The sequence below is a fragment of the Aquimarina algicola genome (assembly GCF_006443095.1).
In the GTDB taxonomy this organism is placed as follows: Bacteria; Bacteroidota; Bacteroidia; order Flavobacteriales; family Flavobacteriaceae; genus Aquimarina; species Aquimarina algicola.
The window spans coordinates 1326444-1441786 of the sequence record NZ_VFWZ01000002.1; the positions used below are offsets into that span (position 1 = coordinate 1326444).

The 115343-nt window shown below is 31.7% G+C and carries 109 protein-coding genes (2 of these 109 cut by a window edge); 88 read left to right on the forward strand and 21 right to left on the reverse strand.

Annotation, left to right across the window (positions count from 1 at the left end):
• From FHK87_RS09805 to FHK87_RS09820, 4 genes are all read left to right on the forward strand, one after another.
• Positions 1-126, forward strand: the final stretch of a protein-coding gene (locus FHK87_RS09805) for a DUF4837 family protein (protein WP_140592497.1). It extends 861 nt beyond the left edge of the window; only the last 126 of its 987 coding nucleotides appear in the window; its start codon lies beyond the left edge, outside the window; the stop codon is at positions 124-126.
• 175 nt (positions 127-301) lie between these two features.
• Positions 302-2713, forward strand: a complete 2412-nt coding sequence (locus FHK87_RS09810; protein WP_140592498.1) for a hypothetical protein — start codon at positions 302-304, stop codon at positions 2711-2713.
• A gap of 201 nt (positions 2714-2914) precedes the next feature.
• Positions 2915-5335, forward strand: a complete 2421-nt coding sequence (locus FHK87_RS09815; protein ID WP_140592499.1) for a hypothetical protein — start codon at positions 2915-2917, stop codon at positions 5333-5335.
• A gap of 101 nt (positions 5336-5436) precedes the next feature.
• A complete protein-coding gene (locus FHK87_RS09820; protein WP_140592500.1) occupies positions 5437-7563 on the forward strand; it encodes a Tex family protein in 2127 nt (708 codons plus the stop codon).
• A gap of 116 nt (positions 7564-7679) precedes the next feature.
• On the opposite strand, the gene FHK87_RS09825 is transcribed toward FHK87_RS09820, so the two are convergent.
• The gene (locus FHK87_RS09825) at positions 7680-7865 is read right to left on the reverse strand and encodes a Sec-independent protein translocase subunit TatA/TatB (protein WP_140592501.1); all 186 of its coding nucleotides are present in this window, start codon (positions 7863-7865) and stop codon (positions 7680-7682) included.
• A gap of 239 nt (positions 7866-8104) precedes the next feature.
• Between FHK87_RS09825 and FHK87_RS09830 the strand changes: the two genes are divergently transcribed.
• The 32 genes from FHK87_RS09830 (at position 8105) to purD (ending at position 42492) form a co-directional block, all read left to right on the forward strand.
• Positions 8105-8977 (forward strand): M23 family metallopeptidase, encoded by an 873-nt coding sequence (locus tag FHK87_RS09830; protein ID WP_140592502.1) that lies wholly within the window; start codon positions 8105-8107, stop codon positions 8975-8977.
• Positions 8978-8985: 8 nt separating this feature from the next.
• Positions 8986-10485, forward strand: a complete 1500-nt coding sequence (locus FHK87_RS09835; protein ID WP_140592503.1) for a GH3 auxin-responsive promoter family protein — start codon at positions 8986-8988, stop codon at positions 10483-10485.
• A gap of 23 nt (positions 10486-10508) precedes the next feature.
• The gene (locus FHK87_RS09840) at positions 10509-12206 is read left to right on the forward strand and encodes a DUF6909 family protein (protein ID WP_140592504.1); all 1698 of its coding nucleotides are present in this window, start codon (positions 10509-10511) and stop codon (positions 12204-12206) included.
• A complete protein-coding gene (locus FHK87_RS09845; RefSeq protein ID WP_140592505.1) occupies positions 12206-13210 on the forward strand; it encodes a hypothetical protein in 1005 nt (334 codons plus the stop codon). The genes FHK87_RS09840 and FHK87_RS09845 overlap by 1 nt, the downstream gene beginning before the upstream one ends.
• Before the next feature lie 44 nt (positions 13211-13254).
• Entirely contained in the window at positions 13255-14223 is a 969-nt protein-coding gene (locus FHK87_RS09850; protein WP_140592506.1) for a type I phosphomannose isomerase catalytic subunit, read from the forward strand.
• A gap of 4 nt (positions 14224-14227) precedes the next feature.
• A complete protein-coding gene (gene rfbB, locus FHK87_RS09855) occupies positions 14228-15244 on the forward strand; it encodes a dTDP-glucose 4,6-dehydratase (protein WP_140592507.1) in 1017 nt (338 codons plus the stop codon).
• A 41-nt stretch (positions 15245-15285) separates the two neighbouring features.
• Positions 15286-16143, forward strand: coding sequence for a glucose-1-phosphate thymidylyltransferase RfbA (gene rfbA / locus FHK87_RS09860; protein WP_140592508.1), 858 nt, complete (start codon positions 15286-15288; stop codon positions 16141-16143).
• 37 nt (positions 16144-16180) lie between these two features.
• Positions 16181-16738: a dTDP-4-dehydrorhamnose 3,5-epimerase gene (rfbC, locus tag FHK87_RS09865; RefSeq protein ID WP_140592509.1), complete on the forward strand. Its 558-nt coding sequence runs from the start codon at positions 16181-16183 to the stop codon at positions 16736-16738.
• Positions 16722-17594, forward strand: coding sequence for a dTDP-4-dehydrorhamnose reductase (gene rfbD, locus FHK87_RS09870; protein WP_140592510.1), 873 nt, complete (start codon positions 16722-16724; stop codon positions 17592-17594). The genes rfbC and rfbD overlap by 17 nt, the downstream gene beginning before the upstream one ends.
• A gap of 16 nt (positions 17595-17610) precedes the next feature.
• The gene (locus FHK87_RS09875; RefSeq protein ID WP_140592511.1) at positions 17611-18798 is read left to right on the forward strand and encodes a UDP-N-acetylglucosamine 4,6-dehydratase; all 1188 of its coding nucleotides are present in this window, start codon (positions 17611-17613) and stop codon (positions 18796-18798) included.
• A gap of 4 nt (positions 18799-18802) precedes the next feature.
• Positions 18803-19942: a LegC family aminotransferase gene (locus FHK87_RS09880; RefSeq protein WP_140592512.1), complete on the forward strand. Its 1140-nt coding sequence runs from the start codon at positions 18803-18805 to the stop codon at positions 19940-19942.
• The gene (locus tag FHK87_RS09885) at positions 19939-20583 is read left to right on the forward strand and encodes an acetyltransferase (protein ID WP_140592513.1); all 645 of its coding nucleotides are present in this window, start codon (positions 19939-19941) and stop codon (positions 20581-20583) included. Before FHK87_RS09880 ends, FHK87_RS09885 begins: the two co-directional genes overlap by 4 nt.
• Positions 20580-21581 (forward strand): N-acetylneuraminate synthase, encoded by a 1002-nt coding sequence (neuB, locus tag FHK87_RS09890; RefSeq protein WP_140592514.1) that lies wholly within the window; start codon positions 20580-20582, stop codon positions 21579-21581. The genes FHK87_RS09885 and neuB overlap by 4 nt, the downstream gene beginning before the upstream one ends.
• On the forward strand, positions 21578-22729 hold the full coding sequence (neuC, locus tag FHK87_RS09895) for a UDP-N-acetylglucosamine 2-epimerase (protein ID WP_140592515.1): 1152 nt from the start codon (positions 21578-21580) through the stop codon (positions 22727-22729). Before neuB ends, neuC begins: the two co-directional genes overlap by 4 nt.
• Before the next feature lie 131 nt (positions 22730-22860).
• A complete protein-coding gene (locus tag FHK87_RS09900) occupies positions 22861-23901 on the forward strand; it encodes a nucleotidyltransferase family protein (protein ID WP_140592516.1) in 1041 nt (346 codons plus the stop codon).
• A gap of 7 nt (positions 23902-23908) precedes the next feature.
• Positions 23909-24592 carry an acylneuraminate cytidylyltransferase family protein gene (locus FHK87_RS09905; protein WP_140592517.1) on the forward strand — a complete coding sequence of 228 codons (684 nt, stop codon included), beginning with the start codon at positions 23909-23911 and terminating at the stop codon, positions 24590-24592.
• Positions 24593-24595: 3 nt separating this feature from the next.
• Positions 24596-25441, forward strand: coding sequence for an imidazole glycerol phosphate synthase subunit HisF (gene hisF, locus FHK87_RS09910; protein WP_140592518.1), 846 nt, complete (start codon positions 24596-24598; stop codon positions 25439-25441).
• Complete coding sequence (gene hisH, locus FHK87_RS09915; protein ID WP_140592519.1) at positions 25438-26094, forward strand: imidazole glycerol phosphate synthase subunit HisH; 657 nt, start codon at positions 25438-25440, stop codon at positions 26092-26094. Before hisF ends, hisH begins: the two co-directional genes overlap by 4 nt.
• Before the next feature lie 3 nt (positions 26095-26097).
• Positions 26098-27393, forward strand: coding sequence for an N-acetyl sugar amidotransferase (locus tag FHK87_RS09920; protein ID WP_226294174.1), 1296 nt, complete (start codon positions 26098-26100; stop codon positions 27391-27393).
• A 55-nt stretch (positions 27394-27448) separates the two neighbouring features.
• Positions 27449-28897, forward strand: a complete 1449-nt coding sequence (locus FHK87_RS09925) for a lipopolysaccharide biosynthesis protein (RefSeq protein ID WP_140592520.1) — start codon at positions 27449-27451, stop codon at positions 28895-28897.
• A 16-nt stretch (positions 28898-28913) separates the two neighbouring features.
• Positions 28914-29936 carry a hypothetical protein gene (locus tag FHK87_RS09930; RefSeq protein WP_140592521.1) on the forward strand — a complete coding sequence of 341 codons (1023 nt, stop codon included), beginning with the start codon at positions 28914-28916 and terminating at the stop codon, positions 29934-29936.
• Between the two features lie 946 nt (positions 29937-30882).
• Positions 30883-31338 carry a hypothetical protein gene (locus FHK87_RS09935; protein WP_140592522.1) on the forward strand — a complete coding sequence of 152 codons (456 nt, stop codon included), beginning with the start codon at positions 30883-30885 and terminating at the stop codon, positions 31336-31338.
• A complete protein-coding gene (locus tag FHK87_RS09940; RefSeq protein WP_140592523.1) occupies positions 31313-32458 on the forward strand; it encodes an O-antigen ligase family protein in 1146 nt (381 codons plus the stop codon). Before FHK87_RS09935 ends, FHK87_RS09940 begins: the two co-directional genes overlap by 26 nt.
• Positions 32459-32490: 32 nt before the next feature.
• Complete coding sequence (locus FHK87_RS09945; RefSeq protein ID WP_140592524.1) at positions 32491-33936, forward strand: MBOAT family O-acyltransferase; 1446 nt, start codon at positions 32491-32493, stop codon at positions 33934-33936.
• Positions 33937-33939: 3 nt separating this feature from the next.
• On the forward strand, positions 33940-34989 hold the full coding sequence (locus tag FHK87_RS09950; protein ID WP_140592525.1) for a hypothetical protein: 1050 nt from the start codon (positions 33940-33942) through the stop codon (positions 34987-34989).
• 36 nt (positions 34990-35025) lie between these two features.
• On the forward strand, positions 35026-35493 hold the full coding sequence (pssD, locus tag FHK87_RS09955; protein ID WP_140592526.1) for a PssD/Cps14F family polysaccharide biosynthesis glycosyltransferase: 468 nt from the start codon (positions 35026-35028) through the stop codon (positions 35491-35493).
• Positions 35477-35980, forward strand: coding sequence for a PssE/Cps14G family polysaccharide biosynthesis glycosyltransferase (gene pssE, locus FHK87_RS09960; protein WP_140592527.1), 504 nt, complete (start codon positions 35477-35479; stop codon positions 35978-35980). The genes pssD and pssE overlap by 17 nt, the downstream gene beginning before the upstream one ends.
• A 129-nt stretch (positions 35981-36109) precedes the next feature.
• Positions 36110-37423 (forward strand): UDP-glucose dehydrogenase family protein, encoded by a 1314-nt coding sequence (locus FHK87_RS09965; RefSeq protein ID WP_140592528.1) that lies wholly within the window; start codon positions 36110-36112, stop codon positions 37421-37423.
• A 1-nt stretch (position 37424) separates the two neighbouring features.
• Positions 37425-38402, forward strand: coding sequence for a UDP-glucuronic acid decarboxylase family protein (locus FHK87_RS09970; RefSeq protein WP_140592529.1), 978 nt, complete (start codon positions 37425-37427; stop codon positions 38400-38402).
• Between the two features lie 5 nt (positions 38403-38407).
• Positions 38408-39754 (forward strand): undecaprenyl-phosphate glucose phosphotransferase, encoded by a 1347-nt coding sequence (locus FHK87_RS09975; protein WP_140592530.1) that lies wholly within the window; start codon positions 38408-38410, stop codon positions 39752-39754.
• Between the two features lie 78 nt (positions 39755-39832).
• Entirely contained in the window at positions 39833-41077 is a 1245-nt protein-coding gene (locus FHK87_RS09980) for an O-antigen ligase family protein (RefSeq protein ID WP_140592531.1), read from the forward strand.
• 143 nt (positions 41078-41220) lie between these two features.
• On the forward strand, positions 41221-42492 hold the full coding sequence (purD, locus tag FHK87_RS09985) for a phosphoribosylamine--glycine ligase (RefSeq protein ID WP_140592532.1): 1272 nt from the start codon (positions 41221-41223) through the stop codon (positions 42490-42492).
• A gap of 73 nt (positions 42493-42565) precedes the next feature.
• Here purD and FHK87_RS09990 read toward each other — a convergent pair whose 3' ends face one another.
• Positions 42566-42796 carry a DUF6341 family protein gene (locus FHK87_RS09990; RefSeq protein WP_140592533.1) on the reverse strand — a complete coding sequence of 77 codons (231 nt, stop codon included), beginning with the start codon at positions 42794-42796 and terminating at the stop codon, positions 42566-42568.
• A gap of 126 nt (positions 42797-42922) precedes the next feature.
• Here FHK87_RS09990 and FHK87_RS09995 point away from each other — a divergent pair, with 126 nt between their 5' ends.
• The 3 genes from FHK87_RS09995 (at position 42923) to FHK87_RS10005 (ending at position 45638) form a co-directional block, all read left to right on the forward strand.
• Positions 42923-43843 carry a DUF6427 family protein gene (locus tag FHK87_RS09995; protein ID WP_226294175.1) on the forward strand — a complete coding sequence of 307 codons (921 nt, stop codon included), beginning with the start codon at positions 42923-42925 and terminating at the stop codon, positions 43841-43843.
• 92 nt (positions 43844-43935) lie between these two features.
• Complete coding sequence (locus FHK87_RS10000) at positions 43936-44544, forward strand: DUF4254 domain-containing protein (protein WP_140592535.1); 609 nt, start codon at positions 43936-43938, stop codon at positions 44542-44544.
• Between the two features lie 71 nt (positions 44545-44615).
• The gene (locus FHK87_RS10005; protein ID WP_140592536.1) at positions 44616-45638 is read left to right on the forward strand and encodes a glycosyltransferase family 9 protein; all 1023 of its coding nucleotides are present in this window, start codon (positions 44616-44618) and stop codon (positions 45636-45638) included.
• 29 nt (positions 45639-45667) lie between these two features.
• On the opposite strand, the gene FHK87_RS10010 is transcribed toward FHK87_RS10005, so the two are convergent.
• Positions 45668-46720 (reverse strand): ferredoxin--NADP reductase, encoded by a 1053-nt coding sequence (locus FHK87_RS10010; RefSeq protein ID WP_140592537.1) that lies wholly within the window; start codon positions 46718-46720, stop codon positions 45668-45670.
• A gap of 304 nt (positions 46721-47024) precedes the next feature.
• Here FHK87_RS10010 and porW point away from each other — a divergent pair, with 304 nt between their 5' ends.
• From porW to FHK87_RS10080, 14 genes are all read left to right on the forward strand, one after another.
• Complete coding sequence (gene porW, locus FHK87_RS10015; RefSeq protein WP_140592538.1) at positions 47025-49658, forward strand: type IX secretion system periplasmic lipoprotein PorW/SprE; 2634 nt, start codon at positions 47025-47027, stop codon at positions 49656-49658.
• Positions 49659-49683: 25 nt separating this feature from the next.
• On the forward strand, positions 49684-50136 hold the full coding sequence (locus tag FHK87_RS10020) for a bactofilin family protein (RefSeq protein ID WP_140592539.1): 453 nt from the start codon (positions 49684-49686) through the stop codon (positions 50134-50136).
• A gap of 13 nt (positions 50137-50149) precedes the next feature.
• A complete protein-coding gene (locus FHK87_RS10025) occupies positions 50150-50335 on the forward strand; it encodes an AtpZ/AtpI family protein (RefSeq protein ID WP_226294176.1) in 186 nt (61 codons plus the stop codon).
• 23 nt (positions 50336-50358) lie between these two features.
• Positions 50359-50736 carry a hypothetical protein gene (locus FHK87_RS10030; RefSeq protein WP_140592540.1) on the forward strand — a complete coding sequence of 126 codons (378 nt, stop codon included), beginning with the start codon at positions 50359-50361 and terminating at the stop codon, positions 50734-50736.
• A gap of 122 nt (positions 50737-50858) precedes the next feature.
• Complete coding sequence (atpB, locus tag FHK87_RS10035) at positions 50859-51926, forward strand: F0F1 ATP synthase subunit A (protein WP_140592541.1); 1068 nt, start codon at positions 50859-50861, stop codon at positions 51924-51926.
• A 36-nt stretch (positions 51927-51962) separates the two neighbouring features.
• Entirely contained in the window at positions 51963-52154 is a 192-nt protein-coding gene (gene atpE / locus FHK87_RS10040) for an ATP synthase F0 subunit C (RefSeq protein WP_140592542.1), read from the forward strand.
• Between the two features lie 97 nt (positions 52155-52251).
• Complete coding sequence (locus FHK87_RS10045) at positions 52252-52752, forward strand: F0F1 ATP synthase subunit B (protein ID WP_140592543.1); 501 nt, start codon at positions 52252-52254, stop codon at positions 52750-52752.
• A 6-nt stretch (positions 52753-52758) separates the two neighbouring features.
• The gene (gene atpH, locus FHK87_RS10050) at positions 52759-53286 is read left to right on the forward strand and encodes an ATP synthase F1 subunit delta (protein WP_140592544.1); all 528 of its coding nucleotides are present in this window, start codon (positions 52759-52761) and stop codon (positions 53284-53286) included.
• A 69-nt stretch (positions 53287-53355) separates the two neighbouring features.
• Positions 53356-54936 carry a F0F1 ATP synthase subunit alpha gene (gene atpA / locus FHK87_RS10055; protein WP_140592545.1) on the forward strand — a complete coding sequence of 527 codons (1581 nt, stop codon included), beginning with the start codon at positions 53356-53358 and terminating at the stop codon, positions 54934-54936.
• A gap of 104 nt (positions 54937-55040) precedes the next feature.
• On the forward strand, positions 55041-55901 hold the full coding sequence (gene atpG / locus FHK87_RS10060; protein ID WP_140592546.1) for an ATP synthase F1 subunit gamma: 861 nt from the start codon (positions 55041-55043) through the stop codon (positions 55899-55901).
• Positions 55902-56307: 406 nt separating this feature from the next.
• Positions 56308-56505, forward strand: coding sequence for a hypothetical protein (locus tag FHK87_RS10065; protein WP_140592547.1), 198 nt, complete (start codon positions 56308-56310; stop codon positions 56503-56505).
• 79 nt (positions 56506-56584) lie between these two features.
• Positions 56585-57379, forward strand: coding sequence for a GLPGLI family protein (locus tag FHK87_RS10070; protein ID WP_140592548.1), 795 nt, complete (start codon positions 56585-56587; stop codon positions 57377-57379).
• 98 nt (positions 57380-57477) lie between these two features.
• Entirely contained in the window at positions 57478-58272 is a 795-nt protein-coding gene (locus FHK87_RS10075) for a GLPGLI family protein (RefSeq protein ID WP_140592549.1), read from the forward strand.
• A 71-nt stretch (positions 58273-58343) separates the two neighbouring features.
• On the forward strand, positions 58344-60983 hold the full coding sequence (locus FHK87_RS10080) for a carboxypeptidase-like regulatory domain-containing protein (RefSeq protein ID WP_140592550.1): 2640 nt from the start codon (positions 58344-58346) through the stop codon (positions 60981-60983).
• 39 nt (positions 60984-61022) lie between these two features.
• Here FHK87_RS10080 and FHK87_RS10085 read toward each other — a convergent pair whose 3' ends face one another.
• Both FHK87_RS10085 and FHK87_RS10090 read right to left on the reverse strand, forming a co-directional pair.
• Positions 61023-61727: a LytR/AlgR family response regulator transcription factor gene (locus tag FHK87_RS10085; protein ID WP_140592551.1), complete on the reverse strand. Its 705-nt coding sequence runs from the start codon at positions 61725-61727 to the stop codon at positions 61023-61025.
• A 4-nt stretch (positions 61728-61731) separates the two neighbouring features.
• The gene (locus FHK87_RS10090) at positions 61732-63408 is read right to left on the reverse strand and encodes a histidine kinase (RefSeq protein ID WP_140592552.1); all 1677 of its coding nucleotides are present in this window, start codon (positions 63406-63408) and stop codon (positions 61732-61734) included.
• A gap of 164 nt (positions 63409-63572) precedes the next feature.
• Between FHK87_RS10090 and FHK87_RS10095 the strand changes: the two genes are divergently transcribed.
• The 8 genes from FHK87_RS10095 (at position 63573) to FHK87_RS10130 (ending at position 73960) form a co-directional block, all read left to right on the forward strand.
• Positions 63573-66851 carry a serine hydrolase gene (locus FHK87_RS10095; protein ID WP_140592553.1) on the forward strand — a complete coding sequence of 1093 codons (3279 nt, stop codon included), beginning with the start codon at positions 63573-63575 and terminating at the stop codon, positions 66849-66851.
• Positions 66852-67013: 162 nt separating this feature from the next.
• Entirely contained in the window at positions 67014-67499 is a 486-nt protein-coding gene (locus tag FHK87_RS10100) for a hypothetical protein (protein ID WP_140592554.1), read from the forward strand.
• Between the two features lie 35 nt (positions 67500-67534).
• On the forward strand, positions 67535-68992 hold the full coding sequence (locus FHK87_RS10105; RefSeq protein WP_140592555.1) for a lipopolysaccharide biosynthesis protein: 1458 nt from the start codon (positions 67535-67537) through the stop codon (positions 68990-68992).
• 63 nt (positions 68993-69055) lie between these two features.
• A complete protein-coding gene (gene dut, locus FHK87_RS10110) occupies positions 69056-69490 on the forward strand; it encodes a dUTP diphosphatase (protein WP_140592556.1) in 435 nt (144 codons plus the stop codon).
• A gap of 31 nt (positions 69491-69521) precedes the next feature.
• Entirely contained in the window at positions 69522-70538 is a 1017-nt protein-coding gene (locus FHK87_RS10115; RefSeq protein WP_140592557.1) for a sugar nucleotidyltransferase, read from the forward strand.
• A 37-nt stretch (positions 70539-70575) separates the two neighbouring features.
• Entirely contained in the window at positions 70576-71952 is a 1377-nt protein-coding gene (locus tag FHK87_RS10120; RefSeq protein ID WP_140592558.1) for a tetratricopeptide repeat protein, read from the forward strand.
• A gap of 8 nt (positions 71953-71960) precedes the next feature.
• Positions 71961-72734: a DUF4292 domain-containing protein gene (locus FHK87_RS10125; protein WP_140592559.1), complete on the forward strand. Its 774-nt coding sequence runs from the start codon at positions 71961-71963 to the stop codon at positions 72732-72734.
• Positions 72731-73960, forward strand: coding sequence for a murein hydrolase activator EnvC family protein (locus tag FHK87_RS10130; RefSeq protein ID WP_140592560.1), 1230 nt, complete (start codon positions 72731-72733; stop codon positions 73958-73960). Before FHK87_RS10125 ends, FHK87_RS10130 begins: the two co-directional genes overlap by 4 nt.
• A gap of 8 nt (positions 73961-73968) precedes the next feature.
• Here FHK87_RS10130 and FHK87_RS10135 read toward each other — a convergent pair whose 3' ends face one another.
• Entirely contained in the window at positions 73969-74478 is a 510-nt protein-coding gene (locus FHK87_RS10135) for an acyl-CoA thioesterase (RefSeq protein WP_140592561.1), read from the reverse strand.
• 195 nt (positions 74479-74673) lie between these two features.
• Complete coding sequence (locus FHK87_RS10140; protein ID WP_140592562.1) at positions 74674-75681, reverse strand: HU domain-containing protein; 1008 nt, start codon at positions 75679-75681, stop codon at positions 74674-74676.
• Between the two features lie 147 nt (positions 75682-75828).
• On the opposite strand from FHK87_RS10140, the gene dprA reads away from it, so the two are divergent.
• The 5 genes from dprA to FHK87_RS10165 all read left to right on the forward strand — a co-directional run bounded on the left by dprA (position 75829) and on the right by FHK87_RS10165 (position 80094).
• Positions 75829-76932, forward strand: coding sequence for a DNA-processing protein DprA (gene dprA / locus FHK87_RS10145; protein ID WP_140592563.1), 1104 nt, complete (start codon positions 75829-75831; stop codon positions 76930-76932).
• Between the two features lie 100 nt (positions 76933-77032).
• Positions 77033-77629 carry a hypothetical protein gene (locus FHK87_RS10150; protein ID WP_140592564.1) on the forward strand — a complete coding sequence of 199 codons (597 nt, stop codon included), beginning with the start codon at positions 77033-77035 and terminating at the stop codon, positions 77627-77629.
• 88 nt (positions 77630-77717) lie between these two features.
• Positions 77718-78596: an MBL fold metallo-hydrolase gene (locus FHK87_RS10155; protein WP_140592565.1), complete on the forward strand. Its 879-nt coding sequence runs from the start codon at positions 77718-77720 to the stop codon at positions 78594-78596.
• Positions 78597-78761: 165 nt separating this feature from the next.
• The gene (locus FHK87_RS10160) at positions 78762-79328 is read left to right on the forward strand and encodes a hypothetical protein (RefSeq protein ID WP_140592566.1); all 567 of its coding nucleotides are present in this window, start codon (positions 78762-78764) and stop codon (positions 79326-79328) included.
• 244 nt (positions 79329-79572) lie between these two features.
• The gene (locus FHK87_RS10165; RefSeq protein ID WP_140592567.1) at positions 79573-80094 is read left to right on the forward strand and encodes a DinB family protein; all 522 of its coding nucleotides are present in this window, start codon (positions 79573-79575) and stop codon (positions 80092-80094) included.
• A gap of 157 nt (positions 80095-80251) precedes the next feature.
• On the opposite strand, the gene FHK87_RS10170 is transcribed toward FHK87_RS10165, so the two are convergent.
• A complete protein-coding gene (locus FHK87_RS10170; RefSeq protein WP_140592568.1) occupies positions 80252-80473 on the reverse strand; it encodes a helix-turn-helix domain-containing protein in 222 nt (73 codons plus the stop codon).
• A 118-nt stretch (positions 80474-80591) separates the two neighbouring features.
• Here FHK87_RS10170 and FHK87_RS10175 point away from each other — a divergent pair, with 118 nt between their 5' ends.
• From FHK87_RS10175 to FHK87_RS10190, 4 genes are all read left to right on the forward strand, one after another.
• Positions 80592-80786, forward strand: coding sequence for a hypothetical protein (locus FHK87_RS10175; protein WP_140592569.1), 195 nt, complete (start codon positions 80592-80594; stop codon positions 80784-80786).
• 89 nt (positions 80787-80875) lie between these two features.
• A complete protein-coding gene (locus tag FHK87_RS10180; protein ID WP_140592570.1) occupies positions 80876-81184 on the forward strand; it encodes a helix-turn-helix domain-containing protein in 309 nt (102 codons plus the stop codon).
• A gap of 403 nt (positions 81185-81587) precedes the next feature.
• The gene (locus tag FHK87_RS10185) at positions 81588-81944 is read left to right on the forward strand and encodes a hypothetical protein (protein ID WP_140592571.1); all 357 of its coding nucleotides are present in this window, start codon (positions 81588-81590) and stop codon (positions 81942-81944) included.
• 103 nt (positions 81945-82047) lie between these two features.
• Positions 82048-82803, forward strand: a complete 756-nt coding sequence (locus FHK87_RS10190; protein ID WP_140592572.1) for a hypothetical protein — start codon at positions 82048-82050, stop codon at positions 82801-82803.
• 64 nt (positions 82804-82867) lie between these two features.
• On the opposite strand, the gene FHK87_RS10195 is transcribed toward FHK87_RS10190, so the two are convergent.
• From FHK87_RS10195 to FHK87_RS10205, 3 genes are all read right to left on the reverse strand, one after another.
• On the reverse strand, positions 82868-85459 hold the full coding sequence (locus FHK87_RS10195; protein ID WP_140592573.1) for a carboxypeptidase-like regulatory domain-containing protein: 2592 nt from the start codon (positions 85457-85459) through the stop codon (positions 82868-82870).
• Between the two features lie 306 nt (positions 85460-85765).
• The gene (locus tag FHK87_RS10200) at positions 85766-86671 is read right to left on the reverse strand and encodes a FecR family protein (RefSeq protein ID WP_140592574.1); all 906 of its coding nucleotides are present in this window, start codon (positions 86669-86671) and stop codon (positions 85766-85768) included.
• Positions 86672-86749: 78 nt separating this feature from the next.
• Positions 86750-87262, reverse strand: coding sequence for an RNA polymerase sigma factor (locus FHK87_RS10205; RefSeq protein WP_140592575.1), 513 nt, complete (start codon positions 87260-87262; stop codon positions 86750-86752).
• 524 nt (positions 87263-87786) lie between these two features.
• On the opposite strand from FHK87_RS10205, the gene FHK87_RS10210 reads away from it, so the two are divergent.
• The 6 genes from FHK87_RS10210 (at position 87787) to FHK87_RS10235 (ending at position 92403) form a co-directional block, all read left to right on the forward strand.
• Entirely contained in the window at positions 87787-88923 is a 1137-nt protein-coding gene (locus FHK87_RS10210) for a hypothetical protein (RefSeq protein WP_140592576.1), read from the forward strand.
• 74 nt (positions 88924-88997) lie between these two features.
• Positions 88998-89354, forward strand: coding sequence for a hypothetical protein (locus tag FHK87_RS10215; protein ID WP_140592577.1), 357 nt, complete (start codon positions 88998-89000; stop codon positions 89352-89354).
• Between the two features lie 54 nt (positions 89355-89408).
• Positions 89409-90116, forward strand: coding sequence for a ceramidase domain-containing protein (locus tag FHK87_RS10220; RefSeq protein WP_140592578.1), 708 nt, complete (start codon positions 89409-89411; stop codon positions 90114-90116).
• A gap of 99 nt (positions 90117-90215) precedes the next feature.
• Positions 90216-91235: a phenylalanine--tRNA ligase subunit alpha gene (pheS, locus tag FHK87_RS10225; protein WP_140592579.1), complete on the forward strand. Its 1020-nt coding sequence runs from the start codon at positions 90216-90218 to the stop codon at positions 91233-91235.
• A gap of 83 nt (positions 91236-91318) precedes the next feature.
• A complete protein-coding gene (locus FHK87_RS10230) occupies positions 91319-91714 on the forward strand; it encodes a hypothetical protein (RefSeq protein ID WP_140592580.1) in 396 nt (131 codons plus the stop codon).
• A gap of 212 nt (positions 91715-91926) precedes the next feature.
• Positions 91927-92403, forward strand: a complete 477-nt coding sequence (locus FHK87_RS10235; protein ID WP_140592581.1) for a hypothetical protein — start codon at positions 91927-91929, stop codon at positions 92401-92403.
• A 60-nt stretch (positions 92404-92463) separates the two neighbouring features.
• On the opposite strand, the gene FHK87_RS26180 is transcribed toward FHK87_RS10235, so the two are convergent.
• Positions 92464-92616, reverse strand: a complete 153-nt coding sequence (locus FHK87_RS26180) for a hypothetical protein (protein WP_226294177.1) — start codon at positions 92614-92616, stop codon at positions 92464-92466.
• Positions 92617-92691: 75 nt separating this feature from the next.
• Positions 92692-92826, reverse strand: a complete 135-nt coding sequence (locus FHK87_RS26530) for a hypothetical protein (RefSeq protein ID WP_262711252.1) — start codon at positions 92824-92826, stop codon at positions 92692-92694.
• 86 nt (positions 92827-92912) lie between these two features.
• On the opposite strand from FHK87_RS26530, the gene FHK87_RS10240 reads away from it, so the two are divergent.
• Both FHK87_RS10240 and FHK87_RS10245 read left to right on the forward strand, forming a co-directional pair.
• Positions 92913-93140: a helix-turn-helix domain-containing protein gene (locus FHK87_RS10240; RefSeq protein ID WP_140592582.1), complete on the forward strand. Its 228-nt coding sequence runs from the start codon at positions 92913-92915 to the stop codon at positions 93138-93140.
• 508 nt (positions 93141-93648) lie between these two features.
• The gene (locus FHK87_RS10245) at positions 93649-93873 is read left to right on the forward strand and encodes a helix-turn-helix domain-containing protein (RefSeq protein WP_140592583.1); all 225 of its coding nucleotides are present in this window, start codon (positions 93649-93651) and stop codon (positions 93871-93873) included.
• Between the two features lie 95 nt (positions 93874-93968).
• On the opposite strand, the gene FHK87_RS10250 is transcribed toward FHK87_RS10245, so the two are convergent.
• From FHK87_RS10250 to trpS, 3 genes are all read right to left on the reverse strand, one after another.
• Positions 93969-94547, reverse strand: a complete 579-nt coding sequence (locus FHK87_RS10250; RefSeq protein WP_140592584.1) for a hypothetical protein — start codon at positions 94545-94547, stop codon at positions 93969-93971.
• 294 nt (positions 94548-94841) lie between these two features.
• A complete protein-coding gene (locus FHK87_RS10255; RefSeq protein WP_140592585.1) occupies positions 94842-96812 on the reverse strand; it encodes a NosD domain-containing protein in 1971 nt (656 codons plus the stop codon).
• Between the two features lie 277 nt (positions 96813-97089).
• On the reverse strand, positions 97090-98058 hold the full coding sequence (trpS, locus tag FHK87_RS10260; RefSeq protein WP_140592586.1) for a tryptophan--tRNA ligase: 969 nt from the start codon (positions 98056-98058) through the stop codon (positions 97090-97092).
• Between the two features lie 76 nt (positions 98059-98134).
• Between trpS and FHK87_RS10265 the strand changes: the two genes are divergently transcribed.
• Entirely contained in the window at positions 98135-98893 is a 759-nt protein-coding gene (locus tag FHK87_RS10265; protein ID WP_140592587.1) for a lysophospholipid acyltransferase family protein, read from the forward strand.
• A 106-nt stretch (positions 98894-98999) separates the two neighbouring features.
• Here the strand turns inward: FHK87_RS10265 and FHK87_RS10270 are convergent, their stop codons facing one another.
• From FHK87_RS10270 to recA, 4 genes are all read right to left on the reverse strand, one after another.
• Positions 99000-100559 (reverse strand): outer membrane beta-barrel protein, encoded by a 1560-nt coding sequence (locus FHK87_RS10270; protein WP_140592588.1) that lies wholly within the window; start codon positions 100557-100559, stop codon positions 99000-99002.
• Complete coding sequence (locus tag FHK87_RS10275) at positions 100556-101110, reverse strand: RNA polymerase sigma factor (RefSeq protein ID WP_140592589.1); 555 nt, start codon at positions 101108-101110, stop codon at positions 100556-100558. The genes FHK87_RS10270 and FHK87_RS10275 overlap by 4 nt, the downstream gene beginning before the upstream one ends.
• A 15-nt stretch (positions 101111-101125) precedes the next feature.
• Positions 101126-101554: a hypothetical protein gene (locus FHK87_RS10280; RefSeq protein WP_140592590.1), complete on the reverse strand. Its 429-nt coding sequence runs from the start codon at positions 101552-101554 to the stop codon at positions 101126-101128.
• Positions 101555-101678: 124 nt separating this feature from the next.
• Positions 101679-102689 carry a recombinase RecA gene (gene recA / locus FHK87_RS10285; RefSeq protein ID WP_140592741.1) on the reverse strand — a complete coding sequence of 337 codons (1011 nt, stop codon included), beginning with the start codon at positions 102687-102689 and terminating at the stop codon, positions 101679-101681.
• Positions 102690-103143: 454 nt separating this feature from the next.
• Between recA and trhO the strand changes: the two genes are divergently transcribed.
• The 7 genes from trhO to FHK87_RS10320 all read left to right on the forward strand — a co-directional run bounded on the left by trhO (position 103144) and on the right by FHK87_RS10320 (position 110776).
• Positions 103144-104175, forward strand: a complete 1032-nt coding sequence (trhO, locus tag FHK87_RS10290; protein WP_140592591.1) for an oxygen-dependent tRNA uridine(34) hydroxylase TrhO — start codon at positions 103144-103146, stop codon at positions 104173-104175.
• Between the two features lie 162 nt (positions 104176-104337).
• On the forward strand, positions 104338-105630 hold the full coding sequence (locus tag FHK87_RS10295) for a PSP1 domain-containing protein (protein ID WP_140592592.1): 1293 nt from the start codon (positions 104338-104340) through the stop codon (positions 105628-105630).
• Positions 105617-106117, forward strand: a complete 501-nt coding sequence (locus tag FHK87_RS10300) for a gliding motility lipoprotein GldH (protein ID WP_140592593.1) — start codon at positions 105617-105619, stop codon at positions 106115-106117. Before FHK87_RS10295 ends, FHK87_RS10300 begins: the two co-directional genes overlap by 14 nt.
• 92 nt (positions 106118-106209) lie before the next feature.
• Positions 106210-108552, forward strand: coding sequence for a penicillin-binding protein 1A (locus FHK87_RS10305; RefSeq protein ID WP_140592594.1), 2343 nt, complete (start codon positions 106210-106212; stop codon positions 108550-108552).
• 77 nt (positions 108553-108629) lie between these two features.
• Entirely contained in the window at positions 108630-109331 is a 702-nt protein-coding gene (locus FHK87_RS10310) for a CoA transferase subunit A (RefSeq protein ID WP_140592595.1), read from the forward strand.
• Positions 109332-109358: 27 nt separating this feature from the next.
• Entirely contained in the window at positions 109359-110000 is a 642-nt protein-coding gene (locus tag FHK87_RS10315) for a peroxiredoxin (RefSeq protein ID WP_140592596.1), read from the forward strand.
• Between the two features lie 119 nt (positions 110001-110119).
• Positions 110120-110776, forward strand: a complete 657-nt coding sequence (locus FHK87_RS10320; protein ID WP_140592597.1) for a CoA transferase subunit B — start codon at positions 110120-110122, stop codon at positions 110774-110776.
• Between the two features lie 576 nt (positions 110777-111352).
• Here the strand turns inward: FHK87_RS10320 and FHK87_RS10325 are convergent.
• Entirely contained in the window at positions 111353-113047 is a 1695-nt protein-coding gene (locus FHK87_RS10325; RefSeq protein WP_140592598.1) for an ABC transporter ATP-binding protein, read from the reverse strand.
• Between the two features lie 101 nt (positions 113048-113148).
• Between FHK87_RS10325 and FHK87_RS10330 the strand changes: the two genes are divergently transcribed.
• A complete protein-coding gene (locus FHK87_RS10330; protein WP_140592599.1) occupies positions 113149-114603 on the forward strand; it encodes a sensor histidine kinase in 1455 nt (484 codons plus the stop codon).
• Positions 114604-114672: 69 nt separating this feature from the next.
• Positions 114673-115343 carry the 5' portion of an enoyl-CoA hydratase/isomerase family protein gene (locus FHK87_RS10335; protein WP_140592600.1) on the forward strand. It continues 109 nt past the right edge of the window, so only the first 671 of its 780 coding nucleotides appear in the window; its start codon is at positions 114673-114675; the stop codon falls past the right edge of the window.

A 115343-nucleotide genomic window follows, 5' to 3' on the forward strand; every position in this document is an offset into this window, starting at 1 on the left:
TATGCAATCGAAGATAAAGACAATAACAGATTATTAGTTTTAGAAGGGTTTGTTTTTGCGCCTTCTGTAAACAAAAGAGATAATATGTTTGAACTCGAAGCTATTATCAAAAGTGTGAAGTTTTAGGATACTAATCTGTTAATAATCATAATATTAAACTCTAGTTAAAGTTAATTCTTTTAGTCAAAACTTTTCTTTTTGATTCATATCTTTAGTATTCACTATTAATAAAGTAGTTCTACCCACCTGCAAATATATTAATAGCACATTGTCATATTTTCTAATCATATTATGTAAGGGTATGTATCGTTTTTTGTTTTTTTTTCTGCTTTTTACGGGTTTTATAAATAGTCAAGATAGTGTTGGTTCTTTTTCTGTGGGTGAGGCGAATGCGGAGTATTTCAAATTACCAAGGGAGAATCTGTTTTTACATTTAAACAAGAGCACCTATGTAGATGGTGAAGAGATTTGGTTTAAGGGGTATGCATATGATCAAAAGAACAAGCTTCCGTCTTTAGGGACGAATAATATTAATATTGAATTATTTACTGATGAAGGGAAATCGGTTTATAAGGGTTTATTTTTGGCTACAAAAGGTAGTTTTATAGGTAATATAAAAATTGATTCTACCTGGGTAGGAGGCACTTATTATTTGCGAGCATCTACAAATTGGATGAACAATTTTGATAATGATCAGCCATACTATAAAGAACTCAAAATTTTAAAAGAGTCTATCTCGAAAAATAGGGAGTTAGATGTAGATATTTCATATGATTTTCAATTGTTTCCAGAGGGTGGTCATTTAGTTTCTGGAGTAAAGAGTGTTTTGGGTTTTAAGCTTACCAACACTATAGGCTATGGAGTTGAATTTGAATATGGCGAAGTTATTGATGACACAGGCAAGGGCATAACTACCTTTAAGTGTAATCATTTGGGAATGGGTAAGTTTACGATGATTCCGGTTTTGGGTCGCAAGTATGAAGTAACAGTTTATTTAAAGAATGGGGAAGAGATAACAGCACCTTTACCAAAGATAGAGCCAAAAGGCTTTGTAATGATTGTGAATAACGCAGTCACAAACAATGTCCATATAGAGTTAGGCACTAATCCGGAAACATTTAATAATCTGAAAAATAAAGAGTATTTTATACTCATCAAGCAAAATCATTTATCAAATAAAATACCTATTGACTTTTCATTTGATAATCTAGAAAAAACAATTTCGGTAAAACGGCAAATGTTTTTTAAGGGGATCAATACGATTACCTTGTTTCAAGGAGATAGTCCCATTGCAGAGCGTTTGATCTTTAATTCTTTTGATGAAATTTCTAGAAATGTTGAGATATCTAATCCTACAGTAGAAAAAGACTCTTTAGCCTTCAAGCTTAATTTATTAAATAATGATGATGTATTGTATGATTTAAGCGTTTCAGTATTACCAGAAGATACAAAGTCGTATAATTTTATAGATAATATTTACTCTGCACTGTTGTTAAGGCCCTATGTTCGAGGAGTTATAGAGGACGAGAAATACTATTTTACCAATATTGATGCAAAAAAGAGGTATGATTTAGATGTATTGTTGATTACTCAAGGATGGAGTAAGTACAGATGGGAAGATATATTTAATACTAAACCAGTGGTTTTCCATAAATTCAACCAAGGGATTGGAATTAAAGGTAAAATACAAGGCAAAAACAAAGAAGATATAAATAAATTATATCTACATTCTACAGTATATCACCCTGCTCGGTTCATTGAAGTCGATAAGAAAGATTATTCTTTTGTGATTCCATCATTTTTTGCTGGAAAAGGAGAAACAATAAAGGTTTCGGGAATAAAATCTAATAGTGCTTTTACAAGACCTAGTATCTACATACAAACAAACTTAGATCAAGTTCATAAACCATTCGAGACTTCTGACAAATTTTTATTAGAACCAAATGTCCTAGATGACAGAAAAATAAATAATACTGTAGAAATTCCTCAAAACTTCATCACAGACAATGTTCAGGTTTTGGAGGAGGTGGTATTAAAAGCAGAAAAAGAAGAAGAAGAGAATACAAGTTCGGTACCTATTCTTAAATATTTTAAAAAGAACTCCACTAAGATCACACAGCGAATAGCCGATGATTTTCCCACTGTGTTGGACTATTTGAGATCTTTGCCGGGTTTTTATGTAATAGACAATAGACCAATTTCTCCTACGATAACTATTGCTAATAATTTAGGTCCTGTTAAAGTATTTTTAGATGAACAAGATCTTAGAGTTGATAATAGTATTTTATTAGAAATTCAAACCAACCAAATTGATCGGATTTATACCGATCGGATTAATTATGGATTAGGAGCAAGAGGTGGAGGTGGAGGATCTGTTCGAATTTATACTCGAAAAATTCCGCTTAGTGGAAATAAAAGTATAAAAAAGAACTTTACAGAATATAAGTTTAAGAAAGGTTTTGAGCCTGTAAAAGAATTTTATAACCCAGGGTATTCTAATTATCTAGATGTAAGCTTTATAGATTATGGAGCGATTTATTGGCAACCAACTATCTTTTTTAATGAAAAAGGAATAGGAAAACTTAAAATACCGAATACAGGCCTTGATAATATCAAGCTTTTTATAGAAGGAATGGGAAGCGATGGTAGTCTCATATCCAAAATGTTGGAAGTAAATACTGCTAATGCGAAAAGCAAAACATTGGATAATTAAGGATAACGATAAAATATTAGTTTTTAAAAGGTAAGTTTGCTAAAAATATTTGTGTTTAGCTTTAGTTAAAGTTAATTCTTTTAGTCAAAACTTTTCTTTTTGATTCATATCTTTAGTATTCACTATTAATAAAGTAGTTCTACCCACCTGCAGATATATTAATAGCGCATTGTCATATTTTCTAATCATATTATGTAAGTTATGTATCGATTTTTCTGTTTTTTTCTGTTTTTTACGGGTTTTATAAATAGTCAAGATAGTATTGGTTCTTTTTCTGTGGGTGAGGCGAATGCGGAGTATTTCAAATTACCAAGGGAGAATTTGTTTTTACATTTAAATAAAAGCACCTATGTAGATGGTGAAGAGATTTGGTTTAAAGGGTATGCATATGATCAAAAGAACAAGCTTCCGTCTTTAGGGACGAATAACATTAATATTGAATTATTTACCGATGCAGGGAAATCGGTTTATAAGGGTTTATTTTTGGCTACAAAAGGTAGTTTTATAGGTAATATAAAAATTGATTCTACCTGGGTAGGAGGCACTTATTATTTGCGAGCATCTACAAATTGGATGAATAATTTTGATAATGATCAGCCATACTATAAAGAGCTCAAAATTTTAAAAGAGTCTATCCCGAAAAACAGGGAGTTAGATGTAGATATTTCATATGATTTTCAATTGTTTCCAGAGGGTGGTCATTTAGTTTCTGGAGTAAAGAGTGTTTTGGGTTTTAAGCTTACCAACACTATAGGCTATGGAGTTGAATTTGAATATGGCGAAGTTATTGATGACACAGGCAAGGGCATAACTACCTTTAAGTGTAATCATTTGGGAATGGGTAAGTTTACGATGATTCCGGTTTTGGGTCGCAAGTATGAAGTAACAGTTTATTTAAAGAATGGAGAAGAGATAAAGGTATTTTTACCAAAGATAGAGCCAAAAGGCTTTGTAATGAGTGTTAATAATGCGCTCACAGATAATGTCCATATAGAGTTAGGCACTAATCTGGAAACATTTGATAATCTCACAGATAACAAACATTATATACTGATTAGACAAAATCATCTGTCAAAGAAAATCTCGGTTGATTTTGAATCTGATGTTTTAGAAAAAATATTTTCTCTAAAACGGCAAATGTTTTTTAAGGGGATCAATACGATTACCTTGTTTCAAGGAGATAGTCCCATTGCAGAGCGTTTGATCTTTAATTCTTTTGATGAAATTTCTAGAAATGTTGAGATATCTAATCCTATAGTAGAAAAAGACTCTTTAGCCTTCAAGCTTAATTTATTAAATAATGATGATGTATTGTATGATTTAAGCGTTTCAGTATTACCAGAAAATACAAAGTCGTATAATTTTATAGATAATATTTACTCTGCACTGTTGTTAAGGCCCTATGTTCGAGGAGTTATAGAGGATGAGAAATACTATTTTACCAATATTGATGCAAAAAAGAGGTATGATTTAGATGTATTGTTGATTACTCAAGGGTGGAGTAAGTACAGATGGGAAGATATATTTAATGCTAATCCTAAGATTTCTTATAAGTTCAATCAGGGTATGGTTTTTAAGGGAAAATTACAAGGGTCGAACAAAGAAGACGTAGGAAAATTATATATATACCCCACATTATACCATCCTGCTCGGTTTATTGAAGTTGATAAGAAGGATTATTCTTTTACGATTCCATCGTTTTTTGCTGGAAAAGGAGAAACGATAAAAGTTTCTGGTGTAAAACATAATGGTGCCTTTGTAAGACCTAGTATCTACATACAAACCTATTTGGATCAATTTAAGATACCATTTGGTAGAGTTTTTAAGTTTTTATCAAATCCAGATATTGAAGGTGTAAAAGAAACAGAGAACATTATCAAAGCTCCTCAAAACTTTATTGCAGACAATGTTCAGGTTTTAGAAGAAGTATTATTAAAAACAGAAAAAGAAGAAAAACAAGAAAAAGAGAACACAAGCTCAGTAGCTATTAATAAATATTTTAAAGATAACTCTACTAAGATTACAAAAAGAATGGCAAAAGATTTTCCTACCGTATTGGATTATCTACAATCTCTTGGAACTTTCTATGTAATAGATCAGAGGCCATTTTCTGCAGACATAACTATTGCTACTAACAACGGACCTGTCAAAATATTTTTAGACGGGCGAGAACTTAGGGTGGATAATAGTATTCTATCTGTAACTCGGACTAGTGAGATCGACCGTATTTATATTGATAAAGTCAATTATGGATTAGGAGCAAGATCAAGTTTTGGTGGCTCTGTTCGAATTTATACTCGAAAACTACCTTTTAGTGAGAATAAGAATATTGTATCCAATAGTACACAATATAAGTTTAAAAAAGGTTTTGAGCCTGTAAAAGAGTTTTATAATCCTGGATATTCTAATTATTTGGATATAAATTTTATAGATTATGGAGCGATTTATTGGCAACCGACTATCTTTTTTAATGAAAAAGGAATAGGAAAACTCAAAATACCGAATACAGGCCTTGATAATATTAAGCTTTTTATAGAAGGTATGGCAAGCGATGGTAGTCTTATATCCAAAATGTTAGAAGTAAATACAGCCAATGCAACAAGCAAAACGTTGGACAATTAAAAATTGCTATATACATTGTGCAATTTGTAAACAACTTTATTGTGGTTCCAAAATAAACTCCCTTTTTTGATAGTATCTTTAGCGACTCAAAAAATTAAAATATGAATTTGATTTCTTTTATTGCTAAACATGTTTCTGCTTCTGAAAAACAAATTTCTAATACAAATACTCTTTTAGATGATGGTGCTACCATTCCATTTATATCGAGATATCGCAAAGAAGCGACAGGAAATCTAGACGAAGTGATAATTGGTGAGATCGTAAAATATAAATCAGCTTTTGAAGCGTTACAAAAACGTAAAGAAAGTGTACTTACTGCTATAAAAGAACAAGATAATTTAACTCCTGATCTAGAAAGAAAAATACAGGATGCAGAGACCTTAAATGAGGTAGAAGATTTATACTTACCCTACAAAAAGAAAAGAAAAACAAGAGCTACTATTGCCAAAGAACAAGGATTAGAACCACTTGCAAAAGTGATTATCAAACAGAATGAAGAAGAATTACTCCATGTGGCATCACAGTACCTTAATGATGGTATTGAAACAGAAGAACAAGCATTACAAGGAGCAAGAGATATTATAGCAGAGTGGATAAATGAAGATCTAAAAATAAGAAACCGCCTAAGAAAATTATTCGAACGTAAGGCTACCATTGCATCTTTGGTCATTAAAACCAAAAAAGAAGAAGAAATTGCACAAAAATACCAGCAATATTTTGAGTGGGAAGAACTCTTATCTAAATGCCCTTCACATCGATTACTAGCGATCTTGAGAGCAGAAAAAGAAAAAGTAGTAAGGGTTAAAATTGCTGTACCTGAAGAAGATGCTCTTGATATTATAGATAGTATTATGATCAAGACAAATATTGAAGCTTGCACAGATCAGATGTTTCTTGCTATTTCTGATGCGTATAAACGATTACTAGCACCTGCTATTGCTAATGAAGTACTGAATGCTGCCAAAGAAAAAGCAGACGATGGAGCGATAAAAGTATTTGCACAAAATTTAAGGCAATTACTATTAGCATCTCCTTTAGGACAAAAGAAGATATTAGCACTTGATCCCGGATTTAAATCAGGTTGTAAAGTAGTTTGTTTGAGTGAGCATGGAGATTTGCTACATAACGAAAATATATACCCGCATCCACCACAAAGAGAAACAACAGTTGCCATAAAGAAAATAAAGTCACTTGTCAATGCTTACAAAATAGAAGCAATTGCAGTTGGTAATGGCACAGCTGCCAGAGAAACAGAAGCTTTTATAAAAAAAATACCATTTGAAAATCAAATACAGGTATTTATGGTTAATGAAAGTGGAGCATCTGTATACTCAGCTTCAAAAATAGCTAGAGCCGAATTTCCTCAATACGATGTAACGGTAAGAGGAGCGGTTTCAATTGGTCGACGACTGGCAGACCCACTAGCAGAACTTGTAAAAATAGACCCCAAAGCCATTGGAGTTGGCCAATATCAACATGATGTTGATCAAAGTAAACTAAAAAACGAACTCGATACAGTAGTAATGAGCTGTGTAAACAGTGTTGGTATTAATGTAAATACAGCAAGTATTTCTCTATTAAGTTATGTATCTGGTATCGGAGAAAAGCTTGCAGAGAATATTGTTGCATACCGTGCAGAAAATGGAGCAATGCAATCAAGAGAAGAATTAAAAAAAGTTCCTAGATTAGGGGGGAAAGCTTTTGAACAAGCAGCAGCTTTTTTAAGAATCACAAACCCAAAGAATCCTCTTGATAACTCTGCAGTGCATCCTGAGAGATATCAATTAGTTTCAAAAATGGCAAAAGATGTAGGCATTCCTATCAATGAACTAATAGGAAACAAAGAAGCAATTACCAAAATTAAACTACAAGATTATATTACAGATGAGGTGGGACTTCCAACATTGAACGATATTATCAAGGAGTTGAATAAGCCGGGAGTTGATCCCAGAAAAAAAGCCAGGATATTTGAGTTTGACCCCAATGTAAAAACAATAGAAGACCTGAAAACAGGAATGAAGTTACCAGGAATTGTAAATAATATTACAAATTTTGGATGTTTTGTAGATATTGGGATTAAAGAAAGTGGTTTGATTCACATTTCAAAATTGGCAAACGAATTTATAAGTGATGTGAATAGTGTTGTGCAATTAAATCAACAGCTAGAAGTGACAGTTATAGATATAGACATTAGCAGAAAAAGAATTCAACTTTCTTTAATAGACTAACTTCATAAAACACAAAAAGCCTTGTTTTAATATACAAAACAAGGCTTTTAATGTAATAAATTATGAATACTCAGCTATGCCGAGTGAAATATCAAAGTGAAATGTATTCTTAACAATTACTTTTTTTCGTCTATTTTAGGATCTTCCTCTTTAGAAGCATCTTTAAACTCTTTAATGCCACTACCAAGACCTCTCATTAATTCAGGAATTTTCTTTCCTCCAAATAAGAGTAAAACAATTACTACTATTAGAGCAATCTGCCATGGGCCAATCATTCCTAAAACTATATTAGATACAACCATGATTATAATTAATTTAGATTACAAATTTAACAAGAAATGCCGAGATCAACACAATTAAAATAATCTTTAACCAAATTAAATCAGAGGAAACCTGTTAGATTTATGTTTTTATACATATAATTTAAATTTATTTTATGATTTCTAAACGATTTGCATGTTCAAAACGTTTTAAACTAATATCACCAGATTACGTATATTTGTAGTCATTACGATCAATATTTGATATTTCTTAGAGGAGCATGCCAAAGAAAAAGAAAGAACAGAAAAGAATAACCAGAAAGCTACTTAATAAGTACCGCTTGGTGATTCTTAATGAAGATACTTTTGAAGAAAGAATCTCTTTTAAGCTTAATAGGCTTAATGTTTTTGTTATGGTTACCATTACATCTATTCTTCTTATTTCGGGAACCATATTTTTGATAGCATTTACACCACTCAGAGAATACATACCAGGATACTCATCTACATCACTTAATTTGAAAGCGACTAGACTTGCTACAACCACAGATTCGTTAGAATCTGTAATGATTTTACATCAAAACTATTATAGTTCGATAAGAAAAGTACTTACAGGAGATGTTAAGACTGTAGAATTTGATAAAGATTCTGCGGTACAAGCGCAAAAGTTGAACACAGAAGAGGTTGACTTGACCCCTTCTCAACAAGATATTAAGTTAAGAGAAGAGGTATCTAAAGAGGATAAGTACAATTTGTTTGAGGATGAAAAGTCTGATGTTGATTTTTCACTTTTTCCTCCCGTAAAAGGAAATATAACATCTGCTTATAACGTAAATGAAAAACATTATGGTATTGATGTAGCTGTCCCAAAAGATACACCTGTAAAATCTGCAGCTTCAGGAACAGTTATTTTTTCAGAATGGACCGCAGAAACAGGACATGTGATGATCATCAAACATGATAAAAATCTAATTACAGCATATAAACACAATGCTTCACTTACCAAACAACAAGGAGAAAAAGTAAGAGCGGGAGAAGTGATTGCTACTGCTGGTTCTACAGGAGAATTATCAACAGGACCGCATTTACATTTTGAATTATGGAAGGATGGTTATCCAACAGACCCTTCTAACTTTATTGATTTTGAACAATAAAATTATCTATGTCTTTAAAATCATTTGGGGCTAAAGTTTTTGCCAAGCACATTCGTAAGAAAATCAATATTTGGGCATCAAACCCTATCAAGACTCAAGAAAAAGTTTTTAAATATCTGATCGAAACCGCAAAAGATACCGAGTTTGGAGTAGATCATAATTTTCAGGAAATACAAAATCATGCAGATTTTGTAAAAAAAGTTCCGATTCGAGATTATGAGCAGCTTAGGCCCTATGTCGATAAGGTTGTTGATGGAGATAAAAATATTCTCTGGCCGGGAATTCCATTATACTTTGCAAAAACATCAGGAACAACCAGTGGATCAAAATACATCCCCTTGACCAAAGAATCAATCCCTACACATATAGCAGCAGCTAGGAATGCTATTTTATGCTACATCGAAGAAACAGGAAAGAGTAGCTTTGTAGATGGTAAAATGATATTTCTTCAAGGAAGTCCCGAATTAGAAGAAAAAAATGGCATCAAGCTAGGAAGACTTTCAGGAATTGTAGCACACTATGTTCCCAAATATCTTCAAAAAAACCGAATGCCAAGTTGGGAAACAAATTGTATTGAAGACTGGGAAACAAAAGTAGATGCTGTAGTAGAAGAAACAGTAGATCAAAACATGACAGTCATTAGTGGGATTCCTCCCTGGGTGCAGATGTATTTTGAAAAACTTCAACAAAAAACAAACAAAGACATAGGAGATATCTTTAAGAGTTTTGAATTGTTTATTTATGGTGGTGTAAACTTCCAACCTTACAAAAACACTTTTGAAAAATTAATAGGAAGAAAAGTGGCAGGTATCGAGTTATATCCTGCTTCCGAAGGTTTTTTTGCATTTCAGGATCGTCAAAAAGAAAAAGGAATGTTATTGCAGTTAGATTCTGGTATGTTTTATGAATTTGTTAAAGCAGACGAGTTTTTTGACGAAAATCCAAAAAGACTTACGATTGGTGAAGTAGAAACAGATGTTAATTATGTTATGCTCGTATCTACCAGTGCTGGATTGTGGGCATATAATATTGGTGATACCGTACAATTTAGAAGCCTTTCTCCGTATAGAGTCGTGGTGTCGGGTAGAATAAAACATTTTATCTCTGCTTTTGGAGAACATGTCATTGGAAAAGAAGTAGATCAAGCACTCAAAGACGGAGTAGATGCTACAGGGTCTCTTATTAATGATTTTACAGTTGCTCCTCAAGTCAATCCAAATGATGGATCATTGCCCTACCACGAATGGTTTATAGAATTCAAAGAAACACCAGATGATATTGATGCCTTAGTTATGGCTATCGAAAAGTCATTGAGAACACAAAACTCATATTACGATGATTTGATAGAAGGAAAAATACTGAGTACCCTCAAAATAACCAATGTTCCTAATGGAGGATTTCAAAAATACATGAAATCTGTTGGCAAACTAGGAGGTCAAAATAAACTACCAAGACTATCTAACGATAGAAATATTGCAGATGCGCTCACAACTATGATAGACAAATAAGTTATATTTGCTACGAAAAACATATGGCTAATCTAAAATTACAAGGAAGAACAAGGGCACAAGAAAGTTCTAGTGCAATAGAGCGCATGTATATTACAATGCGTCATTTATTCAATCGTGGATTTTATAAACCGATGGGCGTTTCTGGTGATACACTTAGAGAAGCACTACTCACATTACGACCTGAAATCTATGGATCAATAGCAGAAGAAAAAGTAGAGCTTAATGGCTTGCTATATGTGATTGATCGCTTACCAATAGGTATAGAAGAGTGTAGATACATAAACCTCACAAGTGATGAAGGGTATAAAAACTCACATTTCAAAGTAATTGTACCTCCCAAAAGACGCAGAAACTGTTATCGTATTGACGAAGAACAGATGAATATTGAGATCACTAGAGGCCGATCTGAAATCTATGATATTTTGACTCATATTACATTTTTGTTTATTGAAGCGCATAAGATTATGGATCGTGTTGTTATCAATGAACAAGGAAGCGTTACCAGAGATTGGCAAAAGCTTGAAAAAGCAGTATTGTCTAAGAAAGAATTGACTAATGTCGAAAGAGAAGTTGCATTAACACATACAGCCAATATTTTAGGAAGAACATTTGAAGAAGTATCATCCTTATATAGTAGTTTTTCATGCCTAGAGAATAAAGAAAGATTCTTACACATAATCTATTGGTTAGGTAAACTTGCTATTGAAGAATCAATAGAAGACAAAAAGCGTATTGTAACATTTAGCCCGGTGCTTAGAGAGCGATTAGGGCATCATATACATGGAGAAATTTGGGCTACCGAAATAAAGAAAAAATTACAGGAGCTAGACATATTAAATAGACCAATACATATTATTAGTGCTAATATGCATAGTGTGATGAATACACTGTATGCTCCTTCAGCTTTAAAGGTAGAACTTAAAAACAAAAGTACTTTTGATATTTATGAGGCACTAAGCGAACAAAAGAATGATAAGCTTAGGGCAAAAGTTCAAAAACTAGCCTTGCAAAAAGGAATGACCTATATAGAGGATCATAGTGGTGCAAACATTAATGTTCAGATTTTTGATACAGCCAAATATATCGAGAATGAATACAAAAACCTTATATCTGACCTTGATGAACATCAAAAACCAGTTATAGTTGTTATGGATTATGCTTTTGGAGAGCAAGCATATGAGACAATGGATGAACTATTGAAACCATATACAACGCCAGAAGGTATTAAGACTCATATTGATGTAAAATCGATTTCGATTATGGGTAAAGCAGGAATATTAGAAGGAGGCAAAGGAGATATTATGATTCCTACTGCACATGTTTTTGAAGGAACAGCAGATAATTATCCTTTTAGGAATCAACTGAAAAAGAAAGATCTTGAAGGTAAAGGAATTGATATCTATGATGGCGCAATGATAACAGTATTGGGAACTTCTCTTCAAAATAGAGATATTCTCAAATTTTTCCACGATTCTACATGGAATGTTATTGGTCTAGAAATGGAAGGCGCTCACTATCAAAAAGCGATACAATCTGCATCAAAACTTAGAGGAAGTATAAGTCCAAAAGTAAAAGTAAGATATGCATATTATGCATCAGATAATCCTCTAGAAACAGGAAGTACATTAGCATCAGGAGGATTGGGTACTACAGGAGTAAAACCAACGTATCTGATTACCGAAAAAATAATAGAGCAAATATTTAACGAAAAACAATAATGAATCAAAACCAACATACAGATGAGATAGATCTAATGCAACTTTTTAGCATGATCAAAGAAGGTTTTAGAAGTTTTCTAAAACTTATCATTTCTGTAATCCTATTTTATAAGAAAAAAGCCATTTTGTTTATTATTATTTTGATACTAAGCGGTGGTTTAGGTTATTTTATGGATAAATATCAAGGTGCAGGAACTGATTATGTACAAGAAGTTATTATAGAGCCTAAGTATAATAGTACAAAATTTATTTATGGTTTTATAGAAGAATTTGAGGATAATTTAAAAGATGAAAATTTTATAAAAAAAATAGGAATTGACCTCTCTGAAGTTGAAAATATAAGTGAGATAACCATAGAACCTGTTGTAAAAGGAACAGATGTTTTAGATGACCTTCAAGATCGATATGAAAATCGAGAGTTTTTTAAAGATGTGATGGAAGCATATCAGGAAGACCAATTAAAAGAAGAAGGGTTTCGAGATTTTTACAAGCATCATTTAATTACTTTTAAATTTAAAAGCAATAAAGAATACAATAATAATATCACAGAATCGATTCTTAATTATATTAAATCAAATGAATATTATAAAGAACTAGCATTATTTATACAAAAGCAGAATCGAGAAAACCTTAATAGAAATAAAGCTTCGATTGATTTTATTGATAAATATCTTAAAAATCTCGAAGAAGCACCTTTACAAATTGAAAAAGAAAATGTAATCATTAGTAGAGATCAAGAAAATGAAATGCCAATGGTATCTGTAGCTTCTCTCTTACAAAAGAAAGAACTTTTGATAGAAATGGTCAATGAACAAGAACAAACATTAGCTTTTGATCAAGATATATTTACTTATGTTTACAATAGTGATGTAATTAGTAAAAAGAAAAAATTACTAGGCAAATCTATGCTATCATTACCCTTAGTTTTCTTTGTAATCGTTTCTTTGATTTTCTTTTTAAGGTATTTATTTAGAGAAGCTAATCGTTTTGTAAATAATCAGTAGTTTTTAAAATATATAAATGCTCTTAAATAAATACGAATGAGACTATGTTATATCCACTAAAATTTCATCCAATTTTAAAAGAAAAAATCTGGGGAGGCAATAAACTACTTGATGTTTTAAAAAAACCTGTTTCTGGAAACAACACTGGAGAGAGCTGGGAGATTTCTACGGTCAATAATAACATTTCTATTGTTTCTAATGGCATATTTGCAGGAGAACAATTAGATAGTCTTATCAAAGAGCATAAAGAAAAAATATTAGGAAAAAAAATATATCAACAATTTGGAGATCAGTTTCCTTTATTGATTAAATTTATAGATGCTAAAGAAGATTTATCTGTTCAATTGCATCCTAATGATGAGTTAGCAAAGAAAAGACATGACTCTTTTGGAAAAACCGAAATGTGGTATGTTGTTCAGGCAGATGATAGTGCGCAATTGATTGTGGGCTTTAATAAAGACACCTCTGTAGAAGAATATCAAGAATATCTGGACAACGGAAAAGTAATAGATCTACTTAATTTTGAAAACGTTTCAAAAGGTGATAGTTATTTTATTAAAGCGGGAACAATTCATGCTATAGGAGGAGGGTGTTTGATAGCAGAAATACAGCAAACATCTGATATCACCTATAGGGTGTATGATTGGGATCGTAAAGATAGTGAAGGGAAATCAAGAGAATTACACACAGAGCAAGCATTAGAGGCATTGCATTTCGAATATGACAACTCCCATAGATTACACTACGATTCAGATATTAATACTCCCAATAACTTAATCTCTACAACATATTTTACTACAAATACATTAAATATAAAATCTAACTTAGTAAGAGATTATAGCACTATAGATTCATTCAAAATTTTGATGTGTGTAGAAGGAAATGGCAATATTATACATGAAGATACTTCTTATGCTATCAATTTGGGTGAAACCTTATTAGTACCTGCAAAAATTGATAAAGTTAGGCTAGAAAGTGACAATAAATTGAAACTTTTAGAGGTTTATATTTAATATTATGAAGAAGAGTATATTAGTGACAGGCGGAGCAGGGTTCATTGGCTCAAATTATATAAATTTCAAAGTAAACGACCCCGAAGTAAGGATAATTAATTTAGACAAACTTACTTATGCGGCAGATATAAACAATATCAATGTTAACGATGCTTATAATTATCACTTCATAAAGGGAGATATCTGTGATGCAGATTTGATCACCAAAATTTTTGAAGAATATAATATTGATACTGTTGTACACTTTGCAGCAGAATCACATGTTGATAATTCTATTACAGGTCCAAAAGCATTTATAGAAACGAATATTGTAGGTACTTTTAACCTATTGCAAACGGCCTATCAATTGTGGATGGAGGGACCAAATCAATACAATCCAGATTATAAAAATGCACGTTTTTTACATGTTTCTACAGATGAGGTTTATGGAACTTTAGGAAAAACAGGTCTTTTTACAGAAAATACACCATACGCACCAAATAGCCCGTATAGTGCATCTAAAGCCTCTTCAGATATGTTGGTTCGTAGTTATTTTCACACCTATGGATTACCAGTAGTCACTACAAATTGTTCAAATAATTATGGTCCTAAGCAACATGACGAAAAATTGATTCCGACCATTATTAGAAAAGCAATTAATGAAGAAGAAATCCCTATCTATGGTGATGGTAAAAACATTCGAGATTGGTTGTATGTTGAAGATCATTGCAAAGGGATAGATCTAGCATTAAACAAAGGAACAGTTGGAGAAACATACAATATAGGAGGTAAAAACGAAAGAGAAAACATATACATTGCATCAACGATCTGTACTATTTTGGACAGAGTTCATCCAAGAAATAATAATAAGAAGTATGAAGAACTTATTACTTATGTTACTGATCGACCAGGTCATGATTTTAGATATGCCATTGATGCTTCTAAAATAGAAAATGATTTGGGGTGGAAAGCCAAAGAAAACTTTGAGACCGGGATTGAGAAAACTATATCTTGGTATCTAAAAAAGTATCACAAAGATTAAAACATATCAATATTATATTTCTATTGTAAAAAGCACTTTTAATGAAAGGAATCGTATTAGCAGGAGGCTCAGGAACACGTTTACACCCACTTACTTTGGCAATAAGTAAACAACTTATGCCTGTTTACGATAAACCAATGATCTATTATCCAATCTCAACTTTGATTTCTGCAGGAATACGGGAGATTCTTATCATTTCTACACCTCAAGATTTACCGTTATTCAAAAAATTACTGGGAACAGGAAATCAATTTGGTTGTGATTTTCAATATGAAGTTCAAGAACAACCTAATGGCCTGGCAGAGGCATTTATAATAGGAGAATCATTTATTGGTGAAGATAAAGTTGCGCTAATTCTGGGAGATAATATATTTTATGGCTCAGGATTAGAAGTACTTTTAGAAAACAACAACAATCCAGATGGAGGTATTATCTATGCCTATCATGTTCAAGACCCCGAGAGATATGGAGTTGTTGATTTTGATGCTGATGGAAAAGCAATTTCTATAGAAGAAAAACCAAAAAAACCGAAATCTAATTACGCCGTTCCAGGTATTTATTTTTATGACAATCAGGTTGTCGAGATTGCAAAAAATATAGTTCCAAGTAAAAGAGGAGAGCTGGAGATAACAGACGTTAATAATGCCTATTTGAAACAAAAGAAATTAAAAGTTAGTATACTAGATAAAGGTACAGCCTGGTTAGATACAGGGACATTTAATTCATTAATGCAGGCAAGTCAGTTTGTTCAAGTGATTGAAGAAAGACAAGGACTCAAAATAGGGGCTATAGAAGAGGTAGCTTATAAAAAAGGATTTATTGATAAAAAAAAACTTCATGAGTTAGCAAAGCCTCTTTTAAAAAGTGGGTATGGACAATATTTACTACAATTAGATTAATTAATTGTAGGAATAAAAAAGCTTATAGTAATACAAAATGCAAATCGAAAAAACATTTATAAACGATTGTTTCATAGTAAAACCTAGCGTTTTTGGGGATAGTAGAGGCACTTTTTTTGAAAGCTTTAATCAAAAAACATTTGAAGAAGTCACAAAATTAAAAATAAACTTTGTTCAGGATAACCAATCTATTTCTAAAAAAGGTGTTTTGAGAGGTCTTCATTTTCAGACGGGTTTATACGCGCAAGCAAAACTAGTTAGAGTAATTAAAGGAGAGGTGTTGGATGTAGCGGTTGACCTTAGGCCTAATTCCAAGACGTATAAAAAACACTTTTCGATTATCTTAAATGAAGAAAATAACTTTCAGTTATTTGTTCCAAGAGGATTTGCTCACGGTTTTATTACACTAAGTGATAGTGCAATTTTTGCTTATAAGTGCGATAATTTTTATCACAAAGCATCAGAATCAGGAGTTATCTACAATGACCCTGAACTTAATATTGATTGGAAATTAAATCGTTCTTTAATTTCACTATCAGAAAAAGATCAACAACTATCTCAATTAAAAGATGTTGAACATGCAAGAGAAATCTAAAAAAAATAAAGTACTGGTTACAGGTTCAGATGGGCAATTAGGACAATGTTTGAAAAAGATTAAAAATAGTTATCTGAACTTAGATTTTCATTTTACAAATTCAAAATCTTTGAATATTGTGGAGAAAGATAAGATAGAGCACTTATTTTCAGAACATGAATTTGATTTTGTAATCAATTGTGCTGCATACACCAATGTAGAACAAGCTGAAAAAGAGCCCACAAAAGCTTTTTTAATAAATGCTGAAGGAGTAAAAAACCTAGCAGAAGTTTGTAAGAAGCATAAAACAACTTTAATTCATATTTCTACAGATTATGTATTTGATGGAAAGAAAAAAACACCTTATACAGAAGAAGATCTACCAAATCCAATAAATGAATATGGAAAATCCAAACGTAAAGGGGAGGAATATATAGAAGAAATTTTAGAATCATACTTTATTATTAGAACGTCATGGTTGTATTCAGAATTTGGTAAAAACTTTTATAAAACGATTATTGAAAAATCTAAAACAGAGAAAGAACTGACAATAACAACTTCTGAGATAGGAACACCCACCAATGCTAATGATCTTGCAAGATTTGTTCTTGATTTGATTCAAATAAATGATAAAAAATATGGGATTTATCATTATAGCAATTTAGGAGAAGCTACTTGGTATGAATTTGCTAAAGAAATATTAAAACTTTTAGGCAAGCATGAATCTGTGATGCTAAAAAAAACGAATAATTACCCTACTTTTGCAGTTCGACCAGAATATAGTGTTTTGAGTAAGGAAAAAACGCTAGAAATTTTTAATACTAGCATCTTAAATTGGGCGTTGTCTATGTCCGAGATTGATAAATTTATGCAGTAAAATTTTAAGGTATAGAATGGATATTTTAAAACTAATAGGAAGAAATACAGAATTATTTTCAGAAGATATTGAAGCAAAAAAGATTGAGTTAGAAGGTATTGTTTCTAAATCATCATTTTTGGTTATCGGGGGAGCTGGTTCCATAGGGCAAGCTGTAACAAAAGAAATTTTTAAAAGAAATCCTAAAAAACTGCATGTTGTTGACATTAGCGAGAATAACTTGGTGGAGTTAGTGAGAGATATCCGGAGTTCTTTTGGTTATATAGACGGTGATTTTAAAACTTTTGCACTAGATATTGGATCAATAGAATATGATGCATTTATAGATGCTGATGGAAAATATGATTATGTTCTTAATCTATCTGCTTTAAAACATGTAAGAAGTGAAAAAGACCCTTTTACATTGATGAGAATGATTAATGTAAATATTTTTAATACAGAAAAAACATTGCTTCAATCAATTGATAAAGGCACTAAAAAGTATTTCTGTGTATCGACTGATAAAGCAGCAAACCCTGTTAATATGATGGGGGCTTCAAAGCGGATTATGGAAATGTATTTGATGAGAAGAAGTAAGGATATAAAAATTTCGACAGCACGTTTTGCCAATGTCGCTTTTTCTGATGGGTCTCTACTTCATGGGTTTGATCAGCGAATCAAAAAAAGGCAACCTATAGTAGCTCCTAATGATATTAAAAGATATTTTGTGATACCTAAAGAATCAGGAGAACTTTGTTTGATGTCTTGTATTTTTGGAGATAATCGAGACATCTTTTTTCCCAAATTAAATGAAAACCTTCATTTGATTTCTTTTGCAGATATAGCCATCAAATACTTAAAAGACTTAGGGTATGAACCTTATCTATGTAAAGATGAAGATGAGGCTAGGGATTTAATAAAAACATTACCCAAAGAAGGAAAATGGCCATGTTTATTTTCTTCAAGTGATACTACCGGAGAGAAAGATTACGAAGAGTTTTTTACAGATAAAGAGGTACTAGATATGAATAGATTTCAAAATCTGGGAATTATTAAAAATGATCTACATTTTGATGAAGAAGCCTTAGAAACTTTTACAAAAAAAATTCATAATCTTAAGCAAAATAGAAAATGGGATAAAAAAGATTTGGTTGATTTATTTTTTGAAATGATCCCTGATTTTGGTCACAAAGAAACAGGAAAATATTTAGATAGTAAAATGTAAATTTATGCATCAAGAATTCATATCCTTTGTAAAAAAAACATTTAATACAGAAGATTTTATTCCTCTTCATGCCCCTGTTTTTATAGGGAATGAAAAAAAATATCTGAATGAATGTATAGACTCTACATTTGTTTCTAGTGTAGGAAAGTTCGTTGATCAATTTGAAGAACAGATTGCTAAATATACAGGTGCAAAGTATGCAATTGCTACCTCTAATGGTACCGCAGCATTACACATTGCACTTTTAATGTCGGGAGTTGAGCAAAATGATGAAGTAATTACTCAACCTCTAACCTTTATAGCGACGGTGAATGCGATGAGTTATATTGGTGCTTATCCTGTTTTTATTGATGTTGATAAAGAAACATTAGGATTATCTCCAGAAAAATTAGAAGATTTTTTATCAAAAAACACAGAGATTATAGACGGGGTTTGTGTCAACAAAATAACCAAAAGAAAGATTAAAGCTGTCGTTCCAATGCATACTTTTGGATTTCCTTGTAAAATTGATCAAATCGTCTCTGTTTGCAAAAGATATAATATCGCTGTGGTCGAAGATGCTGCAGAATCTCTAGGTAGCTATTATAAAAACACACATACAGGAACTTTTGGTTCAATAGGAACATTCAGTTTTAACGGAAACAAAACTATTACTACCGGAGGAGGAGGTATGGTGATTACCAATGATGAGGTAATTGCAAAAAAAGCAAAACATATTACTACTACTGCAAAAATACCACATGCTTGGGATTATGAGCATGATATGATAGGTTATAATTATAGATTACCCAATATTAATGCAGCGTTGGGGTGTGCTCAAATGGAAGAATTAGAAAAGATTTTGACCAGGAAAAGAGAATTATCCAACAGATACGAATTATTTTTCAAAAATAAATCCATTACATATATTAAGGAACCCGAGAACTCATCATCAAATTATTGGTTAAATGCTGTCCTTTTTGAAAACCTTGATGAAAGGAATAATTTTCTTAAGCAGACAAATGAAAAAGGAGTGATGACAAGACCAATATGGAAATTAATGAATAGTCTATCTATGTATAGAGGTGCGCAAACTGGAAATCTAGAAAATGCCATGTGGCTTGAAGATCGAGTAGTAAATATTCCTAGTAGTGTTATAATATGAAACCATTATATATCGTAGGAGCTGGCGGAGCCGCAAAGGAGATTTATTTATTGATCAAAGAAATAAATAGGTCAAAGCTTACATATGATTTTAAAGGTTTTATTGATGTTTCTAAAGAAGACGTTCTAAGAATTGGGAATTCTAAATTTGATATTATTAATGAATCTGATTTTTTGAACAATTATTCTGATAAAGTATCTGTTGTATTGGGATTGGGAGATACAAATCTGATAAAAAAAATTATTAGCCGTTATAAAGAGCGATCAAATATAGAGTTTCCTAATATTATTCACCCTAATGTTTCCATAGATGAGAGTGTGCGATTAGATATAGGGAATGTAATCACAAATCAATGTGTGTTTACTGTAGACATTTCATTAGGTTCATTTAATTATATTAATAGAGGAGTTCATATTGGTCATGACTGTAAAATAGGCTCATATAATGTTATAAATCCTTGCTCAGTGATTTCTGGAGGCGTTGAAATAGGAGATGAAAATTTGGTAGGTACGAATGCTACTATACTTCAATATTTAAAAATTGGCTCAAATAACATAATAGGAGCTTCAGCACTCCTCACAAAGGATATTGCAAACGAGTTTCGTATGATAGGAATACCAGCAAAAAACATTCAACAATGAAAAAGACTATAATCATTGCAGAAGCAGGAGTAAACCATAATGGAGATATTGAACTTGCTAAAAAACTAATCGATGCAGCATCAGAAGCAGGAGTAGATTATGTTAAGTTTCAGACATTTAATTCTAAAAAATTGGTAAGCAAAAATGCTCAAAAAGCAAGTTACCAAAAAGAAAATACAGGAAACACATCCGAATCTCAATTGGCGATGTTAAAAAAATTAGAGCTAAGTAGAGAGATGCATATTGAGTTAATAAACCATTGCAATGCAAAAAACATTAACTTTCTATCTACAGGTTTTGATTTAGACAGCATTGATTTTTTAAATGAATTGAATATTGATTTATTTAAGGTACCTTCTGGCGAAATAACGAATTTACCCTACTTAAGAAAAATAGGTAGTTTAAAAAAGCCTGTTGTCATTTCTACAGGAATGGCAGACCTTCAAGAAATTGAAGATGCTCTTAATGTAATACTTAAGGCAGGTGTAAATAAATCAGATATCACAATATTACATTGCAATACAGAATATCCTACTCCAATGGTAGATGTTAATCTTAAAGCAATGAATACAATTAAAGAGACCTTTGGGGTGTCTGTTGGATATTCTGACCATACATTGGGTATAGAAATTCCTATTGCTGCTGTAACTATGGGAGCTACAGTTATTGAAAAGCACTTTACACTCGACAAAACTATGGAAGGTCCGGATCACAAAGCCTCCTTAGAACCAAAAGAATTAAAAGATATGGTAGCAGCCATTAGAAATATAGAGGTTGCTCTTGGAAATGGTAAAAAAGAACCTAGTAATAGTGAAATAAAAAATAAGGAAGTAGCGCGAAAAAGTATTGTAGCAAAAAAAGATATCAAAAAAGGTGATGTTCTAAGTAATGAGAATATAACTGTTAAGAGACCTGGTAGCGGTATTTCACCAATGCAATGGGATCATGTGATAGGCACAATAGCATCTAAGGATTACCAAGAAGACGATCTAATATGAAAAGTATAGCAGTGGTAACCGGAACAAGAGCAGAATATGGACTGCTCAAACCTCTTATCAAAGCAATTTCTGAGGATAAAGCATTCAAATTACAATTAATTGTAACAGGAATGCATTTATCACCAGATTTTGGCCTTACCTATAAACAGATAGAGCAAGATGGTTTTGTTATTGACAGCAAGGTAGAGGATCATTTGTCTGGAGACTCTGCAGAAGCCATAACTAAAGCAATAGGAACCGCAATGATCGGCTTTGGAGAAACATATAAGAGATTAGCTCCAGATCTGGTAGTAGTATTGGGTGATCGTTCTGAAATATTAGCGGCGGCAACAGCTGCCATGATAAAAGGAATACCTATTGCTCATTTGCATGGAGGAGAAACTACAGAAGGCGCATATGATGAAGGTATCAGACATGCAATTACCAAAATGAGCTACCTTCACTTTACTTCTGCAGAGGTGTATAGAAAAAGAGTCATACAACTCGGAGAATCCCCCGACAGAGTTTTTAATGTAGGTGCTATAGGAATAGATAGTATCAAAAATCTCAAATTATTAACTAAAAAGGAATTTGAAAGTTCCATCAGCTTTAATCTAAACAAAAAAAGCGTCTTAGTAACATTTCATCCTGTTACTCTAGAAAATGCTACTGCCAAAGGACAATTCGAAGAACTTCTAAAATCGCTCGATAAATTAGAGGAAACCACCATAATCTTTACCAAACCAAATTCAGATAAAGATGGAAGAGTAATTATAGAAATGATAGATGATTATGTAGTAAAAAACCCAGAAAAATCAATCGCATTTACCTCTTTGGGGCAATTAAGATATCTATCTGCGCTACAATATGTTGATGTAGTCGCAGGGAACTCCTCCAGTGGTATATACGAGGTTCCGATTTTCAAAAAGCCTACTATTAATATTGGAGATCGACAAAAAGGAAGACTTATGCCCAAAAGCATAATCAATTGTAAACCCATTCAAAAAGATATAGATAAGGCAATTCAAAAATCTTTTGATAAGGAATTTATTAAGCAGATACAAATGCAAAAAAATATTTATGGGAATGGTAATACAACATCGCAAATCATTGAGATACTTAAAACATTTGAATTAAAAGATATCAAAAAGTCTTTTCATAACTTGTAATCTATAAATGATTAAAAAATAGCATGCTGTAAGTATTTAATAAATAACAGTATGTTATGAATAATTAGTAGTTTTGCGCCAAAAGGCAAATAAAACAAAGAGCAATCTAATATATTTAAAAACCAAAGCAGATGCCCAACAGTAATTATATTATCAATCATACATATACTGTAAAAGAAACTCTGGAAAAACTTAATGAATCCGAAGGAAGAACACTTTTTGTAATAAATGAGAATAAAGAATTATTAGGAAGTGTGACTGATGGAGATGTTAGAAGAGCTTTGCTAAGAGGCATAAATATAGATGATCAGGTTATCGAAGTTGCAAACAAAAGTGTTAGGTATATTGTACAAAACGAGATTAATAAAAATAGGATTAATGAACTAAAAGCCGAAAACATTACTTTAATTCCTATTGTAAATCACAAAGGAGCAGTAATTTCAATTGTAGATTTATCAAAAAAGAAGACAATCTTGCCTATTGATGCGGTTATTATGGCCGGTGGAAAAGGAACTAGACTTAGACCGCTCACTTTAGATACACCCAAACCACTTTTAAAAGTTGGTGATAAACCTATTGTTGAATACAATATAGACAGACTTTCCTATTTTGGAATTAATCATCTTAATATTACAATTAATTATCTCGGAGAACAATTGGTAAATTATTTTGGTGATGGAAAAGACAAAGAAATCTCAATTAAATATGTAAAAGAAGATAAACCATTGGGAACCATTGGTTCTTTAAAACTAGTTGAGGATTTTCATAATGATTGTATTTTACTTATGAACTCAGATCTATTAACCAATATAGATTTTGAGGACATGTATAATGAATTTTTGAACAAAGAAGGAGATATGATCATAGCCACAGTGCCCTATAAAGTCACGATTCCCTATGGGGTGGTAGAGACCGAAGGTACTTATGTTACAAACCTCAAAGAGAAACCTACGTATACATATTATTCTAATGCGGGGATCTATATTTTTAAAAAAGAATGTTTAGGATATGTACCTAATAATACTTTTTTTAATGCAACTGACCTTATTGACCATTTGTTAAAATCAAATCGAAAAATCATCAATTACCCAATTCTAGGATATTGGTTAGATATTGGCAAGCATGAGGATTTTGAAAAAGCTCAAGAAGATGTAAAACACATTAAATTTTAGAACTTTAATGAAAGCATTAGTAGTTATTCCTGCAAGAGGAGGTAGTAAAGGTATTCCTAAAAAAAATATAAAACCGTTAAACGGAAAACCTTTAATTTCATATACTATCGAGAGTGCTTTACAATTATTTTCTAAAGAAGATATTTGTATAAGTACGGATTGCGATGATATTGCGTTTGAGAGTGAAAAGTCAGGTTTGGATATTCATTTTAAAAGGCCAACTGAATTAGCCACAGATACTGCGGGTACCCATGAAGTATTGCTGCATGCTATTAACTTTTATGAAGAAAAAGGAAATTTTTATGATACTTTGGTTTTACTTCAACCTACTTCGCCTTTTAGAAAATCAAAACATATTAAGGAGGCATTAGAATTATATAATTCTGATGTAGATATGGTCGTTTCAGTTAAAGAATCTAAAAGTAACCCTTACTATAACCTTTTTGAAGAAGAGCAGGGTTTGCTTAAAAAATCTAAAGATGGTCATTATACCAGAAGACAAGATATTCCAAAAGTATATGAATATAATGGTGCGATCTATATCATTAATATTAGATCATTGAAAAAAGGTAAAATCTCAGCTTTTAACAAAGTGAAAAAATATGTAATGGATGAGATATCCTCGATGGATTTAGACAATCATTTAGATTGGAAAATATGTGAATTATTAATTAAAGATGAAATTAATTAAAATATGAATACAGTTAGATGTATTGCAAGACTAGATGTCAAAGGCCCAAATCTGGTAAAAGGGATTCACCTTGAAGGACTAAGAGTTTTAGGTAGGCCAGAGGTTTTTAGTGAATATTATTATAAGCAAGGAGCAGATGAGCTATTCTATCAGGATGTTGTTGCGAGTTTATATGAAAGAAATGGTCTTCATGATTTAATTTCTAAAGTAGCTAAATTTAGCTTTATACCATTAACTGTTGGTGGTGGTATTAGAAGTATTGATGATATCAAGAAAATGCTTAAAGCCGGAGCAGATAAAGTAGCCATTAATACTGCAGCCATTAATAACCCTAGCTTGATTTCGGAGGCGGCCGAAGTATTTGGTTCGTCGACTATTGTGATTGCTGTCGAAGCGTCAAAACAAAGTGATGGCTCTTATCTTGCATATACCGATAATGGAAGAGAACATACAGGTGTTGATGCAATAAAGTGGGCTCAGCAAGCAGCAGAACTTGGAGCAGGTGAAATTGTTGTAACTTCAATCGATAATGAAGGAACAGGCGTAGGATTTGATACCGAATTAATAAACAAAATATCATCTACAGTTTCAGTACCTGTAATTGCACATGGAGGAGCAGGAAAACCCGAACATATAACCGATGCTATTGAAGCAAAAGCCAATGCACTTGCTTTTGCCTCTGTACTGCATTATGATTATATAGCAAACAATGATTCTTCAGCTTCAGAAGAAGAAGGAAATACCGAATTTTTGAAAAAGAATATGTCCTTTAATAAAATTAAACCTTTTAGTATTAAGGACATCAAAAAATATATGCATAATAATAATATTCCCTGTAGAACATTATGAAAAATAAAGACAACTTTAAATTAACGATCATTGACTATGGATCAAGTAATTTATATAGTGTAATCAATGCCTGCAAGACTTTTGGAATAGAGCCTGAGGTGTCGAGCGACCATAATACCATTAAAAATGCTGATGCTGTTATTTTGCCTGGTGTGGGTGCATTCAACGAAGCCATGTCTAATTTACAAAGACTGGGCTTAATAGAGCCTATAAAAGAGTTTGCACAATCAGGTAAACCATTTATGGGTATATGTTTAGGATTACACCTTTTGTTTGAAAGAAGTGCAGAATTTGGAAACACTGAAGGTCTGGGTTTAATTAAGGGAAGTATCAAAAAATTTCCATCCAATATGGAACAAAATTTTAAAGTTCCTCAGATAGGATGGAATCTAATTAACAAAGCAGACAATAACAACTGGGAAAAGTCTCCTTTTAGTACGATAAAAGAAGGAGCTTTTATGTATTTTGTACATTCATTTTATGCAGATGCAGAAGATCCAGAGGTGATTCTTTCTAAAACAAAATTTAATGATGTTACCTATTGCTCTTCAATTCTAAAAAATAATATCTTTGCCACACAATTTCATCCAGAAAAAAGTGGTGATTTAGGATTAGAAATCTATAAAAACTGGTTTAGTAATATAATACAATAAGACATGAATAGTTTTGATGTTCCCATGGAAGAACGCATTAAAAGAGGTTGGTATAATGCGGATACAACAAATTTGAAAGAAGAATTACCAGCTTTTTATGGATTACCTTCAGAGGTGAAATTCTGTACTGAATGTGCCATGTCTAATCAAAGACCTACATCTGCAGTAGAATTCAAGCATACAAAAGACAGTAAGAAAACAACAATGAACTTTGATGAAAATGATGTTTGTGATGCGTGTAGGACAGCAGAAAAAAAGGAGAATATTGATTGGGATAAACGAGAGCAAGAATTAATTAAACTATTAGACAAATATAGAAGAACAGATGGCGGTTATGATTGTCTTGTTCCTGGTAGTGGAGGAAAAGACAGTGCATATCAAGCTCATGTTTTGAAGTATAAATATGGAATGAACCCTCTGACGATTACATGGCCACCTATTTTGTATACTGAATATGGATATGAGAATTGGAAAAACTGGATAGATAAAGGAGGTTTTGATAATTACTCTTTCAGAAGAAATGGAAGTGTCATGAAATTGTTAACCAAATTATCAATAGAAAACTTATTTCACCCTTTTCAAACATTTATTCTAGGACAAAAAAACTTGGCTCCCAAATTTGCTGCTAAATTTGATATTCCATTAATTTTTTATGGAGAAAATGAAGCCGAATACGGTAACCCTATTGCAGATAATAGTACTTCTTTAAGAGATAAATCATACTATAGTTTTAATAATATTGATGAAATATACCTTGGAGGTCTATCTGTAAAAGAAATTCAGGAAAAATATGATGTGAGATTATCTGACCTCATGTCTTTTTTCCCACCGACGCAAAAAGAACTAGAAAATAAAGATATCGAGGTACATTATTTGGGATATTACCTAAAATGGACTCCTCAAGAAGTATATTATTATGCGACCGAAAATACTGGTTTCAAAGCAAGACCATTTAGAACACAAGGAACATACAGTAAATATAATAGTATTGATGATAAAATAGATGATTTGCACTATTTTACAACGTATATAAAGTTCGGAATCGGAAGAGCTACTTATGATGCTTCTCAAGAGATAAGAAACAAGCACATCACAAGAGAAGAAGGTCAAGCGTTAGTAAGAAGGTTTGATGGAGAATTCCCAGACAAGTATTTCAGCAATATTATGGAATACATCGATATGGAAGAAGATGAATTTTTCAAACTTACAGATAAATTCAGGTCTCCTCATTTATGGGCGAAAGTCGACGGAGAATGGAAATTAAGACATAATGTTAATAAAACAGGAGTCAACGATTAAATACTAAATAACTTAGGTATTTAAGGTTTTAGTATATACAATATATGATAAGTAGATGAAAGCGATTAAGAGTACTGGAATTTTGTTGCTTTCAGAGATTTTATCAAAAGGAATTGCATTTCTTTTGGTGCCTCTATATTCTTATGTTGTTGAACCTAAAGATTTTGGTAAAGTAGCAATTCTTCAATTGCTCTTTACCGTTTTTTTTTTAATAGTCTCATTTTCTTTAAATAGTACTTTTGATAAATACTTTTTTGATAAAAAGTTCAAATCAACAGATTCTCTTTTTTCTACAATTTTGGTAGTACAGATACTAGCAGTTGTTTTTGGAAGTAGCCTTTACATTCTATTAGGATCTAAACTTGCCTTGTTTTTAGAAATCAAAAACGCTTTATATTTAGATTTAGTTTTTTATACTTCTATTATTGCTGTTTTTTTTCCTGTTGTTAATTCTTATTTGATTTGTAGTGGCCAAATAAAAAGAGCAGGTATCTATGCGATATTAATATCTATGATAAGAAGCACTATGGCCTTGGTATTAGTTCTTAATATGAAGGATAAAATATTGGCCATTATTCTTGCGAATTTTGTGGAACACTTGTCTGGGTTGATACTATCTTTACCTTATTACTTTAAAAGGCTTAAATTGCGTTTAATTGAAAAAAATAAAATAAGAGAACTAATAGTATATTCTTGTTTGTTTTTCCCAAGCTCGTTCTCTGTTTTTTTTGTTAAATTTTCTGATAGACTTATGATCCAATATTTTTTAAATTATCAAAGTCTTGGTATTTATTCGATGGGAACTCGCTTGGTTAATATACCCGGTCAATTTATTTCAACTATTAATAAAAACTTTACGCCTCAAATGTATCAAAGTATTAGTGAGAATGATACAACCAAATTAAATCAATTAATAAGACTATTTTTGGCAGCAATATTTGTATTATTATCTGGTCTGATACTTTTTTCAAAAGAATTATTCTTGATCATAGGAGGTGATTATAAAAATGCATATACTGTTTTTATTATATTATCTTTATGTTCATATTTTAATGGATATAATCTTATAATACAACCTGTTAAAACATATTTCAAAAAATATGTGAAATACAAATCCATGATTTGGGTAAGTATCGGAGTCATAAATATTATATTAAATATTATTTTTATTCCTATTTATGGAATTAATGGAGCGGCGGCAGTTACAGCTATATCGTATTTAATTTCTATTCCCTTTAGCTATTATTATGCTAGAAAAGCATACAAAGAAAATTATTATTTAAAATGGTTTATGCTTTCGTCAGTTGTGCTTTTTTCAATATCATTGTTGCTGATATTTTACAAAAATGAAAATTCTATTCTCGAATTTTTTATAAGGTTATTATCTTTTTTATTGATAGGATATATCTTTTTAAGTAAACTTATAGATATTAGAGAGTGGTCTATTAAGTTGCATAGCTTTATTATTAAAAAAATAAGGGCGTTCAACAATAATAAAAAATGATTTTGAATTATTACTTATGAGAGATAGAGCCATTGCCATAGTAGAGTCTCCTCTACAGTTGATAAATGCAAATGAATATATTAAGAAATATGCTTTAGAGTCTAAAACAGATTTTTACTTTGTAAGTTCTAGAGGAACACATAACCTTGATCAATTAAGGAGTACATACAAAGCTTTGAAATTAAAAGGAAAAGTTTTTGAAGTAAGTGTATTGAATATAGATAAGAGTATTGTAACTAGGTTAAGTTTTTATTTAAAAATAATAAGAGCTGCTAGAAAAATGCCAAAAAATTACTCTTTAGTTTTAGTTGGACATATGCTATCCATCTATCAAAATGTTCTTGCCAATACGATAAAAAATTCAGAATGTATTTACTTGGATGATGGCAATGCATCAGTAGCTCAAATCAAACAATTAAAAAAAGAAAAAATTAAATCATTTTCTCCATTCTCAAAAAGAATATTTCCTTTGCTATTGGGTTTTAATGTCAACTTAAGATATGGAAAAAAAGGCCTTAATTACTTTACCATTTATAAAGATTTAATTGTTGAGAACCACCCTTACTTATGTTTTGACATCAATGATCTGGAATATTTAAAAAGTGAATATGGAAAAAAAGAAATAAATAAAAATTTTGTTTACTTTATAGGAACACCATTTTACTGGAATAATAAATCTTATGAAAACTTTGAACAGGATATTAAGAAGGTGTCAGAGTTTTATCAAAACAAAAAAGTATTTTATTTTCCACATAGATATGAGAGTAAAGAACAATTAGAAATTATCAATAATTTAGGTTGGAAGATTGTAAAAAACGAACTGCCAATCGAACTTTTATTGATTGAATTAGAAAATCTTCCTTTAGAATTTGGATTTTTCTACTCTTCAGCTGTTGATAATATTTCTAAATTAATTCCAAATATGAATTTTAAATCTTTTGAAATAGATAATACAGAATTTTTAGAAGATGGAAAAAATATCTATAAACTCTATAGAAGCTACGAGAAAAAGAATATGATAACGGTTATTAAACTCTAAAATAATGCTTCTAAAATTTAAAAAAGAGGTCTATAAATATGGTATTTTAGGTTTTTTATTAAACCTACTACTTTTTTTTTCATTATCTGTACACATTGCTTTTGGTACAGTAGTATTATTAATTCTTTTTTTTATTCTAGTAAAGCGGTCCAAATTATTTTTTTGTTTTTTTATTCAAACTATATTTTTTCAAAATACCTATATAGCTTTCTTTTCAGGAATAATATCTACTCCGGCCGAATTTAAAATATTACATGGGATTAATTTTCTTTTACCATGTTTATTAACGTTATTCATGTTTAAAAGTAGTTCTGAATATTTTAGTAAATTCTTTTTTAAGAAAACAATATTGATAATACTTATCCTTATTGCATACTCTATATTTGGTACGATACATTATGGGTTTTTAAATAGTGCTCAATACCTAAGGCTTTTCTTAATACCTATTTTATATTTACTTGTAGGTATTTATTTTACCAAAAAATTGTCAATTGACTTTATCAACAAAAACTTAAAGGTAATATTCGTAATCTGTACAATATTTACTTTGCTACAATTTCTTTTTCCATTATTAACAAGTCGTTTGCTGAATGATTTAAGCTATTTTAGTATTAAACGAGGAATTGATAGTTGGAGTGGATTGTTAGAATATTACAAGGGAAAAAGGTTATTTAATATTTCATGGTTTGATATTAGGTCTTATAGGATAGGATCTTTGATAAAAAGTATGATTTCTCTAGGATATTTTTTAACCATTTTAGGAGTTTACTTTTATTGGCCGAATAAAAAAATTAGATTGTTCTTTATTTTTTTACTTGTTGCTATAGCTATAAATTCAAAAGGAGCAGTCTTAGTTTTATTTTTTTCAATACTGCTATATTTTTTATTTTACAAATCCAATTTATCTACAGGCTTAGCACTAACATTCTATCTGATCATAAATATTATGATTATTTATTTGGGATATGAGAAAAGAAATGAACATATTGTTGGTTTCGTTTCTGGTAGCACATATCTTCTTTCTCTTGGAAACGGTCTAGGTTTTGCAGGTAATTTATCAGATTCTTTATTTACCAGCTGGCGAGGAAACCCTCTACCTGATTTAGGATATTGGACAAGATTTCAGAATGGTAGTGAGAGTGTTTACGGTGTGTTGTTTTCTAGCTTAGGAATAAGTTCTTTTATTTATATTTTTTACTTTATAGAGGTTATAAAAATATTATTCATTAAACTAAAATCGAAAACAACACATGTCAAAGTTTTAAGAATTCTGGCTATTGTACTTTTTTTACAAGGCATTTATCAAGAAGAAGCGTATTCTCCTTATTGTTTGGGATTAGTCATGTTTTTGGTTGGATTAAATTTTTATAAAAAAGATGAAGAAGAAACTGTTTCAGTATAGTCTTTGTATATTGGCCTTTAGTCTTAGTTTTTCAGAAGACTGGAGTAGTAAAGCGTTAATATTAACAAGTGTTTTGGGGCTTTTTAATATAGAACTAAATAATAAAAGTTTAAAAACTCCTTTTTTTAAATTGACAGTGTCTTTACTTTTATATGTATTGTTCAACATGGCTTTTATTGCTCAGGACTGGGATGGTCATATTTATATCCTATTAGGATTATTACTACTCTTTTTCTTTTTATGGAATTATACAAAGATCGATGAAAAAACATATAAAATCATACCCTTAGCATTCTCTTTTGGTGTTTTTATAGTTGGTACAATAAATATGTTTTCTTTCATTTTGTCATCTGGAGCGCAAAAATTTGATCAATTATTCAACTCATGGCATACTTATGCAGTAATTGATATTCATAAAATTTATTATGCACTATTTTTATGCCTATCATATGTTTTTATTATTGACTATTTTAATAATAAAAAAGAGAAGTATAAGTATTTGTACATTTCTTTAAGTGTTGGTTTTTGCTCAATAATGTTATATTATACAGGATCCATGAATGGGTTCTTACTTTTTTTTATAAGCCATTTATTTCTTATACTTTACTATTTTAAGTCAAACATTAAATCTATTCTTTCAACAGGTATTTTAATAATGCCATTTATCTTAATGTTTCTTTTAGCGATGCCTAAAGTACAAGAAGCTTTCTCAAAAATTGATGGAGAAGGATCAAGAATGAGAAATTACAATATTAATAAAGAATTGTTTATGGATGCTCCAATTTTTGGATATGGTATTGGTAAAGAAATAAAAATAATGCAAGCCAAAAGAAACCCGAGAAGTTGGGAGTATAAAAATAAATATAATGCACATAATCAATATTTTGAATATTTGATAGGTGGTGGAGTAATCTTGATTGTAATTATTTTATCACTTTTATTCTTATTAATTTTTCAATCAATTCCAAATAAGTTTAATTTTACCTCTTTGTGTTTTTGTGCTTTCGTATTGTACTCGTTTTTAATAGAGTCAATACTCAGAAGACACCATGGGATTTTCTTTTTTACTTTCTTTTTAGTCTATTTTTTGTTCGGATTTAGAAGGGTTAATGTCAAGTAATAACAAACATAGTTTTTAATTTAAAATTTAAAATGCTTTTTAATTCTATTGATTTTGCAATATTTCTCCCTATAGTATTTATTCTTTATTGGTTAGTGCTAAATAAAGATCTAAAGATTCAAAATTTACTGATTTTAGGAGCAAGTTATATATTCTATGGTTGGTGGGATTATAAATTTTTGAGCCTAATCATTTTGAGTACATTAATAGATTTCTCTATCGGTTTGGCACTGAAAAAAGAAACTCAAAATAGTAGGAGAAAACTTTTTTTATGGATAAGTATTATTGCTAATCTTGGTTTTCTTGGTTTTTTCAAATATTATAATTTTTTCCTTACTAATTTTATTGAAGCCTTCTCATTATTTGGTTCTAGAATTGAAATTGCTTCTTTAGATTTAATTTTACCTGTTGGGATCAGTTTTTATACTTTTCAAACATTAAGTTATACTATTGATGTCTACAATAAAAAACTCGAGCCAACCAATGATTTTATAGCTTTTGCAGCTTTTGTGAGCTTTTTCCCTCAGTTAGTTGCTGGTCCTATTGAACGAGCTAAAGATTTATTACCTCAATTTTATATTGGAAGAAATTTTAATTACAATGATGCTGTTGATGGGTTAAAGCAAATTCTCTGGGGTTTGTTTAAAAAAGTAGTGATTGCTGATAATTGTGCAAAATTTGCAAATTTGATTTTTAATAATTCAGATGATTACTCAGGAAGTACTCTAGTACTTGGAGCAGTATTTTTTACATTTCAGATATATGGTGATTTTTCTGGTTATTCTGATATTGCAATAGGTACATCACGTCTTTTTGGGTTCAAACTAACAAAGAACTTTGCCTTCCCTTACTTTTCTAGAGATATTGCAGAATTTTGGAGAAGATGGCATATTTCACTTTCTACCTGGTTTAGAGATTATCTCTATATACCTCTTGGTGGTAGTAGGAGAGGTACTTTAGGGAAAATAAGGAATACTTTTATAATATTTATCGTAAGTGGCTTTTGGCATGGGGCGAATTGGACTTTTATTTTTTGGGGGTTATTGAATGCTCTTTATTTTTTACCATTATTATTAACCAACAATAATCGTAATAATTTAAATGTTGTAGCTTATGGTAGAACTTTCCCTTCATTAAGGGAACTGCTATCAATTCTAATTACATTTTGCCTAACGGTTTTTGGTTGGATTTTTTTTAGGGCTAACAATATAGAGCATGCTTTTGATTATATTTTAACCATTTTCTCTAGATCATTATTTGTTGTTCCAAATTTTGCCAATATGAAAGAAGCCTTGATGGTTATTATTTTAATCATCTTTTTTGTTTTTGTAGAATGGAATGGAAGAGATAGAGAATATGCTATTGAAACCTTGGGAAAGAAGAGGAAATTTAAATACCTGCTATACTATGTTTTAGTATTTATGATAATCTTTTTTGGCAGTTTTGAAGAAAATCAGTTTATATATTTTCAATTTTAGTTTATGAAGTATTTTATTTCAAAGGTTGTATTATTTGTGTTGCCTGTTCTAATAGCCTTAGTCAGTGTAAATTATTTTGGTGATGCAGCACATATTTTTGATAGTAAATATGAAAAGAAGATGGTTAGTATTATCGAAAAGAAAAAAAATATTACTAATATCTCTAATTATGATGAAAGAGTCTTCCAAAAAGAACTGATTACAACATTAAACTATAATCCTGATATAATCATATTGGGTTCCAGTAGAACCATGATGATCAATTCAGAGTATTTTCCAAATAAAATATTATATAATAATTCTGTTAGTGGTGCAAGTATAGAAGATATACTTGCAATTTATGAGATAAATAAGGTAAATAATAAAAACCCTAAAAAAATTATTATTGGAATAGATCCATGGTTGTTTAATGAGAATAATGGGCAAATACGTTGGAAATCAATTGAGCAGTATTATAAAAAATTTCATGGAGATTCTGACAAAATAGATTTAGACATAGCCAAATATAAAGAACTCATATCATTCTCATATTTTCAAGAGTCACTATTGAATTTAATAGGCTCGATTACGGGTAGCAATGAGCTTAAAGAAACTACAAAAAAGTATAATGATAATGCAACTAAGCTTTTAGATGGTTCTTTGGTCTATGGTAAAGACTATCGAGAAAGAGATAAAGACGAAGTTGATAGAAAAGCCAAGTCATATGTCTTAGGAAAAATTTATAGTATTGAAGGCTTTAGCTCTATTTCTAGCAAAATCTGGGAAGAGTTTGATAAACTTATAAAAGATATTAGGCAAAATAATATAGAAGTTGAGTTTTATGTATTTCCATATCACCCACACGTATATGAAAAAATACATAAAGAATATCAGGCAGTACTAGAAGTTGAGAATGAAATTATAAGATACTCTGTTGAGCATAATATTAAATTAACAGGTTCTTTTAATCCTCAAAAATTAGATATGGATGAGTCCTTTTTTTATGATGGGATGCATTGTAATGAGAGAGGTATTCAAAAGTTTATGGAATATTCCTTAAAACAAATTGAATAACTTATCTTTGAGCACCTATAATAGTTGAATTTGAAGATGAAAAAAGTGTTGTTTATATCAAGTTTGGGAGGTCATTTAGAACAGCTTTTAAGTTTACAGAAAGTGATAAACAATTATGATTCTTATATAGTTACAGAACGAAATTCTTCTACAGAAAAATTACAGAAAAACTATAAAAACATAAACTATTTACCGTACATATCGAGAAAAAACATTATACTTTTTTTGATTAATTACTTAAAGTGTACATTACTTTCTATTGTTTTTTTTTTAAGGATAAAACCAAATATTATAGTAACGACAGGAGCAGGATGTGTTATTCCTATGTGTCTGTTGGCTAAAGTTTTTGGAAAAAAGGTAATATTTATAGAGACGTTTTCTCGGATAGATTCAAAAACATTAACAGGAAAAGTATGTTATTACTTCGCAGATGTTTTTATAGTCCAATGGGAAGATTTAAAAAAGATTTATCCAAAATCAATATTCTTTGGATCTATATACTGAAAATATGATTTTTGTAACCTTAGGAAACCAAAACTTTCAATTCAATAGACTTTTAGAGAAATTGGAGGCTAGTATTAGAGATAACATTATCAACGAACAAGTTGTAGCTCAAATTGGAGAAACAAACTTTAAAAGTGATTTATTCGAAACCGTTAATTTTTTAGGGAAAGAGGATTTTGATAATTATATCACAGAATCCAGTTTTGTTATTTCACATGCTGGAACCGGATCAATAATCAGTTGTCTCAAAAAAAGAAAAAAAATAATTGTAGCAGCAAGGCAATCCAGTTTTGGTGAACATATTGATGATCATCAAATAGAAATTTTAAATGCGTTTGTTGAGAAAAAATTAATAATCGGATTAAATAATGATCTCAGTGATTTTCAAGATAAGATCAATAAAATCGAAGAAATTAAATTAGAAACATTTAAATCAAACAATCAAATATTTAATGAAAAACTAATAAGTATAATCGATGGGTTTTAATCAATTTATAAGTAAACTAGTTTGTTTTCAATGCTTGTAATTCTTGAAATTAAATTAGAATACTATTTTTTACTCATATATAGATTATCTCTTATTTTTAAAATGTTAGATTAAAAAATAAAATAAACAATGAAAATATCAGTAATAGGAACAGGGTATGTAGGTTTAGTAACAGGAACCTGTTTGGCAGAAACAGGAAATGAAGTAGTTTGTGTTGATATTGATGCAGAGAAAGTACAAAAAATGAAAGATGGTGAAGTACCTATCTATGAACCTCATTTGGATGTGCTTTTTGATAGGAATTTAAAAGCAAAAAGATTGAACTTTACAACTTCTCTAGAAGAAGGATTACAGTATGGAGAGATTATTTTTCTCGCACTTCCTACTCCTGAGGACGAAGATGGTTCGGCAGACCTATCTTATGTATTGGGGGTAGCAGATGATATTGGAAAAAAGATTAGTGAGTATAAGGTTATCGTAGATAAAAGCACAGTTCCTGTTGGCACTTCTGAAAAAGTAAAAGAGGTTATCCAAAAAAATGCAAAATGTGACTTTGATGTAGTTTCCAATCCAGAATTTCTTAGAGAAGGTTTTGCAGTAGATGACTTTCTAAAACCTGAACGAATTGTTATAGGTTCAAGTTCTGAAAAAGCAATTGAACTTATGAAAAAGTTATATAAACCATTTGTTAGATCCGGTAATCCAATTATTGTAATGGATGAAAAATCTGCAGAACTTACTAAGTATGCTGCGAATTCTTTTTTGGCAACCAAAATTACATTTATGAATGAAATTGCCAATTATTGTGAAAAAGTAGGTGCTGATGTAGATATGGTAAGACGTGGTATGGGAACGGATTCTAGAATCGGGAAAAGATTTTTATTTCCCGGAATTGGTTACGGAGGGTCTTGTTTTCCAAAAGATGTTAAGGCATTACACAAATCAGGAAGAGAAGTAGATTATGATTTTCAAATTCTTGATGCTGTAATTGATGTAAATCAAAAGCAAAAAACAATTCTTCTGCCAAAAATACAAGCTTTTTTCAATCACCAGCTAAAAGATAAAAAGTTTGCTGTATGGGGATTAGCATTTAAACCAGAAACAGATGACATAAGAGAAGCTCCTGCTTTATATCTTATCGACGAGTTATTAAAAGAAGGCGCAGAAATAACTGCTTTTGATCCTGAAGCTATGGATAATGTTGCACGTAAATATTCTGATCATATAACTTTTTCAAAAAGCATGTATGATACCTTAGACGGTGCAGATGCATTAATAATATGTACAGAGTGGAGTATTTTTAGAACACCAGATTTTGGTAAAGTCAAAAAAAGTCTTTCTAATAATGTTATCTTTGATGGAAGAAACCTTTATGATATTCAAGATGTTGAAAATGAAGGGATTTCTTATTACTCAATAGGAAGAAAAGATGTAAAAATATAAAATGCAAAAAGTTCTAATTACAGGAGCAGCAGGGTTTTTGGGTTCACACCTTTGTGATCGTTTTATAAAAGAAGGTTTTCGAGTTATCGGTATGGATAATTTGATTACCGGAGATTTAAAAAATATAGAACATCTTTTTAAGCTACAAAACTTTGAATTTTATCATCATGATGTAACAAAGTTTGTTCATATACCCGGTGATTTAGATTACATACTTCATTTTGCTTCTCCTGCAAGTCCAATTGATTATTTGAAGATTCCTATCCAAACATTAAAGGTTGGTTCACTAGGAACACATAACTTGCTTGGTCTTGCCAAAGAAAAAAAAGCAAGGATTCTTATTGCGTCAACTAGTGAAGTTTATGGAGACCCTTTAGTTCATCCACAAAATGAAGATTACTACGGAAATGTAAATACAATCGGTCCTAGAGGGGTTTATGACGAAGCCAAACGATTTCAGGAATCTATTACAATGGCTTATCATACATATCATGGATTAGAAACCAGAATTGTTAGAATTTTTAATACTTATGGTCCTAGAATGCGGCTTAACGATGGTAGAGTTGTCCCAGCCTTTATTGGTCAGGCTTTGAGAGGAGAGGACCTAACAGTGTTTGGAGATGGCTCTCAGACTCGTTCTTTTTGCTATGTAGATGATTTGGTAGAGGGAGTTTATAAACTATTATTTAGTGACTATATATACCCTATAAATATTGGTAATCCAGATGAAATTACTATAAAAGAATTTGCAGAAGAAATTATTAAGCTTACAAATACTACACAAAAGATCATTTACAAAGAATTACCCATTAATGATCCTCTACAAAGGCAACCCGATATTTCTAAAGCAAGAAAGATATTGAATTGGGAAGCAAAAATAAAACGAACTGAAGGTATGAGTAAAACATTAGAATACTTTAAAAAGTTTTCTAAAGAAGAACTTGCAAGGAGTGAACATAGAAACTTCTTGAAAAATTAATATTAATGAATAGTAGAGCAGGTAGATATTCTATATATATAAAACCTCTTTTTGGGTTAATAGATTTATTTTTATTGAACAGTATTGTTGCTTTTTTTCAAACGAATATTGATCAAAAACTACTTTTTTCTTTTTACATATCAATTTTTTGGATTGTCCTTTCTATAAAAAATAAATTTTATGATATAAAGCGATTTTCTAGAGTTGTGCAGGTTTTGGCTTCTATTATAAGACAGTTCCTAATTTTTGCACTTATTCTTTATGCATTTATAGGCTTTTTCAAACAATCCAATATTAGTAGATTAGAAATGGGTAAATATTTTTTATCCATCCTAGTTCTGGTAACATTCTTTAAGTTTCTGTTCTTATATTTCTTATCCAAATATAGAGGCGTTTTTGGCGGTAACATTAGAAAAGTTGTCATCATTGGAAATAACAAAAAGACAGAACAATTAATCAAGTTTTTTTCAGAAAAACCAGAATCTGGCTATAGATTTCAAAAGAAATTTTGTGTTAAAGAAGAAGATTTTGAATGGGATCGATGCTTTGATTATATTATTGATAATGATATTGATGAAGTGTATTGTTCGGTTGCAGAATTGACAAATAATCAATTAAGAGATATTGTTAATTTCACAGAGAATAATCTTAAAATATTAAAGTTTATACCCGATAATAAAGATATTTTTACTAAAAAACTAGTCTTTAATTATTATGGGTATATACCAATATTGTCTTTTAGAGAAATACCATTAGATGATTCTATTAACAAGTTTGCAAAGAGAAGCTTTGACATTATTCTAGCAACGATTGTTTTGGTAGGAATCTTATCTTGGCTGACTCCACTAATTGCATTATTAATTCAATTAGAATCAAGAGGTCCGGTTTTTTTTAAACAAAAGCGTAACGGGTTAGACTATAGAGAGTTTTATTGTTTCAAATACAGATCTATGAAGCCTAGTACAAGTCACAATCAAGCGACAAAAGGAGATGCCAGAGTAACTAGGGTTGGTAAGTTTATCAGACGAACAAGTATAGATGAATTACCACAATTTTTAAATGTGCTCAAGGGTGATATGTCTGTAGTAGGACCAAGACCTCACATGGTTAAACATAATGAAGAATTTGCACAACGTGTAGATAAATTTATGGTACGTCACTTTGTTAAGCCTGGTATTACAGGTTTGGCGCAAGTAAGTGGATTTAGAGGAGAGATAGAAACCAACTTAGACATTGTAAATCGAGTAAAATATGATATTTTCTATGTCGAAAACTGGTCATTACTTTTGGATATCAAAATAATAATCTTAACAGTTATAAATACTATAAAAGGTGAAGAAAAAGCATACTAATCTATTATAGTAAACTGTTTATAATAAAAATTTAAAAAAAGTTTGCAACTCAGAGAGGTTATAAATAAAGCTTCCAATATGTTTTATAAAGAAGATCATTGGGTAGTCATGACCTTTTGGAATAGTCTTTATATTGCTTTTTTTTTATTACCACTGGGTATTAACCTTCCAACTCCCTTTTTTGTAATTTCAATTGTTTTTGGAATTGTAATAATTTTTATATCCCCTAGAAAACTTGTTTTAGAAAAATCGTTATTATTATTCCCTCTTTATGTGGTTATCTTGGCTATTGGTTTAATATATACAGAAAACCTTTCTGATGGTATTAGCTTAGTTCAGAGATCCCTATCATTGTTATTGTTTCCAATCATTTTCCTTTTTGTTAAAGAAGATGCCGCAACAGTAAGAAGGCTATTTGATTTTTTATTAGTTGGTGTAGTGATTTCATTTTTTATAAATATAGCGTATGCATCTAATAACTTGATATATTATCTGATAGATGATTATAAAGTAACAGACTTTTTTTCCTTACTAGAAGAGGTTAAAAATCAGTGGCATCACTATTTTACAGGACTATCATTTTCTAAATTAGTAAACTCCAATTACGTTTCAATTTACATCCTTTTAGTATTAAGTTACTATTTAAAAAATAAAATAAAGTCGAGATCACAACTGATTGTAGTGGTTCTTTTGTTTGTATATCTTTTTTTGCTTGCTTCAATAGCAGCTTATCTTATTTTGACAATCATGTCAATATTGTTGATATTCGATATCAATCAAAAAGAAAAAAAGTACATGATGATGATTGTTTTTTTTCTAGGTGTGATCGTCTTTTTAAATAATCCCAGAGTTACTGATTTTTATTACAGGGTAAAGGGTTTTAAAAACACATCCGAATATGAAAATACGACTTCAGAAAAATCTAGATTACTAGCATGGGACGCCAGTCTAAAACTTATTAAAGAAGCACCAATATTTGGATATGGTGTAGGGGATGCCAATCATGTTTTAATAGAAAAATATAAAGAATTAGGCTACACATTAAATCACAAAAATAAATACAATGCACATAACCAATTTCTACAAACATTCTTGCAAACAGGAATTGTAGGTTTTGCAATTTTGATAAACATCTTTATTCTATTAGCACTTCGAATGAAAAGAAGTAGAAATGAATTCTCTGTATTTCTTATTTTATTCATTTCTCTTTTGTTTGAATCTATGTTAGTAAGGTTCAATGGTATTGTATTTTTTTCGATTGTTACTCCTTTATTATTAAAGAAGAGAAGTATTTTAAGTAGTCGTATAATCCGAAACGCTTAGATCCTAATAATTTTACCGAATTCATTCTTCAAAATTCTAACTCTTAGAACAAGTTTTTAATCAAAACAATAGCAATACAATATCTAATCAATTATTTTTGACCCCAAAAAATTAAGGAGTTTTAATCAATAGAAAACACAACCATGAACATTTTAGTACTCGGATCAGGAGGAAGAGAGCATACCTTTGCATACAAAATTGCTCAAAGCAACATCTGTGATACATTATTTGTAGCACCTGGTAATGCCGGAACAGCAAGTATTGCTAAAAATGTCTCTATAAATGTTACAGACTTTGAAGCCATTAAAAGCCTTGTTATACAAGAAAATATAAAAATGGTGGTAGTAGGTCCAGAAGATCCATTAGTTCAAGGAATAGTTGATTATTTTACTTCTGATGATCAACTCAAAGATGTTTTAGTTATCGGTCCATCACAAGAGGGAGCAAAACTCGAAGGGAGCAAAGAGTATGCAAAAGAATTTATGTCACGACACCAAATACCAACCGCAGCCTATCAAAGCTTTACAAACGAGACATTAGAAAATGGAAAACAATTTCTAGAAACACTTACTCCTCCTTATGTTTTAAAAGCAGACGGGCTTGCTGCGGGAAAAGGAGTTTTGATACTCAATGATCTTGAAGAAGCAAAAACTGAGTTAGAAAACATGTTGAGCAATCAAAAATTTGGAGCAGCGAGTGAAAAAGTGGTTGTAGAAGAATTTCTAGATGGTATAGAATTAAGTGTTTTTGTACTGACAGATGGCAAAAATTATGTCACGCTACCTACTGCAAAAGATTATAAAAGGATAGGAGAAGGAGACACAGGACTCAATACCGGTGGTATGGGGGCAATCTCGCCAGTCCCTTTTGCTGATGAAGCATTTATGTCTAAAGTTGAGAAACAAATTATAAAACCGACAGTAGATGGTCTGGCAGAAGAACAGATCGATTATAAAGGTTTCATTTTTATCGGTTTAATAAAAGTTGGAGAAGAACCAAAAGTTATTGAATATAATGTAAGAATGGGTGATCCCGAGACCGAAGCAGTTTTACCAAGAGTAAAAACAGATTTAGTATCGCTATTTCAACATGTAGGAAATCAAACGCTAAACCAAGTACAACTTGAAATCGATCAACGTAGTGCAACTACTGTAATGACCGTTTCAGGCGGATATCCGGAAGCTTACGAAAAAGGAAAGGAAATTACAGGTATAGAGACGATTACAGATGCTATCGTTTTTCATGCTGGGACCAAACTAGAGGGAAATAAAGTATTAACGAATGGAGGTAGGGTAATAGCAGTGACCTCTTTTGATGATGATTTTAAACAAGCACTTGTCAAGTCATATAAAAATATAGAAAAGCTAAACTTTGATAAAATGTATTATAGAAAAGATTTAGGTTTTGATCTTTAAAAATAAAATTTAGTGTGCAAAAAAGGCCGGTATGATCATACCGGCCTTTTTTATATATGTTTTTTGGTCGAATTTAATTCAAAAAAGAATGAGCTGTAGGATCTCTGTCCTCTTCGTTATTGTCATTAAATTTCTTTAGTTCTTTCATCCAATATAAGAAAGCAACAAATCCAATTAGCATAAATAACCAATTTATACCATTGGCAGCAAACCAACTTTCTAATTCTAATGCTCTAAGGGAGTCCAAAGGAGCAAACAATACATCAACAAATAATGACTCTATAGCTTTAAAAAATTCTTTCATGTTTTAGTTTTATATTTTCCTTAATCAAAAGTTTCAAAAAAATAAATTGAAAACTTTTTATAAATTAGTTTCTATGAAAAAAGAACAACCTATTAATCGTTCTGTGCAAAAATATAAAAAATAGAAGTGTTATCAAGCTTTTTTAGTAAATCAAAACCAATAAATTATATTATAATAGCATTGTATATGGCAATGCTATTTGGTTTATTTCAATTTAAAAAAGGGTTCCCTTTACAAAAGGACCATATTTTTTTATTGCTTATTAATCTTATTGCCTATATATCACCTATTTTGCTTTTAAATCTCATAGCTCAAAAAAATGATCTCACAACCAAAGGAACGTATACTATTTTACTGTATTCATTCCTTACCGCTATTTTACCAGAAGCATTGATGAACTATCAGGTCTTAATATCAAATATATTTGTGCTCTTTGGATTAAGAAGTGTTTTGCATCTACGTAATGAAAAACATATTAAGGCTAAAGTTTTTAATGCTTCTCTTCTAATTGGGATAGCTACTTTATTTTATTTCTGGAGTATTGGTTTTATTATATTGGTTTTTGCCGGGATCTTTTTCTTTGAACCCAAAAATTATCGAAATTGGATTATTCCATTAGTTGGATTTGCAGCAATTTACATTTTTGCGAATTGTTTTATGTTACTATTTTTTGACTCTTTTTATACAATTACCAATTATGTAGAACCTATTTCACTCTCTTTTGAAGAGTATTTTGTTAGAGATAGACTTTTTTCAATAGGTGTTTTGTCTATCTGTATTTTATTTTTCTTCTCATTGTATTTAATAAAATTTGGTAGAAAACCTGCAAATAGCAAAACCATTATTAAGATTATTATAATTTATTTAATAGTAGCAATAGGAGTAGTTCTTATTGTACCAAATAAAAACACTTCAGAATTGATTTTTGTTTGTGCTCCACTAGCGATAATAGCAACAACATATTTAGAAATGGAGTATCATTCACTAGTAAAAGAAATTAATATCTGGGTATTTCTTTTTATACCTTTTTTGCTTTTACTATTATAAAAAAACAATGTTGAATAAGAATCTACAAGAAAGCTTCACAAAATATAATACCTTTGCGTATAATAACGTTTACAAGAAAAAATTAATACTATATGTTTAGTGATAAAGCCAACACCATTTTTAAAGAAGTTATAGAGAAATATCACATCATAGATCGTGTAGATCAAGAATTCTCTAATCCTTATGATAGCATATCACAAACAATAGAACACTTATTATATCGTAAATGTTGGATTGATACTGTACAATGGCATTACGAAGATATCATCAGAGATCCGGATATTGATCCTGTAGCCGCATTGAAATTAAAAAGACAGATTGATGCATCTAACCAAGATCGTACAGATATGGTAGAGTATATAGATAGCTATTTTCTTAAAAAATACAAAGATGTGACTCCAAAAGCAGATGCGACCATTAATACAGAGAGTCCTGCCTGGGGAGTAGATAGATTATCTATACTTGCATTAAAAGTATATCATATGCATCAAGAAACTATTCGCAAAGATGCTTCTGATGATCACATAGCGACATGCACAAAAAAACTAGATGTACTTTTAGAACAACAAGTTGACTTATCTACTGCAATAGATACATTATTACAGGATATACAAAATGGGGATAAATACATGAAGGTCTATAAACAGATGAAAATGTATAATGATGATGAACTCAACCCTGTTTTGAGAGGAGAAAAATAACTTGATAGTTTCTCGTTAAGAAAATAGACTTTTTCAAATAGATTAAATAAGCCTCTTCAAGTACGTTAGAAATGAATCATATTCTTGTCATTAGACTTTCTGCAATGGGGGATGTCGCTATGACAGTTCCGGTACTCAGAACTTTTAGGGAAAAATATCCTAATGTTAAAATCACTGTTCTTACCAGAAAATTTTTTGAACCTATATTTTCTGATATCGAAAACCTAGACGTATATCACGCAGACGTTACTGGTAAACATAAAGGAGTTTTAGGATTGAGAAAATTAGCAAAAGAACTTATCAATTTGGATATTGATGCTGTAGCTGATCTTCATAATGTGCTAAGATCAAATGTTTTAAAAGTGTTTTTTTCCCTCAAAGGAATAAAAGTTATACAAGTTGACAAAGGACGAGATGAAAAGAAAGCGCTGACTCGGTCTGAAAACAAAATCTTTAAACCACTAAAAACAACTCATGAGCGATATGCAGATGTCTTTAAGGCATTAGGGTACCCTATTGATCTCTCTACACATACATTCCCAACTAAAGCTACATTAACACCAACTATCATAGAGATTACTCAAAACTCTACAAAAAAATGGCTGGGGATTGCTCCTTTTGCACAATATGAAAGCAAAACATATCCATTAGAATTGATGGTTGAGGTGATAGAAAAACTTAATAATCAAGATCAGTTTGAGATTTTTTTATTCGGAGGTGGAAAAAAAGAAAGTGATATCCTGAATAATATAGCAAGTAAATTTACCAATGTAATTAACACAGTTGGTAAACTATCTTTTGAAGAAGAACTAAAATTGATAGGTAATTTGGATATCATGCTATCCATGGATAGTGGTAATGCACATTTGGCGGCTATGTATGGTATACCTACAATAACACTTTGGGGTGTTACACATCCATTTGCTGGATTTATGCCTTTTGGACAGCCTTTTGAGCATGCTATTTTACCAAACCTAGCGAAGTATGATAAAATTCCAACGTCTATATATGGTAATAAAGTACCTGCCGGATATGAAAGAGTAATGCATACAATTAAACCAGAAACAGTAATTGAAACAATCGTTTCAATATAAATGGTTATACTGTTTATCAGGCTTTTTGATTACACATCATCAAAATCGATTTTTATAGTAGAAGTAGTAGGATGAGCTTGGCATGCAAGCACAAGGCCTTCTTCAATTTCTCCATCAGTCAAAATACTGTTTTTCTCCATTACCGCAGTACCTTCTGTGATCTTACAAATACAAGAACTACAAACACCTCCTTGACAAGAATACGGGGCATCGATATCTTGATCCAAAGCAGCATCAAGAAGAGTCTTTTTTTGATCCATCACAAAATTAAATTCCTCATCATCAACAAGAATCGTGACATCTGTTTTTCCATCAAGGCTTTCTTCTATTTCTGTCTGATCTGCACTACTGGTAAACAGTTCGTAATGTATTGCTTCTTTTTCGATGTCATTTTCAATTAATGTAAAAGTAACCGTATCAATCATATCTTCAGGACCACACAGATAGAACGATTTGATAGGAGCATCTTTGTATTTGTTTTTTAAAACGAAGTTTACCGTAGACTTTTCAATTCTTCCAAATCGAGCTCCTTCTTCTTGACTTCTACTATAAAACCACTCAATAAAAAGTCGTTCAGGGTATTCTGTTTGTAAGCTTTTTAACTCATTCAAAAAGATAGTTTCTTCTGGAGTTTGGTTACCGTAAACCAAAATAAATTTGCTGTTAGGTTCTTCTTCAAGTACAGCTTTGATCATACTCATAATAGGAGTAATACCACTTCCTGCAGCAAAAGCAGCATAAGTATTTGAGTTGCTAGGATTAGGGGTTAACAAAAATGTACCTTCTGGCGGGTGTATTTCTAAACTATCTTGCTCTTTTAAACTTGTATTGGCTATAACAGAAAAATTTCCTCCAACAATTTGTTTTACGGCTACTTGAAGCTTTTGACTCTTAGGAGAACTACAAATTGAATACGCACGACGAATTTCTTTTTCTGCTACTGTAGTTTTAATAGTTATGTATTGTCCGGGAATAAAAGTATAGGCTTCTGTTAAATCTTTTGGTACATCAAAAGTTATAGAAACTGCGTTTGGAGTTTCTTTGGTGAGCTTTTGTATAGATAATTTGTGAAAATCTGACATCAAAAATTTTTTGGCAAAAATAGTGAATGCATTAAAGAATTAATACCTCTTTTAACACTCTATATTGATTTTAATCTTTGTAAAAGCTTACAAATAGACCCCACTACTTAATAATAGATCAATCTGATTCATTGTTGATAAGTTAATAAATAGCAACAAATACAACATTTAGCAGAGAAAAAGTTGTTAATAACCTGTTTTTTAATGAAAGAAATGTATTTTTACAATGTACTTAATATTTTTGTACTTGTATCACACACTAAAAAGCTAGTTTTTTAGTTATCACTCTTATAAATTATTTGGTTTGGGAAGAAAAATATCACAAATCACAGTTATACTGTTGTTGGTTGTCGTAGGTTTGGCTTGTTCTCGTAAAAAGGATAAGTTTGTAAATCGTACTTGGCATGATATAACTACAAAGAATAATACCTTATACAACGGTAGACTTGCCTTTGGTTCTGGTAAAGAAGATATTATCCAAACATATAAAGATAATTTTTGGGAATTACTGCCTATAGAAAGAATGATTGTAAGCGAAGATGTCAGACTTCCAAACGAGGTACTCAATCAAAATTTTGACAAAGCAGAAGAAAAAGCAGTAAAAGCTATACAAAAACATAGCATGCTTATTGATAACAAAGAGCGTAATCCCAAAATGGATGAAGCCTTTTTGCTTTTGGGTAAAGCGCGCTATTTTGAACAACGATTTATTCCGGCTCTAGAAGCATTCAACTATATCTTATATAAATATCCTGCAAGTAATACAATTAATCATGCAAAGGTTTGGAAAGCCAAAACCAATCTTCGTCTTGATAATAATGAGAAGGCGATAGAAGACCTTACCAGAATGATTAATCAAGAATATATGACGCCGCAAGAATATGCTGATGCTGTGGCAATGATGGCCCAGGCATACGTTAATCTTAAACAAAAAGATTCTGCTGTTTCATTTATTACTAAAGCTGCTATACATACCAAAAAGAATGAAGAAAAAGGGCGCTATTTTTATATCAAAGGTCAATTACTAAATGAATTAGGATATAAGGACAGTGCAAATTATGCTTTTGATCAGGTTATAGCACTTAATAGAAGAACGCCAAGACGATATATGATGAATGCCTATATGGCAAAAGCCCGTAACTTTGATTATGAAAAAGGAAATAAAGAAGAGTTTCTGGAACTGCTAACTGATCTGGAAGAAAACCGTGAGAATAGACCTTTTTTAGATAAGATTTATAATCAGAAAGCTGTTTATTTTAAAACACTAGATTCGATAGACATCGCCGTAGAATATTATAATAAATCATTACGAACAAATTCTGATGACACCTATTTAGAATCACTCAATTATTACACTTTAGGAGACATTAATTTTGATAGAAAAGAATACGCCATATCCGGAGCGTATTATGATAGTACACTACAACGTATGATTGTAGATTCAAAACGTTATAGAGTGCTGAAGAAAAAAAGAGACAACCTCGATGATGTAATTTTATATGAAGGTATTGCAAAAACCAATGACAGTATTTTGACTGTTGTGGCAATGTCTCCCGAAGAGCAACTAGAATATTATACAGATTATACAGACAAATTACGAGTAAAAGCGATATTAGCAGAAAAAGCGGCAGAAGCAGAAAGAATAAAAGCAGCATTGCCTACTGAGCAACGATTTGGTCAGGCAGGTGGCAATTTTAATATTGGACCCAAAAACCCAAGTGCAGGGAATGTCTTTTATTTTTATAATCAAACTACGGTAGCTTATGGTAAAACGGCTTTTAAAAGAACTTACGGAAACAGAGAACTAATTGATAATTGGCGAGTATCTAGTATTTCGAATCCAGGAGCTGTTGTAAATGTAAAAGAGAAAGAAAGAGAAGAAAAATACTCTATCGATACAGATCCGGCATTTGATCCTCGAACATATATAGCGCAACTACCAACAGAACCTAAAATTCTTGATAGCCTAAAAACAGATCTTAACTTTGCTTACTATCAGTTGGGAGTGATATACAAAGAGAAATTTCAGGAATATGGCCTGGCAGTTGATAAATTCACAACCTTATTAGACAACGAACCAGAAGAGCGTTTAATCGTTCCTTCTAAGTATAATTTGTATAAAATTTATCTTGCACAAGGAGATATTAATAATTCAAATACTTTCAAGAGAGATATTATAAACAATTATGGAGAATCTAGATATGCCAGAATTCTTCAAAACCCTGATCAAAAGTTAGAAGACGATAAGGATAGCCCCAAGTCTATTTATAATGCCCTGTATCAAGACTTTAAAAATCAAAAATTTGCTAAAGTTATAAAGGAAAGCGAATTTGCTATTGTAAAGTTTGGTGGTGATGAAGATTTTTTACCAAAGTTTGAGTTATTAAAAGCTCAGGCAATAGGCCGTTATAAAGGTTTTGAAGCCTATAAAGAGGCATTGAATTATGTTTCTCTCAACTATCCGCAAAGCCCCGAAGGTAAAAAAGCTCAAATCATTTATCAAGTTACGATTCCTCAAATAGAAGCGAATACCTTCTTGTTAGATCAAGACGAAAAAGCAAATCATAAGCTTATCTACGCATTTTCTACATTAGGAAATAATCAGGCACAAGGATTAAAAGAACAAATACAAGATGTTCTTAAAGAACTTCGATATGATAAAATGAAGGTTTCTCTTGATGTATATACCGAGAACCAACAATTTGTAGTAGTACATACAAGAAAAAATAAATTAGCAGCAGAAGGTTTGGCAGAGTTGCTTGCTCTTGGTAGGATAGAAGATACGAGAGGAGCAGACCTAACCAAATGGAACAGGAAGAAAAAGTTTTTTAAAAAAGTAGATGACCCTTATTTTACAATAGCGTCATCTAATTACAGAATACTTCAGATTCATAAAAATCTGGAGGCATATAATCAACCAAAAGAAGAAACAAAGTAAATAATCTAAAATTCCCCTAAGTATTATGTTTTCAGACAATAGAAAAGGAAGAGAACAAGGCGGTTCAACCGACTTTTCTCGCAATCAAAACAAAATTTCTGAAGGAACTAAAATCGTTGGCGATGTTATTTCTGAAGGAGGTTTTAGAATCGAAGGTACAATCGAAGGTACATTTAAAACAACAGGAAAAGTTGTTGTTGGGACTTCTGGTTTTATCAAAGGAACACTAGAATGTGCAGATGCCGATTTCGAAGGTAAATTTTCAGGAACGTTAAACGTATCCAACACATTATCTTTAAAACCTACAGCGCATATCGAGGGCGAAGTAGTAGTCGGTAAATTGGCGGTAGAACCCGGAGCTAATTTTAATGCTTCTTGTTCTATGAAAGGTGGTATAAAATCATTGAGTAAATCAAGTGAGCAATCAGGACAACCACAAGCCGGAAGATCAGCGCAAGGGCAAGGTAAATCAGCTTAGCAGATATGTTGCCTTGACAGGAGTAGCTTTTCAAATGGGAGCTACCATATTTCTATGCGCATATGCTGGTAAAAAGCTAGATGCCTATTATGAATTAGAAAAACAATGGTTCACAATGGGCTTTGTGCTTTTTGGTGTTACTGCTTCTATTTATCTTGTGATCAAGCAGCTCAATCGAATTAACAAATCAAAGCATTAATTATAAAAGTACTTTATCGTTAAATGGGTAAAAAACTATTCTATTTTCTATCCCTATTCATACTTGTTATTGTCATTAGTTATTTTACTCATTTAGGTATACTAAATGCTTTATTTCCAACCAAAAACCTTAGTATTGTCAATATCTCATATATATTCAATACTGCTTTTACGCTTCTCTTTACTGCCCTAATCATTGTATTAAGTAAAAAGTATAAAGATCAATTAGGTTTTATTTTTATGGCAGGAAGCCTCATCAAAATAGGAACTTTTTTAGCCTTAAATAAACTTAATAACCTAGAAATGAGTAAAAACGTCTTTCTTGATTTTTTTATAGCCTATGTAATTTGTTTGATCTTTGAAGTCTATTACGTTTCCAAAATTTTGAATACAATTAAATAGTTGATTTTCAATAAAATATTAAACATAAAATATTCTTAAACTTATTTGCTTAAAATAGTTTAAGAATCTAACTTAATTATGTACATTTGCACCGAAATTTACGAACCGAAATTTTACGCGTAATGCAAAAACGTACTGTAGTCAAAATTCTGTTGATTTTTACACTGGTTTTTACCACTTCAAATCTATTCGCAAAAGAAGCTGAAAAGGAAGAAAAAGGAGATCTGAAAACAGAAATCAATGAATTTATTGATCATCACCTCAAAGACTCTCATGATTTTACTCTATTTTCTGATAAAGAAGCCAATAAACACTATGGTATTCCATTGCCAATTATTCTTTGGGACAATGGGCTAAAGGTGTTTTCTTCTTCAAAATTTCATCATGAAGAAACAGTTGCCGAAGTAGATGGTAATTTCTACAAAATATACCACGCTAAAATCTATAAAACAGATGCAGAGGGGACTATCAATTACGATGAGGATCATCATGCAACTAATGAGAAACCTTTAGATTTTTCGATCACCAAAAATGTAGTAAGTATCTTGTTAATTGGATTACTTATGCTTTTTATGTTTGGTCGTTTAGCTAAATCATATAAGAAAAACAATGGTATCCCTACAGGAGTGGGGCGTTTCTTAGAACCTTTAGTGCTCTTTGTTAGAGATGAGATTGCTATACCCAACATAGGGGAGAAAAAATATAAGAAATACATGAGTTTCTTATTAACGACATTTTTCTTTATTTGGTTACTAAACTTATTAGGGATGACACCTCTTGCGGTTAATGTAACTGGAAATATTGCTATAACATTTGCGTTAGCGTTAATTACATTTTTAATCACAAACCTTACTGCTAATAAAAATTATTGGGGACACATTTTCTGGATGCCAGGTGTGCCTACATTTATGAAGGTGGTCTTGGCACCGATAGAATTGTTAGGGGTTTTCATTAAACCTTTTTCATTAATGATTCGTTTGTATGCCAATATGACTGCAGGTCACGTAGTGATCATGAGTATTATCGGTATGATGTTCATATTTAAAAGTTGGATCGGTAGCCCGTTATCATTTGGATTATCATTTGCGTTATCAATATTAGAATTATTGGTAGCAGCATTACAAGCATATATTTTTACAATGTTGTCTGCGCTTTATTTCGGTATGGCAAATGAAGAAGCACATCATTAATAGTTAATTTGAAGTTTAATTTTTAATTATATAATTATGGAAATTCCAAAAATCATTGGAGCAGGTTTAATCGTAATAGGTGCTGGTATTGGTATCGGTAGAATTGGTGGACAAGCGATGGAAGCTATCGCACGTCAGCCAGAAGCTTCTGGTAAAATCCAAACAGCTATGCTTATTGCTGCCGCTCTTATTGAAGGTATTGGATTTGCTGCATTATTCGCATCTTAATTCATTATTACAAATAATAACAACTGTAACGGTTGGTTGCAGTTGTTGTTTTAGATTTTTAAAAATTAAACCATAAAGAACATAACATACACTAATTATGGAGAAGTTAATAAACGATTTTTCATTTGGTCTTTTTTTCTGGCAAATACTACTTTTTGTAGGATTGCTTTTATTATTAAGAAAATTTGCTTGGAAACCTATTTTAGAGGCTGTAAACAATAGAGAAGAAGGAATCAAAAATGCGTTAGAATCGGCAGAAGCTGCAAAAAAAGAAATGCAAAACCTTCAGGCAGATAATGAGCGTATCTTAAATGAAGCAAGAGCAGAACGTGATAGTATGTTGAAAGAAGCAAGAGAGCTTAAAGAAAGCATGATTACAGATGCAAAATCAGAAGCTCAGGCAGAAGCAGATAAAATTGTAGCACAAGCACAAGCTACTATCGAAAGCGAAAAGAAAGCTGCAATTACAGAATTAAAAAATCAAGTTGCCGGTATATCTGTAGAAATTGCAGAGAAGATGGTAAGAAAAGAATTAGCTGACAAAGATAAACAACTAGAACTAGTTGATTCTATGTTAGGAGACGTTACTTTAAACTAGAATCGAATGAGCAGAGCAGCAATACGATATGCTAAGGCAGTTTTGAGTTTAGCTCAAGAAAAAAACGCTACAGAAGATGTTCAGAAAGATATGCAAAGTATCATCTCAACAGTAAATGATAGTGTAGATCTTAAGATGTTATTAAATAGCCCATTAATCAAAAATGAAGTTAAATTAGCATCTTTACGTGATATTTTCAAAAGTGCTGGAGAAATCTCACAAAAACTTTTTGATGTCTTAATAGACAATAAAAGGGTTGATTTATTGGCTGATGTTGCAAAACAATATATCAAATTATATGACCAGCTTAATAACACACAAGTTGCAAAAGTAACAACTGCTGTACCATTGGATAAAGCCATGAGCGAAAAAGTGTTATTAAAAGTTAAAGAATTAACAGGTAACGAAGCTACTTTAGAAAACGAAGTAGACGAAAGTATCATAGGTGGATTTATACTTAGAGTTGGAGATTTGCAATACAATGCTAGTGTAGCAAACAAATTAACAACACTGAGAAGAGAATTAAGTAATTAAGAATACGTTTTAAAAAATTTAATAATAAGAGAATAAGTATACATTCTTGTTCTTTCAAACTATTATAAAATGGCAGAAGTGAATCCTGCTGAAGTATCAGCAATAATAAAACAACAATTATCAGGATTTGAAGCATCAGCTTCACTTGAAGAAGTAGGAACAGTTTTACAAGTCGGTGATGGTATCGCACGTGTATACGGATTGTCTAATGCTCAATATGGAGAATTAGTACAATTCGAATCTGGTCTAGAAGGAATTGTTCTTAACCTTGAAGAAGATAATGTTGGTGTTGTACTTTTAGGTTCTTCAACAGAAGTAAAAGAAGGTGCAACTGTAAAACGTACACAGCGTATTGCATCGATCAATGTTGGAGAAGGAATTGTTGGTCGTGTTGTAGACACATTAGGAAACCCAATCGATGGTAAAGGCGCTATAGAAGGTGAAACTTTCGAAATGCCGTTAGAGCGTAAAGCTCCTGGGGTAGTTTTTCGTCAACCGGTAAACGAGCCGCTTCAAACAGGTATCAAATCTATTGATGCGATGGTACCAATTGGAAGAGGACAGCGTGAATTAGTAATTGGTGACCGTCAAACAGGTAAAACAACTGTTTGTATTGATACTATCCTTAATCAAAAAGAATTTTATGATGCTGGTGAGCCAGTATACTGTATCTATGTGGCTATAGGTCAAAAAGCCTCTACAGTAGCAGGTATCGCAAAAGTATTAGAAGATAAAGGTGCATTAGCATATACGACAATCGTTGCAGCAAATGCATCAGACCCTGCTCCAATGCAGGTATATGCTCCATTTGCAGGTGCAGCTATCGGAGAATACTTCCGTGATACTGGTCGTCCTGCATTAATCATTTATGATGATTTATCTAAGCAAGCAGTAGCATATCGTGAGGTATCTCTTTTATTACGTCGTCCACCAGGGCGTGAAGCATATCCTGGAGACGTTTTCTATCTTCACTCAAGATTATTAGAGCGTTCTGCAAAAGTGATTGCTGATGATACTATTGCAAAAGATATGAATGACCTCCCAGATTCTTTAAAAGAAAAAGTAAAAGGAGGAGGATCACTAACAGCACTTCCGATTATTGAAACACAAGCGGGTGACGTTTCAGCTTATATTCCTACCAACGTAATTTCGATTACAGATGGTCAGATTTTCTTAACATCTGATTTGTTTAACTCTGGTGTTCGTCCGGCGATCAACGTAGGTATCTCTGTATCTCGTGTAGGAGGTTCAGCACAGATTAAATCAATGAAAAAGGTAGCAGGTACATTAAAATTAGATCAAGCCCAGTTCCGTGAACTTGAAGCATTTGCTAAGTTTGGTTCTGACCTTGATGCAGCTACGCTAAATGTAATCGAAAAAGGGAAGCGTAATGTAGAAATCCTTAAGCAGGCACAAAACGACCCTTATACAGTAGAAGATCAAATCGCAATTATTTATGCAGGATCTAAAAACTTATTAAGAGATGTTCCTGTTGATAAAGTAAAAGAATTTGAAGGTGATTTTATAGAATATCTAAATGCGAAGCATAGAGATACTCTAGATACCCTTAAAGCTGGGAAACTTACAGACGAAGTAACTGATGTTTTAGTAGCAGCATGTAAAGAAGTTTCAGCTAAATATAAAAACTAAATTGAGTGTATAGGGGTGTTAAAATTTGATACCCCTATCTTTCATAAAGTTTAATATTAGAAAAGTATTGAATCAAGTGTATTCGATACTCAATATTGAGAAAAATGGCAAATTTAAAAGAATTACGTAGTAGAATTACCTCTGTATCTTCAACGATGCAAATTACCAGCGCCATGAAAATGGTATCGGCTGCAAAGTTGAATAAGGCACAGCAGGCAATTACTGCAATGCGACCCTATGCAGACAAACTTACAGAGCTTTTACAAAGCTTAAGTGCTTCTTTAGAAGGAGACAGTTCTAGTGTGTATGCAGAGCAACGCGAAGTAAACAAAGTATTAGTAGTTGCAATAGCTTCTAATAGAGGTTTGGCAGGTGCTTTTAATTCTAATATTATCAAAGCTGTAAAAGGCTTATATGAGAATGAATATGCAGGCAAACAAATAGATTTTGTTACTATAGGTAAAAAGGTGAATGATGTTGTTTCTAAAACCCATACTGTTGTAGCAAATAAAAGCGAGGTATATGATGATCTTACTTTTGCCAATGTAGGTACTATTGCTGAAGAGTTGATGCAAATGTTTACTAATGGGGCCTATGATAGAATTGTTGTAGTATACAACAAATTTAGAAATGCAGCATCACAAGATGTAACCATAGAACAGTTTTTACCAATTGTTCCTATCGAAGGAGCTACTGCTAGTAACGTAGATTATATTTTTGAGCCTACCAAAGAAGAAATTGTAGAACAATTGATTCCTAAATCTCTCAAAACACAATTATATAAAGCAATACGTGATTCATTTGCTTCAGAACACGGAGCACGTATGACAGCCATGCACAAAGCGACAGATAATGCAACAGAACTTAGAGATTCTCTTAAATTATCTTACAACAAAGCTAGGCAGGCAGCCATTACTAATGAAATACTTGAAATCGTTGGTGGTGCAGAAGCATTGAATAGTTAAGAGTAAAATTTATTATTTATAAAAAAACCTCATGAGATTCTCATGAGGTTTTTTCTTTTTGTAATTACCTATTAAAGAGGTGATTATGGTTTTGATAAAATAAAACCGTAAAAAATATGTGTAAAAACCGTATTTGACATTTCTTAAAATATATATATACTTGTATTAATATTCGATTGATTATTAAGTCCTACCCAGAATCGGATTATTCAAATTAAAATTTAATAGAATCATCTATTATTAGATTGATCATTTGTTTTGTTTATAACATAAACATAGGTTTTTGTTTGTCTACATGAAATATATGTGGACAAACAGAAATATAGATTTGAATAGTATGAAAATAAAAAACCGTTTCTGTAAATACATAAAAACAAATCATTAATTTTTTTAAACAAATTTAGATATGAAAAAAATCATTTTAACTTTAGGAATATTATTAGGTACAATTTCTACCTACGCTATGAATACAAATTTGAAATTGAGTACAGAAGATAAAAATGAAACAGATATTGTTTCAGAAGAAGACACTTCCTGTACAAGAATAAATAGAATATTTAATGAACATGGAGATGTAGTAGCAATAATAGAGGAGCCTTGTTAAATTAAAAGAGGTTTTATAATAGAATAATTCATTTTATAGAGACGGTTTTAATTTACTTTCATATTTCAAAACAAATAGCATGAAAAACTATTTTACATTTTACTTTATATTAGGATTTATATCTTTCACTTTTGCTCAAGGAAAAGTAGCAGGAAAAGTTAATTATTTTATGATTATTAGACAGCCCGACGGTACCGCATATTCAAATCCATATACACTTTACTTTAACGATGAAAGTTCTTTTTTTACGAGAACAGGAAATGCAGAAAGATTAATGAGTAAAGAAGAAAAAAAAATGGCAAGCATAAATGGACAACAGGTTACTAATACTATTACAAAAAGTAACCTTCCACAACCTTTTTACTATACTAATATAAAAGATCAAGAATTGATTTTTAGAGAAAATGTAGTAAAGACGATGTATCTTATTTCTGACAAAATAGAAACTATCCCGTGGTCACTATATAATGAACATAAAAAAATAGGAGAATATAAATGTCAAAAAGCTAAAGCTTCATTTAGAGGAAGAGAGTATACAATTTGGTTCACTACAGACATACCCGTATCGCATGGGCCATGGAAGTTAAGAGGATTGCCTGGGTTAATTCTTGAAGTTACAGAGGAAACCGGAAAATATGAGTTTATAGCAAATATTGTTGATTTGAAATTAGATAATAAAATTTTAAACGAAAAATTGGAAAGACCTGATACAAAAGGAATAAAGGGTATGAAAATTTATATTGAAGCTTTAAAGAATCAACAAAAAGATTGGGATGCTATAATATCAGCATCTTTACCTCGAGGTTCTAGAATTCTTAAAGACTGCGATATTTGCCCCGACCCAAATAATAGAAGCCTGGAAAGGTTCAAATAAATTTAAACCTTAATGGTTCTAGTTTAGTTTCAAAAGAAAATCAAATACTAAATAAATAGTCCAAATTTAATGTTTTTAATTTCTGTATAATAATAGCGATGAAAAATATAATATTGATTTTAAGTCTTATTTTTATAAAACAAACAATTTATTGTCAAAAAGACGTTGTAGGTATCGTAGATTATCAAAATATTATCCACAACGAAAATGGTGTTTCTTTTGCAAATCCTTACAAGTTATATTTTAACAATACTATTTCTTTTTATGAAAAAATAGGTAATCCCCAGAAGATTACTAGTAAAGTTAGCGAAGAAGTAAGAGAGGGTGTGACGACCATTTCAGAAGATAAAGTTATGGAAAGTAACACTCCCATGAATTATTATTATACTAATAGCAGCGCAAATGAGCTACTTTTCAGAGAAACTATAGTTGATAAACTTTATGAAGTAAAGGATAGTATTGAGTCTATTTCTTGGGAACTACACGCAGAACATAAAAAAATAGGAGAATATAATTGTCAGAAAGCAACAGCACAGTACAGAGGCAGAAAATATACCGTTTGGTTTACTACAAAGATTCCAGTGTCTCATGGTCCTTGGAAATTAAGAGGATTACCTGGTTTGATTCTGGAAGCTACTGAAGAAACGGGTAAGTTTGAATTTAGAGCTATTAAAATAGATATACAACCTGATGATAAAATGGTTCAAAAAAAACTTAGTAAACCAGTGGTAGATAAAATTACTGACATGACAACTTATAAAAAAGTACTTAAGAACAAATTTGAAGAAACTAGAGCTAAGATTCAATCATCATTACCAAGAGGAGCAAAGTTCATGACAGATTGTGATGTCTGTCCCGATCCTAATAATTTTAATTTAGAACGGTTTAAATAAAATTCCTCACAAGGTAAAACAAAACATTGAAAAAAGTACCCATATTATGTTATATATATAGTCTAATCTTTATGATGTTAGGCAACTATTTATCTGCACAATCAGTACTATCTGGTAAAGTCACAGATTCTGTAGCAAAACCTATACCCTCTGTAAATGTATTTTTAAAGCAAAAAGAGAATCAAGCTATTATTGCTTTTGCGTATAGTAATCAAAAAGGAGATTATGTTTTAACTACTGATGCTCAGGGCGAGTTGATTTTAAGCTTTTCAGGTTTAGGGTATGCTACAAAAGATATTGAGATCACTTTAAAAGAGAATACAACAATTCAAAAAGATATTACGCTCTCATCGGTTTCTTACGAGTTAGGAGAAGTAGTGATACAGTCGGAGAAAGCGATAACTGAAAAAAAAGATACTATCGTTTTTAACGCATCATCCTTCAAACAAGGAGAGGAGACTGTAGTACAGGATTTGCTTAAAAAACTACCGGGAGTAGATGTTTCAGAAACAGGAACGATCAAAGTTGATGGTAAAGAGGTAGAAAAAGTAATGGTAGAAGGTGATGATTTTTTTAAAAAAGGATACAAATTATTAACCAAAAATCTCGATGTAGATGCAGTTGATAAGGTAGAAGTCTTAAGAAGGTATTCTAACAACAAATTGCTTAAAGGTATTGAAGAAAGTGAAAAAGTTGCCCTAAATCTAAAATTGGATGAAAACTTTAAACGGGATTGGTTTGGTAGAATATCTCCCGGATATGGTGTAGGTTCAGAAAACCGATATGATGTAGAGGGTAACGTCTCTAGTTTTGGTAAAAAAAATAAATATTTCCTATTAGGAAGTTTAAATAATATTGGAGAAGATGTTACTGATGATGTAAAAGGCCTAATAGAAGCTCAAAATTACACTGAAGAACCTGGTATGGTAGGCGAAAATCAACGTGCATTTTCTTTTATTACTTTAAATTCTGAAGTACCTGATTTGAAAAAATCCAGAACTAACTTTAATAATGCAGAACTTGTATCGCTCAATTCTATTTTTAAAGTATCAAAAAAAGTAAATGTTAAGGTGTTGGGATTGTTTAATTCTGATGACAATAAATTTTTTAGAGAAGGTTTTGAAACGTTTTTGTTAAGTAATACAACATTTACGAACACTGAAGAATATACTTTAGGAAAATTAACCAATGTTGGTTTTGGAAGGGTTGAGCTAAGCTATGATATTTCTGATACCAAGTTATTAGAGTACGAAGGAAAATATACCAAATCTTCTATACATACAAATTCCCAGCTACTATTTAATGATTTAGAAAATAAGGAAGATTTAGAGGACAAAAACGAGGGTAATGATCATATGATAAAATATAGTAACCGATTTAAAAAAAATAAAATCATGTTACTGACAGCAAGGTATATCAACGAGAAAAAACCTCAAGCATATGAGACAAACCAGTTTTTATTTGAAGAATTGTTTCCTACAATTCAAGATGTAAGTAATATTCAACAACAAACTGAAAATAAATTTACATATGCAGGGTTCAAAGCACACATTCTTGATAGAAAAAAAAATAAAGATATATTAGATTTTAGTATAGGATATGAGTTTAGAGAAGATAAATTATTTTCTGACTTTTTTTTAAAAGACGACGAAAATATATTATCAAGTCCCTCTGCATTTAAAAACACTTCAGTGTATAAAACACATAATTTATTTGCACAGGGAGGATATAGAAAGAAAATAGAAAAGATTGATATAGCTTTACACCTAGAGGCTCAACAAATATTCAATGAACTAGATGAAATAGAACAAAAACAAGAAGAATCCCCTTTTCTGGTAAATTCTAAAGTCAACGTTAATTGGGAGATCGATAAAGCCAATAGAATCTTTGCCTTTGCAGAAAATACGAATAGTAATGCAAATATATCTGATATCTATGGTAATTACCTTCTCAGTGGATATAGAAACTTTACAAGAGGTACAGGACAATTCAATCAACTTAATTCTAGTAGAGTTTTTGCAGGATACAACTTAGGAAATTTTGGAGACCGTTTTATTGCAAACATTTCTTTATCCTATACCAAAGACAATGATTTTTTGAGTACTAACTCGATAATCAATCAAGACTTTATTCAGGAGACTCAATTAATAATTCCTAATCGAGAATTTTATAATGCAAATGCCAAATTAGATCGTTATATAAGGTGGATAAGAAATAATTTTAAAGTAAAATTCTCTTATGCTTTAGGAGAATTTAAAAATATAGTAAATAGCACTACTTTAAGAGCAATAGAAACTAAAAATTACACCTATGGATTTGAAGTTCGCTCAGGTTTTCGAGGATTCTTTAATTATCATTTTGGCACATCTTGGGATATCACAGAAATAGAAACGTCTATATCTAATACAGCAATGAATAACACCTCTTTTCTTGATTTGTCGTTTGTCTTTAACTCTCAATTAAATCTTCAACTACAGTCAGAACGTTATTTTTTTGATAATCTAGAGAACAGTGATAATACATATTACTTTTTTGATTTCGAAGTGAACTATAAACCTACTAAAAGAGATATTAGTTTTTCTTTAATTGGTCATAACTTGTTGGATACAGAGGTTTTCAGAAATTATACAGTTACAGATACAAATATTTCGAGTACAGAATATAGATTATTGCCTCGATATGTTATGCTAAAGGCTAGTTATAGGTTTTAAATTAATACTAAAGTTTTCAGTATCTAAAAAAAATGGAGATCACCCCAATATTTTGTCCTTTACATCTTTATATCGGGTTCTTCCTATCGGGAGGATTTCATCATTTTTTAATTCAACAGAATACTTGCTTCCAGAACTTACTTTGATGGTTCTTACTTCGGTAATTTTTATAATGTATGATTTGTGTATTCTTACAAATTGCTCTGGTAACAATTGTGCTAATTTCTCTAAGGATTTATCGTGCAAAAACGTATCAGAATTCGTAAGTACTAATTCTGAATAGATACCGGCACCTTTTATATAAAGTACCTGATCAATATGTATTAATTTGATTTCTCCACGCTTTTTGATAGCTAAAAACTTGATGTTGGTAGTAGTATCAATAGCTTCTTTGTTGAGTACCCGGTTAAACGCAAGGTGTAACCTTTCTCTGTTAAAAGGTTTAGGCACAAAGTCTAAAACGCCATATTCAAAAGCTTTTAGCGCTTGTTCTTTGTAAGCAGATATAATAATAGTATGAAAAGATTCAGAGATAGTATTCTTTAAGAGATCAAAACCATTCTCTCCATTAAGGTTTAGATCAAGAAGAACTAAATCAACCGTATGATTTTGAATATAAGTAATCCCTGCTTCTAATGATTCGATATGAGTAATTTCTAATAATGCGTTTAAGAAGAACTCACGAGTCATTCTCAGGATTCTCTTAGCGATTCTTTGCTCATCTTCAATGACTAAAATTTTCATAGTATTAATGATATATTGTAATTATATTTTTCCAACCGTTTGCAGTGCTGTGGCTATCAAAATTCCATTGATCTCCGTAGCTTTCAGTTAACCTAGCCTTCACATATTTGTTTCCGGTACCGTCTTGTATAGCTTTGTTTTTGTTTCTGATGGTTGCAAGTGTAACAAGTATATATTTTGTATAGTTAGAATTTGGTTCTTCTGTTAATCGAAAAGCAATTTGGTTATCAGTATTAGGAGAACAATGCGTAATCCCATTTTCAACCAGAGTGTGTATGACTGCTGGAGGGATTTTTTTTGTAGTATCGATATCTAGGTCATTCCACAAATATGTAATTTCCTTTCTATACCTCATAATATTCAAAAAGCTCTTACAAAGTTGTATTTCTTGAGAGATCGGAATCAATTTTTTGTCCTCTACCTGATTCAACAAATCAAATTCTTCTGCAAGTGCTTCTATAAAATATACACCTTTGGTTGGCGATTCTTCTACCCAATCGATAAGTGAAGTTAAAGTGTTCATCAAAAAATGAGGTTGTATTTTTTTCTTTAGTAATTCGTGCTTTAGTCTTGTTGTTTCTACTAAAGAATACTCATATGCCTTGCGTTGTTGTTTGATTTGAATGGCTAGAATATAAAACATGCATAATAGCAATATTGTAAAACTACAAATCAACGCAATGTCATATACAATAAAATTGAAAAGCAATATGTTGAAAAGCAATGTGCAAAGTACTATAATGCTTTTGATTTCTTTTCGATATACAGCGTTTGAAACAAAAATGGCAGAAGCAATCCACATACTTATGATTAATAATTGTGTTGTATAATCGTACCTTCCATGGTATAGGATATAGATCAATACAAGTAAAAGAAAGTAGAAGGGGATCAAAAATTTTCTCTTTGGGAAAGAAAACTGTATTGAAAAATACACAGGAATCAAAAATGAAATCAAAAAAGTCAACACACCAATAATTTCTAGTCTGATATAAAAGTCACTGTAGTGTATAGGGATGTAAAACTTGATGTATTCGATAATAAGTAGTAAGAAAAACAGAAAAGAGCAGACACTAAACAAAAGTCCGGGAAAAAACTTTCTATTATTGATATAGAGTATAAAAAAATAAATTGCAGTAAGAAAAAAAGCACCAGCCAAAACATAGATAAGAGAAGTTAAAACAAGTGGTTCTTGAATTAATGTTTTATAATCTGTAATCACAACACCCAGAGGTCTATCATCGTTTTTATGATATTGTTGAGACATCCGCAGTGCTAAAAGATGATTTCCTTTTTGAGCTAGAGAGTCGGGGATGATAAATGATTTGTCCATTTCTCCCTTTTTATGAGGCAATTCATTACCGGGAGAACCATTGGTTCCTATCAAAACACCATCCCAATACACTTCATACGCGCCAAAAGCATATATGAGCACCCCTTGAGGTGTAAAAGGTTCTGGTTTTTGAGGTTGTACTACTTGTGTCCTGATCCAAAAAATACGATCTCCGGGATTCCCTTTTTCGGTAGCCCATTTACTGTCATCAATATCTTTTTTTGACCATGTTACATCATCTCCAATCTTGAATTTGACTTCGGGTACTTGAAAAGGAAGGTCATCTTGACAAGATATCATAGTTATGATAACCAAAATAAGACCTGCTTTTTTAAAGAGTTGATATAACATAGTAAATCATCGTTCGATAAGACAATGGCTAATTTAGTTTAAAAAAAGAGGATAAAGATGTCGTTCAAATAACTATAGAGCAGTTCACAAGAAAACACTTTTAATCTCATGGATAAAACGTGAATTTGTACTCAAATCAATTTACGAACTAATATAATAAGGTTATGAAAACTATAAAAGTTATACTTATCTGTTTGATGGTCATAAGTGGCTATACTTTTAAAATTAATGGACAAAATGATCAAATAGATTCGCTAATCAATACTTGCTATAAAAGAGGAATATTTAATGGAAATGCCTTAGTAATTAAGAATGGAAAAATTATATATAATGTTTCAAAAGGATTTACTAGTGGTAACAAAACGAATCAACTTAGTATGAATTCTATTTTTGATATAGGTTCTATTGCTAAAGAGTTTAATGCAGTTGGAATTATGATGTTAAAAGAAGAAGGTTTATTGAGTTTAGATGATAAGATTTCAAAATATCAATTGGATTTACCTGAATGGGGAAAAAAAATTACCATTAAAAACCTATTACAATATAGTAGTGGTTTACCTAAAGTTGATTGGGGAAATGTTAATAGTGATCAAGATATTTATAAAAACTTAAAAAAACTTGAAAAATTACAATTTGAGCCAGGAAAAGGATATTTATATAGTAATAATAATGTGTTTATTCAACGACGAATCATAGAAAAAATAACAGGGCTAACTTTTACAGAATTTCTAGAAAGTAAAATCCTAGAACCTGTAGGAATGAGTAGTAGTGTAATTGATCATCAATACGAAAATTTAAATTTTGTAAGAGCATTCAATAGTGAAAATATAAATGATAATAAGCAGGAGTTAAAAATGTCAGGTTGGGTATGTCCTTCAATTTATGATCTGGCAAAATGGACGAATCATTTACTATCATATAAATTAATTTCTAAAAAATCGCTGTATCAACTTTTTGAAAATTATAGCAAAGGAGCAGAATCTGCTCTAGGAAATGGAGAATTTGAAAATGAAAAGTTAACCTTGTATGAACATCACGGCTCCTCATCTAATTATGAGTCATTAGTTCACTACAATCTCAAAGAAGATACTAGTATAATTTTAATGACGAACAATAAAAGCCTCAAAATTGCAGAAATAAAAGAAGCTATTTCTAATATATTAAAAGGCAAAACATATGAAGTTCCACAGAAATCTATTTATTTAACCATTCGAAAAAAAACATATACTAATGTAGATGAAGGTATCGAATATTATAAAAAGTTAAAAGAAGATAGTTATGATACCTATAATTTTACCAATGAATGGGAGCTGACCCGGTTGGCTTATAAGTTGTTTGAGAAAAACCAAGATGAAGATGCTGTTCAGATACTTAAACTATTGATTTCTGAATTACCAAAAAAATCTGAAGAAGCATTAGAATATTTGGGTTCAAGAATTTTAAATGAAAATAAGCCTGAGAAGTCAATTTTAGTATATAAACTCATAGTCAATAAGTTTCCTTCTGCAAAGTCTTATAGTGCATTGGGAGGTGTTTATTATCGAAAGAAACAGTTTGATGAAGCTTTAAAAAATTACAAGAAATCCCTAGAACTTGATCCCGAGAATAAAAGTGCTAAAAAGATGCTACTAACACTTAGTGACTACACAGCTAAAAGTAATAAGGAACAAACTGACAACCCTCAACAGTTCACTGAATTTGAAAAGCTAAAAAAAGATATCCAACAAAAAATGAGCAAACATAACCTACATGGATTAAGTGTAGCCGTTTTTGAAGATTATAAAGTGATTTGGAATCATGAGTGGGGGATAAAATCAGCAGATTCTAATGAAAAAATAGATCAAAATACCGCATTTTCTACAGCTTCTACATCTAAAGCTGTTGTAGCGATACTTTGTGGAATCCTGGAAGAAAAAGGCTTAATCAATCTTAATGACCCTATTTCAGGGTATTTGAAACGATGGCATTTACCCAAAAGTGATTTTACACAAAATACTCAAGTAAATTGGTTACATCTACTATCTCATACCGCTGGTACTACACAAGGTGGTTTCGCAGATTTTTATGAAGGAGACAACATCCCAACAATTGTTCAAAGTCTAAAAGGAGAATTGCTTCCTAGATATGATAAAGAAATTGACTTTATGTTTACACCCGGAACGGATTGGGAATACAGTGGTGGTGGATATGTCATCATCCAAATGGCACTAGAGGATCATTTTGGAAAACCATTGTCAGAGTTGATGAAAGAGCATGTTTTTTTACCATTGGGATTGAAAAATACAACGATGAAACAACCAAACGAAAAAGGATTTTTAACTAATGTGGCAAAGGTTCATAATAGCAAAGGAGAAGTGATACGAACAGGACTGCCGATAACACCGCAAGTAGCTCCCTCAGGATTATGGTCAACACCATCAGATTTATCAAAGATTGCTATCGAAGTTCAGAATGCGTTGCGCAATACAAATAACAAGTTGATATCAAATGCAGTAGCCAAAAGAATAACCGAGGTCTTTACGCTCAAAAAAACTGGAGGGTGGAGTGCCGGTTGGCGAAGATCTTTTGGCTTTGCAAATAGAGATTGGTTCTCTCATGGAGGGTCTAATACAGGTGTAGGAGGTGAGTTTATGGCCACTATGAATGGAGGATATGGGATAGCTATACAAGCCAATGGAGATAAACCCAATAGAATACCAGTAATGAGTTTTTTAAGAAACGAAATTATGACAATAAGAGATTGGAATTTACCCATTGATACATCAGTACTAAAAAAAGCACCAACCCATCTTATAAAAGCAATAGAGGGTCCTTATCTTGATTTTTTATACAATACTCAAGGAATCAATAGGATTTCAGAAGAAGATGGTAACCTATTTATAAGTTCCCCTTTGTTTAAATATCTTCAAAATAGTGAGAAGAATGCGATGTACTATATCGGTAATAATACTTTTAAAGTTGATCAATATCCAAACTACCTTCAGTTTAATCTAGATGATACTAATGAACTTTTGAGCATCACTGTATTTAGAGAGCAGTCCAAAAAAAATAAAATAGTTATTAAAAAAGAAGATATTAGAAATCATAAGACGCAACTTATTGATGTTTTTTCAGAAAATAGCATAGCTGTAGCGATACAAGAGTATAAAAGAATTAAAAAAGAAAAGCCTGATCTTAATTATGAGAGGATTCTTAATGAATTTGGATATTTGTTTTACATCCAAAACAAAACGAAAAAGGCTGTAGAAGTTTTAGAATTTAATTGCCAGGAACATCCAGAATCATTTAATACTTACGATAGTCTGGGAGAAATTTATGAAATCACAGGGTCTTTTAACAAATCAATCGAAAATTATAAAAAAGCTATGGCAATAAATGTTTCAGACAATTACCAGAAAAGAGTGAAACAGAAAATACAAGAATTAGAAAGTAAAATGAAATAATGTATTTTTAATCATATTACAATATTGTAAAGAATTGCCAAGTAGAATAAACATGTATTCTGCTTGGCGATTTTCATTCTATATGAATCAAATTAGTACCTTTATCCATAACAACATTGGCATTAAATTTGTCTTTAGCTAGATGTAGATAAACCAATTGATATGAAAAATCTTAAAATATTATTCGTTTTATTCAGTTTTGGCACACTTTTTCAATGTGCAAGTCATAAGAATATGGATAAAATGAGTCCAGTAGATACAAATGCATCGTATTTTCAAGAATGGATAGAAGGCAGAGAAGAAGGAAGCTCTGGTTTTACGGTGTCATTTATTGCTAAAGAGGATGCAGGTATTGTTTTGAAATACGCCTATTTCAAAGGAAAAAAAATAGGATTAAAAAATGATGGTAACCTATATAGAGGAAAATATGCATATGCTAATACAAAAATGGATTTAGTTATGAGCGATGATCCAAAAGAAGAATTCAAAAATACTGTACCCGCAGCTATCGAAGAAAAAATTCCTTTTGAGTTAAAGGGAAATGAATGTGTGATTGTATATTCAAAAAACGGAAAAGAAAGCTTTTTTAAAATTAAAGAGTTACCTCAAAAAAAAGTTGAGGCGATGCCCAACCGACAAAGACAATAAAAATTGTATTTTTAGCCCAACAATTATATCTGGAATTGGGCGTACTTCAAAAACTCTTTAAGCAAACCTTTATTTATGGATTGGCAACTGTTTTGCCAAGAGTATTAGGTATCGTATTAGTACCACTATATGTAAAAGTCCTGGAAAAAGACGAATATGGTGTGTATGCGGCTATTATGGCACTGCTTATTACAGGAAATATATTGTTTTCTTATGGTATGGAAACAGCCTTTTTTAGGTTTGTGAATAAAAATCCTGATCAAAAAAATAAGGTACAATCTACCTCTCTCACTTCATTGACGATCACAACGATTTTACTTTTGATAGTTGGTATCTTCTATAAAGATGAATTGTCAAGTTTTCTCCTATTTGAAACACAATATATTGTATTGGGATTATTGATTTTGGGCCTAGATGCGCTTGCAGTTTTACCTTTTGCATGGTTTAGAATCAATGAAAGGCCTATGCGGTATGCTGTAATCAAGATTCTTAATGTTATTATTAATCTGGGATTCAATCTTTTTTTCTTTTTAATACTACCCAAATTAGTTTCAGGAAATGATACCTTTTGGGATACGATATACTTTGAAGAAAATAGAGTTTTGTATGTATTCATTGCAAACATTATAGCAAGTGCATTTACATTACTTTTATTACTACCTGTCTATATTAAAATCAAATTTGGATTTGATCTTTTGATATGGAAATCTATGATAAAGTATGCTTTTCCGGTTTTGATTGCCGGGATTGCTTTTTCAATCAACGAAGCCTTTGATAAATTACTCCTCAGATATTTACTTCCTGATGATATTGCAGATGGAGAGGTAGGGATATATGCAGCTTGCTATAAATTGGGGGTTTTTATGACACTCTACAGTACCGCCTTTAGACTAGGAATAGAACCTTTCTTTTTTAACCATGCTAAAGCAAAAGATGCCAAAGAAACGTATGCAAAAATTACGTTGTATTTTTCAATTTTAGGAAGCCTTATCTTACTTGGTGTTGTTGTATTTTCAAATTTGTTTAAAAGAATTATTATACCCGATCCTACTTTTTGGGAAGCGATGTCCATAGTTCCGATTATTTTACTTGCCAACCTATGTTTAGGGTTATATCATAACCTTTCTGTGTGGTATAAAATTACTGATAAAACGAAATTTGGAGCTTATATCTCTATTACCGGAGCGATGATAACGCTAGTCCTTAATTTTATTTTAATTCCTAGGTATAGTTATTTTGGATCAGCAGTAGCAACTTTAGCAGCATATGGATCTATGATGCTATTGTCATGGTATTTTGGTAGGAAATATTATCCTGTTCCCTATAATTTGAAAAAGATAGGACTATATCTTTTGGTATCGATTAGCTTTTCTGTCATATCTTTTTACGTCTTTGATAGTAATTATATGATTTCAATCCCGTTATTACTAGTGTTTTTAGTACTTTTATACACTTTAGAGAAAAAACAAATACGACAGATTTTAAAACGATAAAGTCTTGATTATTAAACAGTAATAATAGTAGACATCGTTTTTAAAAGATTTAAAATATAACAAATGCAAATCAAAATCATTAATCGTTCCTCTCACAGTTTACCTCATTACGAGACGATAGCTTCTGCAGGAATGGATCTAAGAGCCAATATAAGTGAACCGATTACGTTACAACCATTAGAGAGAACAATTGTAAAGACAGGGTTGTTTATAGAATTACCTATAGGATATGAGGCGCAAGTTCGTCCACGCAGTGGTTTGGCAGCAAAAAAGGGAATTACCGTACTCAATGCCCCCGGCACTATTGATGCAGATTATAGAGGAGAAGTTGGTGTGATACTTGTCAATTTATCCAACGATGATTTTGTTATAGAAAATGGAGAACGAATTGCGCAAATGGTAATTGCAAAACATGAGCGAGCAGAATGGGTAGCGGTCAAAGAGCTATCAGAGACTGCCAGAGGAGAAGGTGGATTTGGTAGTACAGGCGTAAAATAAAATTAAACAATCAATCAAAACAACTTAAAAAATGAAAATTATTGTACCTATGGCAGGTAGAGGTTCACGATTAAGACCTCACACACTTACAGTTCCTAAACCATTAATACCTGTAGCAGGAAAACCAATTGTTCATCGATTGGTATCTGACATTACAAAAGTTTTAGGAGAACCTGTCGAGGAAATTGCATTTGTATTGGGAGATCCAGCTTTTTTTGGAGACGATGTAGTGTCAAGTCTAACAGAATTAGCAGAAGGTCTCGGAGCAAAAGCTTCTATATACAGGCAAGATCAACCCTTAGGAACGGGTCATGCCATTATGTGTGCAAAGGAATCACTGTCTGGACCTGCGGTTATTGCTTATGCAGATACATTGATTAGAGCAGACTTTAATCTGGATAAAGAAGCAGATTCGGTAATTTGGGTAAAGCAAGTTGAACATCCAGAGGCTTATGGAGTCGTTAAGCTTAATGATCAACAATACATCACAGAATTGGTAGAAAAACCAAAAGAATTTGTTTCGGATTTGGCGGTGATAGGAATCTATTATTTTAAAGATGTTGGAGTACTTAAAAATGAACTTCAGCATGTTTTGGATCATAATATTATCAATGGTGGAGAATATCAGATCAATGATGGTATCAAAAGAATGATGGCAGATGGTAAGGTTTTTGTGACAGGAAAAGTTGATGAGTGGATGGATTGCGGGAACAAAAATGTAACCGTAGAAACAAATACTAGAATGCTAGGTTTTTTGCAAAATGATAACGAAAATCTTGTGAGTGAAAATGTCATTCAGGAAAATGCTACTGTAATTCCGCCATGTTATATAGGAGACAATGTTACCTTGCGCAACACTACCATAGGACCAAACGTCTCTATAGGTAATGATTGTACTGTTGAAGACTCTAATATTAAAAATAGCCTGATTCAGACCCAAACTGTCATAAAAAATGCTAACTTAGACAATGCAATGGTAGGTAACAATGTTATTTATGATGGCAACTTCACAACAATCAGTATAGGAGATTACTCTGTTTTAGAATAATTTACAGTGTAATTTGAGCACTTTTTTAAAGCTTTTTATGATTAAATGTTGTAACTATATATGTCTTTTATACCTACTCTTCGGAATTGGGAAATTTACCGTATATGCTCAAGAGATAGAGCCTAGACAAGAGATTAATATTGATGATTTAGGTGATGTATCAGACGAGTTTCTAGAGAATTTTTTTGAAGCTTTAAAGCAAAAAGCAATTACAAATTATGATAAAGCTATAAATGCACTTAATAAATGTGTAGAGATAAATCCAGAACCTAAGTATTTGTATTTAGAGCTTGGTAAGAATTATTTAGAATTAAAACAGCATGAAATTGCAGAAGAAAATTTTAAAAAAGCACTAGAAAGTAAACCGGATAATAGATTTATACTCGAATTATTGTTTGAAGTTTATTTTCATCAGCAAAAATATAAAGAATCTATTGGTGTAGTTGAAAAATTAGTGAAATATAACTCAATGTTCAAAGAGCAATTGGCGAATCTATATTATCATGACAAAAGATATGATGAAGCGCTAACACTTATCGATGAGTTGGATGAGGAATATGGTTCTGATGGATATCGAAAACAATTGAGAAAACGAATTTCTTCGAAGATCAAGAATCCTAGTGGTCAGATTAGTAGATTAGAGAAAAAGATCAAAGAAAAACCAAAATCAGAACAAAACTACCTTAATCTTATTTATCTCTACAGCCAGAATAACGAGGATGAAAAAGCATATCAAACTGCTCAGGCTTTATTAAAAAAGAATCCAAAATCAGAACTCGTTCATTTGGCATTGTATAAATTTTATATAGAAGACAATTCTAAAACAGAACAGGCAATTCAGTCCATGAAAATTGCGTTAAAGAGCAATAAGATTGATAAAGATTCAAAATACAAAGTAATAAGTGACTTTTTGATTTTTATAGAGAAACACCCTCAGTACGAGTCTCAATTAGTAGAAGCAGTATCCATACTGTCTAGTGAGCAGGATAATGCAAAGGTTTTTACAGAACTAGGTCATCATTATTACAAAAAAGGAGATAAAGAAAAAGCACTTAACTTTTATGAAAGAGGTATTAAAAACAGTACAGGCAATTTTTCTTTATTAAAGCGAGTTTTATTATTACAATTAGATTTAAAACGATATACAAAAGCAGAAATAGGGAGCCAGTTTGCACTAGAAATGTTTCCTGCACAACCTATATTTTATTTAGTAAACGGAGTATCATTAATTCATCTGGATCGTCCCAACGATGCGATTGATATTTTGTCATCAGGAATCGATTATATAATAGAAGATCCAAAAATGGAAGCAGATTTTTATAAACAAATGGGAGAAGCGTATTTAAAGCTGGGAGATGCCGCAAAATCATCTGAATATCTTGAAAAATCTAACCAACTTCAGAAAAAATCATAAAAAGTATAATGAGTAAGGCTTTGTATTTATTGTGTTTTTGCTTGATAGTATTGAACTCTTGCAAAAGTACAGAAGGGGTAGGGGTAGCTAAGGTTAAAAAACTAAGTTCAGAAAAGGTTATTACGAATCATTACAAGCAATCTTTTGATTTTAAAACCCTTAACTCTCGTATTAGAGTTAATTATACAGACGGCAAACAATCATTTAGCCCTATAGCAACACTACGATTAGAAAAAGACAAAACCATTTGGATAAGTGTAAAAATGCTTGGGATTACTTTGGCAAAAGCACTAATCACCCCAGAAAAAGTTAGTTATTATGAAAAAATAAATAATACTTTTTTTGATGGAGATTTTAGAATGTTAAGTGAATGGCTGGGTACAGAATTAGATTTTGAAAAAGTACAGCAAATGCTTTTGGGTCAGGCATTATTTGATCTCAAGCAAGATAAATATAAGGTCGCTATAAACGAACAAAACTATGTGCTCAAACCAAAAGAAGAGTTAGAATTGTTTGAGCGTCTTTTTTTAATTCAACCTGAAACGTTTAAAATAGCTTCTCAACAATTAACACAAACTGAAGAACAAAGAAATTTATCAATCGATTATAAAGGGTATCAAAAGATAGGTAATCAGGATTTCCCAAAGCAGATACATATTAAAGCTACACAAGAGACCAAAGAAACTAATATTGTGATAGATTATAAGTCTGTTGATTATAATGCTAAAGTAAGTTTTCCATTCAAAATACCATCGGGATATAAGCAAGTTACAATCAAATGAGGTTTTTGAAAATTATATATATAATAGGGTTTGTGTTTGTTTGCAGCCCTTCTTTTTCTCAAAGTGCCAAACAACAGCAGCTTGAGCAGGAGCGTCAGCGATTAAGAGAAGAAATAGAACAGATGAAACAATTAAGAGCAGATAATAAGCTCAAAGAACGCTCTGTTCTAGATGAAGTAGAAGGGATTAATTCTCAGATTAGTACTAGGCAAAACCTTATAAAAGTTACAAATCAGCAAGCTAACTTGTTGACAAGAGAGATCAATACCAATTTTAAAAAAATAGATGCTTATCGCAAAGAGCTTAAAGTCCTCAAAGTAGACTATGCAAAAATGATTGTTAAGTCATATAAGAGTAAATCCAGCCAGAGTAGAATTATGTTTTTGCTTTCATCTTCAAATTTTGCACAAGCTTATAAGCGATTGCAATACATGAAACAGTATAACGAGCATCGCAAAGAGCAAGCAATACGAATAGAAGAAAATACACAAAAACTACAGAAACTCAACACAGATTTATCAAGACAAAAAAATGACAAACAAAGGCTGATAGAAGAAAATAGAGAAGCACAGGATAAACTTAAGGAAGAAAAGCAACAGCAAAAGGTATTAATGGCTTCCATTCGAAAAAAAGAGGGGACTTATACCAGGCAAATCAAACAAAAAGAACAACAGGCCAGTGCTATTGATAGAGCAATTGAAAAATTGATAAGAGAGGCTATTGCCAAAGTAAATAAAAAAGCTGGTAAAAAGGTAACTAAAAAAGGCTCTGCAACAACATTTGCGCTTACAGCAGAAGCCAAAGTCTTAGCAGATAATTTTACTTCTAATAAAGGAAAACTACCTTGGCCTGTAGGAACAGGTAGAATTACTAAAAAATTTGGTCGTCAACCACATCCAACATTACCAAATATCCAGATTAATAGTAGCGGAGTAGAGATTGAGACGAAATCTGGGGAAAAAGCCAGAGCAATTTTTGAAGGAGAGGTTATAGCGATACAAAAACTTAGGGGAGCAAGCAGATTAGTGCAAATTCGCCATGGTAATTATATTACAACATATTACAATATCGAAAATATTACCGTAAAAGAAGGGCAAAAGGTAGCGACAAAACAAGCCATAGGACAAGTGCGAACCAATCCAACCAATGGTAGAGCTATTATGAAATTTTTAATCTACCAAAATGCCAAAAGATTAAATCCTCAGAGTTGGATATATAGAATGTGATTCTTTCTTTATACAAATAAAGCCTTTAGCTCAGTAGCATCATCAGGTTTCATCTTACCGGCTAATACTAGGCTGAGTTGCTTGCGACGTAATGCAGCATCAAAACGTTGTTTTTCTAGTTCTGTTTGGGGCTCAATCGGAGGAACAGCTACAGGAGTTCCGGTTTCGTTAACTGCTACAAATGTGTAGATAGCTTCATTTGCCTTTGTTTTTTCTCCGCTTTGCCTATCTTCTACCCAAACATCTATATATACCTCCATAGAAGAAGTAAAAGCTCTTGATACTTTAGCTTCTACAGTTACAACACTACCTAATGGAATGGCTTTATTGAATGCTACATGGTTTACAGAAGCTGTTACGACAATACGTCTTGAGTGTCTACCTGCTGCAATACCTGCTGCACGATCCATACGAGCCAAAAGTTCTCCTCCGAATAAGTTGTTCAACGAGTTAGTTTCTCCTGTAAGTACAAAATCAGTTAATACTGCTAGTGATTCTGAAGGGTGTCTGGCTTCCATAAAAATAATTGCTTTTTTGGCAAAGATATGAGGTAAAACCAGAACAATAAAATTAGTGTATGAGTTAGCAGAGTTTTAACGCTTTAGTTGCATGTATTATAAAAAAACAGTGAATAATATAAAATTATTGAGTCTAAAAATAAGAGTTGATCTATTTATGATATCAAAACTGCATTGAATAAAGAGAGATAAGTCTTAATTATTATCTCTTACAAATAACCACGCTTTTGGATTTTGATTTTTTTTGATATCCTGTAATGCTGTCAAAGCTTGTAATCTATTTTGGTAGCTCTCATAAACTACCTGATGTAGTCCATATTTATTTACGCCGATAAGCTGGGCATTAAACCCTAATGATTTTAGCTGTTGAACTTTTTTGCGTGCATTTGCTGATACTCTAAACGCTCCTGCTATAATATAAAAGGTTCTTGAACTAGCCTCATTCTCAATATTTGTAGCTAATGACTCTTCTGCATTGTTTTCTTTATTGATCGTGAGATTTATTGCAGGAAGTGGATTTGATATTTCAAATGTAGCTTCTTGTATTCTATTTTCGATTTCTACATTAGCTTTTTTCCACTCTTTATTATTATGACTTATCGTGTTATTACTCACTTGTTTTAAGCCTAGAAAGCCACCGATTCCAAAAACAACTGCGGCTACAGCAGCGTATTTTAAATATGGGCGTTCATTTCTCCTCTCCGGAGTAAAATGTATTGGTGTTGTTTCTTCAATAGTTTCTACTTCTTCTCTGTAAACTTCTCTATCAACTTTTACTTCACGATGTATCGCAGGAGTAGCAAAAGAATGTAGACCAAAAGCTTCTGTAAGGTAGTTTACCTCTATAGAAGGTTCAAATTGCAGGGTGTCTTCTACAGAAGTAAAAAAAACTCCTATTTTGTTTAATTCAACACGATTACCTTTAGCTAATTTTTCACGTAATGATAAAACGTAACGCTGTAGTTTTGCAACAGCATCTGTATATGATATATTTTCTACAGAAGAAACATAGTTAGCCAACAACCCATCATTATTTTGTAGTTGACTATTGAATGAAATTAGTTTTTGTGGAGGAAAAAATGCATTAGTATTTTCTTGTATGGTAGCGGGTTGACGTTTAGTTAAAAACGCACCAAATCCCGGTAAGATCACACATTCATATCTATATAATAATTCACTAATATATTTGTCAATTGTATTCATTAACCCCTTTCAAAAACTGTTATTCTGTAATCATTGATTGTAAACTCAAAGGTAAAAAAAAATGAAAATCGATGACAGATTTGGTGTCAAACTTATCAACAGTTATCTTTTTTTTGTTTCTTGCGTGTCGTAATGACAAACAGATCAATGAACAACAAAAAACTTCTATCGCTATTAGCACTCAAAAAAGTAAGTAACCTTGGGGATAGTTCAATAAAAAAATTGATAAAAACAGTAGGCTCTGCAGAAGGGGTTTTAGAAGAAAAAACAAAAAATCTCATTAAAATTGATGGGATCGGGACTACAAGAGTTAGAGATATTCATAACCCTGATCATTACAAAGCAGCAGAAAACGAACTTGCATTTATTGAAAAAAATAAAATAGGGTGTTTGTTATATGATGAGCAAGATTATCCTGATAGATTAAAACATTGTATAGATGGTCCTGTAGTCTTATTCAGTAGAGGGAATATTGATTTAAAACATAAAAAGATACTAAGTATTGTTGGCACACGGCAGGTTACTAGCTATGGTACAAAATTCTGCGAAGCATTGATCGAAGAGATTGCACCATTACAACCTGTTATCATTTCTGGTTTTGCCTATGGTGTAGATATTACGGCACAACGTGCCGCTGCAAAACATAATTTGCAGACTGTGGGCTGTCTTGCACATGGCCTTAATCAAATATACCCCAAAAGTCATAAGAAATATGTGTCGCAAATAGAGGAAAATGGAGGTTTTTTTACAGATTTTTGGAGTACAGACACCTTTGACCGTAAAAATTTCTTAGGCCGCAATAGAATTATTGCCGGCCTTAGCGAGGCTACAGTAGTCATCGAAAGCGCAGAAAAAGGAGGCTCTCTTGTTACCGCAGAGATTGCTAATTCATATCATAGAGATGTATTTGCAGTACCCGGTAGAACCAATGATCCTTTGAGCAAAGGATGTAATATGCTTATCAAAACACAGAGAGCCCACATGCTTACCAGTGCAGCAGATCTTGTATACATGCTCAATTGGCAATTAGAAGAAACAAAAACACATACAGTACAAAAAAAGTTGTTTGTAGACTTAAATGAAGAAGAAAAGAAGGTTTACAATTTTTTGTCTGTAAACGGAAAGGAGTTATTAGATGTGATAGCACTGCAATGCCAGATACCAACGTACAAAACAGCTTCTGTTTTATTGAATATGGAGCTGAAAGGGGCTATAAAACCTCTACCGGGTAAATTGTTTGAAGCAATATAATTTTTTGTAGATCCTTTTGTATGCGCTTTATTAAAAAATCAATACTTTTAGTATAGCTACTAACCGTATACAAAAGATTGTACGTGATTATAATTCGAATATGAAAAAGAAGTTTTCAGAGGTCTTGAATGATACAATTGATTATTTCCTTTTAGGTGATATTGAACTGTTGAGAGATTTTAAAATAGAAAATAACTTATCTAATGATTTAGCAACAGAATTTACAACAAATGAAAGTGGAGACGATGTTGTAAAAAACGGGATAATGATTCCTATGTCTAAAATAGTGAATCAGCCTTATACAATACTATTTACTACTTCCGAAAATGAATCAGAATTTGAAGAGAAGGAAAATAGTTTGTCTTTTAAAAAAAATGGATATATCCTAAAAGTCGAAAACCGCAAAATATTTTTGTTTACCTGGTGGATTTTAAATGACTTTAGTGATGAAAAAGTTGAAGAACTATCGAGAAATCCTCACAAATGGAATAGACCTTTTATTGAAATTGATAATGGTTGGTACGATGTTGATATTTTGGGAGGGTTTACGAAACAAAAAGTAAAATTTAAAGATAAAGAAGGAAATATTGTAAAAGAAGATTCTTTTGAACCAACTTTTGAATTTAAATTAACTTTAAGAGACAAAAAAAATGATTTTAAGGCCAAAATGAATGAATCATTTGAATTGTTAAGATAGTGAGTAGAAAAATCAAAAAACAAAATAACATTTTGCTTTATAAAAACACATTATATCAAATGTTATAACTACACCAATAGAGACAAAAGTGAAATATAAGATTACAGCATATTCAACGGCTTTGTTTTCAACATGGATTAATATAGAAGAATTAAACCTATTAATTGATGCTGGAGATGGGCTTACCTCAGGTTTACTTCAGAAATCTCGAAAAATTAAAAATGTATTTATTACTCACCCTGATAGAGATCATTTAAATGGTTTGCCTCAGTTTGTTCAATTAAACTCAAGGGATGGGTTTCCAAAAATTTACTATCCAAAAGATTCTGGATCATTCCCTGCCATGAATAATTTTCTCAAAAAATTTGATCCACATGTATCTTCTAGTTCTTGGATAGGCATTGAAGATAAATCAAGGATAGAAATAAAGAAAAATATTGAAATCGAAGCTATTCGTAATGAACATATAAAATCCCCTATTGGTATCCATAAAAGTCTAAGTTATAAAGTATTTGAAATAAAAAATAAATTAAAACCTGAATTTAATTCTAAATCGAGTAACGAAATAAAAGAAGTTGTTAGAAAAAAGGGAAAAGATTTTATAACTGAAAGAATAGAGTCGAATATCTTATCATTTTCTGGAGATACTCCGGTTGATGACTATTCAAAATGGAATGGCTCAGAAATACTTATTCATGAATCTACATTTCTAAAAAACGAAGGTGACTCTCAAATAGAATCAAAAGGAAATAAGCATAGTAGGGTTGACGAAGTTTTACAAATGGTCAAAGAGATCAAAATTGGAACTCTAATTCTTAATCATTTTTCAAGTCGATATTCTAAAGAAGAAATCGATAGTAATGTTCTCAAATTATTGAAAGAATATAAAATTCAAGTCCCTGTTTTTTTGATTTATCCGGGAGAACTAAAAAGAGATATTTTGAGAACCAAACCAATAAATGAATAAAAAACGATAAAAGAAAAAGACTTGTAAATCATTCATAATAAAGTACCTATAGTTAATTACTATTTCTTACTAAACCAGAGACAGATATTTCTTATAAAGTTGTGCTTAACAGAAAAATTAGTATTTTGTACAATCACTAACCATTGTGTTGCATTAAAAAATAAGATGATTAGATTTATTTATTACACTATTTTATTCTTGTCAATTAATTCTTGTGCTAATAGCCAAAAAACAGAAACTTTAGAAATAATTATCTATAATAAATTTGTTGACCCACAAAAAGAGTTTGATGTCTTAATAGAAGATTTTATGGCAACACGTTTAGTGGATAGTTTAAAAATTCTTGGAAGACCGATTAAAACTCCTTCTATTAAATTTGAAATCGATACATTACGTGCAACTCAATTAGGAATTTCACTTAACCTAGCGGAAGAGAACTTGAAAAACATATATCAATTAAAAAATACTGATGAAATATTAAATCAGAGTATAGTTAATGAGTCAGGTCAAAAAATCCCAATAAGTTTGTTTTGCAAAATTTACATGAAGTGGGAATATTATAAACCCAAAATTTTTATACCAAACCCCGAAATTTATAATTATAAAGATCGTTCTGTTGTAAAAATAGAATTTTACTTAAAAAATAATAACAAAAAGAGACTAATTGAATTTATAAATAGCTATATCCATAGTGGTCAAATAAATAAATGGGAAATTGAAATTATAAACTAAAATAAACGAACATACGATAAAGTATCTCTACAAATTATGACCATTGATCTGTAAATTGAACCTATTTTACAATCATGGTTAGTGTTTTTTATCATATCTTTTTTTGATCAATCTGAGTATCAATCTCTTTCTCGAGTACAGCAGGACGTAGAAGAATTATAACATATAAATTTTACTCGATAATCGAGATTTAAATACTCGGAGGTTTGCCCAGAGGTATTTCACTAAAAAATATAACTATTTCATGAAAAATCAAGAAATCAAAAAGAACCCAGAGTTTTTAGAATATGTTTTTAAGCTAAATGAGGGTGTCGAACTCAAAGAAGCCCTAGAATTGAGTTTGAAAAAAATCGATGACATCGATATCGCTCAATTAAATAGAATTGGTTTAAGAACTTATGAAAAAGATAAATGGACAATTCATAAAATAATACAGCATCTTATTGATTGGGAAAGAATTTGGTGTTTTAGAGCAATAATTTTTGCTCGGGGAGAAGGTACCATCCCCGATGCACACGACCAGGAAATAATGGGGCAAAACTCTAATGCAGATGAGCTTTCGATCGAGCAGTTGGTACACGAACTTAGAATTGTACGCCAATCCACGATAATGATGTTTCAATCTTTTGATAAGAAAATACTCGAAACAAATTGTGTGTTTTTTGAGTATGAGATGCCTTTGTACACTATTGGATTAACAGTAGTAGCGCATCAAATACATCATTTTAATATCATAAAAGAAAGATACTTGCCTTTGGACGAGTAAAGTTTGATCTAACCCGTTGTACATTTTGTGATTTTAATTTTCCAAATGTACAACGGATTAGTCGTATTAATGTAATGGTTGATACGTGATATAACAAATATCTCGATGCAGTTGCTTAATTCTTTTTTTTGGATAGAAACCTCAAAAAAAGCGATGTTTATTCTTCTTTTTTCAAAGTAATCTCGCCACAAACATATTCTAAAAGCTCGCAAGGGCTTACATCTATGGCCAAAGCGATACTATACAACTCATCAGCTCTAAGTTTTGTTGAGGTGTTATTTGAAAGTTCGCTAAGTCGATTTTTGCTAATTCCTGTTTTTCTAGAAACACTAGCTTTATTTATAGATTTCTTATTTAAAAATTCACCTAATTTAGTCATACAATCATATTAATCTGTACATAAATATAAAAAAAGAGTATATAAAAACTGTTTTTCAGTATTTTATTTTGAAATAATACTTATTTTCGGTATAATTGTGTAGATAAATAACATATTTATGGATAATAAAGACTGCCAAGTGTTAATTAAATTTTCAGACATTCAAGAAGTACAAGCATTCAAAAACAGTATCATGGGCGTATTGAGTAAAGTTGAAATAGATCGATGTGACAAAGTGTTGATCAATGATCTAAAATCGGTATACAAATTATTAGATCAATTGTCTACACATCAAACCATTGCAGTGCCTTGAGTGATTAGGTCATTTTTATAAGAGTTTTTAGTTTTTTTTATTTGAATTGTATAAAAATCTTTTAAATTTGTCAAAACTTGACAAGTCAAATGAAAGAAACTTTTGGGCAGTATATAAGGATATTAAGAACCCAAAAAGGGTATACACTTACTCAACTTGCAGCAAAATTAGATCTAGATGCAGCAAATTTGAGTAAGATCGAAAATGGAAAAAGAGGATTTGATCAAAAAAAACTTACAAAACTATCAGAGATCTTTGAGTTGGATATCGAAGAAGTAAAAGACGAATATGTAAGTGACAAGATAGCGCAACATATATACGAGTTAGGATGTTCTGCAGAGCTACTCAAAGTAGCAGAAGAGAAGGCAGAGTATCGTAGAACTCAAAAAAATGAATAAAAAGGCATTTTATACCCATCAAAGGACCCAAAAATAAGATTGCACTCCTACCCAACAATCTCATTGATTAACCTTTGTTGTTATAAGATGTAAATTATTATTGATAAATATGTAGCTTGATTATTATCAAGTAACTAAAGAAAGACTTTCTCTATGTTTAGAGAATATTTACCCGCTTCATAAAAGAAGGTAACCTTGGTATAGTAATTTACTGTATTTGAGCAAAGGTCGGGCACTACGCTAAATTTTATCAAAATTATTAGTCTGTACAATCATTCAGATGCAATGTATTGTAGTTTATAAACTTATACATGTTTATGACTGTGATAATGAGTCTTTGTAAAAGAGCTTATCATCATTGCGTGGGATTGATTAGTAAATAAAATATAAAATTATAAGACGTATGAATATAAATCTAGAAGCTCAGAACTTTCCTAATTTTAAATTATCAACCCAAGAAGACCTAATCTTGTTTTTGATTAGAAATGAATTATTGAGTACGAGATTTGTAAACCAATTGAATACCATTGGTTTTGACACCTCATTTTTTAATGTAGAATTGAGTATTGTAATTCTATCATTACTTGGTTTTAAAGCAAGAACCGATGCCTTATTAGAGTGGTATTATACGACGTTAGATATTTACGCTTCAAAAATTAATTTAGATAATCATGATGAAATAAATGCAATTACATTTGATTTCTATATCAAATTAAAAGTAAAACAAGAAGCCGAAGAACAAAAGAATAGCTGTAATTAGAAAAATGCAAAGTAATGTGTGAATACATAAAAACGAGTATTTTTATGATATATATGTACTGGTATGTATATAGTTGTTAAGAATCTTAAACTAAGTATCTAAAATGGGAGCTTGGAATACATTACATTTATTCGACATTAATAAATTTTATAATGATGCAGTACCTCTTTTCTTAGGAGAAAAGGGATCTATAAGGGATGACTATTTAGACTTTTTAAAATCATATGTATTTGGAGGTATTGAACACTTATCTAATACTGAATTACAAAACAGAATCAATAAATCAATTGTTTCACTTAAAGAAATAGCGAATCAATTTGATTCTGATTTTAAAAAACATAAGGAATATGATTTTATCAAGTCAGAGAAAGAGAAACAAAATTATTTAGACAAACACCCTGAATATTATGAGTTTGGGGCTTTTTTTGAATATTATATTTTTAAATATTGTGCAGATTTTTTTCCTCATATTGTGTGTAGTAAATATGGTTTATTGAGTATTTTAGATCCAAAACGTAATTCAATTGGCTACGAAATTTTACGAAACCTTGAGAATTATGATAATTTTTTCTGCCCTGATGGAGATGGAATAGTTGGTTGGATTTCTATTGAAGACACTGAGATATTATTGAACTGTAAAGAAGATTTCTTTTCTAAAGATGATTGCGATGATGATGATTATAGTTATCTCGAAAGCTTCATGAAACTAGTAGAGATTGCAACCAACAATAAATTAGGGCTAATAAGAGGTCAAGATATGAGAGAATGGACTTTGGAAAGATTACCGCAGTTTAAATTATTGCCAAAAAATAATTGGAATTATTCTGAATTTGAAGAAGTGATTAGATTTAAAAGATAAAAAATAAAGACATCTTTGATAATTAAACAAGCTCTATCATTTAGCTTTTTCAGATTAACAAACCCTAAAAAGAAGTTCGGAAAACGATATTTGGTGTGATGCCCAAAGACATTTGTCGTAATACGTCGAGTTCTATATTTTCTGTAACAGGATTTTCGTCTAGTCGGTAACTGATAGAAACCGGTACTCTACGATTGTACACATTGAGTATTGAAGCCCCGATATGTCCTTTCCACTTACCGGTAGCATCAAGATTAAATTTGTAGGTAGCTGAAATATCCAAACGATGAAAATTATCTAATCGTTTTGCATTGACTTCTCCAAAAGCAATTTGATTGGTGTTGGTTAAATTTGCTGTAGTAAAAGGTGCTCCTGATCGCCATAACCAACCCAAAGATAACTCCCATTGATCTAATGTATAGGTATTAGAAATTCTAAAATTATGTGTGATATCATTATTGCCGGGAAATGGGTTATTTTGTATTTCTGGAAATGTAAATTCGATATCATTAAAGGTGTATCCCAACCATGCTCTAAAGTTTTGAAACTTCTTTTTTAGTAAAACATCGACTCCTATAACTCTACTTTCTCCAGTAGATATGTTATTTGATACAGTATTAAAACCATTGGTTGCAGATGTAAGTCCATCTATTTTTCTATGATAGCCATCAATCTCAAAATTCCAACCGTTTTTAGAAAACAGAAACCCTCCGGAGAATTGAGTGCTTTCGAGTAAAGGGACCTCTTCTTTATTAGAATGGATCCATAAATTATTTTCTAATCTAAGCTGTGTGTTTTCAAATTCTATTAATTGACTGATGGGTTGATATCTTAGCTCTGCTGTTGCTTTTAATCGTATTGCTTTAGAAATAGGGTATTCTATATTAGCACGTGGTTCTATATAAATATCATCTAAAACCGAATAATGAGAGGCTCTAACACCTAAATTAAGAAAGCTTTTGTTTTTTGCAGTAAATTTATAATTGGCATACAAAGCATTGGCATCATTGTTTACCCTTTCTGACTCATCTATTGGGTTTTCTAGTTGGCTTTCTCTAGTAATACGATAAAAAACTTCATTATGAGAGAACTGATATCCCAAGGTGAGTAGATTTTTTGAATTTAATTCATAAGAGATATTAGCGTCAACCCCAAAATCTCTTACCGTATTTCTTCGTACAGATTGTATTTCTATAAATAATTCTTCGCGTTCTGCAAATTGATAGTCCAAATCAAAATGAGAGTAATACGCTTTTAGGCTATGGTGAAAACGATTATTCTTTGTCCCTGTCCAAGAGAAGCTTATTCCTTCATTTTGTATTTCGAGATCATCTGTAATAGTATCTTCATCATCACCCACAATAAACGCAAGGTCGTTGTGCGTAAAAATACTACTGATCATTATTTTATCATTTGGAGAAATATCCAAAATGAGTTTTGCGGTAACATCATAGAAGAAAAAATCATCACTAATGATATCAGTTTCGCTTTCATCCTCTTCGTCTATTTCACCAATTTCTTCTTCCTCTTCTTCTACAGGAGGAGGTTGATTATTTTGTGTTTCTACTATTTTTGTGTTTTGAAAAACTTTTTGTGATAAAGCTTTATAAGTTGTGGTTTGAATAACATCTGTATATGACCTTCTTCCTGATACAACCAGGCCTATTTTTTTTGAAATAGGAGTTTTAATGAATGCATCTGCATGAGTGCCATTAATACCAATACCTCCATTTGAAGTTTTAGGTACATTTTGATCACTAGAGATATCTACTACTCCAGAGACTCTATCTCCATATTTTGGGTCAGCACCACCTCTATATACATTTGCAAAATCTGTTATATTGGGATTAAATATAGAGATCATTCCAAAAAAATGGCCTGTATTATACATTTTGATATCATCCCACAAAATCAGATTTTGGTCAGAAGATCCTCCTCTTATCCTGAGTCCTGTAGCGGTCTCGTCCGGACTGGTAATCCCGGGAATAAGTTGTACACTTTGTAGGATATCAGGTTCACTCTGACCGGGTAGAATTCCTAAATCGTTATTTGAAATCAAAAAAGACCCATCTACATTTTTATTAATACCAGTTGTAAGATATTCTACAATAAGTACTTCTTCTAGTGCTGTTGTCTCTAGTGATAATCCTATTTTGGGGCATTTTTTGTTCTTAAAAAATGTAGCAGGAACGGTTTTGTTTTTATATCCTACATATTGAATGGATATCTGGTTTTTTTCATCGATATCTCCGAGCTGAAAAAAGCCATCATCATTGGTAATTGTACCAGTTTTTTCGCTTTCGATTATAACTGATGCATAGGGCAGAGGAGCATTTGTAATTTCATCAAAAAGATACCCGCATACTTCTACTTTGTTCTTGGGAGTGCTTACAATTACTTGACGATTAGAGATTTTTTTAAAATCGAGGTTTGTTAATGTTTTTAGGGTAAAAAGAACCTCATCTATAGGTGTATTATTGAGTGCTATAGTTATGATTTTATCTTTTACCACTTCATTACTAAAAGAAAATATGAGATTGTAAGATTCAGATAACTCATTAAGAACCTCTTGCAAAGGAGCCTCTTTGTATTCTTTTTTGACTTGTGCTTGTAAGGCTATAGTGCAAAAAAGAAACAATACCAATACTTTTTTCATTTCTTATTATTTATTCTAAAAACACCTATAAATTGTACTCTCTATGATGTATAATAAGATTGATCAAAAAATGTGACAAAAAAATCTGTCTTTTTTGATCAATAGCTACATTTTTTGAAAATATATCTCAAAAAAATGATGTTAGAGTGTTTAAAATCAATAAGCTGCTTTATCGTATTTTCCCTTTTAAGTTTTAAAGCAATTACAGTTCTTTACTCGATAATCGAGATTTAAATACTCCAAGGCCTGCCTCGAAATTAAAAGTAAGTTTCCTTCGAATTCATGGTGGTCTTGCCCTGAAGTTCTTTACTTAGGAGTTAGTACTATCATAGTGCCATTAATCACATATTCGATCCCCATAGGAACCAGAACAGATTCTAATGCCAAATCTAGGTTGTCATACCTAAACCCTCCTGTAAATAACTGATTTTGATCTATTTTGTCTCTTCTAAAACTTATATTGTATTGTCTTTCTAATTCATCCAAAACATTTATCAAAGGAGTACTTTCAAATATACTTTCGCCCTTTTTCCATAAAGGTTCGGGAGTGATAACCTTTTCTTCGATCAGCTTTTCTCCTTTCAAAGAAACACCTTCTCCTTTTTCAAGAATTTTTTGTACACTATCTTTTTGAGAAGATACTCTTACTTTACCCTCATAGCAGCCAACCTGAAATTCGTTTGATCTGTTTTTGACATTAAATTGTGTACCTAATACTTCTACCTGACCAAGTTTTGTTACGACTTTAAAATTAGTTCCTGTAGTTACTTTGAAAAAAGCCTCTCCATCAAGTTCGATTTCGCGATGTTGAGACCAGAAAAAACGAGTATGTGTTAACGAAGAAGAAGCATTAAGGTCTACAGTACTTCCGTCGGGTAATGTAATAGCTAATTGTTCGCCTATAGTAGTGGAATAGCTCACTGTATTGAAGAAAATACCGACAATTAAAACCACAGCAGCGGCAGCAGATACTGCATATAAAAGCGGTTTTAACCAAGTCACTTTTCCTTTTTTAGGTTGATCTAGCTTATCTAAAGTGGTTTGTAATGACTCTTTTAGATCAAAAGAAGGAGGGTTAAAAAACGTTAACCCCTCTATGATCTTTCTATAATCTTCATATTCAGGAAGCCTTTTTAATTCTTCGAGATCTTCGGTAGAGAGTTCATTATTCAACCACTTTGCTAAATATGTATTTTCATTTTCACTCAGCATATGTTTTTATAAAATGTTATTAGATTTCTACAAAGAAACATTAATACAACAGGTAAAAAACCGTATACCCTACCTATATTAAATATTTTTAACAAGTTTTCTTAATTCTTTTAAAGCGTTATGCATTCTTTTTTCTACAGCTTTTACAGAAATACCAAGCATTTCGGCAATTTCTTTATAGGTCTTTTTATCAATTCGATTTAGTAAAAAAACTTCACGTTGTCCATCAGGAAGCTCGGCAATTGCCTTTTGTAAAGTATTCATGAATTCTTTTTCTTCCATAACAAAATCAGGAGTTTCAACATTTTTGTTACTACGCGGTATTTTTGAATATTCTAGTCTAACCTTATTATGAGCTACCTGATTAAGGAAAAGGTTGTTTGCTACAGTACATAAAAAGCCTTTTGCTTTTTCAAAAAATACTTTTTTACAATTTTGCCAGAGTTTTATGAAGGCTTCTTGCATTAGATCTTCTGCCTGATCCTTATCTCCACATTTATAATAGATAAAATTTCTGACAGATTCGGCATGTGTTTCAAAGATGTTGGTAAAAACCGGTCGATCACATACAGATTTTGAAGATAGCCCCATACACAAGATTTTTTTCAGTTTACAATAGAATTAAAATCATCCCACTCGTTACTAGGTCAAAAATAAATCATTATGAAGTTCAAAACAAATATTGATAAAAGTCTGGTTTTTATACAGATAGAGCTAATAAAGGCTTGTTTTTTAAAAATAAAAACACAAAAAAATAATTTTTAAGTAGGGTAAACAGAAGTTAGCCTGTTTATAACACAAACAAAAAATAGTAACTAACTAAAAACAATAACCACCATGCTAAGTATACAATCAATAATCAATACATAGACATAGGTTACAAAAATTAAAGTTTGAAATGCAAGATGGATCCTACTGCTTTTTAAATCTTTTTCAACCGATCGAAACGAATGTTTCAGAGCATATATAAACCAAACATCACAAAAATTTATGACCTAAATAAAGCTAGTCTTTGTATTTAAAAAACGGATAAAACAAAAGATTTGCTTTCAAAATTTCATTTGCCAAAAAGCAAGTGCAGGTCAGCTATTGCAAAAAAATTAAAATATCAAAAAATGAAAACAATCAACAAAATATCGATAATCATTATTTTCATAATAGGGACAATAGGATACTCACAAGAAAAAAGCAACTTTTCTATCGGCACATCTGCAGGATATGAATACAACTACTTCAGAAGCCCTGAAGAAGTACGTCGAGATGGGGTGCTGCATACAGGAAATGATTTAATTTCGAGCAGTGTTTATCAGGATATAAGAGGTAATTATGGATATACAAATAAAATAGATAGAAGAAATAGAATTCGTTTGTCTGCAGGATCTTCTGCAAGGGTGTTTTATCAAAATTTAGAGGATAGCTATTGGAGAGCTGACCTAAGAGGAAGGTATGATCATAAACTAAACAAAAAAATGAGCTTATTAGCAGAAGCTAGATTTATCCGTATGGCAAGAAAAGGTCTCGGTGGTGATGAAGATGTGTTGGTAAATCCTTTGGGGTATCTGCAATATGGTTTTAGTGGGGGAATAGATATAGAGCCCGTAGAGCAGTTTCATATTACAGCTAATGTATTTTATAATTTTAGAAATTATGATTCTTTTGGTGATAGGGATTTACAGTATGATGAGTTTGGACTTAGAGCTTCTGCAGTTCATACTTTTGAAAACAGAGATCTAAAACATAGTATAGGAGTAGATGCTTATATAAAGAAAAGGTTGTATGATACTTTTGATGCCAGTGATGACCTTCCTAATGGGATTCGTAATTGGGATTATGCAAAAGCAACATTATTTTATGAGTTACCATTGAGCAAGAATTTTGAAGTAGAGCCTTCTTTTTCATATTATACTCGAGTGGATAATATAGAAGACAGATCAGGTTTTAATCAATATGGTCCTGGGATAAGCCTTAATTTTGATAATAGCATCACCAAAATCAGTAGCTCTCTTTCTTATATGTCAAGAGTATTTTCTAGTAGAGAAGCAAGAGATAATGATGGTAGAATCGGAGAAAATATTAAAAACAATACTGCAAATTTTGGATTAGATGCCTCTCATGAGATCAATGATAACTGGTCAATAACCGCAACTATATTTTCGAGAATAAGAACATCTAATAATACAGATATAGATAGAAGATCTTTTAGAGCGTTCAAGAATCAATATGCAGGAGTAGGGGTTTTGTGGCAGTTATAAGTTTTAATCAAAAAATTAGTCTGTATCATAGGTTTAGCCGTAATTTTGCAAACAATAAATTTTGGACCAAAATTATGGCTAGAGATCAAGAATTAAAAAAGCGTTGGGAAACATTGGTTGATAAACTTTCTAACCAGTTTGCAGAGGGTGAAGATTTGGATCTGGATGGGATCATATATTTGATAGGAGTGCAGGAGTTAGGTCAGTTACATCGCAAATTTAAAAAAGATGAAAAGCTAGATTTAATGCATATTGCTATTTGTCGATTGTTAGAGCCTTATGGATATTATGAGTTTGATTATTATGATGAAGAGGGTTGGCCACACTATAAGATAAAAGAAAAATTACCTAACCTTAAAGCAGGGGAACAGTCTGTATTGATGAAAGAAGCTATCGTAAATTATTTTTTAGCAAGTCAATATATCCATTAGAGATATAAGTAGTATTGTGTATATCATTTCTTATTTTTATAAGAAAAAAGAAATATGCTGGTTAATTTTGAAGAGGTTTTGAAACTTCCAAATGATACCGGACCGATTTATAGAGAAACTTTTATGGGTCGATTACCGGTAGAACCATTCAATACCTTTAGTAATCTTATTTTCTTACTTATAATTTTATATTTCTCTATACGTGTATTCAAAAATATAAAACAACATGTCTTTTTAACGATTTGTATACCAATTCTTGCTATTGGTTTTGTTGGAGGCACAATGTATCATGGTACTCGTAGCCATGAAGCATGGTTATTTATGGATTGGGTGCCGATTATGATACTATGTATGGCTGCTGTCTTTTATTTTGTGTTTAAATTGTTTTCTAGTTGGTGGGCAAGAGCACTTTTTTTAATTATTATTTTTACAGTTTCTTTTACGGTTAGACAGTTACCAATCCCAAGCTATATAAGAATTTCTTTGGGATATGTGATTACAGCCGTTACCGTTTTGCTACCTATTTTTTTGTACCTAATCAAAACAAAAGGTTATAACAAGAAACTTATTCTATTGGCTGTACTTAGTTTTGTAATTGCTGTAAGTTTTAGAAGTTTGGATAAGATACTGGATACAGAAATTTTGTACATGGGTACGCATTGGCTTTGGCATCTTTTTGGGGGAATATCGGTTTTCTTTTTGATGCAATACATATATCAAGATAACCAAGTTACTCATCAGGTTGATGTACCGAATCAATAGGGATTTTTTGAAGAAATTAATATTTAACTCAAAATGGTGACAACAGGTATTCTATTAAGCTAAATTACGTAAATTTGCTTTCTTGTTAAGAGAATAGCGATGATTGAAAAAATTAAAGAATATATAGAAGAGGTAGATACCTTTACCACAAATAATAAAGAAGATTTAGAAGCTTTTAGAATCAAATTTTCTGGAAAAAAAGGACTTATCAATGATTTCTTTGCAGAATTTAGAAATGTAGCAAACGATCAGAAAAAAGAGTATGGGCAAGCGATCAATGCCCTTAAAGTTGCTGCAGAAGAAAAAGTAAAGTCGCTTAAAGAAGATTTAGAATCCAAAGAAGAAGAAAAAGGAAAGTATGGTGATCTTACTCGTCCGTCTGAACCTATTGCTTTAGGCTCAAGGCATCCTATTTCTTTAGTCAAAAATCAAATTATAGATATTTTTTCTCGTATAGGTTTTAATGTTAGCGAGGGGCCGGAGATAGAAGATGACTGGCATAATTTTACAGCGTTGAATTTGCCAGAATATCACCCTGCCAGAGATATGCAGGATACTTTTTTTGTGCAAACTAATCCTGATATATTATTACGAACACATACTTCTTCGGTTCAAGTGAGATATATGGAGAATAATACTCCTCCTATAAGAACAATCTCTCCGGGAAGAGTGTATCGTAATGAGGCAATATCAGCTAGATCTCACTGTTTTTTTCATCAAGTAGAAGGATTATATATAGATAAAGACGTATCGTTTGCGGATTTAAAACAAACATTGCAATATTTTACTACAGAAATGTTTGGTAAATCTAAGATCAGACTTAGACCTTCTTACTTTCCTTTCACAGAACCAAGTGCTGAGGTTGATGTGTATTGGGGATTAGAAACGGAAACTGATTATAAAATGACTAAAGGTACCGGTTGGTTAGAAATTATGGGATGTGGAATGGTCGATCCAAATGTATTGAAAAATTGCAATATTGATCCTCAAGAATATAGTGGGTTTGCTTTTGGAATGGGTATAGATCGTATTGCTTTATTATTATATGGGATTTCTGACATCCGTATGTTGAGCGAAAATGATATGCGTTTTCTAGAACAATTTAAATCAGTACTATAATTTCTAAACACAAAATACCTTAACTTATATTTTGTAGAAGAGTTTGCGAGATTTAGATCAGAAAATTTTTTCTAAAATAACGTATGAAAAAGGATATTGAAATACCAGTAGTAGAAAATGTTTATATCGCTGTTGTAAAAGAGTGGAATGAAGACTTTCTTAGTAAAGACTGGAATTCATATATTATTAACGATAGAGATACCCCAATAGAAATGGTTTTGGTGGTTACAAAAGGGTATGACGAAGAAAGAAAAACCTCTTTATTACGACATGGTATTGGCACAATAGCAGCCAAATCTTCTGCCAAAATAGAAATGCTTCAAGAAGAATTGCTAAGCATGAATAATGAGTTTGCAGTTACTTTTTTTGCAGACAATAAATTGTACGATAAAAAATATATTTTTAGAAAAAATACCATAAACGAAAATGCTTTTCAAGATTTGCCCGTTATGGATCAACGAGGTATACTAATGAAATAATATCAATACACCTTATTTTTCTTTTTAAAATGTAAGATTATCGTTTTTTGATGCTCAACTATTGATCCAAGAGCATATATCTTTATTCTATTCTAGTATAAATTTTATCGATTAAAAACATTTTTTGTCGATTAAATGCATTTTTAACATTAAAATTTTGTTAAATAGTGTGATTTTTCCGATTTTAGCACCTGTAATTGGAAATACAATATATGAAGAGATTTTTACCTGTTTATGTTGCTTTTTTTGCAGTGACATTACTAAGTGTATACTCTTGTGAAGGAAACAATGCTAAAACTTCTGAGAATACAATAGTAGGAACCTGGCAATTAAAACAACAATTTGTGAATAATGAAGACGGTAAGTCACTAGAAGAATTCCCCCTATCTTCATGTGAAAAAGGAACGACATTGCAAGTTTTGAAATGGGGAAGGTTTGTAGAGACAAGCTATTATGACGGTTACGGTATTGGAGGAGAGTGTTTAAAAGATACCGAAGAGACTAAAGGAACATGGATTAAGGATAAGAATAAAACCTATAATTTTTTATACGACAAGAGTAATACAATAGCATTTAGTAGCTCAAAAGTTAGTATAGAAGATAATAATACATTGGTGATTACTATTACTTATGATGATCGTGATCATGATTATGAATCAACGCTAAAATTCATATATACCAAAATTTAATCTTTAGTTATTTATTAGTTAATTAATGAGGCCTGTATAAAAGTAATACAGGCCTTTTTTTTAAGGTTTTGAAGAATTGTTATTTTTTTCTTTCTCTTTTTGCCTTTCGCGAATAGTCTCAAGTGCCCAATGATAGTTTTGTAATATTTCTTTGGTTACACCATGTTTTTTCTTGTATTCCATCAATCGTTTACGTAGCTCTTCTTCTGTCATAATATAAAGATTTAATGATGTATTTATTAGATATTAGTATTGTTGAATATTCTTTATTCTAAAGTTGAAGACCTTTTAAGGTTCTTTGATATTAGTAATATTCTGTTTTACTCTTTCCATAGCAGAGATAAAATTACTGTGTTCTATTTCATTAAAATTATGTTCTTTTTGATATTCTAACATATATTGATATAATTTTTCCGGTTTCATAGTATCTCTAAATGTCTAATACAAATGTATTTAAAAATTACCGAACGGTCATTGAAATATTCTTTTTTTAAGCTGAATTTTCGGAAGTGAAAGAACAAGACAAAAAAGAACTGCTTAATACATTAGCAAAACGTATAAAAGAGTTACGTTCTGATAAAGAAGTAACCCAAGAAGATGCCCTTAATGACACAGGAATTCATTTTGGTAGAATAGAGCAGGGCAAAAGGGATATTTCATTTACTACGCTATTCAGAATTTGTAAATATTTTGATATCACTCCTAAAGAATTTTTCTCTGAAGATTTTGAGATCTAAATTATAGATCTTCCATAATCATTATATATCTATAAAATACCGTTTCAGCTTTAATTAAATACAATTATATTTTAATTTATTTTGGTATTGATTTAATATTCTATTTATAGTTGTACTAATGTTTTGTACTGTGAGCGTTCTGTTCATCCATATGTTAAACTGATATCACATTTTCTTTTTCTATAAACATATCTGTAATTATACTTCTTTTTGGCTATCATGGTATATTAAATTTTGGTTTATAATATGCTTTTTCTAAAAATTCATATAAACATTAATATCTGTAATTAGAATGGTAAGAAAACACTCTTTTAGAAGTAACTATATCAGAAAGATGACTAATTATTTCTTTAAGTTAACTTTTATTTTCTGAAAAAACTCTAAAAACTTTTATAAATATATAAAAATTATGCAATATACTGCATAATTTAATCAGACTGTCAGGGTTTTGTGTTTTGATTTCTAAAGACAACTGTCTTATTAACAGGAAATTAGCCATTTTTGATGAATGATAAAAGATGATAAATTTAAGGTTGCTTTAGGGCAAAGGCTCCGGAATTTAAGATTAGATGCAGAGCTTACTTTAGCACAGTTAGCAGAGAAATCAGGCGTTAGTTATCGTACTATTTTTGATATCGAAAAAGCAGAAACCCGTCCATCAGTAGAAATAATAAGGCTACTTTGTATTGCACTCGATTACTCCCTATCAGATTTTTTTAAATTTAAATATTAACTTTAATAAGTAACACAATGTATACGCATTATATGAACATATACATTGTGCTAAAACTATAACTAATTTTTATGTCAAAACAGACAAAGTAGGATTTAATTAGATTCTACTGTGCTGTTGTCATCATTGTTTACTATAGGTGCTTTTTTTGCACTGCACTCCTGTTTTTGTAATTCTGCGCTTGTAGTGATGATGAGTTCAAAAAGGGTATTATATTTTTCTTCTGTAATATCTCCATTAAATGCAGATTCATTCAAACGATATAAAGATGTTCTTAAAAAATTGAGCGCATCCGATTTATTAGTAAGCTGAGAAACCATGTATTGAACCATGCTTTTTACTTCTCCATCAATAGTAAACTGTCCTTTTACATCTGCTGTAGCTTTAGTAAAAAAATCTTTTAATGTTTCAAATACAGCGTCAGGTTGCTCTTCTCCCAAATATTTGAAAGTAAAATTACCACTGTTATTTTTCATGATATTATATACTCCCATTCTTTTAGAAGCATCAAAAAAGAAGGCTCCGGTAGATAGTTCAAATTCATTTTCTTCTGAGCTATTGATATAATTTGGGGCAATATACGCGGCAGATACGTCCTTATCTATTGTTTTGCCCTTTTGAGCTTGTAACAGAGGAGTAACCATACATGCTATAAGAAAGATTATTTTTCTCATGATTTTGGGTTTTTAGTTGATTTGTTTGGTATTAAATTTATAGACGTGAAGCTACGTTAAAACTCTTTATACTCAGATACGGGTATCCGTAAGAAAAATTAATATTTTTTATGTAAGGTTATGCAATTGGATAGTATTTCTAGACTAAAAAAATATAATTGATTGTCACTTCTAATATCAATATTCTACCGCATCTGTTACAAACATAATATATCAATAAAGTTATATAATACATTCTTGATAACAGAGAAAATATTGGTATTTTAATCAGTAGAAAAAAGAGTTGCGATGTCTTTACCAATCTCCTTTTAAAACTTCTTTTAAATTATAAAACACGCCAAGAAAATAAGGCTTTTTGAATTGTCCTCGGCCATTGTTTTCAAACAGATACACCTGGTTGTTTTCTGTTATGCCGATAAGATCATCAATTTGGTCGTTTTTCCAATCATGAGTAAAAAATTCTTTATACCCTCTTATATCAGAAGCAACCATAACATTTGATTCAAAACTATTTGTGTTTGAATTAAAAGGGTGTAGATATAACGCTTCGGTATCGATATCGTAAGATAACAAATCATCTGTACTGTTATTGGTCCAATTACCCGGAATCATATATTCATATAATCCCCAGTTATATCCAACTTTTTTATATTTGGGATAAAAACCGGTTCCATCAGGTTTAAATATATACAAATGAATTTCTTCTGATTCAGGATCATATGCCATAAGATCATCTGTTCCATTGTTGGTCCATTTTCCTACTAAAAATTTGGAGTATTGACTCCACCCATGTCCAACGGTTTTGTAGTCATAATAAAATTTTGAACCATCTGCTTTAAAAGTGTATAGATTTATATCATCCATACTTTTATGACAAGCCAATAAATCATCTGTACCATTATTGGTCCAATTACCTACCAAAAGATGAGAATAATTACCCCAACTATGTCCAACTTTTTTGTATCCGGAGTAAAATCGATATCCATCAGGTTTGAATGTATACATATTCATTTCTTCGAGGTTACCATGATATGCAATAAGGTCATGAGTACCATTATTTGACCATTTTCCGGGTAAAAGATATAAATAGTTATCCCAGCCATTTGATATCAATGTTTGTTGTGTCTGACATATTTTTTCAGCATCATCGCTGGCATAACTATTATTATAAGCAGCCATTTTTTTAAACTTTCCAAAAGTATATCTTTTGATGGTGTTGTTCTGTGTAGCTATCAAAAAATCAGAAGCTCCTGTTGTATACCAAGGTACAGATTCGTCTAGGATTATTTGTCGAATTGACTCGCATTCATAATCATGGGGAAAAATATTATCATGAATCAAAGCTTTGTCTTCTGGTATACCTCTAATCACGACAGCAATTTGATCTTTGTTTTTGAATGTGTTGTGATGAATAGTAACAGACTTGCCTGCAATAGTTTCGCTATCACCATTTTTGCCATGCATGTCAAAGCTATGCGAAGTACCTTGGGTACCGATAATATTATAAGAAGCTTCATAGCTTTCGTTTTGATGACCAGATGCAGCTATATCATGGCGGTTATAGTCAAAATTATTACATGAGATTTGGGCGTTGGTTTCTGTATCATCATTATCATGATGTAATACGACTCCATAGCCAAAACCATTTCTTTGGTTATGGTGGATATAGTTATTTATAATATGATTCCCAGAGGAATTTATCATAAAAATAGCACCGTGAGACCAGCCTGATAGTTCACAATTTTCTACTGTTAGATTAGTATGATTAGTAATAAGGATACCATTTGTGGTCGTAGAGGTGCCATTGTTTGTTTGATCAAACCCCTTTATATTAAGACCGCTTAAAGTAACATTGTCTGCTACTACATGTATAAAAACCCTTTTTTCTAATGCATCGTAAACTTCTTTTTTTCTATAAAGTGTAGCCCCTGTATTTTCGAAGCTTCTCCCACTTACGATTTTGATAGATTTATCGATTACAATATTGGGAGTACTATCAGAAAACTGCAAATTAGCATTGTCTTCAATATAAATAATGTCACCTTCTTGCGCATCTTCTATTGCTTTGATCAACTCTTCTATATTGTTTACAATAATATCTGCTTCAGCAGGAGAATAGATAGTGATTTGATTGGGGCAATTAATTTCTGGTAAGGTAATGACTTTTGAGTGTTGCTGGGGATAATTGTCTTCGGTTAATTGGTCTTTACTACAGGAGTATGAAGATAATAATCCAAGTGTTAATGCAATATTTATGCATTTCATTGTTTTGGGTATTTAGTAGTTTTCATATTTATTTTACTATCAATTTTCCCAATATTATTCTCCCCAAAATCTAGATAACGTGGAGTGGTTTAAGATATTATAGCTTTTATAAAATGACATTAAAGATTAACAGTATGATTAGAAAAACTATTAATAATTTGTTAGATATAAAAAATATAACCTGTACATAATACTTTGACAAAAAATTATACCCTTGAGCTGTCTCAAGGGTATAATTTTTTTTTAAATGTGTTGTTTACTGTAAAAGGTAAAACTTTTAGTAACCAATTTTATCACGTACTCTTGCTAGTACTTTGTCTGCAATGGTTGTGGCTTTCTTTGCGCCAATAGCAAGAGCCTCGTCTACCTCATTAAGGTTTTGCATATAATATGTATAGCGTTCACGTTCTTTTGCAAATTTTGAGATCAATAATTCAAACAATGCTTGTTTGGCATGGCCATAACCGTAATTACCTGCCAAATAATTTTTACGCATTTCTTCGACTTGTTCTGTACTTGCAAGAATTTTGTATAGCGCAAATACATTACATGTATCTGGGTCTTTGGGCGCTTCTAGAGGCGTACTATCGGTTTCGATAGACATCACTTGTTTTCTTAGTTTTTTGTTAGGTAAAAAGAGATTGATAATATTGCCTCTGGATTTACTCATTTTTCCTCCATCTGTTCCGGGAATATACATCGTTTCTTTTTGTACCTGAGCTTCTGGTAATACAAATAATTCTCCTATTTGGTTATGAATACGAGAGGCAACATCTCTTGTAATTTCAAGGTGTTGTAATTGGTCTTTTCCAACGGGAACAATATCTGCATCATACAAAAGGATATCTGCTGCCATAAGCATTGGATACGTAAACAAACCTGCATTGATGTCTTCTAGACGATCTGCTTTATCTTTAAAAGAATGTGCTAGCGTTAATCGTTGATACGGAAAAAAACAATTTAAATACCAGGATAATTCAGTTACCTGTGGGATATCACTCTGTCTGTAAAAAACAGTTTTTTCGATATCTAATCCAAAAGCTAACCAAGCAGCAGCAGTAGAATACGTGTTTTCTCTAAGTGTTTTTGCATCCTTAATTTGTGTCAACGAATGCATATTGGCAATAAATAAAAATGAATCATTTTCTGGCTGGTTGGCCATATGTATTGCCGGAATTATTGCTCCTAATAGATTTCCTAAATGCGGAGTTCCTGTACTTTGTATTCCTGTTAGAATTCTGGGCATGATATTTTTTCTAGTTTCTTAGCAAAGGTAATTTTTTTGTTTAGATAGCTCAAAGCAATTATGTATTTTTGAAACCATGTCTTTACTAAAGAATATATTAATCTTATTGTGGCGTATTTGGTTCTACATCTTAATGGGTATTCCCATTATTATAATGTTTCCTGTTTTGCTCATACTTACATCAAGAGAAAAATGGTATCCACAATTTTTTAAAGTAGCGCGTTTTTGGGGAAGAATCGTTTTGTATGGTTCAGGTTTTATCCCAAAAGTTTCTAAGGCAACCAAGATAGATAAATCAAAAAGCTACATGTTTGTTGCCAATCACACATCGATGACAGACATTATGTTTATGTTGCATTGTGTTGATAACCCATTTGTTTTTGTAGGTAAAAAAGAATTAGCAAAAATTCCCATTTTTGGATTTTTCTATAAACGTACCTGTATATTGGTGGATCGTAATAGCCAACGCAGTAGAAAAGAAGTGTTTGATCGTGCTCAGGCAAGGCTAAAAAACGGGACAAGTATTTGTATTTTTCCAGAAGGAGGAGTTCCGGATGACGAATCTGTTATTTTAGACGAGTTCAAAGATGGTGCATTTAGACTGGCAATAGATCATCAAATCCCTATTCTACCACTAGTGTTTTATGATAATAAAAAAAGGTTTTCATATACTTTTTTCAGTGGTAGCCCTGGTCAAATGAGAGGACGCATCTTGAATGAAATTCCAACTGTTGGACTAAATCAGGAAGATAAAAAAGAATTGAGAGAAAAAACCAGAATAATTATTCTAAAAGAGTTAGAAAAAGAGGTACTTGCCTCAGATCGCAAAAAATAAGTAAAATAATAAATGTTATAAAACAAAAGCTGTTTCACAAGAAACAGCTTTGTCAATTATTACAAATTGCAATAATTACTAACCAGCTTAAAAATTGTTGTTATTGTTAAAATTTGATGCTTATTCCTGTATAAACTCCAAAGTAATAGGGTCTGAAATTACTATTGTTATTAGAAAAAGCATTGAATTGATATTTGAAAATAGGTTCCAGAGCAATTCCAAAAACATCTGATAATTGATAATCAATACCTAAACCTACGTTTCCTGTAAAACTTACATCATTTAGATTGTTTGACTCACCAAATGTAGAAGAAAACTCACCTGTCTCTAGAGTGACATCATTATTTTGTAAAAACAGCGTACTTATTCCTCCTATCATATTTACACCAAAGCGTTTATTTACAAGAGCATATTTCATTTCTAAAGGCACTTCTATGTATGTAATACTCTGATTCAATGAGCCAACTCTTTCTTCGAATACAGCAGAGACTCCATTCGTATCTTCGAGGAATGTATTGGTTGCCGGTTCTCTTGTAGAGGGAGAAGGGACATCAATAGCACCATCATTATTATAGTCTATATTTTCTAATGCTTGTGCTGATAAAAAAGTAGGATCAAAGTTTACATCTTCGGTATTATATCCCAGATCGACTCTACTTACACCAGAACGTACACTAATACGATTACTGATTGCATAGGATACCTGTACTCCATAACTCATGTTTACTTGCCCATCTTTATTCAATCCATCTAGTCGGTTGTCAATTACAGACTCATTTCCGATAGCATCATAATATACAGGGCCTACACTAGGAGTGATATTCCATTTTTTTGTGTCAGATACTTCTTCTTCAGGATCAATTTCTTCTTCTTTTTCAGCAATAGCGTCAAAAATAGATTTTTTGACAGAGTTCTCTTCTAAAGTGTTTTTTTCATCTGATACATCTTTTTGGGGAGCTGTATGATCATGTTGAGCAATTTTTTCTGAAGTATCACTACTATTATTTTGGTTATTAGAGTGAGCTAGAGAGGTGTTTTTGTCTTCTGTATTTATTTTTTTGTTTGTGTTATCAGCAATAGTATTTGTTGAGCTAACACCTTTATTTGTATAACTTGTATCTGTTTTTTTTGTTGAAGCGATATAATTCTTCGGTTGTTTTACATTTTGTTTGTATGAGGCATTCTCAACATCCGAGGCAAGATTTTGTTTTTTAGGATTTGAAATACTTGATTCTCCTTTAGGGTTTTTATTTGAATTTTGGGTAATACTCGAAGATTTAGTATTAGTGATAGGGTCTAAAATATCTTGATGTTTGGACTGATGAGCATCAATGTTTTCTTCTTTCTTTTTAAGAGAATTAGGATTTGATTCGGTAGTAGATTCTGTTACTTTTTCAGTATTTATTTTGGTACTGTTTGTTTCGGGTTGTGTGATTACAATTTGATTTTTTGGAGTATTGTCAAATGAAGAATATGATATCCCAAATAATATAGCAATTATAGCAGCTACTCCTGCAGCTCTATACCACCAAATAGGGATAATACGTTTTTTATTTTTGTTTTCTTGTTGGGCTTTAATTTTTTCCCATACCGCTTCTCTAGGAGTAGCTTCAAAATCTTTGAACTTTTCCTGGAACAAACGATCTATATTTTTTTTAGTACTCATCTTTGTCCTTCGATTGTCCGAAAACGGGGTTCTTCTACTTTAGTTTCTAATTTATCTTTTAAAATATATCTTGCTCTTGCCAGATTAGATTTAGAGGTTCCTGTAGAGATACTAAGCATCTCTGAAATTTCTTTATGAGAATATCCATCTAAAACATAAAGGTTAAATACCAATCGATATCGATCCGGCAATTGCTGAATAAGTTGTAGGAGATGATCCAAGGATACTTCCTCTTCATCAATTTCTACTTCAACTTCTTCAATTTGTTCTTCGTTTATAATTTCAAAAACTTTCTGTTTTCGATATTTTTGTAAGGCAGTGTTAATGGTGATTCGTTTGATCCATCCCTCAAAAGAACCCTGAAACTTATATTGGTGTATTTTATTAAAAATAGTGATAAATGCATCTTGCAATGTATCTTCAGCACTAGAATAATCATTAGAGTATTTTAAGCAAATCGAAAATAATTTGCCACTAAATAGCCTATACAATTGTTCTTGTGCCTTAGAATTGTTTTGTTTACATTTTTTTATGAGTTGTTCCAGACTCACTATTTTTCTTTTAATTTATGATTGAGCGACTACCGGGATTTCTATAATCAAGAATTGATTTTCACCCTCTTCATTTCTTCCCTGCCAAAATCTAAATACGTATGACTCTTCTTCTCCCACAAAAAACCTGAATGATGCTTGAGAAAGCGTCTCATCTTGTAAATTTTCACAATCTTCTCTATCAAGAACTATATGTATAGCTCCTATAGTTCTAATATTTTCAGATCTTGTAAAATCGAAACCTTCAAAAGAATGACAATTTGTTGGTCTAAAATAAGAGACTTCAATATCATAGGTTTTACCTCTTATAAATTCTTCAGGCAAATCTACTTCTTCTATTTTTACTAATTGATAAGAGAAATTAGTGTTGTCATCATCATTAAGGTCACATCCTATACATATTGTCACTATGACAAAAAACAGAACTATTTTTAATCTTTTCATACCTCATTAAACATCAGTTAGTGTTAGTAAGATGAAATAATATAGGTATGGTTGCTTTTAAGGTATAAAAAAATCCCGTTGCAACGGGATTTTGATAGGTATAACTTTATAAAAAGGAGTATGATTATCCTTCTTTTGCAATTTTGATTGCTTCTTTGATTTTTTCTTCTAGTTCTTCCATAAGTTCTGGATTATCATTCAGAAGATTTTTTACAGCATCACGACCTTGTCCTAGTTTTGTATCCTGGTAACTAAACCATGATCCGCTCTTTTTTACAATTTCATAATCAACTCCGATATCTATAATTTCGCCTCGTTTAGAAATCCCTTCGCCATACATGATATCAAATTCTGCTGTTCTAAAAGGAGGTGCAACTTTATTTTTTACAATTTTTACACGGGTTTTATTTCCAATAACCTCACTAGAACTATCTTTAATTTGTGTAGAACGACGAATGTCTAATCTTACAGATGCATAAAATTTAAGCGCGTTACCACCGGTAGTCGTCTCTGGGTTTCCAAACATTACTCCGATTTTTTCACGTAACTGGTTAATAAATATAACCGTACAATTTGTTTTACTAATAGAGCTAGTTAATTTTCTTAGTGCCTGAGACATTAAACGGGCATGGAGTCCCATTTTAGAATCTCCCATTTCACCTTCAATTTCACTTTTTGGAGTCAAAGCCGCTACAGAATCTATTACAATAATATCAATTGCTCCTGATCTAATAAGATTATCTGCAATTTCTAGCGCTTGTTCTCCATGATCAGGTTGTGATATGATCAGATCATCGATGTTGACCCCTAATTTTTCTGCATAAAAACGATCAAAAGCATGTTCTGCATCAATAAATGCTGCAATACCTCCAGCTTTTTGCGCTTGTGCGATTGCATGCAAAGTAAGTGTTGTTTTACCAGATGATTCCGGGCCATAAATTTCTACAATACGACCTCGGGGATATCCTCCTACACCCAATGCCAGGTCAAGGCCTAATGATCCGGTAGAGATTACATCAACCTCTTGAACCGAGCTATCGCTCATTTTCATTACCGTTCCTTTTCCGTAGGCTTTATCTAATTTATCTAAGGTTAATTTTAGTGCTTTTAATTTTGCTTCTTTTTCTGTACTCATTTGCTGATCAAATATATCTGGATTTGACATTTGGTATTAACTTTTTGCTAAAGTACTATTTCTTTTTATAGTTATACCATGGATTCTCAAATCGTTATTAACAACAAATTTCAAATTTTTACGCAACCAAACCATTTTTTTTCATCTTTATTAAAAGAGCAAATGATGAACAAAAATAATTGTCAATAATGAGATTTGTCATCACTATTTTGGCAAACTATTATGGCTATACAGCTACAAAAATTTGTAGTTGTATTTTTGAGGATGGCTAGCTTCGTTATTAAAAATTTTTGTCAACTGAAATTTTAAATAATAACGAATTAGCCAAAAAACGCCTTAAGACAATTCTTAAGGCGTTTTTTTGTCAAGGATCTTTTATTTGCAGATAAAGAGACTATTTGTACTTTTGCCGAGAATAAAATTTATTTCTTTTAACTTAAAAAATTAGTATAGCATGCAACTGTACAATAAATTAAGTGCAAAAGAGAGAGCAATCCTAATTGACGAAGCGGGAACAGATCGACTTACCCTCTCTTTTTATAAATATGCACACATTGGTAATACAGAGATTTTTAGGAACTACCTTTTTATCGGTTGGAATGAGCTAGATGTTTTAGGACGTATCTATGTAGCCAAAGAAGGTATTAACGGTCAATTATCTGTACCTGCACCAAATTTTGAAGCGTTCAAAACCCATTTGGATAGTATTTCTTTTCTAAAAGATGTTCGCCTTAATATTGCCAGAGAGCAAGATTCAAAATCATTTTTAAAACTTAAGGTAAAAATCAGACATAAAATTGTGGCAGATGGACTTAATGATGATACATTTGATGTAACAAACAAAGGGACGCATGTTAATGCAAGTCAATTTAATGAACTTATAGAAGATCCGAATACAGTACTAGTAGACATGCGAAATCACTATGAAAGTGAAATCGGACATTTTGAAGGGGCTATAACTCCTGATGTAGATACATTTAGAGATTCACTTGACATCATAGAGCAGGATCTTAAAGATCATAAAGAGGACAAAAATCTGGTGATGTATTGTACAGGAGGGATACGTTGTGAAAAAGCAAGTGCGTATTATAAGCACAAAGGGTTTAAAAATGTATTTCAGCTAGAAGGGGGGATCATAGAGTATGCAAGACAGATAGAAGAGCAAAAGCTTGAAAATAAGTTTTTAGGCAAAAACTTTGTTTTTGATCATAGAAGATCCGAACGAATTTCTGATGATGTCATTGCGAATTGTCACCAATGCGGTAAACCTTGTGACCATCATGTAAATTGTGCAAATGAAGCTTGTCACCTTTTGTTTATTCAATGCGATGAATGTGCAAGTAAGATGGAGAACTGCTGTTCTACAGAATGTATGGAGGTAAATAGATTGCCTTATGAAGAACAAAAAATGCTGAGAAGAGGAAAAAAGAATAGCAACAAAATCTTTAAAAAAGGCCGCTCTGAAGCATTAAAATATAAAAAGTGATTTTTTAAATTTTAAAGATACTATTGTCGATAATTTTTTTTATCCCCATTTCATAGTATCTTTAACGTTTAAATATTTTAGAGATTTAAAAATCTCTTATTATAATATGAACCATGTTTGTTACGTTAAAAACGTAGACAAATTTCAATATATGTAGATAATATGGGGTGTAGCAGTTGTTCTTCCGCAAAAGACGGACAACCGAAAGGATGTAAGAATAATGGTACCTGTGGTACAGATGGTTGTAATAAATTAACGGTCTTTGATTGGCTTTCTAATATGTCTCTTCCTAGCGGGGCAATACCTTTTCATTGTGTAGAGGTGCGTTTTAAAAATGGAAGAAAAAATTTCTATAAAAATACAGGTCTTTCTTTAAGCATAGGCGATATCGTTGCTACAGAAGCTTCGCCAGGTCATGATGTAGGTATTGTTACATTGACTGGTGAGTTAGTTCGTATCCAGATGAAGAAAAAAAAGGTAGAACTGGATGGCGATGAAGTAAAGAAAATTTATAGAAAAGCGACACAAAAAGATATCGATATTTGGCAAAAAGCGCGCGATCGTGAAGAAGAAATGAAAGTTCGTGCCAGAGAGATCGCTATCAAACTAGAGTTGCAGATGAAAATTTCTGATATCGAGTTTCAAGGCGATGGATCCAAAGCCACTTTTTATTACACAGCAGAAGAGAGAGTAGATTTTAGACAACTTATCAAAGATTTTGCAAAAGAGTTCAGTACCCGTATAGAGATGCGTCAGGTTGGATTCAGGCAAGAAGCAGCAAGACTTGGCGGTATTGGTTCTTGTGGCCGAGAATTATGCTGCTCAACATGGCTTACCGATTTTAGATCAGTCAACACAAGTGCAGCACGATACCAGCAATTGTCACTTAATCCACAAAAGCTTGCGGGACAATGCGGAAAACTCAAATGTTGCCTCAATTATGAATTAGACGCATATATAGAAGCACTTAATGATTTTCCTAAGACAGAAGTAAAACTCAAAACTGAGAAAGGAATTGCAGTATGTCAAAAAATAGATATTTTTAAAGGATTGCTTTGGTATGCCTATGAAGGCGAGTGGATGAATTGGCATAAAATCTCTGCAGAAGATGTTAATGAAATTATAGCGGCAAATCAAAATAACGAAAAAGTTGCTAGCCTCGAAGACTTTGCCCTAGAATTGATTGAAGATAATAAAGCAGATTTTGAAAATGTTGTAGGACAAGATAGCCTAACACGATTTGATCAACCCAAAAGAAGTAAGAGAAAAAGAAATCGTAATAAAAGAAGAAATAAAAATACTGCTGCAACTACAGAAAAAAACACAACAGCAAGTAAACCTAAAGCAAAAAAAGCAGAAGGAAATACTGCTGCAAAATCAAAAAACACCAACAAATCAAATAATCAACGCAATAAAAGGCGCAGACCTCGTAATAGGAATAATGATAAAGCTTAGGTTTCTTATACTAATATGTAGTGTAGCTCTCATTGCTGTTTCTTGTGACAATACGCAAGTATTTGATCAATATCAATCTGTTTCTGAAACTTGGGAAATAGACGAAAAGATAAGTTTTGTGCTACCAGAGCTCGATCAAAACCAAGAATACAATCTATTTATTAATATTCGTAATGATAATGAATATAAATACAGTAATTTATATGTAATTGGTGAGATCAAATTTCCTAATGGCAAAGTAATAGTTGATACTTTAGAATATAGTATGGCGGCACCTAATGGACAGTGGTTAGGACGTGGATTCTCTGATCTAAAAGAAAGTAAACTTTGGTATAAAGAAAAAGTAAAGTTTATAGAAGAAGGAACCTATACGATTACGCTACAGCATGCTATGCGAAAAAATGGAGAAGTAAATGGAGTGAATAGTCTTACAGGAATAAGAGATGTTGGATTTAGAATAGAAACTGTAGAACAATCTCTAAATTAATAAAAGGATTACCTTTTGTATAGTTTTTTTGAGTAAAATTGCAAACACATACCCCTAAACATAAATAATAGATTTTTTAAAACACCTGAAACATGGCGGCAAAAGCAAAACCAAAATCTACCAGAAAAAAAGCGAAATCTTCTGGGTCTGGAAACAACACGATAAAGTTTATTAAAGCTTTTTGGATATTATTTGCATCAGGAATTTTCTTTGCTGTTCTATTATTTTTGCTGGCAAGCTGGGGAGCATTTGGAGAGATGCCAAAATTTGAAGAGTTAGAAAACCCTCAAAACGACCTTGCGACTCAAATCATATCCTCAGATGGGGTGCAGATCGGAACATTTTTTAAAGAAAACAGAACTCCAGTAAATTATGAAGATCTACCACAACATCTTGTAGATGCACTTGTTGCTACAGAAGATGCAAGGTTTTATGAGCATTCTGGTATTGATGCCAGAGGAACACTAAGAGCATTTATCTTTTTGGGATCCAAGGGAGGAGCAAGTACAATATCACAGCAGTTAGCAAAACAATTATTTACAGGAGGGTCTAAAAATAAATTTGAAAGATACCTTCAAAAAATACAAGAGTGGGTAATTGCTACAAGATTAGAGCGACAGTACACCAAAAAAGAGATTATTACCATGTATCTGAATAAGTATGATTTTCTTAATCAGGCAATTGGGATTAGTTCTGCTTCAAGGATTTACTTTGGCAAATACCCAAAAGATCTTGGAGTAGAAGAAGCTGCTGTTTTGGTAGGAATGCTAAAAAACTCTTCACTTTATAACCCTTTGCGTAGACCAGAAATCGTAAAAAAGAGAAGAGATGTTGTTCTTAATCAAATGACAAAGTATGGGTATCTGGGAGAAAAAGAAAGAGATCGATTAAAAGAATTACCTCTTAAGCTAGACTACTCCCCAGAAGGGCATTCTGATGGTACTGCTACTTATTTTAGAGAATATGTAAGAAGCTGGATGGCCAAATGGGTAAAAGAAAACCCAAAAGGGCTTGATGAAGATGGTGATAAAGAATATTATGATATCTATCGAGATGGTTTACAAATTAATGTTACAATAGACTCTAGAATGCAGAAATATGCAGAAGAAGCTACAAAACAGCATATGGCAAATCTTCAAAAAGAGTTCGATAAGCAAGAAAAAAAGAATAAAAACACACCTTTTAGAAATATCAATAAGTCTGAGATAGAAAGAATTATAAATCGTAGTATCAAAACATCTGCACGACGAAAAAAGATGTTGAGTGAAGGTAAAAGTGAAAAAGAAATCCTCGAATCTTTTGATGTAAAGACAGAGATGAGAATCTTTAGTTGGAAGGGAGAAATAGACACAATAATGACACCTAGAGACTCTATATACTACTACAAAAAGTTTCTGAGGTCAGGTCTAATGTCTATGGAGCCACAAACAGGCCATGTAAAAGCGTGGGTAGGAGGAGTTAATTACAAACACTTTCAATATGATCATGTTTACCAAGGAGCAAGACAAGTAGGTTCAACATTCAAACCATTTGTATACGCAACAGCAATCGATCAGTTAAAGCTTTCTCCTTGCGATACCTTACCACGTTCTCAAGTTACTATATCGGCAGGTTCTAACGGAGTGGTTGACAAAGATTGGACACCAAAAAACAGTGATGGTGAGTATAGCGGATATTTAAACCTTAAGAATGCATTAGCAAAGTCTGTAAACACGGTTACTGCAAGATTGATGGATAGAATAGGGCCTGAACCTATTGTACGCCTTGTCAAAAAAATGGGAGTAGAATCCGAAATTCCCGAAGTAGCTTCTATAGCTCTGGGGTCGGTAGATTTAAAACTTTCTGAAATGGTTGGAGCGTACAGCACATTCGCCAATCAGGGAATCTATACAAAACCGGTAATGATTACCAGTATAGAAGACAAAAACGGAACCGTTTTATACCAATTTGTACCCGAAACTCGAGATGTAATCAGTAAAGAAGCTGCATTTGTTACCATTAACCTTATGGAAGGGGTTACGCATTCTGGATCAGGAGTACGATTACGTACAGGGCCTTCTTCACGATATGATTATAAAAATGTAGTAACAGGACATCCCTATCGATTTAAAAATCCTATTGCGGGTAAAACCGGTACTACTCAAAACCAAAGTGATGGATGGTTCATGGGATTTGTTCCTAACCTTTGTACAGGCGTTTGGGTTGGTGGTGATGATAGAGCAACCCATTTTAGAACAGTAACTTTTGGTCAAGGAGCAACTATGGCATTACCGATATGGGCATTATACATGAAAAAATGTTATGCAGACAAATCTTTGAATGTTTCTCAAGATGCTTTCAAAAAGCCCGAAGACCTATCCATAGAAGTGGATTGTAAAGCCTTTAAAAATAGCGGACAAAATAGCGATGACGGTATTGATGAGTTTAGCTTTTAAAGTATTCATAAAAACATCGAATTATAGTTGATATAAAGATGTTTTTAGTACTTTTATTTTGCTAAAATCAAAACAATATGATCCGTAAAACGGTACCCAATGTTGCCGAAGCTTTATCAGGAATTAAAGACAATATGACTTTTATGCTTGGTGGGTTTGGCTTATGTGGTATTCCAGAAAATGCCATTGCAGAACTAGTACAATCAAATATAAAAGGACTCACATGTGTATCGAATAATGCAGGTGTAGATGACTTTGGTCTAGGGTTATTACTTCAGAAAAAACAAATCAAAAAAATGATTTCTTCTTACGTAGGAGAAAACGATGAGTTCGAAAGACAGATGCTAAGTGGTGAGCTTGAGGTAGAACTGATTCCACAAGGTACTTTGGCAGAGCGTTGTCGTGCTGCACAAGGTGGTTTTCCTGCTTTTTATACTCCGGCTGGTTATGGTACAGAAGTAGCAGAAGGAAAAGAAACCCGAGAATTTAATGGTAAAATGTATGTGCTTGAACACGCGTTTAAGGCTGACTTTGCTTTTGTAAAGGCATGGAAAGGAGATGAGGCCGGTAACCTTATTTTTAAAGGTACTGCCAGAAATTTTAACCCCTGTATGTGTGGTGCCGCAAAGATTACAGTAGCAGAAGTAGAAGAATTAGTTCCGGCAGGAACACTGGACCCTGATCAAATTCATGTTCCCGGTATTTTTGTACAACGGATTTTTCAAGGAAATCATTATGAGAAAAGAATAGAACAACGTACAGTTCGAAAAAAACAATAATAGTAAGAAATATAAAACACACAAATTATGGCAGTATTACGATTAGGTGATGAAGCACCAAATTTTAAAGCTCAAACAACAGAAGGAGAAATAGATTTTCATAATTGGTTAGGAGATAGTTGGGGGATATTATTCTCTCATCCTGCAGATTATACACCGGTTTGTACTACAGAACTAGGTACAGTAGCCAAATATACAGATGAGTTTAATAAACGTAATGTAAAAGTAGCGGCATTAAGCGTAGATGGAGTAGAATCTCATCACGGATGGATAAAAGATATTAACGAAACACAAAATACCACGGTAAACTTTCCGATTATAGCAGATGAGGATAAGCAAGTATCAGAACTCTATGATATGATCCATCCAAATGCAGATAATCAATTAACAGTACGCTCTGTTTTTGTGATTGGCCCCGACAAAAAGATCAAACTTACAATCACTTATCCTGCATCAACAGGAAGAAATTTTGATGAATTATTACGTGTGGTTGATTCGCTTCAATTAACAGCATACCACAAAGTTGCAACACCAGCCAACTGGAATCATGGTGAGGATTGCGTGATTGTTCCTTCTGTAAGTAATGATGAAATACCAGCAATGTTTCCAAAAGGGCATAAAGAAATTAAACCTTATCTAAGAATGACTCCACAACCTGATTTAAATTAACAATACCCTTATAAATCCGGTTAAAATAAACTATAAATTGAAATCAAACTATCTGAAGAATCAACCAATACCATTTGCTAAAGTTTTTTCAGATAGTTTTTCTATACTAAATCATAACTATGCTCGATAAAAACGGAATTGCGCAACGTATCGCAAAAGAATTGAAAGACGGATATTTTGTTAATCTGGGAATTGGGATTCCTACTTTGGTGGCTAATTATATTCCCAAAGGAATAGAAGTAGAGTTTCAAAGCGAGAATGGAGTCTTGGGTATGGGGCCTTTTCCCTATGAAGGAGAAGAAGACGCAGATATTATCAATGCAGGTAAGCAAACGATTACAACAATGCCCGGAGCTTCGTTTTTTGATTCTGCAATGAGTTTTGGCATGATAAGAGGGCAACATGTAGATTTAACAATTTTGGGTGCTATGGAGGTTTCTGAAGGTGGAGATATTGCCAATTGGAAAATACCCGGTAAAATGGTAAAAGGCATGGGAGGCGCTATGGATTTGGTGGCAAGTGCCGAAAATATTATTGTAGCCATGATGCATACTAATAAAGCAGGAGATTCTAAGTTGCTTAAAAAATGCTCATTACCACTCACGGGCGTTAATTGTGTAAAAAAGATTGTTACAAATCTTGCCTTTTTAGAAGTAATTGATGGAGGTTTTAAACTCTTAGAAAGGGCTCCGGGAGTAAGTATCGAAGAGATCAAAAATGCGACAGAAGGAAACCTAATTGTAGAAGGTGACATCCCTGAAATGTCTTTTGATTAATATTACCAATTCTTTACAATACACAACGAATAATATTTTTTTGATAACGGATAATAATTTGCTTAATGTGTCGTTACAGTATTAAACTTTCCTTTTTTATACAATTTTGAAAGAAAATTATTACATTTTCTTTGGTTTTCTACGACCTTAAACCTTTACTTTAACCCGTAAAATAAGGCTTTTCAAAGTTAAATGTTAAAATTTTGTGTATTTTGTCGATTTTTCAAGCATTTAAACGTTAAATTTAAAAAAAAATTGGATATTAGTGCTCCTTAAGAAAATGATGCCCCTATATACATTGTTTTGTTAGGTTTTAAATTGAATTATTAACCCGCACAATTATTATCCCTATTATGAAAAAGCGTATAAATCGTCTACAGAAATCAGTTAAACCGACAATGGAATTGATTTCTAATTGTGTTTATTTAGCTAAAAAAGTATTTTTGTTAATGTGATTTTTTGTTGTTAATCAATCGCAACTTCCCCAAGTCGCGATGAATTTAACCTGTTGGCTTACCTAATAGTTTAACAGGTTTTTTATTTTTTATAACCAACCTACAGTGCTTTTGTAAAACATCATGAACTTTTGGGGATAGCTTCTATAAGTTTTTGAGTATATTCTTTTTGAGGATTTTCATAAATACGATCTGCTTCTCCAAATTCTTCAATTTTTCCTTTATTCATTACAATAAGGTTATCAGACATATATTTTACAACAGAAAGGTCGTGAGATATAAAAATATAAGTAAACCCAAAGTTATCTTTGAGTTCATTTAATAAATTCAACACTTGTGCTTGTACAGAGATGTCAAGAGCGCTTACAGATTCATCACAAATAATAAGTTTGGGTTGCAGTGCAATGGTTCTTGCAATACCTATGCGTTGTCTTTGTCCCCCACTGAATTCATGTGGATATCGATTAAAATGTTCTTCATGAAGCCCCACACGATACAATAGGTCCAGTACTTTTTGTTTTCTTTCGGTATCATTATGATATAATTGATGCGCCTGCATAGGTTCCATAATAGCTTTGCCGACAGAAAGTCTTGGATTAAGTGAAGCAAACGGATCCTGAAATATAATTTGGATCTCTTTTCGTAATGTTTTTATCGCAGATGATGATAGCGCAGTAATATCCTGTCCTTTATAGATAATTTGTCCGCTAGTGGCCTTGTCTAGCTGTAAAATGGTATTTCCCAAAGTTGATTTACCGCAACCGGATTCTCCTACTAACCCTAAAGTTTCTCCTTCATATAGCTTGAAACTTACATCATCTACAGCTTTGAATTCTGAAGTTTTAAAAAGACCAACCTTAGAGAAATAACTTTTTTTTACATTAAGTACTTCTAACAAAGGAGGCTGATTATATAATTTATGATGGTGTTCTTTTCTTTCTTCTACAGTTATGATTTGACTATCCAGCCTTTTGTTTTCTAAAAAATCAGTTATTGTCGGTAGTTTTTTTAATCTCACATCGATAGAAGGTCTCGCATTGATCAAAGCTTTAGTATATTCTTCTTGCGGATTGTTAAAGACGCTATTTGCAGAGTCGTATTCAACTTTTTTGCCATGATACATTACCATAACGGTGTCTGCAATTTCAGAAACCAACGCCAGATCATGAGAAATAAATATGATACTCATTTCATATTCTTGTTGAAGACTTTTGAGCAAGCTGATGATTTCTTTTTGTACGGTAACATCAAGGGCAGTGGTTGGTTCATCAGCAATAAGCAGTTTGGGTTTGCATGCAATTGCCATAGCAATCATAATACGTTGTTTTTGCCCTCCGCTTAATTGATGAGGATATGACCGATATGCTTTGAGAGGATCAGGTAATTTTACTTTTTGAAATAGCGAAATAACCTCTTTTTTAGCTTCACTTTTGGATAATGATGTGTGTTGGTATAAAATTTCTTCTACTTGCTTGCCACATTTCATAGAAGGATTCAAAGAACTCATAGGCTCTTGAAAAATCATAGCGATTTCATTACCCCGTATTGATCTGTACTCTTTTTCTTTTACACTTGATAATAAAAGATTATTGTATGTTATAGATCCTTTTGTGATTTTTGAAATTCTCTTGGGTAGCAATCCTAAAATAGCTAAAGAAGTGATAGATTTGCCGCTTCCGGATTCACCTACGATACCAAGTATCTCATTCTTATGAATATCAAAAGAGATATTGTGAACTACTTGATTTTCTTTCTTATCAGAAAAAAAAGAAACACACAAATCTTGTACCGACAAAAGTAAAGTATCGTTTTTCATATATTAAGTCTGGTAAATTTAGCGAATTCAATACTCTTTAGGTTCAATTTTGATAATTAATTTGGTGCGATATTTGTTATATTTACGAATCAAAAAATGTTATGAAGTTTTTAAAACTATCTCTTCGCACAAGAATTTTTATTTCTATGATTGTATTGGTTTTATTGGCTTCAATTTTGATTGCAGCTGTTTCTATATACCAATATAAAGAAGAAGCAGAAGATTACCATCGCGAGCGATTAGAGCGTAAAGAAGAGCGAATTCAGATTGCTATCGATAATGTTTTAAAAAGTACAACATATCCGATAAATGAGGATAATGTACGCCTCATTTTTAGAGAGCGCAACCGTATCTATCAAATATCCGAAGAACACTCCCTACCCATCAATATTTATGATCTTTCGGGTACATTATTGGTCCAGTCCGAAGGGAATTTTTTAGAAGATACGATTTATAAAAATCTTAACCCTATTATTATAGATACTTTAGAATCACAATATAATAAGCGTTACCTGGTTGAGTCCGAAAGAAATAACGAAAAAATCCTCTCTTCGTATACCTATATTTCTGATAGAAAATCAAAACCTCTCGCGATTCTTAATTTACCATATTTAGAAGATGATGATTTGATTACCAGAGAGTTGTTTGAATATCTTTTTCGTTTGGGGCAGGTATATCTTTTAATGTTATTTATTGCCATTATCATAGCATATTTCTTGTCAAAATACATTACCAGGTCTTTAAAAACAATCTCTGATACGATGGATCAAACACGTTTTGACAAGCGTAATAAACGTATAGATATTGGTGATGCCAGTGCAGAAATTTATTCACTGGTTACAGCATATAATAGTATGATCGATGAACTAGAAGAAAGTGCAGTAATGCTGGCAAAAAGCGAGCGAGAAGCAGCATGGAGAGAAATGGCCAAGCAGGTAGCTCATGAGATCAAAAACCCGTTGACTCCTATGCGATTAACGGTACAAAGTTTTCAACGTAAATTTGACCCTACCGATCCTACTATAAATCAAAAAGTTACAGAATATAGCAATACACTGATCCAGCAAATTGATACAATGAGTTCTATTGCATCTGCTTTTTCAAATTTTGCACAAATGCCTGCGCAAAAAAATGAAACTCTCGATGTGGTAAAAGTAGTTCGGTTGGCATTAGATATCTTTAATGAGAAATACATTATTTTTCCTTCAGAAGAAGAAGAACTCATCGTAAAGTTTGATAGAACCCAATTGATTCGTGTGGTTACTAATTTGGTTAAAAATGGGATACAAGCAATACCAAAGGACAGAACACCCAAAATCATCGTTGAAGTATTTTCTGAAGATAACAATGCGGTCATTACAGTTGCCGATAATGGTTTAGGAATCTCTGAAGATATGGCAAAAAAGATTTTTGAACCCAAATTTACAACCAAGACAAGTGGTATGGGCTTGGGTCTTGGGATGGTAAAAAATATTGTAGAAACCTATAAAGGAAGTATTACCTTTACGTCACAAGTAGGAAAAGGAACCGTTTTTAAGGTTAAATTCCCAAAATAATAATTACAATAGCATTTTTTAGACAACAAACTTTATTAATATTAAAAAATATAATTAGATAGATTCGATATGTATACAAATATTCTCACTACTCAAAACCAAGGGGTAACTACAATTACGATTAATCGCCCTTCAAAATTGAATGCGCTTAATAAAGAAACCATACAAGAGTTGCATGCAGCTTTTAGAGTAGCTGATCTAGATGCAGAAACAAAGGTAATTATCATTACAGGAACGGGAGAAAAAGCTTTTGTTGCCGGTGCAGATATAAGTGAATTTGCTGATTTTTCGGTTGCAGAAGGAGGAAGCCTTGCCGCAAAAGGGCAGGAGATTCTTTTTGACTTTGTTGCAAATCTCTCCACACCTGTAATTGCTGCTGTAAACGGATTTGCTCTGGGTGGAGGATTAGAACTAGCTATGGCAGCACACTTTAGAATAGCAAGTGATAATGCCAAGATGGGATTGCCAGAAGTATCTCTTGGTGTAATCCCCGGATATGGAGGAACGCAAAGATTACCACAATTAGTAGGAAAAGGCAGAGCTATGGAGATGATTATGACCGCAGGAATGATTGATGCACAACAAGCATTACAATACGGGCTGGTAAATCATGTAACAGCACAAGAAGAGCTAATCCCTTTGGCAGAAAAACTTGCCGGAAAAATTATGCGTAATTCTTCTGTTGCCATTAGCGCAGCCATCAAATCTATAAATGACGGTTATGTAGATGGTGTAAATGG

Excerpts from the sequence above, each read along its gene's own strand:
- FHK87_RS09810 (WP_140592498.1), top strand. The coding sequence starts at position 302 with ATGTATCGTTTTTTGTTTTTTTTTCTGCTTTTTACGGGTTTTATAAAT.
- FHK87_RS09815 (WP_140592499.1), top strand. The coding sequence starts at position 2,915 with ATGTATCGATTTTTCTGTTTTTTTCTGTTTTTTACGGGTTTTATAAAT.
- FHK87_RS09820 (WP_140592500.1), top strand. The coding sequence starts at position 5,437 with ATGAATTTGATTTCTTTTATTGCTAAACATGTTTCTGCTTCTGAAAAA.
- FHK87_RS09825 (WP_140592501.1), bottom strand. The coding sequence starts at position 7,865 with ATGGTTGTATCTAATATAGTTTTAGGAATGATTGGCCCATGGCAGATT.
- FHK87_RS09830 (WP_140592502.1), top strand. The coding sequence starts at position 8,105 with ATGCCAAAGAAAAAGAAAGAACAGAAAAGAATAACCAGAAAGCTACTT.
- FHK87_RS09835 (WP_140592503.1), top strand. The coding sequence starts at position 8,986 with ATGTCTTTAAAATCATTTGGGGCTAAAGTTTTTGCCAAGCACATTCGT.
- FHK87_RS09840 (WP_140592504.1), top strand. The coding sequence starts at position 10,509 with ATGGCTAATCTAAAATTACAAGGAAGAACAAGGGCACAAGAAAGTTCT.
- FHK87_RS09845 (WP_140592505.1), top strand. The coding sequence starts at position 12,206 with ATGAATCAAAACCAACATACAGATGAGATAGATCTAATGCAACTTTTT.
- FHK87_RS09850 (WP_140592506.1), top strand. The coding sequence starts at position 13,255 with ATGTTATATCCACTAAAATTTCATCCAATTTTAAAAGAAAAAATCTGG.
- rfbB (WP_140592507.1), top strand. The coding sequence starts at position 14,228 with ATGAAGAAGAGTATATTAGTGACAGGCGGAGCAGGGTTCATTGGCTCA.
- rfbA (WP_140592508.1), top strand. The coding sequence starts at position 15,286 with ATGAAAGGAATCGTATTAGCAGGAGGCTCAGGAACACGTTTACACCCA.
- rfbC (WP_140592509.1), top strand. The coding sequence starts at position 16,181 with ATGCAAATCGAAAAAACATTTATAAACGATTGTTTCATAGTAAAACCT.
- rfbD (WP_140592510.1), top strand. The coding sequence starts at position 16,722 with ATGCAAGAGAAATCTAAAAAAAATAAAGTACTGGTTACAGGTTCAGAT.
- FHK87_RS09875 (WP_140592511.1), top strand. The coding sequence starts at position 17,611 with ATGGATATTTTAAAACTAATAGGAAGAAATACAGAATTATTTTCAGAA.
- FHK87_RS09880 (WP_140592512.1), top strand. The coding sequence starts at position 18,803 with ATGCATCAAGAATTCATATCCTTTGTAAAAAAAACATTTAATACAGAA.
- FHK87_RS09885 (WP_140592513.1), top strand. The coding sequence starts at position 19,939 with ATGAAACCATTATATATCGTAGGAGCTGGCGGAGCCGCAAAGGAGATT.
- neuB (WP_140592514.1), top strand. The coding sequence starts at position 20,580 with ATGAAAAAGACTATAATCATTGCAGAAGCAGGAGTAAACCATAATGGA.
- neuC (WP_140592515.1), top strand. The coding sequence starts at position 21,578 with ATGAAAAGTATAGCAGTGGTAACCGGAACAAGAGCAGAATATGGACTG.
- FHK87_RS09900 (WP_140592516.1), top strand. The coding sequence starts at position 22,861 with ATGCCCAACAGTAATTATATTATCAATCATACATATACTGTAAAAGAA.
- FHK87_RS09905 (WP_140592517.1), top strand. The coding sequence starts at position 23,909 with ATGAAAGCATTAGTAGTTATTCCTGCAAGAGGAGGTAGTAAAGGTATT.
- hisF (WP_140592518.1), top strand. The coding sequence starts at position 24,596 with ATGAATACAGTTAGATGTATTGCAAGACTAGATGTCAAAGGCCCAAAT.
- hisH (WP_140592519.1), top strand. The coding sequence starts at position 25,438 with ATGAAAAATAAAGACAACTTTAAATTAACGATCATTGACTATGGATCA.
- FHK87_RS09920 (WP_226294174.1), top strand. The coding sequence starts at position 26,098 with ATGAATAGTTTTGATGTTCCCATGGAAGAACGCATTAAAAGAGGTTGG.
- FHK87_RS09925 (WP_140592520.1), top strand. The coding sequence starts at position 27,449 with ATGAAAGCGATTAAGAGTACTGGAATTTTGTTGCTTTCAGAGATTTTA.
- FHK87_RS09930 (WP_140592521.1), top strand. The coding sequence starts at position 28,914 with ATGAGAGATAGAGCCATTGCCATAGTAGAGTCTCCTCTACAGTTGATA.
- FHK87_RS09935 (WP_140592522.1), top strand. The coding sequence starts at position 30,883 with ATGATTATTTATTTGGGATATGAGAAAAGAAATGAACATATTGTTGGT.
- FHK87_RS09940 (WP_140592523.1), top strand. The coding sequence starts at position 31,313 with ATGAAGAAGAAACTGTTTCAGTATAGTCTTTGTATATTGGCCTTTAGT.
- FHK87_RS09945 (WP_140592524.1), top strand. The coding sequence starts at position 32,491 with ATGCTTTTTAATTCTATTGATTTTGCAATATTTCTCCCTATAGTATTT.
- FHK87_RS09950 (WP_140592525.1), top strand. The coding sequence starts at position 33,940 with ATGAAGTATTTTATTTCAAAGGTTGTATTATTTGTGTTGCCTGTTCTA.
- pssD (WP_140592526.1), top strand. The coding sequence starts at position 35,026 with ATGAAAAAAGTGTTGTTTATATCAAGTTTGGGAGGTCATTTAGAACAG.
- FHK87_RS09965 (WP_140592528.1), top strand. The coding sequence starts at position 36,110 with ATGAAAATATCAGTAATAGGAACAGGGTATGTAGGTTTAGTAACAGGA.
- FHK87_RS09970 (WP_140592529.1), top strand. The coding sequence starts at position 37,425 with ATGCAAAAAGTTCTAATTACAGGAGCAGCAGGGTTTTTGGGTTCACAC.
- FHK87_RS09975 (WP_140592530.1), top strand. The coding sequence starts at position 38,408 with ATGAATAGTAGAGCAGGTAGATATTCTATATATATAAAACCTCTTTTT.
- FHK87_RS09980 (WP_140592531.1), top strand. The coding sequence starts at position 39,833 with ATGTTTTATAAAGAAGATCATTGGGTAGTCATGACCTTTTGGAATAGT.
- purD (WP_140592532.1), top strand. The coding sequence starts at position 41,221 with ATGAACATTTTAGTACTCGGATCAGGAGGAAGAGAGCATACCTTTGCA.
- FHK87_RS09990 (WP_140592533.1), bottom strand. The coding sequence starts at position 42,796 with ATGAAAGAATTTTTTAAAGCTATAGAGTCATTATTTGTTGATGTATTG.
- FHK87_RS10000 (WP_140592535.1), top strand. The coding sequence starts at position 43,936 with ATGTTTAGTGATAAAGCCAACACCATTTTTAAAGAAGTTATAGAGAAA.
- FHK87_RS10005 (WP_140592536.1), top strand. The coding sequence starts at position 44,616 with ATGAATCATATTCTTGTCATTAGACTTTCTGCAATGGGGGATGTCGCT.
- FHK87_RS10010 (WP_140592537.1), bottom strand. The coding sequence starts at position 46,720 with ATGTCAGATTTTCACAAATTATCTATACAAAAGCTCACCAAAGAAACT.
- FHK87_RS10020 (WP_140592539.1), top strand. The coding sequence starts at position 49,684 with ATGTTTTCAGACAATAGAAAAGGAAGAGAACAAGGCGGTTCAACCGAC.
- FHK87_RS10030 (WP_140592540.1), top strand. The coding sequence starts at position 50,359 with ATGGGTAAAAAACTATTCTATTTTCTATCCCTATTCATACTTGTTATT.
- atpB (WP_140592541.1), top strand. The coding sequence starts at position 50,859 with ATGCAAAAACGTACTGTAGTCAAAATTCTGTTGATTTTTACACTGGTT.
- atpE (WP_140592542.1), top strand. The coding sequence starts at position 51,963 with ATGGAAATTCCAAAAATCATTGGAGCAGGTTTAATCGTAATAGGTGCT.
- FHK87_RS10045 (WP_140592543.1), top strand. The coding sequence starts at position 52,252 with ATGGAGAAGTTAATAAACGATTTTTCATTTGGTCTTTTTTTCTGGCAA.
- atpH (WP_140592544.1), top strand. The coding sequence starts at position 52,759 with ATGAGCAGAGCAGCAATACGATATGCTAAGGCAGTTTTGAGTTTAGCT.
- atpA (WP_140592545.1), top strand. The coding sequence starts at position 53,356 with ATGGCAGAAGTGAATCCTGCTGAAGTATCAGCAATAATAAAACAACAA.
- atpG (WP_140592546.1), top strand. The coding sequence starts at position 55,041 with ATGGCAAATTTAAAAGAATTACGTAGTAGAATTACCTCTGTATCTTCA.
- FHK87_RS10065 (WP_140592547.1), top strand. The coding sequence starts at position 56,308 with ATGAAAAAAATCATTTTAACTTTAGGAATATTATTAGGTACAATTTCT.
- FHK87_RS10070 (WP_140592548.1), top strand. The coding sequence starts at position 56,585 with ATGAAAAACTATTTTACATTTTACTTTATATTAGGATTTATATCTTTC.
- FHK87_RS10075 (WP_140592549.1), top strand. The coding sequence starts at position 57,478 with ATGAAAAATATAATATTGATTTTAAGTCTTATTTTTATAAAACAAACA.
- FHK87_RS10080 (WP_140592550.1), top strand. The coding sequence starts at position 58,344 with ATGATGTTAGGCAACTATTTATCTGCACAATCAGTACTATCTGGTAAA.
- FHK87_RS10085 (WP_140592551.1), bottom strand. The coding sequence starts at position 61,727 with ATGAAAATTTTAGTCATTGAAGATGAGCAAAGAATCGCTAAGAGAATC.
- FHK87_RS10090 (WP_140592552.1), bottom strand. The coding sequence starts at position 63,408 with ATGTTATATCAACTCTTTAAAAAAGCAGGTCTTATTTTGGTTATCATA.
- FHK87_RS10095 (WP_140592553.1), top strand. The coding sequence starts at position 63,573 with ATGAAAACTATAAAAGTTATACTTATCTGTTTGATGGTCATAAGTGGC.
- FHK87_RS10100 (WP_140592554.1), top strand. The coding sequence starts at position 67,014 with ATGAAAAATCTTAAAATATTATTCGTTTTATTCAGTTTTGGCACACTT.
- dut (WP_140592556.1), top strand. The coding sequence starts at position 69,056 with ATGCAAATCAAAATCATTAATCGTTCCTCTCACAGTTTACCTCATTAC.
- FHK87_RS10115 (WP_140592557.1), top strand. The coding sequence starts at position 69,522 with ATGAAAATTATTGTACCTATGGCAGGTAGAGGTTCACGATTAAGACCT.
- FHK87_RS10120 (WP_140592558.1), top strand. The coding sequence starts at position 70,576 with ATGATTAAATGTTGTAACTATATATGTCTTTTATACCTACTCTTCGGA.
- FHK87_RS10125 (WP_140592559.1), top strand. The coding sequence starts at position 71,961 with ATGAGTAAGGCTTTGTATTTATTGTGTTTTTGCTTGATAGTATTGAAC.
- FHK87_RS10130 (WP_140592560.1), top strand. The coding sequence starts at position 72,731 with ATGAGGTTTTTGAAAATTATATATATAATAGGGTTTGTGTTTGTTTGC.
- FHK87_RS10135 (WP_140592561.1), bottom strand. The coding sequence starts at position 74,478 with ATGGAAGCCAGACACCCTTCAGAATCACTAGCAGTATTAACTGATTTT.
- FHK87_RS10140 (WP_140592562.1), bottom strand. The coding sequence starts at position 75,681 with ATGAATACAATTGACAAATATATTAGTGAATTATTATATAGATATGAA.
- dprA (WP_140592563.1), top strand. The coding sequence starts at position 75,829 with ATGAACAACAAAAAACTTCTATCGCTATTAGCACTCAAAAAAGTAAGT.
- FHK87_RS10150 (WP_140592564.1), top strand. The coding sequence starts at position 77,033 with ATGAAAAAGAAGTTTTCAGAGGTCTTGAATGATACAATTGATTATTTC.
- FHK87_RS10160 (WP_140592566.1), top strand. The coding sequence starts at position 78,762 with ATGATTAGATTTATTTATTACACTATTTTATTCTTGTCAATTAATTCT.
- FHK87_RS10165 (WP_140592567.1), top strand. The coding sequence starts at position 79,573 with ATGAAAAATCAAGAAATCAAAAAGAACCCAGAGTTTTTAGAATATGTT.
- FHK87_RS10170 (WP_140592568.1), bottom strand. The coding sequence starts at position 80,473 with ATGACTAAATTAGGTGAATTTTTAAATAAGAAATCTATAAATAAAGCT.
- FHK87_RS10175 (WP_140592569.1), top strand. The coding sequence starts at position 80,592 with ATGGATAATAAAGACTGCCAAGTGTTAATTAAATTTTCAGACATTCAA.
- FHK87_RS10180 (WP_140592570.1), top strand. The coding sequence starts at position 80,876 with ATGAAAGAAACTTTTGGGCAGTATATAAGGATATTAAGAACCCAAAAA.
- FHK87_RS10185 (WP_140592571.1), top strand. The coding sequence starts at position 81,588 with ATGAATATAAATCTAGAAGCTCAGAACTTTCCTAATTTTAAATTATCA.
- FHK87_RS10190 (WP_140592572.1), top strand. The coding sequence starts at position 82,048 with ATGGGAGCTTGGAATACATTACATTTATTCGACATTAATAAATTTTAT.
- FHK87_RS10195 (WP_140592573.1), bottom strand. The coding sequence starts at position 85,459 with ATGAAAAAAGTATTGGTATTGTTTCTTTTTTGCACTATAGCCTTACAA.
- FHK87_RS10200 (WP_140592574.1), bottom strand. The coding sequence starts at position 86,671 with ATGCTGAGTGAAAATGAAAATACATATTTAGCAAAGTGGTTGAATAAT.
- FHK87_RS10205 (WP_140592575.1), bottom strand. The coding sequence starts at position 87,262 with ATGGGGCTATCTTCAAAATCTGTATGTGATCGACCGGTTTTTACCAAC.
- FHK87_RS10210 (WP_140592576.1), top strand. The coding sequence starts at position 87,787 with ATGAAAACAATCAACAAAATATCGATAATCATTATTTTCATAATAGGG.
- FHK87_RS10215 (WP_140592577.1), top strand. The coding sequence starts at position 88,998 with ATGGCTAGAGATCAAGAATTAAAAAAGCGTTGGGAAACATTGGTTGAT.
- FHK87_RS10220 (WP_140592578.1), top strand. The coding sequence starts at position 89,409 with ATGCTGGTTAATTTTGAAGAGGTTTTGAAACTTCCAAATGATACCGGA.
- pheS (WP_140592579.1), top strand. The coding sequence starts at position 90,216 with ATGATTGAAAAAATTAAAGAATATATAGAAGAGGTAGATACCTTTACC.
- FHK87_RS10230 (WP_140592580.1), top strand. The coding sequence starts at position 91,319 with ATGAAAAAGGATATTGAAATACCAGTAGTAGAAAATGTTTATATCGCT.
- FHK87_RS10235 (WP_140592581.1), top strand. The coding sequence starts at position 91,927 with ATGAAGAGATTTTTACCTGTTTATGTTGCTTTTTTTGCAGTGACATTA.
- FHK87_RS26180 (WP_226294177.1), bottom strand. The coding sequence starts at position 92,616 with ATGACAGAAGAAGAGCTACGTAAACGATTGATGGAATACAAGAAAAAA.
- FHK87_RS26530 (WP_262711252.1), bottom strand. The coding sequence starts at position 92,826 with ATGAAACCGGAAAAATTATATCAATATATGTTAGAATATCAAAAAGAA.
- FHK87_RS10245 (WP_140592583.1), top strand. The coding sequence starts at position 93,649 with ATGATAAAAGATGATAAATTTAAGGTTGCTTTAGGGCAAAGGCTCCGG.
- FHK87_RS10250 (WP_140592584.1), bottom strand. The coding sequence starts at position 94,547 with ATGAGAAAAATAATCTTTCTTATAGCATGTATGGTTACTCCTCTGTTA.
- FHK87_RS10255 (WP_140592585.1), bottom strand. The coding sequence starts at position 96,812 with ATGAAATGCATAAATATTGCATTAACACTTGGATTATTATCTTCATAC.
- trpS (WP_140592586.1), bottom strand. The coding sequence starts at position 98,058 with ATGCCCAGAATTCTAACAGGAATACAAAGTACAGGAACTCCGCATTTA.
- FHK87_RS10265 (WP_140592587.1), top strand. The coding sequence starts at position 98,135 with ATGTCTTTACTAAAGAATATATTAATCTTATTGTGGCGTATTTGGTTC.
- FHK87_RS10270 (WP_140592588.1), bottom strand. The coding sequence starts at position 100,559 with ATGAGTACTAAAAAAAATATAGATCGTTTGTTCCAGGAAAAGTTCAAA.
- FHK87_RS10280 (WP_140592590.1), bottom strand. The coding sequence starts at position 101,554 with ATGAAAAGATTAAAAATAGTTCTGTTTTTTGTCATAGTGACAATATGT.
- recA (WP_140592741.1), bottom strand. The coding sequence starts at position 102,689 with ATGAGTACAGAAAAAGAAGCAAAATTAAAAGCACTAAAATTAACCTTA.
- trhO (WP_140592591.1), top strand. The coding sequence starts at position 103,144 with ATGCAACTGTACAATAAATTAAGTGCAAAAGAGAGAGCAATCCTAATT.
- FHK87_RS10295 (WP_140592592.1), top strand. The coding sequence starts at position 104,338 with ATGGGGTGTAGCAGTTGTTCTTCCGCAAAAGACGGACAACCGAAAGGA.
- FHK87_RS10300 (WP_140592593.1), top strand. The coding sequence starts at position 105,617 with ATGATAAAGCTTAGGTTTCTTATACTAATATGTAGTGTAGCTCTCATT.
- FHK87_RS10305 (WP_140592594.1), top strand. The coding sequence starts at position 106,210 with ATGGCGGCAAAAGCAAAACCAAAATCTACCAGAAAAAAAGCGAAATCT.
- FHK87_RS10310 (WP_140592595.1), top strand. The coding sequence starts at position 108,630 with ATGATCCGTAAAACGGTACCCAATGTTGCCGAAGCTTTATCAGGAATT.
- FHK87_RS10315 (WP_140592596.1), top strand. The coding sequence starts at position 109,359 with ATGGCAGTATTACGATTAGGTGATGAAGCACCAAATTTTAAAGCTCAA.
- FHK87_RS10320 (WP_140592597.1), top strand. The coding sequence starts at position 110,120 with ATGCTCGATAAAAACGGAATTGCGCAACGTATCGCAAAAGAATTGAAA.
- FHK87_RS10325 (WP_140592598.1), bottom strand. The coding sequence starts at position 113,047 with ATGAAAAACGATACTTTACTTTTGTCGGTACAAGATTTGTGTGTTTCT.
- FHK87_RS10330 (WP_140592599.1), top strand. The coding sequence starts at position 113,149 with ATGAAGTTTTTAAAACTATCTCTTCGCACAAGAATTTTTATTTCTATG.